This is a genomic window from Allobosea sp. BH3 (assembly GCF_025499465.1).
In the GTDB taxonomy this organism is placed as follows: Bacteria; Pseudomonadota; Alphaproteobacteria; order Rhizobiales; family Beijerinckiaceae; genus Allobosea.
The window spans coordinates 57,265-169,488 of the sequence record NZ_JAIMCA010000006.1; the positions used below are offsets into that span (position 1 = coordinate 57,265).

Consider the following 112,224-nt stretch of genomic DNA (forward strand, 5'->3'; position numbering starts at 1 on the left):
GATATTGCGGGCGGCCTGCCGGATACGTTGCTCGTTCTCGACGATGGCGATGCGGACATAATCGTCGCCATGCTCGCCGAAGCCGATGCCGGGCGCGACCGCGACCTCGGCCTTCTCGATCAGCAGCTTGGAGAATTCCAGCGAGCCGAGATGGCGGAAGGGCTCGGGAATCGCCACCCAGGCGAACATCGAGGCCTGCGGCGCCGGAAAGTCCCAGCCTGCCTTGCCGAAGCTCTCGACCAGCGCATCGCGACGCTTGCGATAGGTCTCGCGCATTTCGCGGATGCAGTCGTCCGGGCCGTTGAGCGCGGCGGCTGCCGCCACCTGAATGGGTGTGTAGGCGCCGTAGTCGAGATAGGACTTCACCCGCGCCAATGCCGCCAGCAGCCGTTCGTTGCCGACGGCGAAGCCCATGCGCCAGCCCGCCATGGAGAAGGTCTTCGACATCGAGGTGAACTCGACGGCGACGTCGATCGCGCCCGGCACCTGCAGCATGGAGGGCGGCGGGTTGCTGTCGTCGAAATAGACCTCGGCATAGGCGAGATCGGAGAGCAGGATGAGATCGTGCTTCTTCGCGAAGGCGACGAGGTCGCGATAGAAGTCGAGCGAGGCGACGTAAGCCGTCGGATTGGCCGGGTAGCAGGTGACGAGCGCGATCGGCTTCGGCACCGAATGCATCACCGCCCGCTCCAGCGCCGGGAACATCGCCGGCGTCGGCTCGGCCGGGACGGAGCGAATCACGCCGCCCGCCATCAGGAAGCCGAAGGCATGGATCGGGTAGCTCGGATTGGGCACCAGCACGACATCGCCCGGCCCGGTGATGGCCTGCGCCATGTTGGCGAAGCCCTCCTTAGAGCCCAGCGTCGCCACGACCTGCGTGTCCGGGTTCAGCTTCACGCCGAAGCGACGCTCATAGTAGTTCGCCTGGGCGCGGCGCAGGCCGGTGATGCCCTTGGAGGCGGAATAGCGATCGGTGCGCGGCTTGCCGGCCGTCTCGACCAACTTCTCGATGACATGCTTCGGCGCCGGCAAATCGGGATTGCCCATGCCGAGGTCGATGATGTCGACGCCCTTGGCGCGCTCGGCTGCCTTGATCTTGTTGACCTGTTCGAAGACGTAGGGCGGCAGGCGCTTGATACGGTGGAAATCGGTCATTTCGAACAGGTCCTCGGCCGGTCAGCCGGCTGGTGATTTGGCGCGCGGATCACATCCTTTCGCCGAGGCTGCTTAGCATCGCATCTTTCGTCGTGACAGGAAAAAAAACGCAACATTTTGCGATATGCGTCGAATAGGCGAGGCTGGCAGTACCTAGAAAACTGACACACGCAGTCATTCCGGGGCGCCCTGCAGGGGCGAGACCGGAATCCAGAACCGACGCCGCTATTCGAAGAAGCTCTTGGAAACGACGCGCATCATGATGAAGCGCATCTGTTCTGGGTTCCGGGCTCTTCGCTTCGCGAAGCCCCGGAATGACGGTGGCGCCAGTGTTCAGTTCGTCGGAATCTTGGCCGGTTCCGGCGCCGGGGTGGTGCCGAGCTGCCGTGCCGTGTTGCCGGCGGCCTCGTTGGCATTGCGCTTCGCCTCGAGCTGGGTCTCCAGCTTCTTGAAGTCCTCGACAGGCTTGCGTGGTGCATTACGGGTTATCGCCGAGCCGACCGGGATGTATTCGAGCTCGCCGGGCCGCGTCTCCCGAACGAAGGCCTTCGATTCCTGCGGCGTCGTCGCCATGCCGGCGGCTTCGGCGACACCCTTGAAACCCTCGCCCTCCGCGCAGCCCGCCAATGCGAATCCGGACGCGACCAGCATTGCCCACATGCCGAACGGTTTTTTCGCGGGCTTCACGGTCGGCATGAGATCTTCCAGCAGGTTGTCGAATTCGTTTGGTAAAGCACAGTGGCTGCGTCCTTAATAGGACCAAAATGGATGGCCATGCGCTATCCTATAACAAGAGGGGGAAGGAACGACTCATGAGCCGCGACGCCGACGACCGGGCGAAGGGAGCTTCGGGCTCCGCCGAAGCGGCGGCGCCTGATTTCGATCAGTTCGCGCAGAACATGAGTCGGCTGGTCGAGGAATACGGCAAGGTCACCGCCGCCTATCTGAAGCCCATCGAGAAGGGCACCGCCAAGACCGGCCAGGCCGACGAGGCGAGCGACATGGTCAAGACGCTCGGCCGCGTCGCCGAATGCTGGGTCAACGATCCCGCCAAGATCATCGAGGCGCAGGCCTCGCTGGTCGGAGATTTCATGAGCCTGTGGGGCGCCGCGCTGAAGCGCGCCGGCGGCGAGGAGGTCCAGCCCGTCGCCGAGCCCGACAAGCGCGATACCCGCTTCAAGGATCCGGACTGGACCGATCATCCGACCTTCGACTTCATCAAGCAGGCCTATCTGATCGGCTCGCGCTGGGCCGAGACCATGGTCGACAAGGCCGATGAGCTCGACCCGCATACGCGGGAGAAGGCGCGCTTCTACATCAAGCAGATTGCAGGCGCGCTCTCGCCCACCAACTTCCTCGCCACCAATCCCGAACTGCTGCGCGAAACGCTGCGGCAGAACGGAGAGAACCTCGTGCGCGGCATGAAGATGTTCGCCGAGGATGTCGAATCCGGCGGCGGCGAGCTCAAGATCCGCCAATCCGACGCCAGCGCCTTCGAAGTCGGCGTGAACATCGCGACAACGCCGGGCAAGGTCGTCTTCCGCAACGAGATCATGGAGCTGATCCAGTATGCGCCCGCCACGCCGCAGGTACTGAAGCGGCCGCTGCTGATCGTGCCGCCCTGGATCAACAAGTTCTACATCCTCGATCTCAACGCCGAGAAGAGCTTCATCGGCTGGTGCGTGGCGCAGGGGCTCACCGTATTCTGCATCTCCTGGGTGAACCCGGACGCCCGGCACGCCGCCAAGGATTTCGAGAGCTATATGCGCGAGGGCATCTTCGCCGCTCTCGACGCCGTCGAGGAGGCGACCGGCGAAAAGAAGGTCTCAGCCATCGGATACTGCGTCGGCGGCACGCTGCTCGGTGTGACGCTGGCCTATATGGCCGCCGTCGGCGACAAGCGGATCGAGAGCGCGACCTTCTTCACCACCCAGGTCGATTTCTCGCAGGCCGGCGAGCTTTCCGTCTTCGTCGACGAGGAGCAGATCCGCGTGATCGAGGAGCAGATGGCCAAGACCGGCTATCTCGACGGCTCGCGCATGTCGGGTGCCTTCAACATGCTGCGGCCCAACGACCTGATCTGGTCCTATGCGGTAAACAACTACCTGAAGGGAAAGGCCCCGACCCCCTTCGACCTGCTCTACTGGAATTCGGATTCGACGCGGATGCCGGCGGCGAACCACTCCTTCTATCTGCGCAACTGCTACCTCGACAACAAGCTCTCCAAAGGTGAGATGCATATCGGCGGCAAGACGCTGGACCTGAAGGCGGTGAAGATCCCGATCTACAATCTCGCCACGCGCGAGGACCATATCGCCCCTGCCCCCTCCGTCTTCATCGGCTCGCAAAGCTTCGGCGGGCCGGTCGAGCACGTCGTGGCGGGTTCCGGCCACATCGCGGGCGTCGTCAACCCGCCTAGCAAGGTCAAGTACCAGTACTGGACCGGCGGGCCGGCCGAGGGCTCCTGCGACGCCTGGATGGCGAAGGCGGCCGAGCATCCGGGCTCCTGGTGGCCGCACTGGTTTGCATGGCTCGAAGCCCAGGCTCCGAAGACGGTGCCTGCCCGCGAGCCGGGCGGCGGCAAGCTGCCGGCCCTGGCCGATGCACCGGGAACCTATGTGAAGGTGAAGGCTTGAGAAGAGCGAAGCCGCCAACTCGGGGGAACGCTTGATCGATAGCCGGATTTCCCGGCGCGGTGTCCTGATAAGCGGCGCAGCGCTGGTGCTCGATTTTCCGGCGGCGCGTGCGGCCAGCCTTCTGGGAATCCGCAATTTCGACAGCCAGACGCTTCCGAAGTTCCGGGCGGCGCTCGCAGCCACGCGGGCCGGCCAGGCCGATACACGCATTCTCTACGAAGGCGACAGCATCACCCGCGGCGTCGGCACCGTTCAGCAGTGGGGCGGCCAAGCCTATCTGAAGGCCGTGCCGCAACGCGTCGCCGACATCATGGATGGGCCGGAGCTGAGATGGTCGCGGGAAACGATGATGGCGCTCGGCGGTTTGGCCGGCGGCGACGCACGGCTCTCGACTCTTGGGGCGACAGTCGCCGCGAACGCGATCCGCCTCGAACCCGGCAATATGGCCACGCACAGCACTGCCGTTCCCTGCACCGCGTTCGAGGCGCTCTATCATGCTTCCAAGGGCGCCGCGTTCAGCTATTCGGTCGACGGCGGCGCGGAAACGGTCGTGCCCGTCGGCACGACGGGCTTCCACCGGCTGACGCTGCGCGGGCTGACGCCCGCGCTCCACGCATTTCGATTCACGGGGGTCGCCGGCGCTACACGCCTGCTGGCACAACGCGGCCATTCGCCCGAAAGACGCGAGGTAACGGTCTTCAATCACGGCATTGGCGGCGCCACCGCCGCAATGGCTATCGACCGCGGCTCGCCCTACTCGACAGCGAATACGATCGGGCAGATCCGCCCCCATCTTACGGTGATCAATTTCGGCTTGAACGACTGGCAGAAGAACGTCGCGCCGGAACAATTCAAGGCCAACCTTCGCGCCCTGATCGATCTGTGCACGCCGACCGGTGACGTCATCCTCGAGACCTGCAACCCCTCGGGACCGCGCGGCCCCTACGCTTATCCGCTCGGCGCGTACTGGCAGGCGACCCGCGAACTGTCCGACGAAATCGCCTGCCCGCTCATCGACACCGCCGCCATCTGGAGCGACTACCAGACCGTCTTCGCCAGGAAATGGATGGCGGACACACTTCACCCCAATGCCGCAGGCTATGATGACAAAGCCCTGAGGCATGCCGCCCTGTTCCGGCAACTATAGATTGCGCGCTCGATAGAAACATTTTTGAAATGTTGCGCGATAATTGAAATGCCTCGATACTCCGAACTAGCGGGCTGGGTTCGATCGATTTTGAAAGGATCCTATTGTCGTGATCGTATTCGACGACAACGAGGTTCAAGCCATATTTCATCAGGGGACAGAAGATATTCTTCTTGTCACCTTTGGCCCCTTGAACACGCTGGCCGATGGCGCCGATTTCTTTGGCCGCCCTCTCGCAGAGCGATTGGGGCTGAGCACCCTCGGCTTCATGGCCAAGCGCCCGAACTGGTATCCCGAGGCCAATATGCGCGCCGCGCTCACGGCGACCGAGGCGCTTCGCATGCGCTATCTGGAGGTCGTGACCTATGGCGCCTCGATGGGCGGCTATGGCGCGGCAAAATACTCCCGCCGGCTGGGTGCCTCCACCGCTCTGTCGATCTGCCCGCAATGGTCGATCGACCCGGATCAGGCGGCCGGATATGACCAACGATACCAGCAGCACTTCATCGCGGGGCGAACCGGCGGCGCGATCGGGGCGGAAGACGTCTCCGGCAGGATCTACGTCTTCGTCGATCCCTCCTACGCCCCGGATTTCGGGCATGCGACACGCATCCCGACGGCGGAGCTCGTGCCGGTCCACTCCGCCGAGCACCACGTCACCGGAATGCTGGCAGGCACGGCCGCCTTCGGATCCCTGCTCGCGGCGTCCAGACATCGCAACCACGCCGAGCTTCGCAGCGCGGTGGCAAAGCTGCGCCGAGCAAGCCCTCGACGCCTCGTCGAAGTCATCAAAAAGGCGCGCCGCCATCATCCGCAATGGGCGGGCACGCTGACGCGTTCACGGGCAAGCATATTGGCGACCAATCCGAGACTGTTGGCGGAAGTCACGAACTGATCCCGCCACGGTCGCCGGCGTTTCGGAATCGCCTCGGCCCTATCCGATTGACCGATCGCTGAGCACAACAAAAAGCCGGCCCAAGGGCCGGCTTTCTCAATTCCGTCCAGGCGCCGCTCAGTGCTTGCGCACGACGGGCTGGACCGGGAGCGTCTGCTTCGGATCGTCCCAGTTGTAGGTGATGCCGACCGACGCGATGTGGATGTAGGGCTTGGCCTCCGCGGTGTAGAACACCGCGCCCTGCTGCGGATGGGCGCCCGTGTAGTTCACCGACGCCTTCTTCACGTCGATATAGGTGTAGCCGACATCGAGCTTGATCCGGTCGGTGACCTGATAGCTCGCGCCAGCGCTGAGCCACAGACGGTCATTGTCCGAGATGTAGATGGTGCGGTTGCGATCGTTCACCGCGGACATCTCGTAGCCGACACCGGCGCGCAGCGTCAGGTCCTTGCTGTACTTGTACTCGACGCCGCCGCTGAAGAACCAGGCATCGTCATACTGGAAATTCAGGCTGGTCGCCGGAAGTCCGTTGATCTCGTTGACGACCGGGATATTGCGGAAGCGGCTCCAGTTCGTCCACTCGACGCCGAGATGGGCCTGCCACTGCTCGTTGATGACCTGCGAGACGCCGACGACGACCGAGTCGGGCAGGTTCAGATTGGCCTTGACCGGGAAGCGGGCGAGAACGGGCGTCGGCGTGGCCAGCGAGCCCTCGAGCGTCTGGGTGATCGAAGACCGATAGGCCACGCCGATATTGGTGCCCTCGAACGGGGTCAGCGTCGCGCCGAGGCGATAGCCGAAATCGATCGTGTCGCCTTCGAGAATGACGGGGAAGGCCGAGGGAGCGAGGCCGCCGGCCTGCTTCAGCTTGGCGCTCAGATACTGCACCTGCAGCGCGGCGCCGACCGAGAGCCAGTCATTGACCTTGTAGCCGATGGTCGGCGAGACGTTGATGGTCACGACCTTGGCCGAACGCCCGTAGATCTGAGCGGCATGAGCCTGATTATCGGGCTTCGAGCGCAGACCGTAGGGCGCGCCCGTTGTCATACCCACCCAGAGCCGGTCGGTAAGCTGCCAGGCGCTGGCCGAAGCCGGGATGAAGGCGCCGTCACCGCCGATGTTGCCGGTGCCGAGCTGGATCGGGTTCAGCGGTCCGGCCGGCGAGCCGACACGCGAAGGCGCCGTCGGCTGATAGTCGCCGTTGGCATTGAGATAGGTGAAGTTCCAGTTGCTGTGCCGACCGGGGAACATCGTGATCGTGGCCGGGTTCCAGGCCATCGCACCCATGCCTATGCCGCCGGACGCAGCGCCGGCATAGGCCATGCCCAGGCCCTCGGCTCCCTGGCCGCTTCGGATCGCGAACGAGCTCGCCGATGCAGCCCCGGCAGCCAGCAAGGCGGCGAGGGAAACAGAGGCGGCAGCAAGAAGGCCCTTCATCGAATCCATCCCATTCTTCACGTTCTTCGAGGCTGTAGCACCCCGCTTGATTCCAACCATGACAGAGCCGCTTGCCGCCGCAAGCCCGCCCCAGATGCCTCCAAACGGCCATCCGAGCGCCGCATCCGGCACCGCACCATGCCGAAATCGATCGAAAACGCTCGATTTCCGACAATGTCGCGAGAGGGCTCGGGGAAAAGATATAGTTTATATGCGAACTATCGCGGGTTTCGTGATTTTCGAGGTTGCGGAACCAGCCCTCGCCTTACCGTTGCGGCACCGTCGCTTTGAGCCAAGCCGTTGCATTCCGGCAACAAATTCGGCCACCCCATCCTGCTGCGGATACGCCATGCGCAAGGACGGGCTTGCGTTTCCGGCCGGCATCCGCTCAGAGTCACCGCCCATTTAGATCGTTTGAAACGGGGGAAACACCTTGAAACTGCTCCGCTACGGCGCAGCCGGCCAAGAGAAGCCGGCTCTCCTCGATGCCCAGGGCGGGTTGCGCGACCTGTCCGGCATCATTCCCGATCTCGCCGGCAAGGCACTCGGCTCGGCTTCCATCGCCAAGCTCAAGGCGCTCGATCCGGCATCGCTGCCGCTCGTTTCGGGCTCGCCGCGGATCGGCGCCTGCGTCGGCGACGTGCGCAACTTCATCGCCGTCGGCCTCAACTTCGCCGACCACGCGGCCGAGACCGGCGCGGCGATCCCGAAGGAGCCGATCCTCTTCAACAAGGCGCCGAACTGCATCGTCGGCCCCAATGACGACGTCCAGATCCCCAAGGGTTCGGTGAAGACCGACTGGGAGGTCGAGCTCGCGATCGTCATCGGTGACGGCGGCTCCTATATTGAAGAGAAGAACGCCATGGCCGCGATCGCCGGCTTCTGCGTCTGCAACGATGTCTCCGAGCGCGAATTCCAGCAGGAGCGCGGCGGTCAGTGGGCCAAGGGCAAGGGCTGCCCGACCTTCGGCCCGCTCGGCCCCTGGCTCGTGACGCCCGACGAGATCAAGGACGTGCAGAACCTCGGCATGTGGCTCGATGTCGACGGCGAGCGCGTGCAGAACGGCTCCAGCAAGACAATGATCTTCGGCGTCACCTATCTCGTCCACTACATCAGCCAGTTCATGCGGCTCGATGCGGGCGACGTCATCACCACCGGCACGCCTCCGGGCGTCGGCCTCGGCTTCAAGCCGCCGCGCTTCCTCAAGGGCGGCGAGGTCGTGACTCTCGGCATCGAGGGCCTCGGCGAGCAGAAGCAGAACTTCCTGCCCTGGAAGGGCTGAAATCCTCCCTCGCAGTGACGACAGAACGCCGGCGAAAGCCGGCGTTTTTCGTTGAGCCGGCCGTTTCTCACCAAAGCCACCCCGTCATTCCGGAGCGTCGCGACAGCGGAGAGCTTGAAATCCAGAAGCGATGACGCTTTTCCCGTAGGCGATCGCTATCGCGCCTTTCCAGAACCCGCATCGGTTCTGGGTTCCGGGCTCAGGCCTGCGGCCTGCCCCGGAACGACGGGGTTGTTCCGCGATGAGCGGCGGGGGACAGCTGCCTCAGCCCGGCAGGGCGGCGCTCTTGAGCAAGCCGACGAGGTCTGCCTGCCGCCTCGTACCGGTCTTGGCCAGGATGCGCTTCAGCGTCGTGCGCGCCGTGGCCTCGGTGACACCGAGCCGCGCCGCCGCCTCGCGGGGCGCATGACCGGCGGCGATGGCCGCAGCGAGACGCGCCTCGGCCGGCGTCAGGTCGAAGAGGCCGGCGATCAGCCCCGCCTCGGGACCACCTCCGGCCATCACGGGCGTGGCAACCACGATCGCACTGGCGAAGGAGAAGACATCGCGCGCCCTGCCCCGCACCGGCGAGACATGCAGCACCATCGGCACGCCGCCGCGCCGCGCCGGGATCGGCAGCGAGCGCACCGGCTGCAGCAGGTCTGGCCGGGCCATCGCAGCCAGCGCCGCCCCTAGCATCTCGTCGGCCGGGCCGTGGGTGGCTGTGAGCCGCGCCGCACGATCCTGGAATGTACCGGGCATCAGGTCCTGGAACAGGGCGTTGGCCTCGATCACGTTGCCGCGCAGACCCAGCACCGCCGCCGGCAAACCCATCAGCTCGAGCGCCTGGGACGCTGCCCGCGCCTTCTCCATCGCGAGCCGGCGGCCGAGCAGGCCGGCGCGGGCGAAATGCGAGCGCAGCCGGTCGAGCGCGGCGACGGCGGCTGCATCGACATAGCCTTCCGCGAAGGAGCGCTCGCAATGCACGATGGTGATGTCGCCGGAGGGCGCCGGGATCACGGTGGCGACACCGCAGCCATGGCCTGCGGGGATCAGGATGTCACGATAGATCGGCTCGCGTGCGATCTCTTCGGCAGTGAACACGTCTTCGTCGGTGATGAAGCCATAGCGGCCATGGGCCAGCAGGCGCTGCGCCCGTTCGTTGACCGCGAACGGAATGCGCCGGAGGATACTCTCGTATTCCTCGCCGAACGACGCGGAAGAGGCGACGAGGCGTATGTCCTCGTCGAGCACAGTGCCGAGCAGCGCCTCGCGGGAAGAAGCCAAGCGGGCCGTGTCCCGCAAAACGCGGGACCAACCTTCGGGAACGATCGCGGCCTCATAGATGCCGTCGATCAAAGCGCTTTCGAATTCGCTACCGGACAACGGACGCCCCTCCGCAGGCCATTCTGGCCCGCAGCCGACGCAATATTGCCCACGCCGAGCGTGAGACGCAATACGACGCTCAGCTCAGGGTCGTAAATTTCCGGCCACTCAACCTTCGGGAAGGCCCAGCATCAGGCGGATATTCTGCACCGCCGCGCCGGAAGCGCCCTTGCCGAGATTGTCGAGCTGGGCGACGAGCACCGCCTGGCCGAGATCGTCCTGCCCGAAGACCCGCAGTTCGAGCTTATTGGTGTCGTTCAGCGCCTCGGGCTCGATCTTGCCGGCCATGCCGTCCTGCGACAGCACGCTGACATAGGTCGAGCCGGCGTAGCGCTCGACCAAAGCGTGGTGGAGATCCGCGACATTCGGCCGGCCGGGCAGCGTGTCGAGATGCAGCGGGATCGAGACCAGCATGCCCTGCCGGAAATTGCCGACGGAGGGCACGAAGATCGGCCGCCGCGTCAGCCTGGCATAGGCTTGCAGCTCCGGCAGGTGCTTGTGGCGCAGGCCGAGGCCGTAAAGTTCGAAGGCAGGCGCGACGCCCGTCTCATAGTCCTCGATCATCGACTTGCCGCCGCCGGAATAGCCGGAGACGGCGTTGACGGTGACGGGATGGTCCTGCGCCATCAGCCCGGCATCGACAAGTGGGCGCAGCAGCGCAATGGCACCGGTGGGATAGCAGCCCGGATTGGCGACGCGGTCGGCCTTGGCGATCTTCTCGGCGTGGCCGGGGGCAAGCTCCGCGAAGCCATAGACCCAGCCCGGCGCGATGCGGTGGGCCGTCGCGGCATCGACGATCTTGGGTGCGTTCGAGCCGAGCTCGTCGGCGAGCGCGACCGACTCCTTGGCTGCATCGTCCGGCAGGCACAGAACGACGAGATCGACGCCCGCCATCATGTCCTTCCGGGCGGCAGGGTCCTTGCGCCTGTCGGGGTCGATGCTCTTCACCGCCACTTCCGGCACGGCGGCGAGGCGCTCGCGGATGCCGAGCCCGGTTGTACCGGCTTCGCCGTCGATGAAGATGGATTTCAGGTTCTGGCTCATCAGGACCCCCGGAGGCTGGGCAAACAAGTGATCAGTGCAGATTTCAGGCACAAAAAAACCGCGCTTCTCGGCGCGGTCGCGGGCGTTCGGTCAATAGCCGAGCGTCATCGCGGGCGCGCCGGGGCGGCCTGATACGGGCGACGTCGGATCGAACGAATGATCATGCTGCGTATATGTTCGCGTCGCGCGCAACTGTCAATCGCCCGCAGGCGCCCCGCCCGCGCCGAGCCTTCCCGCCGGCTCGTAGCGGCCTTCCAGCCGGTTGGCGTGCCTGTGCAGCAGGCGCCAGCGGCCATCCTCGAAGCGAAAGACATGGGTGACGCGATTGGTCCAGCGCGAAGGCTCGGCGCCGGGCGCCATCGCCACCTCGAAGGTCTCGATGTCCGTGACAAGGGCGACCGGGTCCCCGAGCACGGTCGTGACGTTTTCGTGCGAAACGGTGCCGCCCTTGAATTGCTCGCCGGCCCAGTCCCAGCGTCGGGAGACCGCCTCCCACCCTTTCTCGTAGCCGCCCCAGCCGTAGAAGCTCGTGGCCTCGTCGCTATGCGAATAGAGCGCCTTGATCGCCCGCACATCGCCATTGGCGACATCGGCGAGAGCATTGCGCAGGGCGGAGAGCGCGGCCGGAAAGCTCGCGGCAGAGGTGGCGGCAGTCCCAGTCATCGCATCTCCTTTCCGGCCAAGGCCCCAAGCGGCAAAAACAGAATCCCAGAAGAGGCTTGAAGCGGGATCTTCGCAAGTCGATTCCGCTACCGCGCTGGACGTTTCAGTCGCTCTTCCTGAGCGCCAACGCCTGTATATGATGCTGGACAATGGTCGAGGCGGCGATAGCCGTGATGTCGGCATGGTCGTAGGGCGGCGAAACCTCGACGACGTCCATGCCACGGATATCGAGATCGCGCAGCGCCCACAGGATGCGCAGGGCCTGCTCCGCGCTGAAGCCACCAGAGACGGGCGTGCCGGTGCCGGGCGCGGCAGCCGGATCGAGCGCGTCGATATCGAAGGTAAGATAGGCCGGCCCCTGCCCCACCCGCTCGCGGATGCGCTGCGCTACACCTGCGACGCCGATCTCGTGGGCCTCATAGCCATTGAGGATGGCGATACCGCAATCGCGCGGGGCGACGGTGCGGATGCCGATCTGGATCGAGCGCTCGATGTCGATCAGTCCCTGCCGAACCGCTTCGAACACGAAGCTGCCATGTCCGATGCCGCCGGGGCCGTCATCCCAGGTGTCCTGATGAGCATCGAACTGAATCAGCGCCAGCCGGCCGTGGCGGGCGACATGGGCGCGCAGCAGCGGCAGGGTGATGAAGTGGTCGCCCCCGAGCGTAACCAGATGGGCGCCGGTTGCGAGGATTCCTGCCGCTTCCGCTTCGATCGCCCTTGCGCAGCCTTGCAGGTCGCCGCGCGGGAGGGCGCAGTCGCCGTAATCGATGGCGCTCAGGCGCACGAAGGGATCGAGACCGGAGGGGTATTGCGGATCGCCATCGAAGATCGCGCTGGCGCGGCGGATCGCCTGCGGGCCGAAGCGCGCGCCCGGCCGGTTGGTCACGGCGAGATCGAAGGGCACGCCCCAGATCACGAGATCGGCGCCGTGGACCACCTTGGAATAGGGACGGCGCATGAAGGAAAGTGCGCCTGCATAGGTCGGATCGGCAGCGCCGCCACGGCTGTCGCCGGCGAAGGCGTGGTCGATCGGCGGCTTGTCGGGGGCTTCGGTCATGGCTGTCTCAAGAGGTCAGCGTCGCGCGGTGAACCAGACATAGAGGCACCAGGGCAGGATCAGCGCGAGCCCGGTCAGGACGAGCCGCAGCAGCGTCCAGGCGTTGGGATGGTCGAGCGCACGCCCGTCGAGCTCCGGCACGCCATGGATGAGGCCGAGCGCCACGGCGGGCGCGAGGAAGACGACGAGCGCTCGGGCGATGCGCCGCCCGCGGGGCAAATCCTCGCGGGCCAACATCAGGAGGGCCGGCACGGCGATCATGCCGAAAGCGATCAGGACGAGAAGGATACGCATGCGCTCTTGCTACATCAGAGGCGACAGCCATGCGAGACGCCTCATCGTCCCAAGATGCTCGGGTCAAGCCCGAGCATGACGCCCTGCGGGCAGCCCAAACGAAAAGGGCGGCTCCTGCGAGCCGCCCTTTCCATACCGGACGAGCCGGAAACGATCAGCGCTTCGAGAACTGGAAGCTGCGGCGGGCCTTGGCCTTGCCGAACTTCTTACGCTCGACGACACGCGAGTCGCGGGTCAGGAAGCCTTCCTTCTTGAGCGGGCCGCGAAGCTCCGGCTCGTAGAAGGTCAGCGCCTTGGAGATGCCGTGGCGCACCGCGCCGGCCTGGCCGGAGAGACCGCCGCCCTTGACCGAGACGATGACGTCATACTGCGTCATGCGGTCGACGAGCTGGAGCGGCTGCGCCAGAACGAGACGGAGCACCGGGCGAGCGAAGTAGATCTCCTGGTCGCGGCCATTGACCGTGACCTTGCCGGAGCCGGGCTTGATCCAGACGCGGGCAATGGCGTTCTTGCGCTTGCCGGTGGCATAGGCGCGGCCCTGGGCGTCGACCTTCTTGACGTGGACCGGGGCGGCCGGCTGCTCGGACTTGGCGACTTCGCCAAGCTGGGAGAGGGACTGAAGAACCTCGGCCATGGTCAGACCCTCTTGTTCTTGCTGTTGAGCGCGGCGACGTCGAGCGCCTCCGGCGACTGGGCGGCGTGCGGATGCTCGGCGCCCTTGTAAACGCGCAGGTTGCCGAGGATCTGGCGGAAGAGCGGGCCACGCGGCAGCATGCGCTCGACGGCCTTCTCGACGATGCGCTCGGGGAAGCGGCCATCCAGAATGAACTTGGCGGAACGCTCCTTGATGCCGCCGGCGTAGCCAGTGTGGTGGTAATACACCTTCTGGTCGCGCTTCCGGCCGGTCAGGGAGACCTTCTCGGCGTTGATGATGATGACGTTATCGCCGCAGTCGACATGGGGGGTGTAGGCGGCCTTGTGCTTGCCGCGCAGGCGCATCGCCACCACGGAGGCGAGACGGCCGACGACGAGCCCGGAGGCGTCGATCACAACCCACTTCTTTTCGACATCGGCGGGCTTGAGCGAGACGGTGGTCTTCATCGCGGCACCCCTTCGGTTGCGTAAGAAAAGGACAAGCCGCCGGGGAGCCGGCGGCGGTGTGGCGTGGGAATAGGAGGAGCGGAGCCGGCTGTCAAGCGCTTCGTGGAGCGCAGGAATGCGGAAAACGATGATTTTTCAATAGCGTGAGAAAAATGGTATCAGGATACCGCAATCTCCATTTGCCGTCGTGATTGGCTTGACCCGAGCATCTCGCGATGAGCGGGCGCCTGATCCTGCATGAGATTCTCGGGTCAAGCCCGAGAATGACACCAAGCCACCCGCCATTACCGCTCCGCGGGGATCGAATAGGTTCCGGTCGCGTGGCAGACCAGCTCCGTTTCGCCCTGCGAGTAGAGGCTGACCTCGCCGACCGCGAGCCGCTTGCCGAGCTTGAGCAGCTTGGCCTCGGCGATCAGCGCCGCCTGCCCCGGCTTGCGCAGGAAGTTGAAGTTCAGGCTCGTGGTCACGGCCAGCGCGACCGGCCCGATCTGTGCGAGGATCGCGGCATAGAGCGCGAGATCGGCCAGCGCCATCATCGTCGGACCCGAGATCGTGCCGCCGGGACGCAGATGCTTCTCGTGATAGTCGCAGCGCATGCGGGCCGTCAGCGGCCCGACCTCCTCGATGAAATAGGTACGCCCGCCATGGTGAAGCTGCGGGAAGACCTCGTCGAGATAGGCCTCGACCTCGGAGGCGGTCATGCGGATCGTCATGCGGAAAGCCGGAGGCTGAGGTGGGGGTTATCCCCTTGCAGCATGGCGGGCCGGCCCCGACAATAGGCGGAAATGCCAAAGGCGAGGCGCATAATTCGCCGCGCGCATCAGTGCAGCGCAGCAGGAGGAAGCGCGATGAACGTCCACCAGCCCGAGACGGCGCCTGTCCTGCTGCGGCAGGATGCGGACGGCATCGCGACACTGACGCTGAACCGCCCGCAGGCTCGCAATCCGCTCAGCGAGGCGATGCTGGCTGCGCTGGCCGAGGGCTTCACCGCCATCGCCGCCGACCGCTCGGTCAAGGCCGTGATCCTCGCCGCGGCAGGGCCGGTCTTCAGCGCCGGGCACGATCTCAAGGAGATGACGGCGCACAGGGCCGACCCTGACCGTGGCCGCGCCTATTTCGCCGAGATCCTCGGGCGCTGCTCGGCCGTGATGCAGCAGATCACCGCCCTGCCCCAACCGGTCATCGCCGCAGTGGAAGGCACGGCGACGGCCGCCGGCTGCCAGCTCGTCGCGACCTGCGATCTCGCCGTGGCGGGGGCGGACGCCCGCTTCTGCACGCCCGGCGTCCATATCGGACTGTTCTGCTCGACGCCGATGGTGGCGCTCTCGCGCAACCTCTCGGCCAAGCATGCCCTGGAGATGCTGCTGCTCGGCGAGATGGTGCCGGCGGCGGAAGCGGCCCGGATGGGCCTCGTCAATCGCGTCGTACCGGCCGGCACCGCGCTCGCCGAGGCTGGAAGGCTCGCCGCCGTCATCGCCTCCAAATCACGGGCGACGATCAAGATCGGCAAGCGCGCCTTCTACGAGCAGCGCGAGATGGGGTTGAAGGCGGCCTATGACCACGCCTCGGCGGTGATGGTCGAGAACATGCTCGCGCGCGACGCGGAGGAAGGCATCGGCGCCTTCGTGGCAAAGCGCCCACCCGTCTGGGAGGCATAAAAAAGGCGCCGCGCCGATCCACGATCGGCCACGACGCCAGGATCACAACCAAGGCTAGACCGTCTCGGACCGCCGCACAGCCGGCACCGGCTCTTCATGCGGATGGGTATGGCCGTGCCCCTCGCCTTCCGCATGGGGCTCGGCGGGAAGCTGCAGCACCGTCACGCGCTGCCCGGGCACCAGGCTCGTGACCATCACCACCCTGCCGTCAGGAAGTTCGAGGGCGTCGTGATGGACGTAGGGCTTGTCGAGATCGACCTGGCGGAAGCGGGCGACACGCGCCGCGATCTTGCGGCTGGGCAGCAGCCCCATGCCGCGATCGCATTCGATGTCGGCATGGAACGCGAGCTCCGTGCCGGGCATCACGCAGACGGCGACGTCGGCATTGCCCGCGGCGCAGAAGCCGCGCGTGCTGGCATTGGGAAAGCTGGTCGAAACCAGCTCGTCGCCGACCTTGGCAGGAGTGGACATTACATGATGCAGGCTGTAGTCGCACATGGCAGGCACTCCTTTCATCGCAGGAGGCATCTCGGGATGATTCCCGAGGTATCCAGCAGAGCACGAAAGCATGGCGAGGCTGTGATGAGGCCGCTTTTGTCCGCAGCGCGAGTGCCTTGATTTCCCGATGCTTTCTCCGGATTCTCAGAATTGAGCCACGATTCCTACGATGACGCGCTGATCCGCCGCATCCTGCGCGAGACGAAGCGCATCGCGCTGGTCGGCGCCTCCGCCAACGAGGCGCGGCCGAGCTGGATCGTCACCAAGTATCTGCTCGACCGCGACTACGACGTGATCCCGGTCAATCCGGGCCTCGCCAGCCAGACGCTGCTGGGCAAGACGGTCTACGGCTCGCTGAAGGAGATTCCCGGCCCGATCGACATGGTCGAGATCTTCCGCAACTCGGAAGCGGCTGGCCCGATCACCGACGAGGCGCTGACGCTCGATCCGCTGCCGAAAGTGATCTGGATGCAGCTTTCCGTGCGCAACGACGAGGCGGCGGCCCGGGCGGAGGCGAAAGGCCTCACCGTCATCATGAACCGCTGCCCCAAGATCGAGTATGGAAGGCTCTCGGGCGAGATCGGCTGGCAGGGCATCAATTCGCGCATTCTCTCGGCCAAGAAGCCGGCGCTGTCGGGCAAGGGCTTCCAGAAGCTGACGATCAACCGGCCAGGGACGTAGATTCGCGTCACGGCCGGGCTTGGCCCCGGCCATCTCGGAAACCAGGGGACTGGTACCAAGATTCTCGGGTCGAGCCCGCAGGGAGGCAGGCCATGCGTGAACTCGCCACCACCTGCTGCATCGCCGGCGGCGGCCCTGCGGGGATGATGCTGGGGTTCCTGCTGGCGCGGGCGGGGGTCGACGTCATCGTGCTGGAAAAGCATGCCGACTTCCTGCGCGATTTCCGCGGCGACACCATCCACCCCTCGACGATGCAGCTCATGGCAGAGCTCGGGCTGCTCCACGACTTCCTGAAGCTGCCTCATTCCGCCGTGCGGACCATTGCGATGGGCTTCGGCAAGGAAACGATCCAGTTCGCCGACTTCTCGCATCTGCCCGTCGCCGCGCCGTTCGTGGCGATGATGCCGCAATGGGATTTTCTCGACTTTCTGGCCGATCGGGGACGCGAACAGCCCCGCTTTACATTGATGATGAATGCCAAGGCCGAAGGGTTGATCGAAGAGGCAGGGCAGATCAGAGGCCTGACCGGCCACGACACCAACGGCCCCTTCTCCATCCTGGCGGACCTCGTCGTCGCCGCCGACGGGCGCCAATCCGACATCCGCGCGGCGTCCGGGCTGAAGGGCATCGACATCGGCGCACCGATGGACGTGCTCTGGTTCAGGCTGCCGAAGGAGGCCGGCGACCCCGGACAGACCGGCGGGCAGGTCGCGAACGGACGGCTTCTGGTGACGCTGGATCGCGGCGATTACTGGCAGAGCGCCTTCGTCATTCCGAAGGACAGCTTCGAGGCGCTGCGCGCGGCGGGGCTGCCCGCCTTCCGCGAAAGCGTCACCAAACTGGCCCCATGGCTCGCCGGGCGCATGCAGGCGATCGCAGATTGGGACGAGATCAAGCTGCTCACGGTCGCGGTCGACAGGCTCGAAACCTGGTGGCGACCGGGGCTTCTCTGCATTGGCGACGCGGCGCATGCGATGTCGCCGATCGGCGGCGTCGGCGTCAATCTCGCGGTTCAAGACGCCGTTGCGGCGGCCAATCTCCTTGCCGCCCCGCTGCGGGAAAAGCGCCTGAGCAACAGCGATCTCGCTGCCGTGCAGGCACGCCGGGAGTTTCCAACCAAGGCCACGCAGCGCATGCAGGTCATCGCGCAGAACCGGATCATATCCCCGCTTCTGGCACGCTCCGAAAGCGATGCGCCGCTCGGCCCGCCTCTGCTGGTCCGGCTGTTCAACTGGTTCCCGCTGCTGCGCCGCATCCCGGCGCGACTCGTCGGCATGGGCGTCCGGCCGGAGCATATCGGGGCGGAGCTGGCGCCGCGCCGCTGAATTGACGCTCCGGCAAGCGTTCGTTAAACCGAACGATAGAACCTAAGATCAGAAGCATTCAGGGAGCACGCCATGTCCGACCGCGCACCGGGTTTCAGCACACTCGCCATCCATGCAGGCGCCGCTCCCGATGCGGCGACGGGCGCGCGCGCCACGCCGATTTACCAGACGACCTCCTTCGTCTTCGATGATGTCGACCATGCCGCCTCGCTGTTCGGCCTGCAGGCATTCGGCAACATCTACACCCGCATCGGCAACCCGACGAATGCCGTGCTGGAGGAGCGCGTCGCGGCGCTCGAGGGCGGCACGGCGGCGCTGGCGGTGGCCTCCGGTCACGCGGCCGAGTTCCTCTGCTTCCACGCGCTGATGCAGCCGGGCGACGAGTTCGTCGCGGCGCGCAAGCTCTATGGCGGCTCGATCAACCAGTTCAACCACTCCTACAAGAACTTCGGCTGGAACGTGATCTGGGCCGATTCCGACGATCTGGAGTCCTTCGCGGCGGCGGTGACGCCGAAGACCAAGGCGATCTTCATCGAATCCATCGCCAATCCCGGCGGCGTCATCACCGATATCGCCGGCATCAGCGCCATCGCGAAGAAGCACAACATCCCGCTCATCGTCGACAACACGATGGCGACGCCCTACCTGATCCGCCCCTTCGAGCACGGCGCCGACATCATCGTGCACTCCGCGACGAAGTTCCTCGGCGGACACGGCAATTCGATCGGCGGCCTGATCGTCGACGGCGGTTCGTTCAACTGGGTCGGCGACGACCGCTATCCCATGCTCTCCAAGCCCCGGCCGGAATATAACGGCATGGTGCTGGGCGAGACCTTCGGCAACTTCGCCTTCGCCATCGCGACGCGCGTGCTCGGCCTGCGCGACATGGGCCCGGCGCTCTCGCCCTTCAACGCCTTCATGATCCTGACCGGCATCGAGACCCTGCCGCTGCGCATGCAGAGGCATTGCGAGAACGCGCTCAAGGTCGCCACGCATCTCGCCAAGCATCCTGCGGTGGAATGGGTGAGCTATCCCGGCCTGTCCGGCGACAAGTATCACGAGCTCGCCAAGCGCTATTCGCCGAAGGGCGCCGGCGCGGTCTTCACCTTCGGGCTCAAGGGCGGCTACGACGCCGGCGTCAAGCTCGTCACCGAGCTGAAGCTGTTCTCGCATCTGGCCAATATCGGCGACACCCGCTCGCTGGTGATCCACCCGGCCTCGACCACGCACCGCCAGCTCAGCGACGAGCAGAAGACGGCATCCGGCGCCGGGCCGCAGGTGATCCGCCTCTCGATCGGCCTCGAGGATGTCGAGGACCTGATCGCGGATCTGGATCAGGCGCTGGCGTAAGCCGAGCCCGTCACTCCCGGGCTAGCGCCCCAAGAATCTCATGACGAAGGAGGCGCCGGAAACGGCGCCTTTTTCTTTGAGAGATGCTCTGCCTTGTCATTCCGGGGCGCGCCGCAGGCGTGAACCAGGAACCCACGACCGGGTGAGGCCGTCCAGATGCGATCATCAGAAATTGGTGCGACCCAGTCGCGGGTTCCGGGTCTGCTGCTGTGCAGCGTCCCGGAATGACAGCGGGCGTGCCTTAAGCCCGCGCCGCCCGCTCTGTGCGGGTGACATGAACCACGCCCATCGCCAGCACGGCGAAGCCAAGCGCCTGATGAGCGAGGCCCGCCCAGAGCGGCACCACAAGCAGCAGCGTCACCACGCCGAGCGCCGACTGCGCCAGCACCAGACTGGCGATGGCTGTCGAGCGCTTGGCGCTGCCCGATTGCGGCGCGACGCGGCGCAGCCTCAGCACGTTCCAGAGCGCGACGGCAAAGAGAAGGTAGGCGCCGATCCGATGGTTGAACTGCACCAGCGCGACATTGTCGACGAAGTTCTCCCAGAACGGGCTGACCGCGAAGAGCGTCGCCGCGGGCGGTACCAGCGCGCCGTCCATCAGCGGCCAGGTGTTGAAGGTAAAGCCCGCCTTGGAGCCGGCGACGAGCCCGCCGAGCGCGACCTGCACGAAGAGCAGCAACAGCAGGAGCCAGGCAGTCCCCCTGCCCCGCGCGGGCTCGACGCGCCGCAAGGGCGTCAAAGCCGTGGCGAAGGCGATGACAGAGGCGAAGAACAGGCCGGCGAATGTGAGATGCAGGGTCAGCTTCACCGGCGCGACGGCGACCATGCCGGGCTGGAGCCCCGAGGCGACCATGATCCAGCCGATAGTGCCCTGCAGGCCGAGCAGCAGCCCCATGCCGAACAGCGTCAAGGTCAGGCGCGCCGGCAGGAGGCGGCCGAGCGCCACGATCAGGAAACCGCCGAGATAAACGAGACCGATGAAGCGCCCCAGCTGGCGATGGCCCCATTCCCACCAGTAGATGAACTGGAATTCCCCGAGGCTCATGCCGTTGTTGAGGATCTGGTACTGGGGGCTCGCCTGATATTTGGCGAATTCCTCGGCCCAGGCTGCAGCCGAGAGCGGCGGCAGCGCGCCGGTGATCGGCTTCCATTCGGTGATCGAGAGGCCCGAGCCGGTGAGCCGCGTCGCGCCGCCGACCACCACCATCACGAAGACGAGGCCCGCGACAATCCAGAGCCATCGGCGGATGCCGGCATGGCTGGCGGCCTTGGCAGCGGCGCCGGCAGGCTGGTTCAGGGCGATGGTCACAGGCGCGGGGCTTTCGGTCGCAATCGGCAGCGCTTCACAACCGTCGACAGCGGTGACATAGCGCGAGTGAAGCGGGTTCTCGTCGCAAAAGTGGTTCCCACTTTTGCGGAACATGCTTTAGACCCCTCGCCCTAACGCGACAACGCCCGCATTGCCGCAGGAGCGCTTCACCCCGCGGCGGAGAGATCGATGAAACAACGCACGCGTAAGCTGGTCGGGACGGTCGTGATCCTCGTCTTCGTCTGCGTCTATGCGCTGGTCGCGATGGCGCTGGCGCAGGGGCGGATCACCGACGCGCCAAAGCTCGTGCAGGGCATTGCCTATGTCACGCTCGGACTCGCCTGGGTGCTGCCGCTGCTGCCGCTGATCAAGTGGATGGAGAAGCGGGACGACGCTTAATCGACCGCCCCGCGCGCCCGATTCCGCAGCCAGAAGGGCAGCCCCGAGAGCAGCGCCCGCAGCGTCGCCTCGTTCTGGTGCAAGCCGTTGAGCGAGACGCGCGGGAGCGCGTGAGGCCGCCCGGCATGCTCGGGGACGAGATGGCCCGGCCGTGTCGTGACCGCGCTGGCGAAGCCCGCCTCTCGCGCCAGTGTGAATTCGCGTGGGCCGGCCGATGTCGGATCGCCCACCGGATAGGCGAAATGGCGGATCGGCATCCCCAATTCGGCCTCCAGCCGCTCCCGGCTGTCGACGATCTCGCTGCGGGCGGCCCCGGCTTCGAGCTTGGCCAGTCGCGGGTGCGTCATCGTATGGGCGCCGATGGTCACGCCCGGTGCACCCGAAAGCGCCCGCAACGTGTCCCAAGGCAGGCACTCACGCTCGGTCAGCGTGGCGGAATCGATGCCGACCTGCGCGGCCAGATCGGAAATCGCCGAAAGCAGAATCGCTTCCGGTCCGTTGCGCAGACGCCAGTAGAGCCTGTCAAAGGCTTTCGTCTTCTCGGCGTCGGTCCCGGACCCAGCGGTGAAGTGACCGTCAGGCAGGGCAAGATCGAGCTGCTGCAGCGCGCGGACCGCCTCCTCCAGTTCGAGCCACCAGAGCCGCGCGGTCCGATCGGCAAAGCCAGGGGTGACGAACAAGGTCCAGGGCGCGCCGTGCTTCGCCAGCACCGGCCAGGCATGCTCGACATTGTCTCGATAGCCGTCGTCGAAGGTCAGAGCGACGAAGAAGCGCCCTTGCTTCGGCTGTTGCAGCCGCAGCAGCGCCTCGTCGAGCGAGACGATGTCGTAGCCCTCGGCGCGGATCAGACCGAGGGCGGCATCGAGAAAATCCGGCGTGATCTCCAGCAGGGCGTTGGGCGCGAAGCCCCGTGCCTCACGCGGGCGAACATGGTGCAGCGTCAGGATGACGCCCGCACCTTGCGCAAAGCCGCGGCTCCAGCGGTCCGCGCCCGTCGCCGCCATCAGCTTGAATGTGGCCGCGATGGCCTTGTGACGCCCGTTCATCGCCCATCCGTGCAACCGCCTGCTAACGCTGTCGCATGATGGCGGAGCGAGGCCGAGGGAATGTGGCCGATCCGTTCACAATGACGGGTTAAGAGGAGCCATGCCCGCCGCAGGTCATACGCCCTGGCACTCGATCTCCATCGAGAGCGATATCGCCACGCTCGAAGCGCCATGGCGCGCCTTCGAAGCGAAGGCGCTGGCGACGCCCTATCAGGCCTATGGCTGGGTGCGGCCTTTCGTGGAGACCATGGGCGCCGCGCCGGATGCGGCATGCCGTTATGCGCTGGTGCGCGACGTGGCGGGCGAACTCGTTGCGCTGCTGCCGCTCGCCATCGTGCGCAGACACGGCATCCGCTTCGCCACCTTCATCGGCGACAAGCACGCCAATTACCATATGGGCCTCTACGCTCCGGCGTTCGCCGCCGGGCTCGATCCACTGCTGGCACGCCAGATGCTGCAGGAGATCGGCGCCGCCATCGGCGGGCTGGACGCGTTCGCTTTCCTCAACCAGCCTCGTTCCTGGCAGGACATCGCCAATCCGGCCGGCCTCATCGCCGCCGGCCGCAGCCCGAGCCAATCGTACAAGCTCGCTCTCGTACCCGGCGACAGCGAGGCCGCGCTGAAGCGCGCGATGAGCAGCCACGCCCGCAAGAAGCTCAAGAACAAGCATAATCGCTTCAGGGATTTCGGACCCTCGGCGCTGATCCGCGCGACGACGCCGGCCGAGATCGAGCGGGTGCTCGACGCCTTCCTTTCACAGAAGGCCGAACGCTTCCGCGCCATGGGCCTGCCAGACCCCTTCGCCGCCCCTGCGATGCGAGCCTTCCTGAGGCAGGCAGCCCAACCTTCCGGGTCACGGCCTCCTGCGATCGAGCTCCATTCGCTGGACCTGGCCGGCGCCTGCGTCGCCACTTATGTTGGCGCGGTGCAAGGCGGGCGCTTCTCGGGCATGGCGACCTCGTTCGACCTGGCGAGCCCTACGGCCAGGACGAGCCCGGGCGAAATCCTGCTCGCAGAGTTGATCAGGCTGAAATCCAGCGAAGGCTTCACGGTCCTCGACCTCGGCGTCGGCGAGGCGCGCTACAAGACGACGTTCTGCGACGACAGGGACGAGCTGGTCGACACCTTTCTGCCGCTGACCCTGAAGGGCCAGCTCTTCACCGCGGCAGCGCAGACGCAGAGCGCGCTGAAGCGGTGGATCAAGAACTCGCCGATGGCTCTCAAGCTCGCGCGCGCTCTTGCGGGGCGGCTGCGAGGCAAAGCCGTAGCCGAAGCCGAGTAGAGGCGCCGCTCAGGCCTCGACCGTCTCCGCCTCGCGCGACTCTCCCGCGGCCGGCGCGGGAACATCCGCATCGATGATCAGGGTCACAGGCGCCTCGGTGAGCTCGCTCAGGCGATAGGCCGCTTCCAGAGCATGGCCGTTGCCGACGCTTCCGCCCATCACCAGAGCACCCTGGGCACGGCGGGCGATGGCGCCCAACGCGGGGCCCTCCTCGGTGGAAGAGGCGGCGACCAGAACCCAGTCATAGGTTTCGCAGAGCGCTTCGAGCGCCGCCTCGACCAGATCGGGCGCGGCAAGGACCGCCACGCGCCCGGCTCGGCCCGGCCCGATGCGATGCAGCCGCGAGCCGGATGCGCGCATGATGATGTCGGAGAACAGCGCTTCGCCCGCGAGCAGTTCGGAGAAGCCGACCTCGCCCTCGTCGTTATCCGCAGTGAGATCGACGAGGATCGAGCGGCAGCGCTGCGCCAGAAGCTCTGCCAGATCCCGCGGGTTGCCGGCCCCTTCGCTGCCGCCATCGAGGACGAGCACCAGCGGAGCCTTGCCGCTCGCCGCTTCCTGCGTGCGCTCGGCGATCTCGGCGAGCGTCTCATCGGCACGGCTGGAATCGAGCCGGATATGCCCGATCCGACCGGCATGGGTCAAAAGCCCGCTGACCCGGTCCCGACGCGGCGCGTCCGGGGTCGGCACGCCGGGAGCCACCTCGTCCTCGGCGCCCACAGTGACCCAGCGCGGCCCGCCCGGCGCGCTGGGCAGCGGCCTGCCCTGCCCACCCAGCAATTCGCGGGTCACGATCGTCGCGAGCGCGATCAGGAAGGTCGCCAGCGTCGCGACCACCATGATCGGCACCTTCTTCGGGAAGGAAGGCTCGGTCGGCTCCACGGCCCGCGAGATGATGCGGGCATCGGCCGGCGTGGCATTGAGGGTGTCGCGCGCGACCGCCTCGCGATAACGCTGCATGTACTGCTCGAGCTGCTCGCGCAGAGCGCGCGCCTCGCGCTCGAGGGCGCGCAGCTGCACCTCGCTGTCATTGGCGCTGGAGACGTTCTTCTTCTGGCCGTCGAGCGCAGCCTGGAAGCTTTCGACCCGCTGGCCGGCAATCTTGGCTTCGTTCTCCAGCGTCCGGACGGCCCGCTCGACGGCGGCGCGAAGCTGGCTTTCCAGATCGGCGAGCTGGGCGTTGAGTTCCTTGATCCGGGGATGCTCCGGCAGGAGGCTGCGCGACTCCGCGGCGATCTGCGCGCGCAGGTTCACGCGCTGCTCGATCATCCGGCGGATCAGGTCGTTGTTGGCGACGTCCGGGATCTCGAAGGTGCGGCCCTGCTTGATCGCGTCGCGGATCAGCCCCGCCTTGGCCTGAGCCTCCGCCTGCTGGCTGCGGGCGGTAGAGAGCTGCGCCGAGAGGTCAGTGAGCTGCTGGGAGGTGATGGTATTGTTGTTGGGCCCGACGAAGAGGCCGTTCTTCGAGCGGAAATCCTCGACCTTCGCCTCGGCCTCGGAGACGCGCTTGCGCAGCGGCTCGATCGTGGTCAGGAGCCAGTTCGAGGCGCTGCGGGCGTTCTCCTGCTTCGCCTGCTCCTGGAACTCGAGATAGGTCTCGGCGATGATGTTGGCGCCCCTAGCAGCCAGCGCCGGATCGCGCGAGGTGAATTCGACCGCGACGATGCGCGACCGGCCAACCGGATAGACCAGCAGCCGCTCGAAATATTTCTCCAGCACGCGCTCCTCCGGGGAGCGGTCGGCCGGATGGGCGGCGAGCCCGATCATCACCGCGAGCTTGCGCAATGCGCTCAGCGCGCCGACGCCGGAATCGAATTCGGAATTCCCGACAAGCCCGATGCGCTTGATCGCCTCGCGAGCGAGGTCACGCGACATGATGACCTGGACCTGGCTCTGCACGGCCTCGGCATCGAACTGGCCGGCGGCGTCCGGAAGGGTTTGGCCCGGGAGGGTGTAGAAGCTGCCACGGCTTTCCAGCAGCAGCCGCGTCTCGCCCGTATAGCGCGGCGTCACGAGGTTGACCGAGACGAAGGCGAGGCAGAGGACGGCCAACGTCGGTAGGACGATCCAGAGCCGACGGCGCTTGATCGCAACCCACAGCGCCGAAAGGTCGAGCATGTCGCCTCGACCATCGCCACGAGCATCAGTCCCAGATCGATCGGTCATGGGCCACCTTCAGGAACGCAGAACGCACGCGCTCCCGCAGGAACGCAGGCCTCATTAGGCATCGATCAAGGTTAGTGCCGGGTTAAGACGCGCCGGGGGGCAAATCGGGCGCGACGCCGGGGAAGCCTTTGTTAACCATATGGCACCTAAAGCTTGGGCGAGTTCTGGACTGGATAATCTGTGATGAGTCGACGCATCACCTCTTTCGCCTTGGCCTGCCTGGTCTCGGCCGCCGCCATGGTGGCAGGTGCGTGCGCGCCTTCCTACACCTCGCCCTATGCCTTTTCGGAACCGGCCGGCCCCTATCGGCTTGCGAGCGGCGACCGGCTGCGCATCATCGTCTTCGGTCAGGACAATCTCTCGAACATCTACGCTGTCGACGGCTCGGGGCGCATCGCCATGCCGCTGATCAACACCGTCGAGGCGCAGGGCCGGACGACACAGCAACTCGCCCAGGCGATCGAGGCGAAGCTGCGCGCCGGATATCTGCGCGAACCCAAGGTCTCGGTCGAAGTCGAGACCTATCGCCCCTTCTTCGTGCTGGGCGAAGTCACCAATTCCGGGCAGTTTCCCTATGTGAACGGGATGACGGTCCAGACGGCCGTGGCCATCGCTGGCGGCTTCACTGCGCGCGGCCAGCGCAATTCGGCCGAGGTCACCCGCCAGATCGAGGGGCAGACCGTGACCGCGACCGTGCCGATCACCTATCCGGTGCAGCCGGGCGACACCATCACGATCAAGGAACGCTGGTTCTGAGGCACGGCGGAACGCTACGATGACGGACGCTCCCTCCCCGCGCCGCCTGCGGATCCTGCATGTCTTCCGGGCGCCGCTGGGCGGGCTGTTTCGCCATGTGCTCGACGTCGCGCGCGGGCAGGCCGAGCGCGGCCATGCCGTCGGCATCTTCTGCGATTCGAGCACCGGCAGTTCGCGGACGGTGGAGCAGTTCCGCGGCCTCTCGGACCTGCTTGAGCTTGGCCTGACGCGGGTGCCGATGTCGCGCTACCCGAATGCCACCGATGCGGCAGCACAATGGTCCGAGATCGCCCTGTGCCGACGCCTGAAACCCGATGTCGTGCATTGTCACGGCTCGAAAGGCGGCGTCTACGGCCGGTTTCCCGCGCTTCTTTCTCCACGGCGCCGCTATGTCACCGCCTACACGCCCCATGGCGGGAGCTTCAACTACAAGCCGGGCACCACCGAGCATAAACTGTATATGGGCGTGGAACGCCTGCTCGAAGGCGCGACGGACAGCTTCCTCTTCGAGAGCCGCTTCATCGCCGACCGCTTCGAAGCCTATATCGGCCACAAGCCGCGCACCGCACATCGCGTCGTGCTGAATGGCATCTCGGATGCCGAGTTCGAGCCGATCGACCATACCGAAGCGAGCTTCGACCTGCTCTATCTCGGCGAGCTGCGCTCGGCGAAGGGTGTCGACACGCTGATCGAGGCATTGGCATTACTGCGCAGCCGCGACGGCATCTCTCCCCGCATCCTGATCGTCGGCTCCGGCCCGGACGAGGCGGAACTGCGGCAGATGACAGTGGAGCACGGCATCGCCGAGCAGTGCGTCTTCGAGCCGCCCGCCCCGATCCGCAAGGCGCTGGCCAAGGCCCGCATCATGGTGGTCCCGTCCCGAGCGGAGTCCCTGCCCTACGTTATTCTGGAGGCTGCCGCAGCGGCGCAGCCCCTTGTCTCGACCGATGTCGGCGGCATTGGCGAGATCCTGGGACCGCGCCATCGCCACCGGCTGATCAAGGCGAACGACCCGACCATCCTCGCCGATGCGATCGGCACGATGCTCGCCACGCCGGAGGCCGAACGCCGGGCGCAGGCCACGGACCTCGCCGCCAATGTCCGCGAGAGTTTCCGCCTCGACAGCATGATCGACGGAGTCATCGCTGCCTATCGCGAAGCCTTGCAGGCTCGCGGGCTCGCCTGAGCGGACGCTCAGACCAGCTTCAGCGCCGCGACGCCGACGATCACCAGCAAGATGCCTAACCAGCCGGCCGGCCTGATGCGCTGCCCGAAGGCCAGCGCGCCGATCACGGCCGTGAGCACGAGCCCGACTCCGCCCCAGACCGCATAAGCCACCGCGAGGTCCATGCCCTTGATCGCCTGGGCCAGCGCCGCAAAGGCGCCCATGACGAGAAGGATTCCGCCAGCACCGTGCATCCGGCGCTTCATGCCGTCGGAGAGCTTGAGCAGATAGGTTCCGGCGATCTCGAGCGCTACCGCGAGCAGCAGCCAGAGGAAGGGGGCGAACTGAGCAAGGGAGGCATTCACGCGAACCTCCCGCCTTCATGCCCAGGCTGCTCCCGATCCTCCTCGTGACCGATACCTCGCTCGATCAGGAGGATGCCGGCCAGGATTGCGGCGAGGCCCAGCGCACGGCCCGCCGTGAGGTGCTCGCCGAAGAGGAGATGGCCGATTGCGGCGACGCCGACGATGCCGAGCCCCTCCCAGACCGCATAGGCGACCGCCATCGGGATGACGCGCAGCGCGAGGCTGAGCAAAGCGAAGGAGAGGCCGATCAGGACGAGCGGCAGCGCGCCGACCAACCAGGGAGCCGCGACAGCCGATTTGAGGGCAGCCGTGCCGGCGATCTCGACGGCGATGGCCGCGAGCAGAACCAACCAATGAAAAGACATGTTGCACACGGGCGAAGCCGGCGCTGGAAGCCGCGTTGCGGCGCAGGGACAGCCAAGCAATCGTTAGAGTTTGAAATCGACGATTCCGAAAAGAAGCGATTGCGGAGATATTATCCCGGCAATCGGCGCAGGCGACGAAACAACTCCGCCAACGCGATGCTCTCTACGAGCAATATGTGCTTCTCAGACACTCATCGCGAAGGAATATGCCCACATCAATGCATTCTGTCAACTTATCGTGTTTTTCGACGCCGCCGAACCGATTGAATACACTACATTTTTCACGAGCACTGACCTTAGGCAAGACATTGTGCCGTCAGGACAAAATCGACTTTCCGCAAAGCCCGTTTTTGGCGCGCGCCGGGACGCTGCAGGCGATGATCCGCCACGCGCCGCGCTTCTGGAAAACGATGGCTCGACGGCTTAAACCTTCCGTGAGCAATTTTCGGATAGACCGCGACAGGATCGCGGACGCTGGCTGAGCGGTCCGCGCTAGGGATAGGCGTGATGGGGACATTCGATGTCCGCGACATGATGCAGGCCGGGACGCCTGCCGATCCGGGCGCTCCCGAGGTTGGTGAGGCGCGGCGCCTGTCTCCGCTGGCGGAACGCATCGCCGCCATTCCGGTCAAGCCGACGCTGTCCCCGGTTCTCATCGAAGGCGCGGCGCGGCTGCTCGACACCCTGATCGTGATCGCGACAGGTGGCCTCGTCTACTGGCTCTACGTTGCGGGCAAGACCGATTCCGCCCTGCCCTATCAACTCACGATCATCGGCCTCACTGCCGGCACGCTGATCTTCTTCCAGTCCCTGCAGCTCTATCCGATCGGGGCCCTACGCCATGCGCGGCGCACCGCTCTGCGGATCGTCGCAGGCTGGACCCTGCTCTTCCTGCTCGCGCTGGCGATCTTCTTCCTGCTGAAGATCGGCGACCAGATCTCGCGCATCTGGCTGATCAGCTTCTACCTGGGCGGCGCCGGCGCCCTGCTCTGCGGCCGGGTCGCCATCATGGCGGGCGTGCTGCACCTCACACGCACGGGCCGGCTGGAACGACGCACGGCAATCGTCGGTGGCGGCGAAGCGGGCGAAGCGCTGATCCGCGCACTGGAAGCGCAGAAGGATACCGGCCTGCGCATCTGCGGCGTTTTCGACGACCGTAACGACGAACGTTCCCCGGAGTCCGTGGCCGGTCACCCGAAGCTCGGCACGGTCGAGGATCTGGTCGAATTCGCGCGGCGCACGCGGCTTGACCTCGTGATCTTCACCCTGCCGATCTCGGCCGAGGCGCGGCTGCTGGCAATGCTGCGCAAACTCTGGGTGCTGCCGATCGACATCCGTCTCTCGGCCCATCTCGCCAAGCTGCAGCTCAGGCCCCGCTCCTATTCCTATTTCGGCAGCGTGCCGTTGCTGGACATCTTCGACCGGCCGATCGCCGACTGGGACATCCTGGTCAAATGGGTGTTCGACAAGGTCGTCGGTACGCTGGCGCTGATCGCGCTCTCGCCGCTGATGATCGCGGTCGCGATCGCGATCAAGCTCGACTCGCGCGGCCCGATCCTGTTCCGCCAGAAGCGCTACGGCTTCAACAACGAGACGGTCGACGTCTTCAAGTTTCGCTCGCTCTATCACGAGATGACCGACCACAAGGCCGCCAAGCAGGTCACCAAGGACGATCCGCGCGTCACCCGCGTCGGCCGCTTCATCCGCAAGACCTCGATCGACGAGCTGCCGCAGCTTCTCAACGTCGTCTTCAAGGGCGACCTCTCGCTGGTGGGACCTCGGCCCCACGCCATCCACGCGCAGACCGCGACGCGCGCCTATGAGCAGGTCGTCGACGGCTATTTCGCCCGCCACCGGGTCAAGCCCGGGATCACCGGCTGGGCCCAGATCCATGGCTGGCGCGGCGAGACCGATACGGACGAGAAAATCCAGAAGCGCGTCGAGCACGACCTCTACTACATCGAGAACTGGTCGGCGCTGCTGGATCTCTACATCCTGGCCAAGACGCCGCTCTCGCTGCTAATCCAAAGAGAGAACGCCTATTGAGCGCGCTTGCGCATACCCCGCCGCGGCGACTGGCGATCTCCTACGCCGCGATCAAACGCGGGACGCTGTGGCTGCTGGGCGCGTCGGGCGGCCTCGTGCTGATAGAGCCTTCGCCTTACGAGCTCGTCTTCCTGCTGACCGTGTTCGTCTTCGCCGTGACGGGCATCCGCTTCTCGCAGAAGCTGCTGCCGCTCGCCGTGCTGCTGCTCGCCTACAATATCGGCGGGACTCTCTCGTTGATCCCCTGGATGGACGACCCCGATGCCGTGCGCTTCACGGCCGTCTCGGTCTATCTGATGATCACCGCGATCTTCATCGCCGGAATCATGGCGGAGGATGCGGCGGGGCGGCTCGAGACGCTGCGGAAAGGCTATCTCTTCGCCGCGTGGTGCGCGGGCTTCGCCGGCATCCTCGGCTATTTCGACGTCGCAGGCCTCGGTGGCACCTTCACGCTCTACGGCCGCGCCTCGGGCACCTTCAAGGACCCCAACGTGCTCGGCACGTTCCTCGCCTTGCCGATCGTCTATCTGCTTCAACGCGTGCTGACGGGGCAGTGCGGCATGGTGCGGGGGTTCGTCCTGATCAGCGTCCCGCTCGCGGCGCTGTTCCTCACCTTTTCGCGCGGCGCTTGGGCGGTGCTCGTCCTGTCCGTCCTGATGATGACCTTGCTGACCTTCCTGTCCGCGCCCGGTGCCGCGGCGCGAGCGCGCATCCTGGCAATGTCGCTGGCAGCGCTCGTGATCATGCTGGCGGCTCTGCTGGTTGCGCTCTCATTCGAGAGCATCCGCGCCGTCTTCGAGGTCCGCGCCAGCCTCGATCAGAGCTACGACCAGGGTGTCACGGGCCGCTTCGGCAACCAGCTGCGCGCCATACCGATGCTGCTGGAGGCGCCTAACGGCTTCGGGCCGCTGCGCTTCCGCTGGTTCTTCGTTGAAGACCCGCACAACGTCTACATCAACGCCTTCGCCTCCTATGGCTGGCTCGGCGGCTTTGCGTGGCTCTGCCTCACGGTCGCGACCTGCTATGTCGGCTGGCGCCTCGTCTTCCGACCGGGCACGACACAGCTCCATGCCATCGCGATCTGGTCGGTGCTGTTCGTCACGATCCTGCAGGGCATCCAGATCGACACCGACCACTGGCGCCATTTCTACCTGATGCTCGGTCTGGTCTGGGGCCTCGCGGCCGCAAGGGCGGAGAGCGAAACGTCCCCTTAGGACCTCCGTTCAGGCCCGGTCCTTGCGCACGACGACATAGGCGTATGTGGTCACGAGATTCCAGCCGACCCGGGCAGCGGCCGCGTTGAAGGCGTGGTCCAGCTGCTTCAACCCCGGCATGCGGTCGAAATAGCCATGGCCCCAGAAGCGCTGAATATGCACCTCGCGGAAACCGGCGCGGTTCAGCATCGGCGTCAGCAGCGCCGGGTTGCCGCGGCACCATTCGTAGAGCGCCGGAAACACGGGATCGTCGCCCCCGTCGCGCCGAGCCGGGAAAAGCGCGTGAACGATGGCGCGCGAGGCCTTGGCGGGCAGGACGTGGTTCAGGGCGAAGACGGGAGCCCACAAGGTGGGGAAGAAGGCGAGCGCAACGCCGCCCGGCGCCAGCAGTGCATGGATGTTGGCCCAAGCCCGTTCGACGCCCTCGATATGCTCGAAGACCATGCGCGAGACCATCATGTCGTAGCCGCCGCGCGCGACATCCGGCTCGGAGAGATCGCCAGCGATGTCGAACCGCGCCGTCCTCAGCCCCGGCGGCGTCAGCGCCAGCTCTCCGGCATCGATATCGTTGACGGTCAGCGAGAAACCGTGCGCGGTGGCCTCATCGGCCGTGAACAGCGGATCGCGCCCGCCGCCGATCTCACAGACATGGCTCAACTCGAACTGCCGGGCGAGCGCCAGGATGGTCGGCTCGTAATTGTCCCAGGCCCATTGCGAATGCCAGTCGGGGTCGAGCCTGCGAAAGAAGCTGGCGAGAGAGCCGGAGATCGGCTCGGCCGTCGGGGAAATCGTCTGCATCGGCTTTACGGCGAGATTGGCCAGGGACATGGCAGATTCCGGCTCCGGTTCTCCCCGTTTTCGGCCGGGAGAGTGACCTCCGGCCGGCGGGACCGCAACAGAAGGCTGGGTAGGCAGTTAATATAGCGCCAACGTCGGCGATCCGGCGAATGCGCGCCCCTATGGCGAGAGGCATGAGCGCTCGTCGCGCGCCCCCGATCCTTCCTTTCGCATTGGCAAGGAACAGGCAATCGACGGGTGAAGCAGCGTTACGATCACGCCCGCAACATATTGAAACTCCTGAATTTCCGCCTCGCCTGTTCTCTCTGCTGGAATAAATTGTTCAAGGGCTGGGAACCAATGCCGCCCAGCGTCGTTGTGTTGACGGCGAAATGGGGGGGAGCCAATGCGGCCTGGAATCCGAACGGTACTCGACGGCTCAAACTCTGAGCCGACACAGGCTGTCCTCGCGCCTGATAGAGCATGGCAGGCCATCACTAGAAGCGACGCGGCCACGCGGCTTTAGACCTGTGGCAATGCTGTTACGCGATTCCAGGCCATCTCGGCTTTGCCCGGTCCAGGCGAGACGGCCTGGGTCGACGCCCTTCACTGCTCACCCTATACCGCAAGGGTCCTGTTCATGCCGGACTCTCGCGCAGCTCCCTGTCAGGCCGAATTTCGTGGTTGTCCCGAGCAATGCTCAGAGGATGGCGAAGCTCGTTCGTTCCGTTCCGAAAGACAGCCGATGAATCTGCCTTCTTCGCCCAACACCGCCAAGCAAAGCCTCGGCGTGGATACCGCCGTAGGCGCTGGCCTGGCCGGTGCCATCGTCTTCTTCCTGCTCAGCGGCGCGGTCGCCTTCTTCAACCTGCAGTCTCTGCGCGAAGGCAATGAGAGGGTCGTTCAAACTCACCAGACCATCGTCGCGCTCAATCAGATGATGTCCAGTATCCAGGACGCGGAAACGGGCCAACGCGGGTTTCTTCTGACGAATGACGAAGCCTATCTCTCGCCGTACAATGCGGCTGTGCGGAATATTCCGCTGAGGCTCGACGAGGCCGCACGGCTGAGCAGTGGAAATCCAGCGCAGACACCCCGCATGGCCGCGCTCAGGCGATCTGTCGACACCAAGCTCGCCGAAATAAAGGAGACTCTCGATCTCCGCCGATCTCAAGGCCTCGATGCGGCGCTTGCGATCGTCAACACCGATCGGGGCAAGCTGGAGATGGATGCGATCCGCGGCCAGATCGCCGCCATGACGCAGGAAGAAATCCGGGTTCGTACCGAACGGCTTGCGCAGATGGACAGCGCACAGGGAACCGCGCTGGCGAGCAGCCTGCTTTCCGGCGTGCTCGGGCTCCTTTTGACAGGGGCGATCGCGTTCCTCGTTCGCAGGGCAGCATTGGCGCGGCAGCGAGAGGAATGGCTGCAGTCCGGAGAGGTGGGCGTCGCCTCGGCCACCATGGGCAACCTGCATGTCGAGGAACTCGGCAACAACATTCTGGAGTACCTGGCACGCTATGCCGGCGCCGTCGCCGGCGCGCTTTTCGTCGGCAGCGGCGAGACCTACCGGCTGGCGGCAACCTACGGGACTCCGGAGGGGGCGAAAATTCCGGCGCGGATCAAGCTGCGCGAGGGCCTGCTGGGGCAGGCTGCCGCCGATGGGCGGACGATGGTCGTCGCGGATGTGCCGGAGGGATATCTCTCATTCGGCTCGGCATTCGGCCAGGACAAGCCGCGCCATCTCGCGATCCTTCCCGCGAGCATCGACGGAACCGTCAATTCGGTGATCGAGCTCGGGTTTCTGCGTCCGGTCGACGAGAGAACGATCGCGCTTCTCGAACAGGTGTCCGGCGTCGTCGCGACGGGCCTGCGGTCCGCGGCCTATCGCGAGGAATTGCAGAACCTGCTCGAAGAGACGCAGCGCCAGTCAGAGGAACTGCAGACCCAGAGCGAAGAGCTGCGGGTCTCGAACGAGGAGCTGGAAGAGCAAGGCCGGGCTCTCAAGGAGTCGCAGGCCCGGCTGGAGCAACAGCAGGTCGAGCTCGAACAGACGAACCTGCAACTGGAGCAACAGGCGCAGCAGCTGGAATCGCAGCGGGACGGGCTCGAACGGGCCAACGCCTCGATCCAGCTGAAAGCGCGCGAACTGGAGCAGGCGAGCCGTTACAAATCGGACTTCCTCGCCAACATGTCGCATGAGCTGCGGACGCCGCTCAATTCGTCGCTGATCCTGGCGAAGCTGCTCTCCGACAATCCGGACGACAATCTGACCGAGGAGCAGGTCAAATATGCGCAGACGATCCAGTCGTCCGGCAACGATCTGCTCAACCTCATCAACGACATCCTGGACCTGTCGAAGATCGAGGCCGGCCATGTCGAGATTCGGCCCGAGACGATCGCCATCGAGCGGCTGACCAACAGCCTCGGACAGTTGTTTCAGCCGGTGGCAGCCGAGAAGAAGCTCGATTTCGTCGTCGATATCGCGGCTGATTGCCCGACACAGATCGAGACCGACTCGCAACGCCTCGAACAGGTGCTCAAGAATCTCCTGTCGAACGCCTGCAAGTTCACCGAGGCCGGCCAGGTGAAATTGTCGATCGGCGATGCCGGCGACGGGCAGATCGCCTTCTCGGTCTCGGACACCGGCATAGGCATCAGCGCCGAGCAGCAACAGCGCGTATTCGAGGCGTTCCACCAGGCCGACGGCACGATCAGCCGCAAATACGGCGGGACCGGCCTTGGACTTTCCATCTCGCGCGAACTCGTTCGCCTGCTGGGCGGCTCGATCGCCCTGAGCAGCCGTGAAGGCCAGGGCAGCACGTTCACGGTGACGATCCCGGCCACCTACAATCCATCGAAAGTGGCGCCGCGTGAGCGTCAGCCGAGCACTCCGGTGCCCCCGGACCTCGCGCAGGCGAAGTCTTCCGTGCCCGAGCAGGCGAATACGCCTGCCGCGGGCCCTGCAATGGCGGTTCGCCGCGTGGACGACGACCGCCACGAGGTCACCGGCGACAAGCGCGTTCTTCTGGTGGTCGAAGACGACGCCAGCTTCGCCGCTATCCTGCGCGATCTCTCACGAGAGGCCGGTTTCCGCTCCCTCGTCGCGGGCACCGCTGACGAGGCCTTGCGTCTCGCCAAGGAATTCATGCCGAGCGCCATCATTCTCGATGTCGGGCTGCCGGACCAATCGGGTCTCTCGGTTCTCGACCGGCTGAAGCGCGACACGGGAACGCGGCATATCCCGATCCATGTCGTCTCGGCAGGCGACCACGCTGAAACGGCTTTTTCGCTCGGCGCCATCGGCTACGAACTCAAGCCGGTCAAACGCGAGCAACTCGTCTCGGTTCTCGCGAAATTCGAGGAGAGGCTCGCTCAGCGCGCCCGCCGGATTCTGATCGTCGAGGACGACCCGGTGCAGCGCGATGCCGTCGCAAGGCTCCTGAGCTCTGCGGAGGTCGAAACGGTGACCGCCGCGACGGCGGCCGAATGCCTGAAACTGCTGGAGCAGCAGACCTTCGACTGCATGGTGCTGGATCTGACGCTGCCAGACGCATCCGGCTACTCGCTGCTCGAAACGCTGAGCCGCGAGAGCTCCTACGCATTCCCTCCCGTAATCGTCTACACGGGCCGGGATATCTCGGCCGACGACGAGCAGCGCCTGCGCCGCTATTCGAAGTCGATCATCATCAAGGGGGCCAAATCACCGGAGCGCCTGCTGGATGAAGTGAGCCTGTTCCTCCATCAGGTGATCTCCGACCTGCCGGCCGAGCAGCAGAAGATGATCCGGAAATCCCGAAACCGGGATGCCCTGCTCGAAGGGCGGCGGATTCTCGTCGTCGAGGATGACGTGCGCAATGTCTATGCCCTTGCGAACATTCTCGAACCACGTGGCGCGGCGGTCGAGATCGCGCGCAACGGCCGCGAAGCTCTGGCCGCCCTCGAGAAGCAGGCGGGTGACCAGGGCCGGGCGATCGATCTCGTTCTGATGGACGTGATGATGCCTGTGATGGACGGGCTGACGGCCACGCGCGAGATTCGAAGGAATCCGGACTGGAAGAAGCTGCCGATCATCGCACTGACGGCCAAGGCGATGCCGGACGACCAGCAGCGCTGCATCGACGCGGGCGCAAACGACTACATGGCGAAGCCGCTGGACGTCGAGAAGCTGCTTTCGCTCGTTCGCGTGTGGATGCCGAAGTGAAGGACTCAACGGGCCCCGACAAAGTCGAGGATATCGAGATCCGGCTTCTGCTGGAGGCTCTGTACGTCCGGTATCACTATGACTTCCGCAACTACTCCATGGCCTCGATCAAGCGGCGCCTGAAGCAGGCCCGCCAGCAACTCGGTTTCGCGACGTTTTCGGCGATGCAGGAAAGCGTCCTGCACGAGCCTGCGATGCTGCCTCGCTTCCTGCGCTATCTGACCGTGCAGGTCAGCGAGATGTTCCGGGACCCGAGCTACTTTCGAGCCATCCGCGAGCGGGTGGTGCCCCATCTGAGGACATACCCTTCGCTCAAGATCTGGATCGCCGGCTGCAGCGGCGGCGAGGAGCTCTATTCCTTCGTCATCCTGTTCCGTGAGGAAGGTCTGGAGGATCGCACGATCTTCTACGCCACCGACATCAATCAGGAGGCGCTTCAGGCCGCCGAGGCGGGCATCTACGCCGTGAACCGCGTCCAGCTCTTTACGGAGAACCACCGTCAATCCGGCGGAAAATCGTCGCTCTCGGACTATTATCAGGCCGCTTACGGCAGAGTTTCCTTCGACAGGACCCTGCGCCGCAACGTCGTGTTTTCCGATCACAGCCTGGTCACCGATGCCGTGTTCGGGGAGATGAACCTCATTTCCTGCCGCAATGTCCTGATCTATTTCGACCGCGCTCTGCAGGATCGCGCGCTCGGTCTTTTCGCGGACTCGCTTTCGCGGAAGGGCTTCCTCGGTTTGGGAGCCAAGGAAAGCCTGCGTTTCTCGAAGCACGAAAAGGATTTCGACGAGTTCGTGCGCGAGGAAAAGATCTATCAGGGGCGCGCTGGATGATGCCGGTCCCTGCCCAAGCCGTCGTAATCGGCGCGTCAGCAGGCGCGCTCGAAGCGCTCTCCGCCATTCTGCCGGAGCTGCCTGGAACATTCGGGCTGCCAATCCTAGTGGTGGTCCACATTCCTCCGGACCGGCGCAGCGTCCTGGCCGAGTTGTTCGAAGCGAAGTGCCCGCTTCCTGTCCGAGAGGCTGAAGACAAGGAACCGATCGTGGGCGGCACGATCTATTTCGCGCCCCCGGATTACCACCTTCTCGTCGAGGCGGATAAGTGCCTGGCCTTGTCCAGCGACGAGCCTGTCCTGTTTTCGCGGCCCTCGATCGACGTCCTGTTCGAGAGCGCCGCCGACGCTTACGGGCCGGCGCTCATCGCGATCGTCCTGACGGGCGCCAACCAAGACGGCTCGATGGGATTGCGCGCGATAGTGGAAGCGGGCGGGACCGCACTCGTTCAGAGCCCGCAAAGCGCGCTGGCCGCCGCGATGCCGGAAGCGGCGATCCAGGCCTGCCCCGAGGCCCAGGTGATGACACTCGACCAAATCACGACCTATCTGCGAAAGGCTTGAGATCGACCATGCAACCAGTCCACTTTCTTCTGGTCGACGATCTCGAGGAGAACCTGCTTTCGCTCGAAGCATTGCTGCGCCGCGACGGCCTGGTCCTGCTGAAGGCCCGCTCGGGCGACGAAGCCCTCGAACTTCTTCTTCGCCATGAAGTCGCGCTGGCGCTCGTCGATGTGCAGATGCCCGGCCTCAACGGCTTCGAACTCGCCGAGCTGATGCGCGGGAACGAACGCTCGCGCCGCATCCCGATCATCTTCGTCACGGCAGGAAGCGCCGACGGCAAGCGGCGCTTTCGCGGCTACGAGACCGGCGCGGTCGATTTCATCCAGAAACCGATCGAGCCGGACATCCTGCGCAGCAAGGCCGATGTGTTCTTCGAGCTCTACAGGCAGCGCCAGCAGATCGCCGCGCAGAGGGACGAGCTTGAGATGCAGGCCGAAGCGCTCAAGGAGGCAGGCCGCCGCAAGGATGAATTCCTGCTCATGCTCAGCCAGGATCTCTCGCTCCACAAGGATGCCCGCGCCCAGCAGGATGTGCTCCTGCGCGAGATCAACCACCGCATCAAGAACCTCTTCAGCATCACCTCCGGCCTGATCTCGTTGAGCGCCAGAACGGCCACGAGCGTCGAGGACCTGTCTGCCGACCTGAAGGCCCGGCTCGGGGCGCTCGCAAGCGCGCACGACCTCACCCTGCCCGATCTTCGAAGCGAAGACGGCAGCCTCGCGGCGTCCTCAACGACCGTCATGGCCCTGACGAGGGCGATCCTGGCGCCGCATGAACACCTGCATGATTCCCGCATCGTGATCGACGGCTCGGATGCCCCCTTGGGGGGCGGCCCGCTGACATCGGTCGCCTTGCTGCTTCACGAGCTGGCCACGAATGCCGCAAAATACGGCGCGCTTTCCGTGCCTGACGGCCGGCTGGTCGTCCGTTTTCGGGCGACAGACGGCATCCTTCACATTGCCTGGGAGGAAAAGGTACCGGGCACCCTGGCCGCCAATGGCGCGCGAGAGGGGTTTGGAACGGCGCTGGAGAAGGCGGTTCTCCGGGGCTTGGGCGGAACCATCGCAAGGACATGGAACAGCGATGGCGTCTCTCTGGTCGTCGAGATTCCTCTCCCGAACCTCGTCCAGTGAAGAATGCCGGACCGGGGTTCACCCCGGCGAGGCCAGGATATCGACGATAGGGCGTCGCGCCAGCGGCCCAACGACGCCGACGGGTCCGGCCATCGGTAACAGCGGCATTGCTCATCCGTGAGAGCCGCCGGCAAGGCGGCTGTCATCAAGCTGTCGCAGGGGAGCCTGCAGAAGGCAGGTTTTCCGACCTTGCCCTCAGATAGATGCTCCGTTTCTTTCTTCTCCGATTTGCGCGCGCCCTGCTGACGGTCGCCATCTGCGTCTCGGCAGTGTTCATCGCGCTGCGCCTGGCCGGCGATCCGGCCGAGATCATGCTGCCGAACGACACGCCGCCGGATGTGCGCGCCCATTATCGCGAGGCCTGGGGTCTCGACCGGCCCTTGGCGGAACAGTATCTGCGTTACATCGCCAGTGTCGCCCGCGGCGATTTCGGCCTGTCCTTCGCCGATGACCGGCCTGCCTTCGCGGCTGTGGTCGACGCCTTGCCGAAGACCTTTCTGCTCGGCTCGTCGGCGCTGATGCTGGCGCTGCTCATCGGGCTGCCGCTCGGCATCCTCGCCGCCCTGCGCCAGAACCGCGCCGCCGACCGGCTCGCCATGGCGGTCGCGGTGCTCGGCTACGCCATTCCCATCTTCTTCCTCGGCATCCTGCTCATCCTGCTGTTTGCGCTGAAGCTGCGCGTCCTGCCCTCGGCCGGCTCGGAGAGCCTCTGGCACCTCATCCTGCCGACGGTGACGCTCGGCCTGCCGCTCGCCGGGCGGCTCGCGCGTTTCGCTCGCACCGCCACGCTGGAGGTCCTGGGCAAGCCCTATATCCGGGCGGCACGCGGGCGGGGCGTGATGCCGCTTGCTGTGATCATCCGCCACGCTCTGCCCAATGCGGCCGTGCCGCTGCTGATGTTCATCGGCATCGAGATCGGCCACATCCTGGCGGGCAGCGCGGTGGTGGAGACCATCTTCGCCTGGCCGGGCATAGGCAGGCTCCTGGTCGATTCGGTCTCGACGCGCGACCTCGCCGTGGTTCAGGCCGTGATCTTCACCGTGACGGTCATCATGGTCGGCGCCAATCTCCTGGTCGACGTCGTGCATATCCTCGTCGATCCACGGCTCGGCGGATTTTCCCGTGCTCTGGGCGGGCGGCCCTGATGAGCGCAACCGCCCTCTCGTCCGCTCCGGCTCCGGCCGCTCGTGCAGCTAAAAGGCGGATGTCCCCCGTGGTGGCGATTTCGGCAGGTTTCCTGGCCGTCGTCGTGCTTGTAGCGCTGCTCGCCGACTGGCTGGCGCCGCTACCCTACACCGCCCAGAACCTCGCCGCCCGGCTGAAGCCGCCGCTGACGGAAGCGGGCGGCACGACCTACTGGCTCGGCACCGACCAGCTCGGCCGCGACATTCTGAGCCGAATGATCTTCGCGGTGCGCACCTCGATCCTGATCGCCGTGATGGGGACGATGATCGGCGCCGTGTTCGGGACGTTGCTCGGCTTCGTCGCTGCGCGCCTCCGTGGTTTCACAGACCAGGCGATCATGATGCTGGTCGACGCGCAGGCGGCGATCCCGGCGCTCTTCCTGGCGCTGACGATGCTTGCCTTCTTCGGAAACAACATCGTCCTGTTCATCATCCTCGTCAGCATCGACGGCTGGGACCGCTATACGCGGCTGGCGCGCGGGCTCGTCATCTCCGAGCAGGAGAGCGACTACATCAACGCAGTCGAGGCTCTTGGGGCGGGAACATCGCGCGTCATACTGCGCCATCTGCTGCCGAACATCGCCGCTGCGCTCGTGGTTCAAGCCACGCTGAACTTCCCGGGTACGATCCTGCTCGAAACCTCGCTGTCCTTTCTCGGGCTCGGCGTTCAGCCGCCGGGCACCTCGCTCGGCCTCATGCTCGGCGAAGGCCGTCGCTATCTGCTGAACGCCTGGTGGATCGCAGTCTTTCCGGGCCTGACGATATTCCTGACGACGCTGTCGATCAGCCTGTTCGGGGATTGGCTGCGCGATCGCTTCGACCCGACCAGCGAGAGGCACTGAGACGATGCGACCCGTTTCCGTCTTCGGCGCGGCACGTCCCCTGGCCATTGCCCACCGAGGCGGGGCGTTACTCGGGCCGGAGAACACGGCGCAGGCCTTCAGGGCCTCGATCGAGGCGGGCGCCGAAATCGTGGAGACGGATGTGCGGCTTAGTGCCGACGGCGCTCTCGTCTGCCTTCACGATGCGGACCTCGCGCGCCTGACCGGCGATCCGCGGCGGGTGGCGGAGACCGATCTGGCGACGCTCCGAGCGCTCCTGCCCGGTCTTATGACGCTGGACGAGGCGATCTTCGCATCTGCGCCGCTGGGGCTTCTGCTCGATGTCAAGCTGCACGAGCCGCGCGTCCTTAACCCGATCCTCGCGGCCCTGGATACGGCGGATGCCGCTCCGCGCGGGCTGCTCGGCCTGCGGGACATCGAACTCATCGCCGCCGCGCGCCGGCTGTCGCCGCAGATCGCGATCCTCGCTCTGGTTCCCGATCCGGATTCCATCGTGGCGGCTCGTTCCGCCGGAGCCGACCTGTTCAGGCTCTGGCAAGGGCATGCGACGCCGGAGCGGCTCGCGGCCGTGCACGAGGCCGGCATGGGCTCGGTCATCATGGTGGGCCAGCCGCGCTCGGTCGCGGAGCCCGGCTATCCGCCGTTCCCTGTCGGCCGCATTGATCAGGACGGTATCGCGCGGGTGCTGGCGCTCGGCCCGGACGCTGTGATGCTCGACGACCCGCGCCTACTGCTGTCCACACGGACTGTCACCGGCCCGTCGTCAATCTGATGCAAGGCAGTCGCATCGCGGCGCCGGTTTGTCGGCGCCGGCCGGATGTCTTGCGAGGAATCCCATGCCCGTCCTGTCCCGCCGCCGCTTCATCGAGGGCGCTGCCGCCATCCCGGTTGCTCTCGCCGTGCCGCCCGCCCTCGCCGCGGATGATCGTCGCCCGAACTTCACCGTCGCCGTGGCCGATCTGCCGGCGACGCTGGAGCCGGCGCGCGAACTTTCCAATGTCGGTACGCGCGTCACCTACTCGATCTTCGACACGCTGATCCGTCGCGATTTCCTCGGCGCGGCCGATGGTGGCGGCTCGGAGCTCAAGCCGCATCTGGCGACGAAATGGGAGCGGCTCTCGCCGCAGGAACTCGTTGTCACGCTGCGCCAGGGCGTGAAGTTCCACAACGGTGACGAGCTCACCTCCGAGGACGTGGCCTACACCTTCCGCGAAGGCCGCATGTGGGGCGACAAGGCCCAGATCCCTGGCGGCAGGCCCTATTTCGGCATTCTCGCCAGTGTCGAGCCCGTGGACCGCTATACCGTCCGCTTCAAGACCAAGGTCGCGGACGTGCTGCTGGAGCAGCGCCTCGCTTCGTGGTGCGCCTGGATCGTCAACAAGCGCGCCTATGAGGCGATGGGCTTCGAGGCCTATTCGCGCAAGCCTGTCGCGACCGGCCCGTATCGTGTCGTCTCCCATTCGGCCGCCGAGGCCACGGTGCTGGAAGCTTTCGACGATTATTTCATGGGCAAGCCGACGGCGAAGCGCGTCTCCTTCAAGCGGGTGCCGGAGCTGGCGGCACGTGTGGCCGGCCTCGTCGCGGGCGACTACGACCTGATCACGAACATTCCGCCCGACCAGATGAGCGTGGTCGGCGGTTACAAGGACATCGACGTGCGTTCCGTCGTGCTCGCGAACGTCCATGTCCTGGCCTACAACGATCAGGACAAGGTGCTCTCCGACAAGCGCGTGCGGCAGGCGCTCAACTACGCGATCGACCGGCAGAAGCTCGTCGATGCGCTTTGGCAGGGTACGGCGCAGGTGCCTGCCAGCCACAATTTCCCGGAATACGGCAAGATGTTCGTCGAGGGTCGCAAGCTGGCCTATGACCCGGCCAAAGCTGCGGCGCTGCTCAAGGAGGCCGGCTACAAGGGCGAGCCGATCGTCTATCGCACCATGGCCAACTACTACACCAATGCGCTCGAAGCCGCGCAGATCCTTGTCGAGCAGTGGAAGGCCGTCGGCATCAACGCCTCCCTGCAGGTCGTCGAGAACTCCACGCAGATGCGCGGCGCCAATACGCAAATCTTCAACTGGTCGAACTCGACGCGCCTGCCCGACCCGCTCGGATCGATCTGGGTCGCCTGGGGCCCGGCCGGCGAGATCCAGGTCTCGAAGTTCTGGACCTCGACGCAGGCCTTCAACAAGGCGGGCACGGCGCTTGAGGCCGAGACCGACCCGGCCAAGCGCAAGGCGCTCTTCACCGAGATGCTAGACAGCTGGGAGGACGAGGCGCCGGCCACGATCCTCTACCAGCCGAGCGAAGCCTACGCGATCAAGAAGTCGATCGGCTGGCGACCCACGACCTTCTACTTCATGGACCTGCGGCCGGATAATCTGAGCTTCCCCAAGGCCTGAAGCTTCCGACGAGGCTCTGGAAACGGAAAGGGCGGCCATCGGCCGCCCTTTCTGCATTTCGGGACGCTCAAGAAGGCTAGTGCCCGCCTCCGAGGATGAAGCGACGCCCATCCTGCTCGACGATGTCGACATGCTGGGCGAAGGCGCCACTGCCGCCCGAATGCCGCGCGACTCGTGCCTCTTCCCGAGGCGGTGCGGCGAGATTGCGCCCCATCATCGTGGCCGCCGGGGCAAGGCCCAGCAGGCCGAGCACGGTCGGGCCGATATCGATGATGCCGGCCGGCTCCTGCGACAGGCCGCGATGGCCTCGGGCATCGCTGACGATCAGCACGGTGTTCAGCTCGTGAGGGTTGATGCCGCCATGCATGCCGCCGCCGAGCGGCACGTCGCCCGGCGTCATCGCCCCGAGGCCGGGCAGGCCATAGGGGTCAGCATCGAGCGTCGATTTCAGGATGAACATCAGTTCCGGCTGGCGGGTGCCGTGGCCCGTGCCCATCAGGCCGAGCGACAGCGTGCCAGCGACCTGGCCCTCGACGCCGTTGCGATCCGGCGAAAAGACATGGCCCACGGCCGGATTCTCCATCAGCCAGGCCGCGATGCGTTCGACCTCGCGGGGATCCCCTTCGCGCAAGCGGATTTCGCCGCTAATGCCGCCGGTGGCGACCAGGGTTGCACCGTCGACCGCCTTGGCCGCGCTCAGGTCGAAGCCTGCCTGCTGCGCGGTTTCGAACAGCGGCTCGACCGAGCCCGTGGAGATCTGGCCATGATCGGAGGCGACGATCACCGCGATGCGCTCCGCATCGGGCTGCGCCTCGACCCAGTCGAGGATCGTGCCGAAGGCCCGGTCGGCCTCACGCAATCCGGCCATGGCTTCGGGCGAGCCGAGGCCGCGATAGTGGAAGGTCGTATCGGGCTCGTTGAACCAGATCAGCGCCACGTCGGGTCGCGTCGGGAGCACGATATCGGTCATGACGCGCCCGCCATAGGCGAGTTCCTGCAGCCGAGGCAGCTCGCGCTCGGGCAGCGGGCCGAGACGCTTGATCGCGTTCTCGACGGCTTCCGGCGTCTGCGTCGCCTCGGCGCCATGCATGGAGAAGGTCCAGTGCCCGTTGGCGCGAGCGCGCGGATTGATGAAATGAGCCGATCCGGCCGACCCTGTATGCACCACGGCCAGCTTCTTGCCGGCGCGGGCGAGCACGTCGCCGAAGGTGTCGGCGGCCAGCAGGCGGCCGTCATGATGGGCCTCGGCGCGGCGGATCTGGCCTGCGTCGCTGGTGTCGAAGATCCGGTCGGGGATCGCCTCGCGATGATAGAAGGCGTTGCCCAAGATGCCATGCACGATCGGCGGCGCACCGGCCGCGATCGAACTCGTCGCGACCCGTGTCACCGAAGGGAAGACGCTGCGCGCCCGGCGGAACCAGGTTCCGTTCGCGGCAAGCCTCATGATGTTCGGCGTCAGCTCGGGCGTGACGAGATCCGGCCTCAGCCCGTCGAAGACGGCGATGACGACACGGTCGGCGGTGGGCTGGTCGGGGCGGCTCATCATGTCTCCGGATGTTCGTCGAGGTCTCAGGCGGCAGCGGCCGTCGGTGCCGCATCCGCCAGATGACAGGCTGCGAGCCGGCCATCGGTCGTTGGTCGCAGGGCTGGCACCTCTTCCCGGCAGCGGGCCACTGCCCTCGGGCAACGTGGATGGAAGGCGCAACCCGACGGCCTGTCGACCGGATTCGGCGGATCACCCTTCAGGATGATGCGTCCTTGCGTGCCCCGCAACGGCGTCGGCACGGCCGAGACCAGCGCTTCTGTATAGGGATGGGCCGGCGCATGGAACAACGCGTCCGGCGGACCCTGCTCGACGATGCGGCCGAGATACATCACCGCGACCTGGTCGGCGATCTGCCGGACCACCTTGAGGTCATGACTGATGAAGAGATAGGCCATGCCGAAGCGCGTCTGCAGGTCCAGCATGAGGTTGATGACCTGCGCCGCGACCGAGACATCGAGCGCCGAGATCGGCTCATCGCAGACGAGCAGGGCCGGATCGAGCACCAGCGCACGGGCGAGCACGACACGCTGGCGCTGCCCGCCCGACAGCTCATGCGGATAGCGCTCGAACAGGTCCGGCCTCAGGCCAACCGCCTCGAACAGGGCGAGCGCCTTCTCCCGCTGCGCGCCGGCTGCGCCTTCCAGGCGATGGATGACCAGCGGCTCGAGTACCTGCTGGCCGACGGGCAGGCGCCGGTCGAGCGCGGCGAGCGGGTCCTGGTGCACCAGCTGCATGCGCCGGCGCAGGGCGCGCCAGTGCCGATCACGCAGCGCGGTCACCGGCGTGCCCTCGAAGGTGATACGCCCCCGCGTCGCCGGCAGGAGCCCGAGGGCCAGCTTTGCGGTGGTCGACTTGCCACAGCCGGATTCCCCGACGATGCCGAGCGTCCGGCCGCGTTCGAGCGAGAAGCTGACACCGTCAACCGCGTGCAGGATCCGACGCACGCCGCCGGCGGCAGAGACCGGGTACTCGCGGGCGAGATCGCGAACCTCGAGAAGCGCCGTCATGCCGGCGCTCCCATCCGCTCGGGCACCGTCATGGCTGGAAACGATGCTCCCTCAGCCGATATCGGCTTGCCGAGCCGCAGGCAGGCGGCGCGCTGATCCTGGGCCGCGAAAATCAGCTCGGGCAGTTCGTGGCCGCAGCGTTCGACGGCGATCGGGCAGCGCGGCGCGAAGGCGCACCCCGGCGGAGTGGCGGCGGGGGCCGGAACCGTGCCTGGGATCGGTGTCAGCCGCCGCCTGGGGCCATCGAGCGCTGGAAGTGCCGCAAGCAGGCCCTGCGTGTAGGGGTGGCGCGGCCGCGTCAGCAGGTCCTGAGTCGCCGCCGTCTCGACGATCCGGCCGGCATACATCACCGCGATCCGCTCGCAGAGATCGCCGACGACGCCGATATCGTGCGAGATCAGGACCAACGCCATGCCGGTCTCGCGACGGAGATCCCGGATCAGGTCGAGCACCTGGGCCTGGATGGTCGCGTCGAGTGCGGTGGTCGGCTCGTCTGCGACAAGGACATCCGGCTCCCCCGCCAGCGCCAACGCGATCATCACACGCTGGTTCATCCCGCCGGAGAACTCGTGTGGATACTGCTTCAGGCGCCGGGGACCATCGGCGATGCCGACCCGGTCGAGCAGACGCAGCGCCTCGCGCCGTGCCGGCTCGCCGGTCAGGCCGCGATGCAGGCGCAGCACCTCCGCGAGCTGAGCGCCAATGCGCTGCACGGGATTCAGGGCGCTGCTCGGGTCCTGGAAGATCATGGCGATACGGCCGCCGCGGACCCGCGAGAGGTCGCGCTCGGACATTTTCGCGATGTCGCGCCCGTCGAGCAGCACTTCCCCGCCGATCATCGCGCCTCGCCCGAGAAGACGCAGCGCGGCGAGCCAGGTGATGCTCTTGCCGCAGCCCGATTCTCCGACGATCCCGAGCGCCTCGCCGGGGGCAAGGGAAAGCTCCAGACCGCGAACGATCGCAGCCGCCCCACCCATCGCGACCGTGAATCCCTTCAATTGAAGAAGGGGAACACCGGCGGCGCGGTCGGGAAAAGCCGATGCCTGTATAGGGCCACCATCGGGCGTAGCAGCTGACCATGATTGCATGAGAACCGGCATACTGCCGGGCTCATGACCGTCTTGTGACGCTACGCTGGGCATCCTGCTGAGCGCGAAGCGAGACACGGCGTTTCTCAGCCGGCGCTTGTCTTCCTCGGGCTATCTCGACTGGGGCGAGCAGGCTGGCCGTCACCTCGCCGTCCCGAGATCGAGATGCGGATCACGGTCGTTGCGGCATTCGCTGCAGCTGAAAGTGATGCGGAACGGGGCGTCGCACCAGGTTGCGCCGGGGGCGTGAATGTCCAGCATTCCAAGAACGCGACATCCGCCGGGGATTTGTCGGGAATTTTGTCCCGATCGGGTCGCCTTCATCCCGAACGAAGCCGTTCCACTCTTCGGGGCCGGAAACGGCGGCCGAATCAACACTTGATTCAGTGATGATTTATGGTCGGAGCGAGAGGATTCGAACCTCCGACCCCTTGTCCCCCAGACAAGTGCGCTAACCGGGCTGCGCTACGCTCCGACGGCTCGGCTTATAGTGGCGGGCCGGCGCAGATGCAATGCGCTTCGACGCTAAAGATGAACCGCGCTGGCGAAGAGCGCAGCGAGGCCATCGATAGACCAAGGAACCGCGAGCCGGCTCGGCGATTATCCCCTCCAAACGACGGAGGATGAGATGGAGGATGCACTCTTCATCACCGTGGGCATGATGGCCGTGGCGGCCGCAGCCTGGTTTGCCACGCAGCGCTGGAACATCTGAACAGCCTGTCGGGATGGCAGCAGGTAGGTTGTGCGCGCGGCATGGTGCCGGCCTCGGCAAAAATCATCTTCCGACGTGATGCCCGGAACCGATGCGGCGGCCGGCCGTTTGCCTGATCGTGCAGAGGCGTTGCGTTGCTCTCCGCGCGAGAAGGGAGCCGGCGCGTCCCCAAGTCTGCTCCCTTCTATCTCCCCAGACCAGCCGCCAGCCGCGGATGTACCGGTGGCGGCTGGTCCGGGGAGCAAATCATTCAAGATCGCAGAGCGATCACCGGCGGGAGCTAGGCCTTGATGGCGCCCAATGCCGTTCGCTGGACCGAGCGTTTGCTCTTCGGACCAGCGATCTCGACACGGTTGCGGCCAAGCTCCTTGGCCCGATAAAGCGCACGATCCGCAGCAGCCAGAAGCTCGGCCAGATCCGCATCGCCAGCCCCCGATTCCGCCAGGCCGATACTGACGGTGGAGACGATCGCGAGCCCGTCGCTGCGTGCAACCTCGGCGGCAAATCGACGGGCGATGCCCTCCCCGACGCTACGCGCCGCCTCAACGCCGGTTTCGGGCAGTAGGATCGCGAATTCCTCGCCCCCCAGACGCACGCCCAATGCGGCGGGTCCGGCGGTTTCGCCGGCTATGCTCGCGAAGAGCTTCAGCACGCTGTCTCCGGCTTCATGTCCGTATCTATCGTTGATGGCCTTGAAGTGGTCGAGATCGAAAGCGAGCAACGCGTGAGAAGCGCTTTTCCCCGCTCGGCTAAGGCGCTCGGGGCCAAGCTCGAAGAAGCCTTGCCGATTGCTGAGGCCGGTCAGGAAGTCCGTGCGGGAGGCAGCCAGCAGCCGCGCCCTCTCCTCCTCGCGAACAAGCGCGAGAAAGGACATCGACATCGCGACGATGAACAGCACCGCTTCATACATCGTCAATTTGCCGGCGATGGGGAGGAGGCTGTCGCCATAGCGCGCTGCGACAAAGGGCATGACCAGGGCACGGACTGCGTAGAACGCGCTGTGGCAGACGAAGACGGCAATCGCGATCGGCCGGGAGCGCAACCCGCGGGTGGCACGGCTGCGGGACAGGGCAAGTGCCGTGAGGCCGCAGATGACGGCGATCGGCAAGGAGCCGATATGGTTCCAGAAGACGCCCTCCCAACCGGCGCCGGCCAGAAACCAGGCCGCACCGAGCAGGGCCAGAAGGCCAGCGACCAGTGCGGGGTGAATTCTCCTGCGATCGAGAGCCAGGGTCCCCTGCAGCAGGAGCGTATAGCCGAGCACCATGACGATATTGGTAAGAGCCGCGCCGACGACACCGGGCAGGAGATTCCGGTTCACCGCGAGGACGGAGCCAACGACGAAAACGCAATAAGCCGCGGCCCAGATGCCGAGTTCCCGCGAACGCTGGGCCTGAGCCTTGCGTTCCCAAAGCGTCATCGCAGCCGCAAGGAGCAGCGTGCCGATCGTCAGTTGCCAGAGGGTCGCGAGGTCCATGGTTGTCGTCGTCAACGGCGCAGAGGCCGAAACTCAGGCTTGATCGAGCGCTACAACTGTTTAGCGCACCAGGCCATATCTGACTATCATCAGTTAATTTTCGGATCGCATAAGCCTAAAATCGCATGGGCAAGGAAAATTTTTCAAGCAAACTCAAATTATACATCATGCCCTGAAGGATAAATATTCATTTCGGCCTGGATATATCCTTGCTTGCGCAAAACGCTTTGTGTCCTCGATTAAATTCACGTCCAGTTGCGTCACTTCGAAGCATTCATCAGCGCCGCAGATGCCGAGCTCGCGCGCCGGCATGTGATCGACGCGCTTCCAGGCACAGAAGACGATGACTGAGGCCAAGGAAGCGGTCTCTCCCATTGCGGGCGCGCGATGCCGGCAGTGGGAGAGTCCGTGTCGGAAAAAAGTGATGCCCATCCCCCAAATGGGGGTTTCGCGAGCCCGCGTCTTCAAGGAGCCTGGTGGAGCGGCGCAGGGTTATCACCATGAAACACAGGCATCAGATGTCGCTTATCGTGCGGCGCGCCCAGATCCGACGGGCCGCCGCCAGCCGGAAGAGCGTTTCTTCCGATCCGACGAGCATGCGGCCACATCTCCGGCTGGTGGTGTCGAACAGCCTCGACGACCGCCTCAAGACGACAAGCGGGCACGACGCCAGGCCTCTCCCCTTCGAATAGGCAGAAGCTCTCCGTCAGCGGATGGAGAGCGGCTGACGTTCAGCCGACAGTCATCCACGTCCCGCCATTCATGACGGAGGCGGCGTTGGGCCGTGCCGTCATCGTCAAGGATTGTCGAGGTCGCGTTGAGGCAGGATTGGTTTCACTGCGAGGCGTGCGGTTCGCCCGGCGTTTCGGTTCCCGTGGCGCTGACTGACGCCAGCGTCGTCTCCTGCGCCAGTTGCGGGCTGAGCCTCGGCTCTTGGGCCGAATACCGCCGCCGGATCGACCAGGCCCTCATGGCGGAGCAGGCCCGGCGAACGAACCGGCTGATCGTGGCCGACCCGGTCGGGATGGTACCGGGCGGCTAGCCGTCGGTCGCGCGGAAACCGAGCGGCGGCTCCAGCTTTGCTGTCCAGCCGCACAAGGCAACAACGGCCGAAACCGCGCAAGGAACCAGCCTGGGCTACAAGATGAGCGAGCAGACTGTGCAGCCGTCGCGGAATGCCAACCCCGAGCACGCGTCGAGCGGCGCGGATGTGTCCAAGGGGAGCGGTTTCCGCGACAAGGTCGTTGGCCTTTGCTTCCTGCTGGCCATCGCCTGCACGACGACGGCATGGTTTTTCCTGCTGGGCTGGGGCGCCTGGCATTATCTCAGGTTCTGAAAGCAAGCCGACTGGCCAATGCGCTCCTGCGAGAACCGGCTCGCTGCAAGCATGGCCGTACCTCTAGAGCACGCGCCGATCAGATTGCGCAGCAATCCGATCGGATCACGCGTTCTCTATCCATTGTTTAGAGGCGGATTCACCGATCAGGTTGATTCAACCTGATCGGGTCCGGCTCTAGGCGCGGCCATGTCTCCTCGTCAGAAGCGCTCGAGCCAGCCATGCAGCAGGCCGAGGTCGGCCTGGCCGAGACCATGGCCGGCCGGCAGCACGCGGTGCTCGACCGCCGCACCATTGTCGCCGAGCTGGCGGACCAGCCTTTCGGCGTTGGAGGCCGGAATGATCGGGTCCAGCGCGCCGGAGAGCACGAGCACGGGCTTGCTCGACAGGTCCGCCCGCGGCGCCTCGGCGAAAGGCACCATGGCGCGCAGCAGCGCCGCGCCCGCCAGCACATCCGGCCGTTGCAGAAGCATCGCGGCCGCGATGTTGGCGCCGTTCGAGAAGCCGAGCGCGATCGGAGCCGCTAGCCCGTAGCGCTCGCGTGCCTCCAGCACGAAATCGGCGAGTTCGTCGGTGCGGCGGCGCAGATCGTCCTCGTCGAAGACGCCTTCGGCCAGACGGCGAAAGAAGCGAGGCGCAGCGCCTTCCAGCACCTTGCCGCGCGGCGAGAGCAGGCTCGCGCCCGGAGCGACGGTGCGGCCGAGCGAGAGCAGGTCACGCTCGTCGCCGCCGGTGCCGTGCAGCAGCACAAGCGGCCGGCGTTCCAAGTCGCTGCCCTGCTCGAAGACATGGATGAAGCCGGTATCGGCCTTCGTGTCAGTCATGGTGTCGTCTCCCTTCGTGAAGCGGAGGCGCCCTGCCCCATCGTTGGCAAACAGGGCGAAGTCGGTTCCGGGCCGAGCGGCCCGGAACCTGTCGGCAAGCGTCAGTCGAGGGCGGGCAGGACCGCCTCGATCTCCTTGCGGTGCGCCTCATACTGCGGCGGCAGCTTCAGCGCGCGGCCCAGCTCGGCGGCCGGCTCGTCGACCGCGAAACCGGGGATATCGGTCGCGATCTCGAACAGGACATGGCCGGGCTCACGGAAGTAGACCGAGCGGAAGTAGTTCCGATCGCGCTGCTCCGTGGTGCGGATGCCGTGGTTCTCCCGCAGGCGGCGGACCATCTCCTCCTGTGCGGCGTCGTCGGCCGCCCGGAAGGCGATGTGGTGGACCGAGCCCGCGCCCTGCCGGGCCGGCAGGAAGCCGCCGGCGACGCGCAGATCGACGATGCCACCGATCTCCGTGCCCTTCACCGCATAGCGGATCAGGGTTTCCTCGCGAGCGACCTCGGCGAAGCCGAAGACGTCGGTCAGGATCGCGGCGGTGGGCGCCGCGTCGGCGATCAGCAGGCTGACGCTATGGAAGCCGCGGATCGCATACTCGGCGGGAATACCTCCCTCGGACCAGAACGGCTCCTTCTCGACGCCCGGGACACCGACGAGGGCGAACCTCATCCCGTCCGGATCGCGGAAGCTCAGCACGCTCTCGCCGAAGCGCCTGGTCGGCGCCTCATGCGGAACGCCCTGCTCGACGAAGCGATGCGTCCAGTAGCCGATCGAACCTTCCGGAACCCGGAACACCGTCTCCTGCGTCTCGCCGACACCGAGGCGGCCCGGAGCGGCATGATCCCAGGGGAAGAAGGTCAGGATCGAGCCCGGAGCCGCGTCGGCGTCACCATAATAGAGGTGATAGGTGCCGGGATCGTCGAAATTGACCGTCTTCTTGACCAGGCGCAGACCGAGCACGCGGCCATGGAAGTCGAGGTTGCGGCGGGCGGGGCCGGAGATTGCGGTGACGTGGTGAAGGCCGTTGATCTGCATGGTTTGGTCCTCCGTGAGCTTCGAGTGCCTAGCGGGCCAGCCCTTCCGGCCTCGCTGTGTTGGCCGAAAGATCGGCGCATGGAGGGCAAAGCGCTAGACCCAATTCATTGCACCCGCGCAATGTCCATATCGCTGAACTACAATTTGATTTGCGAAAGGAACGAGATGATCTTGTGCCTCGAGACCAACCCGGTCCCGTTTCGTTTTCAGGAGACATGACCATGATCGACAATCGCCTCGCCCCTTATGGCGCCCTCAGCCTGCGTATCGCGCTCGGTGCCATGTTCATCGCCCACGCCTATCTCAAGCTCGTCATCTTCACCCCGGCCGGGTTCGCCGGCTTCCTCGGCCAGGTCGGCCTGCCGAGCGCCCTCGCCTGGCCGATCATCCTGGCCGAGCTCGTCGGCGGCCTCGCCATCCTCTTCGGCTTCTACGGCCGCTACGTATCGCTGCTGCTGCTGCCGGTGCTGTTCGGCGCGCTGGCCGTCCACGCCCCGAACGGCTGGGTGTTCAACGCCCCGAACGGCGGCTGGGAATATCCCGCCTTCCTGGCGCTGACGGCCTTCGCCCATGCGCTGATCGGCGACGGCGCCTTCGCGTTGAAGTCGGCCAGCTTCGGCGAGCGCGTCCGCCCGGCCGTCGCCTGAGCGCGGTGCTTGAAGGACTACAAGGCTTGGCGGAGACTGCGCGGATGATTCAAGCCGCCAAGTCCCCTGCCAAGCCTTCCTCCGCCAAGCCTCTTGCCGCGAATGCCCTGGCCTGGGACGATTTCCGCCTGATCAAGGCCATCGCAGACAAGCGAGCGCTGCCCGCAGCCGCGGCAGCGCTCGGCGTCAATCACTCGACGGTGTTCCGCCGGCTCGGCCAGATCGAGGAGGCGCTCGGCGTCAGGCTCTTCGAGCGGCACCGCTCGGGCTATGTCGCGACGCCCGCCGGCGAGGAGATGGTGCAGCTGGCATCCCGTGTCGATGACGACATCAATGCTTTCGCACTCAAGCTCGCCGGCCAGGAAATCACGCCTGCCGGCGAGTTGCGCGTCGCCACCAACGACACTCTCGTGGTCGACCTGCTGACGCCGCTCTTCGCGCAGTTCCTCGGCGAATGCCCGGAGATCCGCCTCGACATCCTCATCGGCAACAGGGCCGCCAACCTCTCCAAGCGCGACGCCGACGTGGCGATCCGGGCGACCGACAATCCGCCCGAGACGTTGATCGGCCGCAAGCCCGCCCGCATCGTCTGGGCGCTTTACGGCCGCGCCGTCGATTTTCCCGATACCGAGCGGCCGCCTGTCGAGGCGCTCTGGCAACGAAGTTGGGTCTCGCTCGGCGAGGAATTCGCCGCGATGAACGCCTACCGCTATGTCGCACTCCATGTCGCGCCGGAACGGGTCGCCTATAAGCTCAACACCGTTCTCGGCCTCGCTGAGGCGGTCGAGGCCGGCATCGGCATCGGCTTCCTGCCCTGCTTCATCGGCGACACGCGGCCCGGGCTGACGCGACTCGCTCCGCCCGATCCTGCGCTCGCCGCCGATCTGTGGCTGCTGACCCATCCTGACATGCGGCACACGCCGCGCGTCAGGCTGTTCCTCGATTTCATGGCAGCCGAGCTGGCGCGGCTGAAGCCGCTGATGGAAGGCGATCGTCCGATCGGGGGCGGCCTGCCGGAATAAGGGCTGTTGCCCTGCCCGGCCGGCGCGCTACCATGACCCATGGAGATCGTGGTCCCGCTCATCATCGGCCTGAGCCTGATCTGGCTGATCGGCCGCGGCGTGCCCTGGAACGCGAAGCTGATGACGATCGTGGTCACACTCGCGATCGTCATCCTGATCGTCGCACTGGAACGCGGTGGCTACTGGCCGGAAGCGTTTCGGCGGAGCTGACGACGCTCAGGCCGAGACCAGCTTCAGCCCGACGATTCCGGCGACGATCAAGCCGATGCAGGCGAGGCGCAACGCGCCGGCGGGCTCGCCGAGAAGTGCTATGCCAAGGATCGCGGTCCCGATCGTGCCGATGCCGGTCCAGATGGCATAGGCGGTGCCGACCGGCAGCGATTTCAGCGCCAGCCCGAGCAGCCCGAGGCTGACGATCATGCTAGCAAGGGTGAGAAGGGTGGGCATCAGGCGGGTGAAGCCCTGCGTATATTTCAGGCCGATCGCCCAGCCGACCTCGAACAGACCCGCGACGAACAGATAGAGCCAGGCCATCACGGCCCTCCTCGACGATGCAGCGCGGTCGTCCGCGCCCGGTTGAGGGAAGAATCCGAGGTCGTCCTCGGCCCTGGGGAGCTCTGTTCAAATATGGGCTCGCTGCTGCCGGATCAACCGACGCAGCCTGCTCAGGACGCCTCGACCGCCGGCTCGAGCGCCCGTTCGAGGATGCGCCGGCATTCGCCGAGCTCGTTCATCACCGCGGCCAGGACCGTGATGTCGTCCAGCCCTTCGGGAACGCTGCGCGCCGCGGGGGGCGGTGTCCAGTTCGCGGAGGCGACCTGAGACGGATCGGACGATGCAACCTCCGACGGTCCGCCGGGCGCCTGGCCGATCGGCCCGCCACGGCCGATTGCCTGGACATGGCGCGGCCCCTGCTCCTTGAGGATGCGTTGCAGGCCCTTGATGGTGTAGCCCTCGCCGTAAAGCAGGCGACGGATGCCCTTGAGCAGGGCGACATCATCCGGGCGGTAATAGCGGCGTCCGCCACCGCGCTTCAGCGGCTTGATCTGGCTGAAGCGGGTTTCCCAGAATCGGAGCACATGCTGGGGTATGTCGAGGTCTTCAGCGACCTCGCTGATGGTCCGAAAGGCATCAGGGCTCTTGGTGTCCAATTCGGCCTCCGCATCTGCGCTGCCGGCGTGGAACTCCAGATTCACTCGCTCTCGCCCTCACCCGACTGCCCGTTGATGCGGGCCTTCATCACGTTCGAGGGCTTGAACACCATCACTCGACGCGGCTCGATAGGCACCTCAACACCCGTCTTGGGATTACGCCCGATTCGCTCGCCTTTGTCTCGCACGACGAAAGAACCGAACGAAGACAGCTTGACGTTCTCCCCACGAGCGACCGCGTCGCAGATCTCGTCGAGCACCGCTTCGACGAGCTTCGACGACTCCGTCCGGGACAGGCCGATCTTCTGATAAACAGCCTCACACAGATCCGCGCGAGTGACCGTTTGCGCCGCCATTCATGTCCTCCAAGGCATATTGCAGGCAGCGACGAGAACCGCCGGCCTTTTCGCCATATCGGTCGGCGGACGCTAGGCGTCCCCGCCGCGCGGGTCAATCCTCAAGCGAGGGTTGTTGCCCCGTCTCTGGCCTAAATCAATCGAAAACCGCGATGAATCGTCACAATTTGAGATAAATTCGCGAGCATCTCACCAACGGATCAGGGCAGACCCCCAGGTGAAGCCGCCGCCCATCGCCTCGATCAGCACGAGCTGTCCGGGCTTGATGCGGCCATCGGCATGGGCCTCCGCCAGCGCCAGCGGAACCGAGGCGGCGGAGGTATTGCCGTGACGATCGACCGTCACGACGACACGGTCGTGTCCGATGCCGAGCTTGTCGGCCGTCGCATCGATGATGCGACGATTGGCCTGATGCGGCACGAACCAGTCGATATCGGAGCCGCTGAGCCCCGTCTGCTCGAAGGTGTGCCGCACTGTCTCAGCGAGGTTGTTGACCGCGTGGCGGAAAACCTCCCTGCCCTCCATGCGCAGCACGCCGACCGTCTTGGTCGAGCCGGCGCCGCCGTCGACATAGAGCTTGTCCTTGTAGCGCCCGTCCGAGCGGATATGGGTGGTGAGGATGCCGCGATCGGCCAATGTCCCCTCGCCCGGCACCGCCTTGAGCACGACTGCGCCGGCGCCGTCTCCGAACAGCACGCAGGTCGCGCGGTCCTCCCAGTCGAGGATGCGCGAAAAGGTCTCGGCGCCGATCACCAGCGCAGCCCTGGCGCCGCCGGTGGTCAGGAACTTGTCGGCCGTCGCCAGCGCGAAGACGAAGCCCGAACAGACCGCCTGGATGTCGAAAGCTGCGCCTTCGGTGATGCCGAGCGCGGCCTGGATCTGTGTCGCGGTCGCGGGAAAGGTATGGTCGGGCGTCGCGGTCGCGACGATGATCAGATCGATCTCCTGCGCGTCGATGCCGGCGTCGGCGATCGCGGCCTGGGCGGCCTTGAGGCCGAGCGCCGAGGTGGGCTCGTCATCGGCCGCGACATGGCGCTGGTGGATGCCGGTGCGCTGGACGATCCACTCATCATTGGTGTCGACCCTGGCGGCCAGCTCGGCATTTGTGACGATGCGAGCGGGCAGATAGGAGCCGCAACCCACGACTTGAGAACGCAGAATGGACAAGGAAACCGTTCCTTATTCAGCGTCAACCGGCTGCGCGGCGGGCAGCTCGGGGCGCGTGCTTGCTGCGACCATCTCGCGGAGCTTCGCCATCAGGTCTTCGCGGGCCATTTCATAGCCGAGTTCGGCCGCGCTTGCGAAGCCGATGGCATCGGTGCCGCCATGGCTCTTGATGACGATGCCTTCCAGCCCCAGAAAGACGCCGCCGTTGGATTTGCGCGGATCGAGCTTCTCCCGCAGCGCGGCGAAGGCGCTGCGTGCGAGGATATAGCCGATTTTCGCCATGAACGAACGGTTGATCGCCGCGCGCAGATAGTCGGCGACCTGACGGGCGGTGCCCTCGGCGGTCTTCAGCGCGATATTGCCGGTGAAGCCCTCGGTCACGACGACATCGACCGTGCCCTTGCCGAGATCATCGCCCTCGACGAAGCCGTGATAGCTGAGATGCGGCAGGTTGCTCTCGCGCAGGATGCGGCCGGCTTCCTTGACCGCCTCGACGCCCTTGATCTCCTCGACGCCGACATTGAGCAGGCCAACCGTCGGCCGGTCGATATCGAAGACCACGCGAGCCATGGCCGCGCCCATCACGGCAAGATCGACGAGATGGCGGGCGTCGGCGCCGATGGTGGCGCCGACATCGAGCACGATGCTCTCGCCGCGCGCCGTGGGCCACAGGCAGGCGATGGCGGGGCGATCGACCTGCGCCATGGACTTCAGGCAGAATTTCGACATCGCCATCAGCGCGCCGGTGTTGCCGGCCGAGACAGTGACATCGGCCTCGCCGGTCTTGGTGGCGTCTATGGCGCGCCACATCGACGACTTGTAGCGGCCGGCGCGCAGCGCCTGGCTCGGCTTGTCGTCCATCTTCACCGAGACCTCGGTGTGGTGGAAGGTCGTGACCGCCTTGAGCTTGGGGTGCTGATCGATCAGTGGCAGCACCTGCTTCTCGTCACCGAAGACGACGAAGCGCGCGTCCGGGCGACGTTCCAGCATCAGCGCAGCGCCGGGGATGACGATGGAGGGGCCGTGATCCCCGCCCATCGCATCGAGCGCGATTGTAACCGATCGTGTCATGGAGTTCAGGTGTGTCCCGGAAATGGCCGACCTTCGGTGCGGGACGGCTCATAGTGCATGGGCCCGAAAAGTGGAACCCGAATTCGGAAAGCCCATGCTGGATCAGGGCGCTAAGATCTCGACTCGAACCGAATGTTCAGATCGTGCCCCGGCAGCGCCGACAATAGCGACTTGAGGCCGCTCCGCAAGACGGCCAAGCGCTGCTTTACTCATCTCGCTTCAGCTTTGCCAACCCCGCGAAGGGCGATTCCGATCCCGGCTCGGCCGCCGGCGCATCAAAGTTGACTCCCGGCTTGCGCGGATAGGGATCAAGCGCCAGCGCCAGGAATTCGAGCGTGACGGTGCCGAGATCGATGACGCCGTCATGGATAGGCTCGGGCGGATCCTCCTCGTTGAGCAGCACCTCGATGTCGATCTCGGCGTCATCTCTCTCGCCACGGCGGGAGGCCGCGCTGGTCTCGTCCTCGGGCGCGAAGTCGAGCTTCACCGGTACGTCGAGCTTCACCGGGAACGGGTCGAGCGTGACAACGCAGGTCTGGTGCAGCCGCGCCGCGATGCGGCCCTCCAGCTTCACCCTGTCGCCATTGCGCGAGAGGAGATAGCGCGCCTCCAGCGCTTCGAGCGAGGCGAGGCCCAGCATCGCGGAGATCGCCGAGAGCCGGCTCTCTTCAGCGCGGACGACAACCTCGCTGCCGCGCTGGCGGATGGTCTCGACGCGGAGCGGATGGCTCAGCGGCAGGGAGGGTGGGTGATCAGACATGGCTCGCCTCCTGACCCGAAAAATCCTGCCCGCCCAAGGTCGGGAACAGGTCCTCCCGACTGAGGATAGCGTCGAGGTCCATCTGCGCCAGATAGCCCTGGGCCACGCGGATATGGGCTGCAAGCGCGGCTGCGCCTTCCGGCGCGCAGGCGTTGCGCCCGAGCGCCTCAGCCAGCATCTGCGTGCCTGGTGCCACCAAAGCCGCCTCATAGGCCTGCACGCGGCCATAGAACATCTGGCCGATCTTCTTCATGTGCTTGGGCACGGCGACGTCGCTGATGCCACCGTTGCGGAAGCCGAGCTCCAGATAGGCGAAGCAGGCGTCGACCAACTCCTGCGCCAGATCGGAGGCGGGGGGCGGCAATTCACGCAGGCGCCGCAGCACCAGCAAGGCATGCAGCGTGAGCGATTCGAAACGGCCCTCGAAACTGTCGGGAATTCCGCCTTCGCCATAGAGCTGAGGCCGTCGCGACGCTTCGGCGACGCGCCCGAACAACGCATCCACAGAGGCTCGCCGACTGGCGCGCTTGCCGAACAATCCGAAAATCAACTGTTTGCCTGCGCCCCACGTTGCCGCGGGCGTCCTCGCCTTGCCAAAGCCATGCTCGGGCGTTACGCCAAGCCCTACCCTTTTGACAAGCGGCTTGGATCATCCGAGCCGTGCTCGCCTTTGGATCGTGCCGGCATGACCCTTCTGACCCGCCGCACGGCTCTGCTCGGAGCCCTTGCGACCTCGTCCCTGTTGCTGGCCGGCTGCGGCCCCGATGCCGGCGGTTTCGTTCTACCGACGTCCGCGGGCCTGAACGAGACTTTCGCCCGCGGCTTCGTGATGGATGACGGGCTGATCGCGCAGGTGAAGCCCGGCATGGATGTGCAGGCCGTGCTGCAACTGCTCGGCACACCCTCGACGACCTCGACCGTCGGCAACCGCACCTTCTACTATATCAGCCAGACGATGCGCCGCCGCGTCCAGTTCATGGACCCGCAGGTCATCGATCAGCAGGTGCTGGTGATCTATTTCAACAAGGGCTTCAAGGTGGAGCGCATTGCCCGCTACGGGCTGCAGGACGGCGTGATCTTCGACTTCATCAGCCGCACCACCCCGGCGGGCGGCGAGGAGCAGAGCTTCCTGCGCAACCTGTTCAAGGGCGTCACCAAGTTCAACCCGCTGGGCTAAGCTCTCCCGATCAGCTCCCAAAAGAAAAACCCCGCGGCCGGCGCCGCGGGGTTTTTCATATGTGCTGTCGCGCCTGTCACCCTGCCGTGCCCGAACGCCGCTCCGGCAGGGTCATCGCCATGACGCCGAGGACCACCAGAGCGAGGCCGGCCCAGGCCGTGGGGCTCAATGTCTCGCCGAGGAAGACGAGGCCGATGGCGACGCCGATCGGCACACGCAGATACGCCACGGCCGTCGTGCCGACCGAGCCGAGCGTGCGGATCAGCCGGAAATAGATGGCGAAGGCGAGCGCGGTCGAAACCACCGACAGGGCGAGAAGCGCGAGTAGGGACTCGGTGGACGGCGCCAATGTCCAGGGCCGGTCGACGACGAGTGCTGCCGGGATCAGCAGCGCCGTACCGGCCAGCATCGAGCCCGCTGCCGGCAGAAGCGGGTCCATGCCCGTGAAGTGACGGCCAAAGAGCGCGGCGCAGGCATAGGCGACAGTGGCCGCGATGATGGCGAGCTGCGGCAGAACGGCACCGCCGAGCCCGGTGAAGGCATCGACACCGACGATCAGCGTGATGCCGGCGAGGCCTGCTGCGACGCCGAGGCCCTTGCGCCAGTCTGGTCGCTTCATGGGAGCGAGCACCAGAGAGATCAGGAAGACGAAGACTGGGGTCGTGCCGTTGAGGATCGAGGCGAGACCGGCGTCGACGCTCTTTTCCGCCCAGGCGATCAGGGTGAAGGGGAAGACGCTGTTGAGCAGAGCCTGGGTCGTGAAGCGCCGCCATGCGGTCCGGTCCCGCGGCATCCGCAAGCCCCGCCAGCGGATGACGGCGAGCAGGATCAGCCCGGCGATCAGCGTGCGGGCCGCGATCAGGGTCAGCGGCGGGATGGTCTCGACGCCGACCTTGATGAAGCTGTAGGAGCCGCCCCAGAGCGTGGCGAGCGTGAGCAAAAGGACGAGCTCGGTGGCGCGGTTGGTGGAGGCAGGGGTTTCGAGCGTTTGCGTGGACATGGTCTCTTCCTCAATTCGGCGAGACCATGCCATCAATGCCGCGCGACAGCAGGCGGCAACACTACGCTCTCGGCCGTAACTTTCGCACCCAGTCCGACAGCTTTCGAAGTTGATTCAAGCCGGGCGCGCAGAGCGTTGCCGGAAAAGGAAAACCCGCGGCTCTCGCCGCGGGCTTTCCGTCTCTTGGAGATACCTTCGATCAGCTATGCGCCAGGATCGCCAGCAGCAGGAGCGCGATGATGTTGGTGATCTTGATCGCGGGGTTCACGGCGGGGCCCGCCGTGTCCTTGTAGGGGTCGCCGACGGTGTCGCCCGTCACCGAAGCCTTGTGGGCATCCGAGCCCTTGAGGTGGCGCACGCCGTCCTTGTCGACGAAGCCGTCCTCGAAGCTCTTCTTGGCGTTGTCCCAGGCGCCGCCGCCCGAGGTCATCGAGATCGCGACGAAAATGCCGGTGACGATGACGCCCATCAGCATGGCGCCGAGGGAGGCGAAGGCGTTGTTCTTGCCGGCGATCGCGTAGATCACGAAATAGGTCACGATCGGCGCCAGCACCGGCAGCAGCGAGGGCACGACCATTTCCTTGATCGCGGCCTTGGTCAGCAGATCCACCGCACGCGCGTAATCGGGCCGCTCCGTGCCTTGCATGATGCCCGGCTTCTCGCGGAACTGCCGGCGCACCTCTTCGACCACCGAGCCTGCCGCGCGCCCGACCGCCGTCATGCCCATGCCGCCGAAGAGGAAGGGGATCAGGCCGCCGAGCAGCAAGCCGACGACGACGTAGGGGTTCGACAGGGAGAAGTCGACCGTGACACCCTTGAAGTACTGGAAGGCCGTGCTGCCGGCCTTGTTGGCCTCGGAGATGAAGAAATTCAGGTCCGAGGTATAGGCCGCGAAGAGCACAAGTGCGCCGAGGCCGGCCGAGCCGATGGCATAGCCCTTGGTGACCGCCTTGGTGGTGTTGCCGACGGCGTCGAGCGCGTCGGTGGAGTGGCGCACCTCCTTGGGCAGGCCCGCCATCTCGGCGATGCCGCCGGCATTGTCCGTCACCGGGCCGAAGGCATCGAGCGCCACGACCACGCCGGCCAGAGCCAACATGGCGGTGGTGGCGATGGCGATGCCGAAGAGGCCGGCGAGCGTGTAGGAGGCGATGATGCCGGCGATGATCACGATGGTCGGCAGCGCCGTCGATTCCAAGGATACCGCGAGGCCCTGGATGACGTTGGTGCCGTGGCCCGTTACCGAGGCCTGGGCGATGGAGACGACCGGGCGCTTGCCGGTGCCGGTGTAGTATTCGGTGATGACGACGATGAGGAGCGTCACGGCCAGGCCGACCAGCGCGCAGCTGAAGAGCTTGCCCGAGGTAAAGGTGACGTTCTGGACCGTGGTGAAGGAAGCGTCGAAGCCTCCGAACATCAGGTAGTTCACGGCCGCGATCGCTCCGATCGAGAGCACGCCGGCAGCGATGAAGCCCTTGTAGAGCGCCCCCATGATCGACTGGTTGGCGCCGAGCTTCACGAAGAAGGTGCCGATGATCGAGGTGACGATGCAGGCCGCGCCGATCGCCATGGGATAGAGCATCATCGTGCCGAGCACCGGCTGGCCGGCGAAGAAGATCGCGGCAAGGACCATCGTCGCGACCAGCGTCACCGCATAGGTCTCGAACAGGTCGGCGGCCATGCCGGCGCAGTCGCCGACATTGTCGCCGACATTGTCGGCGATGGTCGCCGGGTTGCGCGGATCATCCTCCGGGATGCCGGCCTCGACCTTGCCGACGAGGTCGGCGCCAACATCGGCGCCCTTGGTGAAGATGCCGCCGCCGAGACGGGCGAAGATCGAGATCAGCGAGGCACCGAAACCGAGCGCCACCAGCGAATCGATCACCGTGCGGCTGGAGGGCTGGAAGCCGAGCCAGGAGGTCAGGACGCCGTAGTAGACGGCGACGCCGAGCAGGGCGAGGCCTGCGACGAGCATGCCGGTGACCGCACCCGCCTTGAAAGCGACGTCGAGGCCTTCTCCAAGCGACTGCATCGCGGCCTGAGCCGTGCGGACGTTCGCGCGCACCGATACGTTCATGCCGATGAAGCCGGCCGCGCCGGAGAGCACGGCGCCGATCAGGAAGCCGACAGCCACCCATTTGCCGAGCAGCCAGGCGAGCGCAATGAAAAGAACGACGCCGACCATGGCGATGGTCACGTATTGGCGCTTGAGATAGGCCTGCGCGCCCTCGGCCACCGCGCCGGAAATCTCCTGCATGCGCTGGTTGCCGGCATCGCGCTTCATGACGTCGCCATAGGCCCAGATGCCGTAGGCTATCGACAGCGCACTCAATATAATGATGAGAAGCAGAGCTGACATTCGTTTTCCTGACCTTGGTGCTTCCGAGCCGTCGGGAGCGTTGTCGCTCCGCTTTTGCAGCATTGGACGTCAGCCAACGAAAAAACGGGCCCTGAAGACTATAGGCCCGCCTCGCGTCGCCAGTGTCAGGCGAATTTGTGGCAAGTTTCGACGGAGAGCGCAAACGCTGTGTTTGCGTTTTGGTCCAGTTGGAAGCTTGCTGCACAGCCGGCGCGGCAGCGCCTGCCCCAAGGGCCGCGCGAAGCGCGTTCTAAAGGCGCCCTCCGGGCAGTTGGCTGGCCTGCTTCACCCAGTCGGCGAGCCGGGATTCATCGAGCTCGTCGCGCTCGTGGATGTCGAAGTAACGGGTCTCAGGATGCTTTGAGGTGCCGGGTGGAATCGGCTCCAGCGCAGTGCCGCGGAAGAAGGTCAGCTTCACGTATCGGGTGAAGCAGTGGAAGCTGAGGAACCAGCCCTGCCCCGCCAGCCCATAGAACGGCGAATTCCATTTCACGGCCTTGCGGACATCCGGCACCGTCCGGACGACGAGGGCGTCCAGGCGTCGGCCGAGTTCGCTCTTCCAGCCGGGCATGGCGGCGATATAGGCCTGTACGGGCTCGTCGCCATCGCCCTTGGCTATTTGAGGATTGCCGCCGGACAATAAGACGACACCGGATGATGGAGGAGATCGTTCGGCCATGCGCTCGCTCCTGATCTCCCTGTCGATGCTGCCTTCCGTCAGAGCGCGAAGTCCCGATTCACGTTCTTGTAGAGCAGGTAGCAGGCGTCGCCATGGCCAGTCGGGTAGAACTGCTGGGGGCAAAAGCCGCCCATCCAGATGAAGTCCCGCTCCCAGATCTCGTGCCAGTCCTGATCCAGGAAATAGAGCCCCTGCCCTTCGAGCATGTAGAGGCCGTGCTCCATCACATGGGTCTCGACCGCCGGGAAGCAGACGCCCGGCTTGAACCACATCAGGTTCATCTCGAAGTCGAAACGCATGTCGCCATAGGGCAGCAGGAACTGAAAGCCTCGCCCCTCCATGCCGGTGTGATTCGTCATCGGCACGGCGTCGCGATGCGAGAGAATCGGCTCCGGCACCGCCAGGCCCGCGGCGAGCTCATAGCTCTTGCGCAAGGCCAGCACGCGGGCCGGACCAGTCGATTCGTTGTGCAGGGTGAAGGGCGACGCCGGCGGCAGATAGGCGAATCCGCCCTCCGTCAGCGGCTTCGGAGCGCCGCCCGCGATCCCGAAGGCGACCTCGCCGGAGAGGACGTAGAAGAAGTGCTGCACGCCCTCCTCGGCGAAGGAGGCCGGTGTGCCGCCGCCGGGGGCGATTTCGAGGACGTATTGGGCGAAGGCAGCGCCGAGAACAGGCGCCGCCAGGACGCGTACGACAGTGTCCCGATATTGCGGCAGGCGGCTGATCAGCACGCCTTCGGGCGGCATGAAGGCGTAGTTCGGCCGCACGATACCGCGGTTATGGCCGATCGCGCCGGGAGGCACGCGGCCGGTGGCGGGCGGAAAGGTGCGGTCGTTCATGGTGTCGTCTCCGGCAAGGCCCCGCGCGCTCAGACTGCGGCCGGGCGCTGGAAACGTTGCCATGCCACCATCAGAAGCGCGAGCGCAACCGGCGGGAAGACGAGCCAGTTGACGGTCTCCCAGCCGCCATGGCTCAGCAGGCCGCCGGCCGAGAAGGAGGCGATGGCGACCGAGCCGAAGACGAGGAAGTCGTTGGCCGCCTGCACCTTCACCCGCTCCTCGGGTCGGTAGCAGTCCGTTACCATGGCCGTGGCGCCGATGAAGCCGAAGTTCCAACCGACGCCGAGCAGGATCAGCACCACCCAGAAATGCGCGACGGTCAGGCCGGTGAGCCCCACCACGGCCGCGAGCGCCGTCAGCGCCAAGCCTGCCACGGTCACGGTTCCCTTGCCGAAGCGCGCGATCAGCCTGCCGGTGAAGAAGCTCGGCCCGAACATCGAGAGCACATGCCACTGGATGCCGAGCGCGGCATCGCCGACCGAATGGCCGCAGGCGACCATCGCCATCGGCGCCGCCGTCATGACGAAGCTCATCAGCCCGTAGGCGACGAGCGCGGCCGTAACAGAGGCTATGAACTTGGGTTGGCGCATGATCTCGCCGAGCGGGCGGCCGCCGTCGGCATGGACGACCGGGACAGGCGGCGCGCGCAGCTGCGAGACGATGAAGATCGCCAGCAGCGCGAGGCAGCCCTGCGCGAGGAAGCTCGCGGCAAAGGGCGCGGCCGGGGTGAGATCGCGCGTCCAGTAGACCGATTGCGGGCCGATAACGCCCGCGGCCAGCCCGCCGACCATGACCCAGGAGATGGCGCGCGGGCGGAAGCTCTCGCTCGCCGTATCTGCAGCGGCGAACCTGTAGCTCTGTACGAAAGAGCCGTAGAGGCCGCAGATGAAAGTCCCGAGGCAGAAAAGCCAGAACAGCCGGAGCGTCGCGCCGCCGGCGGCGAGGCTCGCGCCGGATGCCCCGATCAGCGCGCCGATGAGATAACCACTGCGGCGGCCGAGCCGGCGCATCACGATGGCGGCCGGAATGACGCCGGTGGCGATGCCGAGCTGCAACAGACTGACCGGCACCGTCGCGAAGGCTTTATCCGCTACGAGCTGTGCGCCGACGATGCCTCCAAGCGAGATGATGATCGCCGGATTGGCGCCGCCGAGTGCCTGTGCGCCGGCAAGCACCAGCGCGTTGCGCTTGGCAAGCCGATCGCCGTCGAGGGGCTGAACGTGCTGGTTCATCACAATGCCGCCTTGCGGCCGCGTGATGCGCCGCTTTCAGAAATGCGAGAAGGAACCGTTTGCGAAGCTCACCGCCTCGCCCTTCGCGCCATACGTCACCTTGCCGGCCTCGGCTGCAACCCTGCCGATGGGCGTCAGCGGAATGGTCTTCTCCGCAGCCGCCGCGATCAGGGCAGGATATTCCCTTTCCGATGCCGTGCAGAGAATTTCGTAGTCGTCTCCGCCGGTCCAGGCCAGTTCCGCCAATGCGGGATCGGCCATGATCGCGGCGCGGGCCGCGGGCGACAGCGGCAAGGCATCGAGATCGATCTCAGCCCCGGCTTTCGAGGCCTTCAGAAGCTTGGCGAGATCGCCGACGAGACCGTCCGAAACGTCCATGGCGGCCGAGGCATGACGCTGGAGCGTTTCTGCCAGCGCGAGGCGCGGGCGAGGATGTAGATAGCGATCAGCGAGGAAGGCGCGATGATCGGCATCGAGCCCGGCGACCCAGCCCGGCCTCTCGGGGCCATGGACCTTCAGACCCAGCGCGCCGTCGCCGATGGTGCCGGAGACGAGCACGACGTCGCCCGGCTTCGCACCGGAGCGCGGCACCATGCGCCCTGCCGGAACCGAGCCGAAGGCGGTGATCGAGATCGTCAACGGGCCGGGCGTCGAGACGGTGTCGCCACCGATCAGGGGACAGCCCTCCGCCCCAGCCAGGCGCGCAAGGCCAGCGGTGAAATCGGCGAGCCACCCCTCCGTCCAGCCGCGCGGCAAGGCGAGCGTCAGGACGAAACCCTCGGGCTTTGCCCCCTTCGCGGCGAGATCGGAGAGATTGACCGCGAGCGCCTTCCAGCCGATCGAGGCCGGCGGATCGTCGGGGAAGAAGTGCACGCCGGCGACCAGCGCGTCCACCGTGACGACGACCTCATAGCCGCGTCCTGGCCGCAGCAGCGCGGCATCGTCGAGAAGGCCCAGGCCCCCCGGCCCGGCGATCGGCGCGAAATAGCGGGCGATCAGCTCGAACTCGCCGGGGCGGCTGGGTTCCGTCATCAGGCCGCCGGCACGTCGAACTCGTCGGCGCGGAAATCGCGCGCCATCCGGTCGAGCACGGCGTTGATCATGCCGATCTCCTCGCCCTCGTAGAAGGCGCGCGCGACAGCGACATATTCGGAGATCACGGCACGGGCCGGCACGTCCTTGCGGAAGGCGAGCTCGTAGGCGCCGGCGCGGAAGATCGCCCGCACCACGGCCTCGACGCGCTTCAGCGGCCAGCCCTTGGCGAGGAGTTCGTCGACCGAGCGGTCGACGAGGCGTTGCTCGCGCACGACGCCGCCAAGGATGTCACGGAAGAAGGCGATCTCAGCCTTCGGTAGCTCGATGTCCTCGACTTCCTTGCCGATCCAGAATGCCTCGAACTCGGCCATGGCCTCGACGACGCCGCGCCCGCCGATTTCCATCTCGTAGAGCGCCTGCACGACCGAGAGCCGCGCGCCGCGCCGCATCTCGGCGCGGCTCATTGCGAAGACTCCGTCAGGGAGCGCTTGTAGCGCAGGACGGAGAGCGCCGCTTCCGCCGCACCGCCGCCCTTGTCCATCTCGGAACGGTTGGCGCGGGCCCAGGCCTGCGCATCGTTCTCGACGGTCAGGATGCCGTTGCCGAGCGGCAGGGCGAAGGCGACCGACAGGTCCATCAGCGCGCGCGAACTCTCGCCGGCGACGATGTCGTAATGGCCCGTCTCGCCACGGATGACGGTGCCGAGCGCGACCACCGCCTCATAGGGATCGACAGCCTCGTCGGCGGCGCGCAGGCCGATGACGATGGCCGAAGGGATCTCCAGCGCGCCGGGAACGGTGACGATGTCGACGCGGCAACCTGCCTTCTCCAGCACTGCGGTTGCGCCGGCCAGCAATTCGTCGGCAAGCTTGTCGTAGAAGCGCGCCTCGACCACGAGCACGCGGGCGCCCTCGATGTCGAGCGCGGGAGTTGCGGCCTTGTCGGCCGATATCTGCCGGGGTCCGGCCATTTCTTGAAATCCTTCTTGGAATGTCAGGGGCTGGTTACCCCTGCGGGCGCGCCTCTGCAAGCCGCGCGGCATAACGGGCCATCAGATCGACTTCGAGATGGATGGGATCGCCCTCCCTGCGCTCGCCCCAAGTGGTGACGGAGAGCGAATGCGGGATCAGCAGCACGGTGAAGACGTCGTCATCGACCGTGTTGACCGTCAGCGAAGTGCCGTCCAGGCAAATCGAGCCCTTCACAGCGATGAAGCGCTTCAGTTGTTCGGGCGCCCGGATGTGGAAGCGGGCCGTCGCGCCCCAGGGCTCGTCCGGATCGGGCGCGATCTGGTCGATCTTCAGGATGCGGGCGACGCCGTCGACATGGCCGGTGACGAGATGGCCGCCGAGCTCCTCGCCGACCTTCAGAGAGCGCTCCAGATTGATCGCCGTGCCAGGCTGCCAATCCCCCACCACGGTCTTCGCCAGCGTCTCGGCAGCCGCCTCGACCTGGAAGATGCAGCCGGCCGCGCCGTCGGTGCGGGGCTTCAGCGCGGTCACCGTGAGGCAGACACCGGCGCAGGCGATCGAGGCGCCGATGGCGATGCCTTCCGCCTCGTAGGGGCAGGCGATGGCGAGGCGCTTGAGGCTCGGCCCCTTGCGCTCGGCCTCCACGACCTCGCCGATGGCGGTGACGATGCCGGTGAACATCAGCCTCTCCTCACGAAATGCTCGAAACGGTCCTGGCCGATGGGGCCGGCCTCGACAAGGGCGTATAGATCGGGGTCTGCCAATGCCGCGGCAAGCCCCGGACGCACGGCAACGACGCCGGGCTGCCCCAGCGTTTTCGACGCGGTCGAGACAATGACTTCGTCCGCGAGTCCCGCGAGCACGAGCTTCTCTCCGACGCGAGGACCTCCTTCGGAGAAGACGCGGGTGATGCCGCGCGTCCCCAGCAGCTTCAGTGCCTCGGCGAGATCGAGATGACCGTCCGGCGCTAGCGAGACGCGCATCACCTCGACGCCGGCGGCGACCAGCGCGGCCTCCGGCTCGATGGGGGCAGTCTCGGACGCGATCACCCAGACCGGCACCGCGCCTGCGCTACGCACCAGCTTCGAAGTCAGGGGCAGGCGCAGATGGGTATCGAGGATGACGCGGATCGGCGAACGGGCCGCCATGCCCGGCAGCCTCACCGTGAGTTGCGGATCGTCTGACAGAACGGAGGCGATGCCGAGCATGATCGCGTCGTGATGAGCACGCTGAAGATGGACCCAGCGACCGGCAAGCGGATCGGATATGGCAAGCGGCGTGGGGCCCGGGCCGCCGGCATAGCCGTCCGCCGTGCGGGCGATCTTGAAGGTGACCATCGGACGCCCGAGCGTGATGCGCGAGAGATAGCCCCGATGCGCGCGCCGCGCCTCGTCTTCCAGCACGCCGACGGTGACATCTATTCCCGCCGTACGCAGCAACGCATGGCCCAGTCCGGCAATGAAGGGATTGGGATCGGACATCGCCGACACCACGCGCTTTACCCCCGACAGGATGGTGTGCTCCACGCAGGGGATGCCGCCGCGCACCGAGCGATGCGCGCAGGGCTCGAGCGTGACGTAAAGCGTGCCGCCCATGGATCCGGCTCCGGCGCGCGAGAAGGCATGCGCCTCGCCATGCGGCCGGCCTCCCGGCTGGGTGTGGCCGCGCGCGACCACGACGGGGCCATCCGGCGTCTCGCGCGTGATGATGGCGCCGACAGACGGATTGGTCGATGTCGTCCCAAGGCCGCGTGCGCCGTAAGCCAGCGCCTGACGCATGAAGGCGCGGTCTACCGCGCTGGGATCAGTCATCGCCTCTGTGAGCGGGGGCGGCGGTGCCCTCCTCCTCTGCGCCGCCGAGCTGGCCAAGCAGCTCCTCGAAGTCCTTCGCCTCGCGGAAGTTCTTGTAGACCGAGGCGAAGCGGACATAGGCGACGTCGTCGAGAGCCTTCAGCCCTTCCATCACCAGCTCGCCGATGGTCGAACTCGGGACTTCCGCCTCGCCCGAGCTTTCGAGCTGGCGCACGATGCCGTTGACCATGCGTTCGATGCGCTCGGGTGCAACCGGGCGCTTGCGCAGCGCATGCGCGATCGAGGTTTCCAGCTTGTCGCGGTCGAAGGGCGCGCGCCGGCCGGAGCGCTTGACTACCGTCAGTTCGCGCAGCTGCACGCGCTCGAAGGTGGTGAAGCGGCCGCCGCAATCCGGGCAGACGCGGCGCCGCCGGATCGAGGCATGATCGTCTGTCGGACGTGAGTCCTTCACCTGTGTGTCGAGCGAGCCGCAATAGGGACAGCGCATGCGCGAATCCTTCGGGATGCCAGATGGGCGACGACGCCCGGCGCTTCTTTGCCCCAGCGTCGGTTTCCGCACCAGAGGCCATGGCGCCGCTGCTGCTATGCTGCGAGGGCGATGAACCTCGAGGCGCATCGAGGCGACGAACACTCGACCTTCACAGCGAGCGCGGCGGAGCTTCTATCATGGCAGAGAACGAGGGCAACATGGGCGAAGCGTTCGGCGGCCTGGTGCTGCTGGCGTTCGATCTGCTCGATTCCGAGATTTCCCGGTCCCCCGAACGCCTGATCCAGGCGTTCAAGAGCCCCACGCTGCTGAAGGCGGCCGAGAATGCGGTGCTGGGCTTCGCAAAATCCCGCGGTCCTTTCAGCAGCTCACAGCTAACCTCTGAAGAGATCGGGAAGCTGCAATCCTCGGTGATCGGCGGCGTGCAAACGGCCGCGACCGACGCCTACCTCAAGCAGGTCAAGGAGTCGTCGAAGTTCAAGGCGCTCGAAAAGCAGCTGAAGAACTTCGAGGACGCCGCGAAATCATCGGCGATCGGCGTCTGGGTCAACGACAACAAGACCGTTCTCTATGTGGTCGGTGCTGTCCTGTCGGCCGGTGCTGGTGTCGCGCTCTTCGTCACAAAGCCCTCCGGCACGCTCTACGGCATGGGCATCCGGGAGCTGGAGAAGCTGAAGTTCGAGGTGCTGAATGTCGGCGCACTGAAGCTCGGCGTCAGCGGCCTCGTCTTCGACCCCACGGCGAAGCGCTATGGCGGCAAGGTGACCGGCCAGCTGAAATGGGAACAGCTCAAGATTGATCTGTCGCTGCAGGTCGTCACCGCAGGCTTGAAGGCGCCCGAAGTCACCAGTGTCGTCGGAGTGAAATACGGCGTGATCAGCCTGACCGCGGCGAACAAGGTGGACCTGACGAAACCGAAGGTCGACCTCACCCTTAGGCTCAGCGCCACCAAGGATCGCTTCGGTTTGTCCGTTGCCGCCCATCTCAAGGACGACAACGTCACAGGCAGCGCCTCGGCCTCCTACAAGGTCGCCGAGAGCCTGAAGCTGGGCGTCGATCTCAGCCGCAAGAACCGCCCGGATATGGGCGGTCAGACCGAGAACCTGATCATGTTCGAACTCAAGGGCACGTTCCCGTGAGCTCGAAGCATGAAGGCGCGGCTCAGTAGATCGGGAAGCGCGCCGTCAGCGCCTTGACCTTGGCGGTCACGGCCTGTTCGACGGCGGCGTTGCCCTCTTCGCCATTGGCGGCGAGGCCGTCCAGCACCTCGGCGATCAGCTCGCCGACCTGCTTGAACTCGGCGATACCGAAGCCGCGCGAGGTCGCGGCCGGGGTGCCGAGGCGGATACCGGAGGTCGTCATCGGCTTCTCCGGGTCGAAGGGGATGCCGTTCTTGTTGCAGGTGATGTGGGCGCGGCCGAGCGCGGCCTCGGCCGCCTTGCCGGTGATCTTCTTGGAGCGCAGGTCGACCAGCATCAGGTGGTTGTCGGTGCCGCCGGTGACGAGGTCGAAGCCCTTGGACTTCAGCGTCTCGGCCAGCGCCTTGGCGTTGGCCACGACGGCATGGGCGTAGGTCTTGAACTCGGGCTGCAGCGCCTCGAGGAAGGACACCGCCTTGGCTGCGATGACATGCATCAGCGGGCCGCCCTGGATGCCGGGGAAGATCGCGGAGTTGATCTTCTTCGCCAGCGCCTCGTCATTGGTCAGGATCATGCCGCCGCGCGGGCCGCGCAGCGTCTTGTGCGTCGTGGTGGTGACGACATGGGCGTGCGGGAATGGCGAAGGATGCGCGCCGCCGGCGACAAGCCCGGCGAAATGGGCGATGTCGACCATGAAATAGGCGCCGACCTTGTCGGCGATCTCGCGGAAGCGGGCGAAGTCCCAGTGGCGGGCATAGGCCGAGCCGCCGGCGACGATGACCTTCGGCTTGTGCTCGATGGCGAGGCGCTCCATCGCGTCATAGTCGATGATCTGATCGACCACGCAGACGCCGTAGGAGACGACGTTGAACCACTTGCCGGACTGGTTGACCGGCGCGCCGTGGGTCAGGTGCCCGCCGGCGGCGAGGTCGAGGCCCATGAAGGTGTCGCCGGGCTGCATCAGCGCCATGAAGACGCCCTGGTTGGCCTGCGAGCCTGAGTTCGGCTGGACATTGGCGAAGCTGCAGCCGAACAGACGGCAGGCGCGCTCGATGGCGAGCTTCTCGGCGATGTCGACGAACTGGCAGCCGCCATAGTAGCGCCGGCCCGGGTAGCCCTCGGCGTATTTGTTGGTCATCACCGAGCCCTGCGCCTCGAGCACGGCGCGGGAGACGATGTTCTCGGAGGCGATCAGCTCGATCTCGTCGCGCTGGCGACCCAGCTCCAGGTCGATCGCGCGGGCGATCTCGGGATCGGCATCATGCAGCGAAGCACCGAAGAAGGAGTTCGAGAGGTGCTTGTCCAGCGCGGCTTCGGTCATGTCCGGCTCCTGATGAATGCGGCGGGCCATGGGCTCTACGCCGTTGCGGCGTCCCCTACCATGCGGCGGGGGGCTGTCCAAGCGATAGATGGCCAGAAGCTCCGCGCAGCCTCCTCCGACGACGGAATCAACTTCTCCGCCGCTGCCGCGAGGGCTTGATTTCCGCGACTCGCTGCGACTGCGACGGGCGGTAGACGAGCGGTCCTCGCGATGCCGTCTTCAGAAGGCTCCGGAAGGTCGGGCATTCGAGGTGAGTCGGGGCCGGACAGTCGGCAACGTGACGCAGGGCATCCCGCAGTGTTCTCAGGCCAAGGATCTGGCGTTGCAGTTCGTTGGCCTTGGCGCGCAATCGTTCGCGCGGAATGTCGGGCTGATCATTCTTTCCGAACATGCCGGCGATCTCGTCCAAGGAAAAGCCGGCGATCTTGCCGAGACCAACCAGCGACAGCTTTAGGAGAACGTCAGGGTCGAACTGCCGCCGCAGCCCGCGCCGGCCCTCCGAGCGGATCAGCCCGATTTCCTCATAGTAACGCAGCGTCGAGGGCGGGACCCCGGAGCGCTCCGCGACCTCGCCGATATCCAGCAGTTTCATGCTTGACCTCAAGTTGACTTGAATTCGTACGCTCTGCCGGGCCGACGAATTCAGCAAGAGGAAAAGCCGATGGCGGATATCCATGTCACTCGAGAAAGGCCGGTCTGGCAGGACGGACGGGCGGTCGCGCTCCTCATGGCCGCCATGCTCACGACAATGGCCAATGCGACGATCAGCCCGGCGTTGCCCGGGCTTGAACGCTTGTTCGCCGACGATCCAAATGCTGCGATGCTGACACGGCTTCTCGTGCCGGCGCCGTCGCTGAGTGTCGCGCTCTGCGCTCCCTTCGCCGGGGTCGTCGCCGACCGGCTCGGGCGGCGCGCCATGCTGCTGGCCGGGGTCATCCTCTTCGTAATCTCGGGCAGTGCCGGCTTCATCCTACCCAATCTGCCGACGATCTTTGCGAGCAGGCTCGCCCTCGGCATCGCCGTCGCGCTCATCATGACGGCACAGACCGCCCTGATCGGCGACTACTTCACCGGCGAAGACCGCAACGCATTGACGGGGCTCCAGATCTCGGCTCGCAATTTCGGCGGGCTCGTCTTCATCTCGCTCGCCGGCTGGGCGGCCGCAACATCCCCTCGCCTGCCCTTCGCCGTCTACGGGCTTGCCGCTGTTGTCCTGCCGGTGATGTGGCTGTTCGCCATCGAGCCGCCACGCCCCCCGGCGAGCGGCGATGCCGAAGCGGCGGATAGTCGCGATGGCTCCCGATCCTGGCTGCTCCCGCTCGCCCTGCTGGTAGCGCTGCAGGCAATGACCAACATGATCTTCTTCCTGATGCCGACGCAGATCGCATTCTTTCTGGAAGCCCAAGGCTACGAGAGCGCGATCATGACCGGCACGGTGCTGGGCATGCTGATGATCTCGGGCGGCTGCTTTGGTCTGTTCTATTCGCGTCTCCAGCGCCTGAGCGGCTATGGAGTCCTCTTCGCGCTCGGCTATGCCGCCATGGCGCTGGGATTTGCGCTGCTGCCACACACGGCCGCTATTGCACCCCTGGTGGCAGCCGCGCTGCTCATCGGCGCGGGCTATGCGCTGGTTTCGCCAAGCTTCGTCGCCCTCGCGCTCAATCTGGCGCCGCGGCAATCCAGAGGACTTGCCGGCGGCATCCTGACCGCCTCGATCTTCATCGGCCAGTTCTGTTCGCCGCTGGCGAGCGCGCCGCTGATCGCGGCGCATGGCTATCGCGGCCTGTTCGAGGGAACCGCGCTGCTCCTCGCAGGAATGGTGGTGCTGGTCGGCGGCGTGATGCTTTTCCGCCGGAGTGCGTAAGCGGCCACCGCACGCTGTGAGGCGCCGCCGCACACAACAAAAAACCCGCCGGGAACCGGCGGGTTTTCAAAACGCAGCGAAAGGTCGAGATCAGATATCCTGCTCGCCCGCGAGCGCCGCCACCGGCGCGGGGCCGAGACCGTCCTTGTTGTAGATGTCGTCGCGGAACTGGACGCCGCCGTCCGGCGTCGCCCAGGCGGTGACGTAGACCCAGTAGCACGCCACCGGATCGGAGATGCGCGCGTTGATGCGCTCGCCGGACTGAATGACCTCGTCGATCTTGGCGCGGTCCCAGCCGGACGTGTTCTTCAGAAGCCAGGCGACATAGTCGCGCACGTTCTGGACGCGCATGCAGCCCGAGGAGACGAAGCGGAAATCATCGCCGAAGATGCCCTTCGACGGCGTGTCGTGCATGTAGACGCCGTGCGGGCTGGGGATGTTGATGCGCACGAAGCCGAGCGAATTGAAATCGCCGCCCGGATCCTGCCGGAAGGTGTAGCGCGTCGCCTCGTCCGAGTTCCAGTTCACATTCGCCGGCGAGATCTCGCCGCCGTTCGGCGAGATGATGCGGATCTTGTTCTCGGTGAGATAGGTCGGCTCCTTGCGCATCTTCGGGATCAGATCCTTGCGGATGATCGAGGCGGGAACCGTCCAGGTCGGGTTGAAATTGACTTCCGGGATCTTGGTCTGCAGCAGCGGCGACTGCCGGTCGATCTTGCCGACGCCGGCTGCGTGGCGCGTGGCGACATGGCCGTTCTCGACCGTCTCCACCATCGCGGCGGGGATGTTGGCGACGACATAGCGGCCGCCAAGATTGCCGGACCAGCTGCGCAGGCGCACGACGTTGGTTTCGAGCTGGCGGATGCGGCGGTCAATCGGCACGTTGAGCGCGACGATCGTGGCGCGGTTGATCGTACCCGTGGTCGAAAGCCCGACGCGGGACTGGAAGCGGCGCACGCCGGCCTCGACATACGAATCGTAGACGCTGCTTTCGCCTGCCGTCTCCTCGAGATCGCCCGTGACGATCAGGCGGCGGCGAAGAGCCACGACGCCCGGCCCCTTGGAACCGACTGCCATGCGCTCGGGAAGCTGAACCTGCGGCCAGCCGCCGCGCGCGGCGAGGTCGCGATAGGCCACGATCGCCTGTTCGGTCGCCTGCAGGGCTTCCGAGGACAACATCGGCGTCGAAGACCGCGCTACCGCATTGCGCGCGCCGGCATCATAGTTCTGACGCCATTCGGCCTGCTGGGCGAGAGCCGGCGCAGTTGCCACAGTGGCAACGCCCGACAGGAGACCCAGGACAGTTTCGCGGCGGGTCAGGCTCAATTGCGACATCTCTTCCCTCTTCAAGACCTAGAGCAGGCACTCGGACCGCACGAAAACGCCGCCGGCGAGGCAGCGCTCGCGGCGGCGGCCGCCACAAGCTGGCACTTGGCCGACGACGGTGTCGTAGCACGGTTAAAGAGGTGTGATGAGAGCGGCAAATTTAGGGCATGGCCGCGTTTTGCCACGCGCATGGCAGCAAAGCCACAGTCGACGCCAGAACATGCCAAAGCGGCCGGAACTTCATCCCGACCGCTTTGCAGGCAAGCGTAGCAAAAATCGGCGAAAGCCGCCGATTCTTCAGAGCTTATAGCGGATCTGATCGGTCCAGAAGCGCTCAAGGCGCAGCAGGGCGTTGTTCATGCGCTCGAAGTCGTCCGCCGCGATGCCGCCGATCTGCTCGACCGTGCGGACGTGCTTGTCGTAGACGCCCTTCACGATGTTGTGCACTTCCGAGCCCTTGTCCGTCAGGCTGATGCGGACCGAACGGCGGTCGATGCGCGACCGGGCATGGTGCAGGTAGCCGAGCTCGACCAGCTTCTTGACGTTGTAGGAGACATTCGAGCCGAGATAGTAGCCGCGGGTGCGCAGCTCGCTGGCGGAGAGCTCGGCATCGCCGATATTGTAGAGCAGCAGGGCCTGCACGCTGTTGACGTCGTCACGGCCACGACGCTCGAACTCGTCCTTGATGACGTCGAGCAGCCGGCGATGAAGCCGTTCCACCAGCGTCAGCGACTCAAGATAAAGCGGCTTCACCTTGAGCTCGACCTCACTGGTCTGAGCAACTTCCGAAGTCTTGACGCTCGCTTTCATTGTATATCCCGCCTGTTTTGCCTCGGCCGGATTTTTTCTTCCGGTCCGCTTCTGAAGAACACCATATGCGGGCACCGATGAAAACGAGTTTAAATATCAGGATGAATCAGGGATTTACCCCTTTGGGTGAATCGTAAGTGAAGCCAAAAACGCTTAAGCTAAAGCGAATCTTACTATGACTCGACGCAGTCGACTGATCAGACCGCATCGAGATGCTGGTGCTTGATCCGAGAACAAGCCAGAAAACCGCCTACCCGCCGTCGTTCTCCGCCGCCCAGGTCGCGATGAAGTAGACGGCGATCAGCGCGATGTAGATGCCGACGATCCAGGCTGTCATCGGCACGAAGCGCGGGAAGAGGAAGGCGAGCAGGAGCTGGCTGATCGCTGCCAGCAGCCAGAGCACGCCGCCCCAGGTCGAGGTCAGCCACAGGCCGACGGCGGCGACAAGGTCGATCACCGCGAAATAGACGATGATCGCCTGATAGCTGAGGAGGCGATTCTCGAAAGGCGGCTCGTGATTGCCGGGCACACCGAAGATCACCGCCCAGGCGGTCAGGCCTTTTGCCAGCCAGAAGGCCGAGACCAGACGCAGGAACCATACGAGCACCGTCCGCCAGCGGCTCTGCCGCCCGCTCTCCGCCTCACCGGCCTTGGCGCCCCGCAGGACATCGCCGTCACCGCCCAACCCCAAGCTCAACCCTCCAGCTTGAGTTCGTCGGCGCCGAGCGGCGCGAAATAGGCGTCGATGTCGTCCTGTCGCACGGCGTCCAGCGTCGCAGGCTGCCAGCGCGGCGCCTGGTCCTTGTCGACGACGACGGCACGGACGCCCTCGTAGAATTCGTGGCCGTGGGCGACCCGCGAGACGATCCGGTATTCGGTCCGCATCGCCTCGGCGAAATCGAGCGTGGCGCCGCGCCGCATCTGCTCGAACGCGATGGCGACGCTGGTCGGCGACTTGACCGCGATGGTCTGCAGCAGCTTGCTGGCGAAGGCGCTGCCACCATCGGCCGCCTTGCGCAGGCGCGTGAGAACCTCCGGCAGGGTCGGCGCGCCGAAGGCGTCGGCGATGACCGTGCGCTCGGGGTGGAGCGGACCGGGACCGCGATCGATCGCGAAGGGGGCGAGGATGTCGTCGAGCCCGCCGCGAGCGGTCAGGGCATTCGCAAGCTCGGCCATGCGCTCGCTGGCGACGGCATGGGTGACCAGGCCGAAGGAGGCGGCATCGGCGGCGCCGACGCGCTCGCCGGTGATGGCGAGGAAGCTGCCGAAGGAGTCCGGCAGGCGCGGCAACGCATAGGTCGCGCCGACATCCGGGAAGAAGCCGATGCCGACCTCCGGCATGGCGAAGAGATAACGGTCCCCGGCGATGCGATGGCTGCCATGCAGCGAGATGCCGACGCCGCCGCCCATGACGATGCCATCGATCAGCGAGATATAGGGCTTCGGGTAGGTCTTGATCCGGTGGTTGAGGATGTATTCCTCGCCCCAGAAGGCGAGCATGTCGGCATGCCGGCCCGCCTTGCCGGAATCGTGCAGCCAGCGGATGTCGCCGCCGGCGGAGAAGGCCTTCTCGCTCGTGCTGCTGACGACGACGCGCTCCACCTGCGGATCGTCCTCCCAGGCGTCGAGCGCACGGGCAAGTTCGCGGACCATGCCGAGGCTCAGCGCGTTCAGCGCCTTGGGTCGATTCAGCACCACGACGCCGGCGGCGCCGCGGATCTCGCAAATGATCTCCTGGTCCTGCGTCGTCATGGCCCGATCCCGCTCCCTGATGGGCTGCGGTTCTGGAAGGCGTGGGCAGGCTTGTCAACGCGACGGAGCGAGTGGCATGCCTTGGCCTGTGCGCACCGGCGACCGATCCTCCGCTCAACCGCCCGCTTGCGACCAAGCGTCCGGTTTTTGAATTGGTCCGATGTGATAAAGAGGCGCTGTCGAGCCTGCGCCCTTGACGTATCCGGGCCAGCTCCCTTTCGTCGCTCGAGGCAATCGCCATGGAATCCCGGGTCGCGCGGCCTTTCCCCGCCCCTCACTCCTCTGACGGCACCGCATCCGCGCCGTCGCTGGATCTCACCCGCCGCATGCGCCGCAACCGCAAGGCGGAATGGTCGCGCCGGCTGGTGCGCGAGTCGGTTCTGACGACGAACGACCTGATCTGGCCGATCTTCCTGATGGATTCTCCGCAGGCGCGCACGCCGGTGGAGTGGATGCCCGGCGTCGACCGGCTCAATATCGAGGAGGCCGTGCGGCAGGCGGCGGATGCAGCCGCGCTCGGCATCCCGGCCATCGCCCCCTTCCCCTTCGTCGACAAGGCGCTGCGTGACCCGACGGGCTCCGAAGCCCTCAACGCCAACAATTTGATGTGCCGCGCCGTGCGCGCCATCAAGGCCGAGGTGCCGCAGATCGGCATCATCTGCGACGCGGCGCTCGACCCCTACACCTCGCACGGCCATGACGGCGTGATGGATGGCGAGCGCATCCTGAACGATGCCAGCGTCGCGATCCTCGTCCAGCAGGCCCTGGCGCTGGCCGATGCCGGGGCCGACGTCATCGCCCCCTCCGACATGATGGACGGTCGCATCGGCGCGATCCGCGGCGCGCTGGATGCCTCGGGGCATGAGGACGTGCAGATCATGTCCTATGCGGCGAAATACGCCTCGGCCTTCTACGGCCCGTTCCGCGACGCGATCGGCACCAATGCGACGCTGATCGGCGACAAGCGCACCTACCAGATGGACCCGGCCAATGCCGACGAGGCCATCGCCGAGGTCGAACTCGACCTGCAGGAGGGGGCCGACATGGTGATGATCAAGCCCGGCCTGCCCTATCTCGACGTGGTGGCGCGGGTGAAGGACCATTTCCGCGTGCCGACCTTCGCCTATCAGGTCTCCGGCGAGTACGCGATGATCATGGCGGCGGCCGGCAATGGCTGGCTCGACGGCGAGAAGGCGATGGTCGAAAGCCTGATGGCCTTCAAGCGGGCCGGTGCCGACGGCGTCCTGACCTATTTCGCCCCACGCGTGGCGAAGAAGCTGAAGGCCGGGGGCTGACGCCAAGGTTTCCTTGCCCTGGCGGCGGCGCTACCGTCGCCGGACATGCGCCCGTTCCTCCTGCCGATTCTGGCTGTCCTGCTGTTCGCGCTGACCGGCTGCGGCGCAGCGTTCGACACTGACCAGACGCGGCTCTGCCGGCAGGCGATTCCGCCGCTCAACCCGCCCAACGCCCAGATCGAAATCGAGCGCGCGACAAACGGCCCTGTCTCGCGGTCGCTGCGGCTGTTCTACCGGGTTCGGCTTGGCGACGGCCTCGCACGTCATCGCAGCATCGACTGCCTCTTCGCGGGCGAGGGCAATGCGCTTGGCCGCGGCGCGCTGATCGGCATCGCCTCCGACGGGCGACCGATGTCGGATGCGAGCTTCTACCTCCTGCGGCGCTTCTACCTCGAGGACAAGGCCGAGCCGCCACCGGACCCAAGCGCTGCACGGGCCGGAGACCTGCCCGCCGTGCCGGCAGCCCTCGCCTACGGGCTGCAGCAAGGCCTGAGCGCCCTGCCATCGGCAGCGATCTATAGCCTGCTCGCGGCGGCATACGCGTTGGTCTACGGGCTCAACGGCCGGATCATCCTGAGCTTCGGCGAATTCGCAGCACTGGGCGCGCTCGCTTCGGTCATCGGCGTGGCGCTCGTGCTCTCGCTCGCGGTCTCGACGCCGCTCTCGGCGCTCCTCATCGCCTTCACCACCGCCATCCTCGCGGCGGCTCTGCACGGCTTTGCCATGGGGCGCTTCGTGCTGCGCCATCTCGAACGCGCCAGCGGCCAGCAGATGCTGATCGCGACCATCGGGCTCGCCATCGCGATGTCGGAATATCTGAGGCTGGCGCAGGGGCCGGAGCTGCGCTGGCTGCCGCCGGTCCTCAACACCCCGCGACCTCTCGTCCATGCCGGCGATTTCATCGTCACGCTCAACCCACTCTCGGCCGCGCTGGCCGCGCTCGGCCTCGGCACGGCTCTGGCGCTGGTCGTGCTGATCCGGAACACGGCCTATGGCCGGGCATGGAGGGCCGTGTCGGACGATGCGCGCACCGCCGCCCTCTTCGGTGTCGATGCGCGCGCGGTTCACGATGTGGCGGTCGTCATCGCCTGCGCCGTCTGCGGCATGGCCGGGGTGATCGTGACGGTGATCTATGGTGGAATGGGCTTTGCCGGCGGCTTCTCGCTCGGCCTGAAGGCGCTGGTCGCCGCGATCCTCGGTGGCATCGGCTCTGTCGGCGGGGCGGCACTGGGCGGCCTGATGATCGCGGCGTTCGAGGCGGCGTGGTCGGCGACGCTGCCGATCGAGCAGCGCGACCTGGCCGTCTACAGCCTGCTCGCGATCGTGCTGATCTTGCGCCCGGGCGGCATTTTCGGCGATGGCCAATTGTCGCCGCGGCAGGTCTGAACGAAACGGAGCGCAACATGAGCGAAACTTTCGCGATCACGCCCGAGGATATCGACGAGGCGGCCGCGCGCATCGAGGGGCATGTGCTGCGCACGCCGCTGGTGCCGGCCCCGCGCCTGTCCGAGCTGACCGGCGCGACCGTGCTGGTGAAGCACGAGAACATGCAGGCCACCGCGTCCTTCAAGGAGCGCGGCGCGGTCAACAAGCTCATCTCGCTGAGCGAGCGTGAACGGGCACGCGGCGTCATCGCCATGTCGGCGGGCAACCACGCGCAGGCCGTGGCGTATCACGCCCGGCGTTTCGGCATCCCGGCGACGATCGTGATGCCCGAAACGACGCCGCTGGTGAAGGTCGAGAACACCCGCGCCCATGGCGCGCATGTCGTACTGCATGGCGAGACGATCCTGGAATCGAGCCACAAGGCACATGAACTTGCCGGCGCCCAGGGCTTCGTCTTCGTCCATCCCTATGACGACGCCGCGGTGATGGCGGGCCAGGGCACGCTGGCGCGCGAGATGCTGACCGACGAGCCCGATCTCGACGCGCTGATCATTCCGCTCGGCGGCGGCGGGCTGATGGCGGGCAATGCCATCGCGGCCAAGGCGATCAAGCCCGGCATCGAGCTGATCGGCGTCGAGGCCGATCTCTACCCGTCCTTCTTCAACGCGGTGCACGCCGTGGACAAGCCTGTCGGCGGCCCGACCCTGGCCGAAGGCATCGCGGTCAAGAGCGTCGGCCAGCTGACGCTGCCGATCGTCTCCAGCCTCGTCTCCGACATCGTCCTCGTCGGGGAGGATCTGATCGAGCGCGCCGTCAACGCTTACGCCAGTCTCCAGCACAGCCTCGCGGAAGGGGCCGGCGCGACCGGGCTCGCCGCGATGCTGAAGGAGCCCGGCCGCTATGCCGGCCGCAAGATCGGGCTCGTGCTCACCGGCGGCAACATCGACACGCGCCTGCTCGCCGCGATCATGGTGCGGGAGCTGGAGCGGGAGGACCGCATCGTCGCCTTCCGGCTGACGACCAGCGACCGGCCGGGCCTGCTCGGCAGGATCGCGAGTCTGCTCGGCGAGGAAGGCGCGAACATCCTCGAGGTCAGCCACGGCCGGCTGTTCCTCGACCTGCCGGCCAAAGGCGTCTCCCTCGACGTCACGGTGGAGACGCGTGGCGCGGCGCATTCGCGCGCCATCGAGGATACGCTTGCAAAAAACGGCTTCGCTCCGAGGCGCATCCTGCCGCGAGGTCTTGCGGAACCGGGGCACTGATCAAACATTATCCGCCGAAGGTTGCATTCCGCGGCCCCAACGAAGGATCGAAGTCACGATGAGCGATACCCGCTATGGCCAGCCCCCGGTCACGGCGCTGGAACCGCGCCCTTACCAGAACGTCAGCGGCGTTCTGGGCTCGCGGCTTTTCGCCTGGTTGATCGACCTCGTCGCCCTGTTTTTCCTGGGCACGCTGGTCGTGGTGCTGCTGGTGGTGCTCGGCATCGTCACGTTCGGCGCGACCTGGCTGCTGATCCCGATCGCGACGGTCGCCACCGCGCTCGGCTACGCCGCGCTGACCATCGGCGGGCCGCGCCAGTCGACCTGGGGCATGCGCGTCGCCGGGCTCAAGGTCGAGACCGCCGATGGCGGCCGGCCGGACGGGCTCGCCGCCGCCGTGCATGCGCTGCTGTTCTACGTTGCGGCCGGCACCTTCGTGCTCTGGCTCTGCGATGTGGCGTGCGGCTTCGCCCGCTCCGACCGGCGCATGATCCACGATCTGCTTACCGGGCTGGTGGTGGTGCGCGCCTAGCGCGCTGAATCAAACAGGGAACGCGTGCGCGCACCCTCAAGCAACTTGATCCATGTCAGAAGCGGAGCGCCAGCCACGGGCAAGCTGCGCCACCATTGTTGCGGGTGCCTCCTTCGGTGATACATTGAGAGGCGCAGCCTTTCCCGGAGCCAGCCGACGTGACGCGCCCGTTGCGGGATGCCCCGCAATTCTATCTGACCTCCCCGACTGCGTGCCCCTACCTGCCGGGGCGCGAGGAGCGGAAGGTTTTCACGCATCTGGTCGGCTCGCGGGCGCGTGAGCTCAACGATGTGCTCTCGCAGGGCGGGTTCCGCCGCTCGCAGAGCATTGCCTACCGGCCTGCCTGCGAGACCTGCCGGGCCTGCGTCTCGGTGCGCATCTGCGTCGACGATTTCCGCCTCTCGCGCGGCTTCCGCCGGGTTCTGGCCCGCAACGGCGACCTGATCGGCGAGGCGCTCTCCCCTCAGCCGCGCTCGGAGCATTATTCGCTGTTTCGGGCCTATCTCGACGATCGTCACCCGGATGGTGGCATGGCGACCATGTCGGCGCTGGATTTCGCGATGATGGTCGAGGACACCCATGTTCAGACCCATCTGATCGAATATCGCCGGCGCGGCCCCGATTCCGGCTTCACCGGCCGCGGCGAAGGGGATCTCTTCGCGATGGCGCTGACCGACACGCTCGGCGACGGCCTCTCGATGGTCTATTCGGTCTACGATCCCGCGCTGGAACCGCGCTCGCTCGGCACCTTCATGGTGCTGGACCATGTCCAGCGCGCCCGCCGCCTCGGCCTGCCTTACGTCTATCTCGGCTACTGGGTCGATGGCTCACCCAAGATGTCCTACAAGTCGCGCTTCCTGCCGCAGGAGCGGCTGATGCCACAGGGCTGGGAACGGTTCGACCAGAACCTCCCCGCCGACTGAACAGGCATCGTTCCGCCCGCTCGCCTCAAAGCGACCTGTCGCCTTAATAGTAAATCAAGCCGGACAGCGCATGATTGCGCCTGCTGCTGTGCCGTGGGGGGACTTATGCTGCGTAACCTGACCCGGATGCCGGCCGACATGTCGTCGGACTCGCGCCGGCAGCTTCTGCATTCCGTGACCGATCTTTTCCTGCTCGATCGCGATCCCAACGAGGGATCGAAGGATCATTACGGCCAGATCGCGCTGAGCTCGCTCTCCTATCTCGGGGAGGAGGAGCGCAAGGGCTATGCGGAGCGCGTGGCGAGCCTGTCGACCCTGCCGCACAATGTCGCCGTGTCGCTTGGCAGCGACAACAGCATCGAAGTCGCGCAGCTCGTACTGACTCTGTCGCCGGTGCTGACCGACACGGACCTCGCCGCAATCGCCGTCACCCAATCCCCTAAACATCTCGTCGCCATCGCCGAGCGCGCCAGCCTCTCGGAGAACCTGACCGACATCCTGGTCGAACGCGGTGACAACGAGGTGCTGCACACGGTCAGCGCCAACAAGGGCGCACTCTTCTCCGACCGTGGCTTCGACCGGCTGCTCGAGCGCGGCAACGGCGACTCCGCCGTCACCGGCGCACTGGCCCGCCGCTCGGACCTGTCGCCGAGCCGGGCCCAGCGGGTGCTCTGGATCGTCGGCCAGCTCGCCGAATCGGCTGGGCCGGACGGGAAGCCGGTGGAAAACGTCTCGTCGCTGGCCAAGCAGGCGCGCCAGCAGCGGCTGGAGGTGAAGCTGCTGCTCGCCGACGTCGCCGCCAAGGTACGCGAAGTCGACGACGTGCTGACCATGCTGGCCGACGAGGACCGCGCCTACCATCTCGCGCAGGTCCTCGCCCAGGTCGCCGACATCACCATCGAGCAGGCTCTGCGCGTGCTGATGCGGCGCGATGCCAGCGGCATCGCGGTGACCTGCCGGTCGCTGGGCATCGGCACGACGGCCTTCCGCGCCATCCTGCAGCTTAGGGCGCGCCGGCTCTATTTCTCCTCGCTCGACATCGACGACGATGTCGACGGCTACACCAAGCTCGACCTCAGCACCGCCGAGCGGACGCTGCGTTTCCTGAAGCTCCGGACCAAGATCGCTTGAGGCTAGAGCCGGGTGATAGAGAACGCGTGATCCGCTCGAACTGCTCCGCAATCCGAGCGGCGCGTGCTCTAGCGCCACAAAACCGCGACATTCGAGCCGCGTCATGCTAGCTTTCCGCAGGGCGCTCCTGCGCGAGGATGGCTTCGACGTGAGATTTCCGCTTCTTTCCGCTGCCGCGCTTTCGGTTCTGTTCGGCAGCGCAGCGCAAGCGCAGACCTTCTTGCCGCTTTCGGGTTTCGGCGCCCTGCCCTCCTTCGCCTGGGACGCCCCGTCGCTTTCCCCGAGATGGGAAGGCTCCTATGCGCGCATATCCTCCGGCTTCCAGGTCACCAGCTCGAAGCATATGCGCACCAGCGCAGGGCCGACCTTCGGGCTCGAAGCCGGCACGATGCGGCAGGAGGGGAATTTCGTCTACGGCGTGGTCGGCGCGCTCGAATACGCGCCGGCGATCGGCGGTTACGGCTATCCGAGCTTCGGCAACGTCGCCTATACCCGCGATTTCGCTGGCGCCTTCCAGGTGAAGACCGGCGTGCTGGTGACGCCCGACGTGCTGCTCTACACTAAGGTCGGCCTCTCCGCCGGCAACGAAACCTGGCGCTATGGCGCGACGTCCTTCTCCGCGCCCTTCAGCCGCAGCGACATCGCCGTGAGGCCGGAAGCCCGCGCCGGCGTGGAATGGGCCGTGACCAACAAGCTCACGCTCGGGCTCGAGGTCGGCGTCGTCGGCCGGCCGATCCGCTAAAAAGCCTGATCCAAACGCTTGCGGAATTGATTCCGCTTTCAGCAACAAGTCCTTGAACCGGCATCATTCTCGGGCTTGACCCGAGCATGATGCCCTGTCCCTCTCGGACTACCCGCCGAACGTATTGCTCTTCGGGAAGCCCTTGGGCGGCAGGCGGCCGGCCTCGCCGCGATGGCCGAGCCATTCCGTCAGATCGGCCTGTGCCACCGTCCAGGTGCGGCCGGAGGTGTCGAGCCAGGTCAGCCCGTCCGCGAGATTGAAGGTCCTCGCGTCGGAGACGCCGCCATCCTTGTAGCGCTGCAGGCGCACGCCCTTGCCGCGGCCCATCTCGGCCACTTCCGAAATCGGGAAGCAGATGAGCTTCCGGTTCTCGCCAATGATCGCGACGTGATCGCCATCAGCCGGTGCGGCGAGCAGCGCCCGCACCGGTGCATCGACATTCAGCACCTGCCGGCCCTTGCGCGTGTTGGCGACGACATCGTCGGCGGGGGCGACGAACCCCCTGCCCTCGCTGGTCACCATCAGCAGTTTCGAACCCGGCTTGTAGGCGAAGGCGGCTACGAGATCGGCGGTCTCCTCCAGCTCGATCATCAATCGGATCGGGTCGCCGAAGCCGCGGCCGCCGGGCAGCTTCGAGGCGTCGAGCGTGAAGACCTTGCCGTTCGAGGCCAGCACCAGCACCTTCGCCGTCGTCTCGGTGAAGAATGCCGTCTGGAGCGCGTCGTCGCCCTTGAAGGTGAAGCTGGAACGATCCTGCACATGGCCCTTCAGCGCGCGGATCCAGCCCTTCTTCGAGATGACGACAGTGATCGGCTCGCGCTCCACCATGGCCTGGGTCAGGTCGATATCGGTGGTGTCGGGCATATCGGCGAAGTCGGTGCGGCGCTTGCCGATCGCCGTCTCCGGGCCGAAGGTCTTCTTCACCTGGCGGATGTCCCAGGCGATGGTCTTCCATTGGGTCGCCTCGGAGCCGAGCAGTTCCTCGATCTGCTCCTTCTCCTTGGTCAGCTCATCCAGCTCGGTCTTGAGCTGCATCTCCTCGAGCTTGCGCAGCGAGCGCAGGCGCGTGTCGAGGATGGCGTTGGCCTGAATCTCGGTCAGCTCGAAGGCGCGCATCAGCTCGACCTTCGGCTCATCCTCCTCGCGGATGATCTTGATGACGCGGTCGAGGTCCAGATAGACGATCAGGAGGCCGCGCAGGATCTCCAGGCGCTTCTCGATCTGGCCCAGCCGGAAGCGCGAGCGCCGTAGCAGCACGTCGCGACGATGGTCGAGCCACGCGCGCAGCGCCTCGCTGAGGCCCAGCACGCGCGGCACCAGCCCGCCGGTCAGCACGTTCATGTTCATGGAGATGCGCGATTCGAGCTCGGAGAGCCGGAAGAGCGATTCCATCATCAAATTGGGATCGACGTTGCGGGCGCGCGGCTCGATGACGATGCGGATGTCTTCCGCGGATTCGTCGCGCAGGTCCCCGACCAAGGGCAGCTTCTTGTCGTTGAGCAGTTCGGCGATCTTCTCGATCAGCCGCCCCTTCGAGACCATGTAGGGGATCTCTGTGACGACGGCGAGCCAGGTGCCGCGGCCCTGATCCTCGACATGCCAGCGCGCACGGGTGCGGAAGGCGCCGCGGCCGGTGCGGTAGGTTTCCGCCATCGAGGCGCGGCTCTCGACGATGATGCCGCCGGTCGGGAAATCCGGGCCCGGCACGAAGGTCATGAGCTGCTCGGAAGAGGTCTCCGGGTGCTGGATCAGATAGAGCGCGGCGTCGCAGAGCTCGGCTGCGTTGTGCGGCGGGATCGAGGTCGCCATGCCGACCGCGATGCCCTGCGAGCCATTGGCGAGCAGGTTCGGGAAGGCGGCCGGCAGCACCACCGGCTCCTCGTCCTCGCCATTGTAGGTCTCGCGGAAATCGACCGCGTCCTCGTCGATGCCATCGAGAAGCAAGCGCGCGACCTCGGTCATGCGCGCTTCGGTGTAGCGGTAGGCCGCGGCGTTATCGCCGTCGATATTGCCGAAATTGCCCTGACCGTCGACCAGCGGGTAGCGCTGGGCGAAGTCCTGAGCGAGGCGCACCAGCGCGTCGTAGACCGACTGGTCGCCATGCGGGTGGAACTTGCCGATGACGTCGCCGACGATGCGGGCGCATTTCTTGTGGACCTGGCCGGGGTCCAGCCGGAGCAGCCGCATGGCGTGCAGGATGCGGCGGTGGACAGGCTTCAGCCCGTCGCGCGCATCCGGAAGGGCGCGGTGCATGATGGTGGAGAGCGCATAGGCGAGATAGCGCTCCTCGAGCGCCGATTTCAGGTCGATGCGCTCGGCCTCGTCCTCCGGCGGCGGATCGACCGGCTTGCCCATACGTTGTCAGCCCTCATGCTGTCCAAAATTCGCGCGGCTTCTATGGCACAGCCCGAATCACCCCGCCAGAACGATGCCGCCCCGCGCCCATGCACGCAAACGCAATGACCTACCGGAATCACTCAAACGGTGGATGATTCGGGCAAGATGCGTGCGGCAAATTCGACCAGCCGCGCCCGCTCCGGCGGCTCGGGCAGGCCGCGCGACTCGAACAGGTGGCGGCGCAGGAAATGCCCGGTCAGCGCAAAGCCCGCCAGGAGATCGGCGGGAGACGGCGCACGGGCACCCTGTCCCTCGGCGAGGAAGGCCGGCAGCGCCAGCAGCCGGTCGAGATAGGGTTCTGCAGCACGGCGGCTGACCGCCTTGCCCGATTTCGGCGAGACGTGACTGAGATCGTCCGGAGAGCCGGTGACGGCACAGCGCGCGAGATCGAGCCCGAAGCCGAGTTCCGACAGCATGGCGAGCTCAAAGCGTATGACGAGCGCCGGGGCGAAGCTGGGCTCGTCGAGATGGGCGATCAGGACCGACAGGCCCTCATAGAGGCCGGGATGCGGATCGCGCTCCGGCAGCAGGCGCAGCAGCGCCGACACCGTCGCAAGCCCATAGAGTGCGACGGGTGTCGCCATAAGCCGCGCGACATGAGACGTCAGAAGCTCGACCCTGTATTCGCCGAGATGCTCATCGAGCCGGGCGCGCCAGGTCAGGGATACGCTGTTGCCGGGCTGGAGCAGCGGCTGCGTCTTCTGCGAGCGCCCCCCCCTGACGAGGCCGAGATGGCGGCCGTGCTCGCGGGTCATGACCTCCAGGATCACGGCGCTCTCGCCGTGAGCCTTGAGGCCGATGATCGTGCCTTCGTCGGTCCATTCCATCGGGTTCAGTTAGGACGAATGGCCCGGCGGTGGCCAGCGCTTCCTGTCACGCTACGTATTGCGCGATCCCGCCGCCGAAGGACCAGTCCTCCCGCTTGACCTCGACGAGGTTGATGAAGATGTCGTCGGGCTTCAGTCCGGGCTCGCGAGCAAGGTTCTCCGCGATCGCCGCATAGAGCTTCTTCTTCTGCGTCACGCCGCGCGTGTTGGCGACAGTCAGCTGGATGACGACCAGGCCCGCAGTGCGATTGAAGCCGAAATAGTTGGCGTCGAAGACGAACTCGTCGGCGTCATGCTGGTGCACGACGGCGAAGAGATCCTTCTCCGGCACCTCGAACGTCTCCCGCAGCGCCCTGTAGACCCCGTCGATGATGGCGGCGGGCTCGGAAGCCGGCCGGCCGCGGCGCATGGAAATCCGGATCAGAGGCATGGTTCTCTCCTTCAGTGGCGGCTCGCCGGCCGCGGTTTGATATCGAGAAGCTAGCCTTGAATGATAAATCCATAAATCGTATCTATAGGTATATCAAAAATACGGATTTATGATTTATGGGTTCACCAGTACTCGATGTGGAGGCGGTTGCCTCCTTCCTGCAAGCCGCCGAGCTGTCGAGCTTCACCCGCGCAGCCGAAGCGCTCGGCTCGACGCAATCGCTGGTCAGCACCCGCATCAAGCGACTGGAGACGGCGCTCGGAAAACTGTTGCTGCAGAGGCATCCGCGGCTTGTTCGGCTCACCTCCGAAGGCGAACGCTTCCTGCCAGTGGCCCGCGCCTTCCTGGAGGCCCATAACCGAGCGCTCGCGATCTTCAGCGAGGCACCAGAGCGTGTCGCCATCGGCATCAGCGAGCAGGCGGCCGGCTCCGACGTCCCCATGCTGCTCTCCCGCCCGGCGGCGCGCGACCCCAACCTCATCGTCAATCTGCGGATCGAGCCATCGAGCCAGTTGGAAATGGCCTATGAGGCGGGCGACCTCGACGCAGTCCTCATCCGCAGGATTGGCGCAGGCCGAACAGGCGAGGTGCTGCGCGAGGACGATCTCGGCTGGTTCGCCTCCCCCGCGCTCGCGCGTCGAGAGGACAGGCCGCTGCCTCTTATCAACCTCGTCGCCGAATGCCGGCTGCGACAGCACGCCATCAATGCGCTCAACCGGCAGGGCATCGACTGGCGCGAGGCCTTCATCGGCGGCGGGATGGCCGCAGTGCAGGCCGCGCTGACCGGCGGCCTCGGCGTCGCAGCGCTCGCGACGCGGATCGCCCCGCCCGGCACCGTCGACGTCGGCCCGGAGTGGGGGTTGCCGGCGCTCGGACGCTCGCAGGTCGTTCTGCGCAGCAACGCCGCCACGCCGCGCGGGCGAGCCTTCGTGCGCGAGCTTGCGGCGGCGTTCCGCGGCTAGTCGTTACCCGATCACCCGCTCCACGCGGCTGATCACGCGCTTCTCGCGCAGCTCGCTGATGATCGCGGAGAGGTGCTTCAGATCCCAGACCGAGAGGTCGATGGTGACGTCGGTGAAATCCGGGTTGGGGCGGTTCATCTGCACGGCGTCGATGTTGCCGTCGTGTTCGGCGATGGTCGTCGTCACCTGCGCCAGCGAACCGGGCTCGTTGATCGACTTCAGAGCGATGCGGGCCGGGAAGCGCTGCGGCACCTTGTCGTCGAGGTCCCAGCGCACATCGAGCCAGCGGTCGGGCTCGTTGTCGAAGGCGGCGAGCGCGGTCGACTGGATCGGATAGATCGTCACCCCCTCGCCCGGCGTCAGGATGCCGACGATGCGGTCCCCCGGCACGGCCCCGCCCTCCGGGGCGAAGCGCACCGGCAGGTCACGGCCGAGGCCTCGGATCGGGATGGCGCTGTCGGATGGGTCCTCGCCCGGCAGCTTGAACTTGAGGTTCTCCCCCTGGCGCAGCTCGAACCAGCCCTTGCCGTTGCTGTCAGCCGCAGCGGGCCTGGCCTCGGGCGAAGTACGCTTTTCGGGCTCCAGATCGGGATAGACCGCCTTGACGACGTCACCCGAATACATCTCGCCGCGCCCGACGGCGGCGAGCACATCGTCGACCGTATTGCGGGCGAGGCGCTTCAGCGCGGCCTTGAGCTTGTCGTCGGAAAAGGCGCGCTCGGCGCGGGTGAAGGCGCGTTCGAGGATCTGGCGGCCGAGCCCGGCATATTGCCGGCGCACAGCAGCGCGGGTGGCGCGGCGTATGGCGGCGCGGGCCTTGCCGGTGACGACGAGGGATTCCCAGGCCGCTGGCGGCGCCTGCCCCTCGGCGCGGGTGATCTCAACCTCGTCGCCATTCTGCAGTTCGGTCAGCAGCGGCGCGATGCGGCCGTTGATCTTGGCGCCGACCGCACTGTTGCCGACATCGGTATGGACCGCATAGGCGAAGTCGATCGGGGTCGCGCCCCGCGGCAGCGCGATCAGGCGCCCCTTGGGCGTGAAGCAGAAGACCTGATCGTGGAAGAGCTCGAGCTTGGTATGCTCGAGAAACTCCTCCGGGCTGTCTCCCTCGGCCAGCAGGTCGACCGTGCGACGCAGCCATTGATAGGCGCGGCTCTCATCGCCGAGCCGGATGGCTTCGCCGGGGCGGCCATCCTTGTAGTGGGCGTGGGCCGCGATGCCATATTCGGCGATGCGGTCCATGGAGTCGGTGCGGATCTGAAGCTCGACGCGGCTATGGCCGGGACCGACCACGGTCGTGTGGATCGAACGGTAGTCGTTCTGCTTCGGCGTCGAGATGTAGTCCTTGTAGCGGCCCGGAACCATCGGCCAGGTCATGTGGACGATGCCGAGGACGCGGTAGCAATCCTCCGGCCTCGCGACGATGACGCGGAAACCGAAGATATCCGAAAGCTGCTCGAAGGAGACGGATTTCCGCTCCATCTTCTTCCAGATCGAATAGGGCCGCTTGCGCCGGCCGAAGACCTGGGCCTCGATGCCGCTCGCATCGAGCTTTTCCATTAGATCCGCCTCGATCGCGCCGATGACTTTGCCCTCGCGGGCTGTGACCTCTTCCAACCGCTTGGTGACGGTGGCATGGGCCTCCGGCTTGATGTGACGGAAGGAGAGTTCCTCCAGCTCCTCGCGCAGCTCCTGCATGCCCATGCGGCCAGCGAGCGGGGCGTAGATCTCAGCCGTCTCCTCGGCGATGCGCAGGCGCTTCTCGGGCGGGACGAAGTGCAGCGTGCGCATGTTGTGCAGCCGGTCGGCGAGCTTGACCAGCAGCACGCGGACATCATCGGCGATGGCGAGCAGCAGCTTGCGGAAGTTCTCGCCCTGCGCGGCCTTCTTAGAGACGAGGTCGAGCTTCTTGATCTTGGTGAGGCCGTCGACGAGCCGGCGGATATCCGGCCCGAACATGCTCTCGATCTCCTCCAGCGTCGCGGCCGTGTCCTCGACGGTGTCATGGAGGACGGCGGCGACGATGGTGGCATCGTCGAGCTTGAGATCGGTGAGGATCGCCGCGACTTCGAGCGGATGAGCGAAGAAAGGATCGCCCGAGGCGCGCTTCTGCGTGCCATGCGCACGCATGGCATAGACATAGGCACGGTTGAGCAGATCCTCGTCCGTGTTCGGATTGTAGCTCCTGACCCGGTCAACGAGCTCGTATTGCCGCATCATGCCCATAAGGGCCTCAGTCTTCTTTTTCCGTCGTCGCGACGGTCGATTATTCGCTCAGGCATGCGGGGCGGCAAGGAGGTTTCCGGTGGCGGGCACGAAAAAGCCCGGCATTGCCGGGCTTTAGCTGGTAACAGTGAAGAAACGATGCACGCGCGACGGGATCAGTCCTCGTCGTCGGCGCTTTCGGTCGGCGGCACGAGGCCGTCGAGGCCGCGCAGCAGGTCATCCTCGCTCATGCGGTCGAACTGAACCTCCGAATCGGGAGTCGAGGCGCTCTGGCCGGGCGCGGCGAGCAGCGGGACCGTCTCGGCCTCGGGCTCGTCGACCTCGACGTGCTTCTGCAGCGAGTGGATCAGGTCTTCCTTCAGATCCTCGGGCTTCAGCTTCTCATCGGCGATCTCGCGGAGCGCGACGACAGGGTTCTTGTCGTTGTCGCGCGTGACGAGGATCGAGGAGCCCGACTGGATCATCCGCGCGCGGTGGCTGGCGAGCAGCACCAGCTCGAAGCGGTTCTCGACCTTGTCGATGCAATCTTCAACGGTAACGCGAGCCATGGGCGGCTTCTTCCGATCTCGGCGATGCAGGGAAGTTGATTGGGCACGGCCTTACAGCCAAAGCCTCCGCGATGCAAGAATTTCGCGTTTCTCCGGTCAGCCCTCTCAGGCGCGCATGCGCCGCATCATGTCGTCGAGCGTCGGCTCCCGCAGCGTGCCGTCCTCTCCCTGCCTGGCGACGCCCATCGCCGGCAGCTCATGCCTTGGAATATCCGCGAAGCGCATCCGCATCGTCGTCGCCACGCCTTCGCCGAAGGCAATCGCCTCGCGATTGCCGATGGAGGAGAGGAAGCTGATCGTGCTGGCGGAAGCGTCCGAAATCGCCGAGCGGATGATCTGCTGGTCGCGCTCGTTGGCGAGCCGCATCGCGAAAATGGTCGAACACTGCGACAGAATGGTCGGGTCGAGTTCGCCGGGGCGCTGCGTCACCACACCGAGATAGGAGCCGTATTTGCGGCCTTCCTTGGCGATGCGGGCGATGGCCTGCCGCGTCGGCGCAAAGCCGAGCGCCGCGTCGGAGGGAACGTAGCGATGCGCCTCCTCGCAGAGCACGAGAATCTCGCAGGCGCCCTGACTCGCCATGGCAAGGTCGAAGGCGAGCCGCGACAGCACCGAGGCCACCGCATTCACCACCTCGCCCGGCAGCCCGCCAAGCTGGAAGGCGGCAATCGGCCGGCCATGCATCGGGATGCGGAAGATCTGGCTGATGATCGGGGCGATCGTCTCGTACATGTTGGCGCGGCCGAACATGAAGCGGTAGCGCGGATCGGCGTGGAGCGATTCCAGCCGCACCTTCAACGAGCGCAGGGCGGCGCGGGGCCAGCGCTGCTCATGCAGGCCGATGAGCTCGTCGATGACGGCGAAGGCGTCCTTGAGGCGGTACGGCACCGCCATGTCGATGGAAGAAGCCTGCGGCGGCGGCTCCTGGCCGGGCTTGGTGGCGCCCATATCGAGCGGGCGCTTGAGGACAGAAGAGCCGAGGTCGCGGGCCAATTCGGGGCCAGTCGGGACGCGATAGCGGCCTCGGGCAGCCGCGATCACCTCACGCAGGATGTCCGGCTCGTCATCGAGCGGCGGGCGGCCACGGAAGACGACGTCGGCCAGTTCCTCCTGCCTGAACATCCAGAATGGCAGGTCGAGCGCATCGCCGTCGATCGTCAGGGCGAGATCGGGGAAGGCGCTGGCATATTCGTTGTGCGGGTCGAGAATCAGCACGCGCAGCCGCGGGCGCACCGCGACGGCCCGGCGCAGCAGCAGCGCGACCGCGCTCGACTTGCCGACGCCGGTCGTGCCCACGAGCGCGAAGTGCCGGGACAGCATGTCCTGGACGCTGACGGTCGCGGGAATGCTCGCATCCTGCGTGATGTGGCCGATCTCGACGCCAGCGCGGTCCCCGAGATCATGGACGAGGGCGAGGTCTCCGGTCCGGATGCGATGAGCGATGGCGCCGACCGGCGGATAGGAGGTGATGCCGCTCTGGAAGCGGAGCCGACCGTCCTGGCTCTCCTGCACCTCTCCGAGAAACTCGACGTCGACATGGATCGGGTTTTCGCCGGCCTCGCTCCAGTCGGTCGCGACCGCGTGCACCTTGTAGACCAGCGCCACGATGCGGCTGTCGCCGAGATTGATCGAGACCATCCGGCCGATCGCCCAGATGTCCATCGGCCGCCAGCCACCGCTGGACACAGCACTCAGGATCGTGGCGCGGGAGCCGTCGCAGGCGATCACCCGGCCGATAGCGCGCTCAGGCGGCTGCTCGGTCTCGCGCCGATCCGGCTCGATGTCAGTCTCGAAAGTGGCGTTCTTCAGGGGGAGTTGCATCGATCCCGCTCGTTGTTGCCCCGGTTCGGTCGGCCCTTAAGCAGAGGCTACAGCAGCGCGGTTACGATTGCCTTCACCGCCGCGCCCATCTGCCGATTGGGGTTAGCAAATCGCAAACGCCCATTGCTCGTGGAGCCTTGTCAGTCCCGATCGATCGCAATTCGTGAGCCCAGCCATGACAATCCGTGCATTGAGCCGGCGATGCGCTTTCGTCTAAGGACAAGGGAACGAATGGGGGCTTTGCATCATGGCCGAGCGGCTACGTCTGGGCGTCAATATCGACCATGTCGCCACGGTGAGGAACGCACGCGGCGGCACCCTGCCCGACCCGGTGCGCGCGGCGCATCTGGCGGTCGCAGCCGGCGCTGACGGGATCACCGCCCATCTGCGCGAGGACCGGCGCCATATCCGCGATGCCGACATGGAGCGCCTCGCCGCCGAACTGACGCGTCCGCTGAATTTCGAGATGGCCGCCACCGACGAGATGATCGCGTTGGCGGAGAGGCTCAAACCCCATGCGGCCTGCCTAGTCCCCGAAAAGCGCGAGGAACGCACTACCGAGGGCGGGCTCGACGTCGTCGGCCAGAAGGCAGAGCTGAGGCCGCGTATCGCCCTGCTGAAGGCGGCGAGCTGCCGCGTCTCCCTGTTCATCGAGCCCGACGAGGCGCCGATCGCGATGGCGGCCGAGCTAGGCGCCCCCGTCGTCGAACTGCACACCGGGACCTGGTGCCACGCCGTTGCGGACGGCCTGGCAGCGAAGGCCGAGGCCGAATTCCAGCGGCTGGCGCGCGGCGCCGCGTTCGCCGCAAAGCTCGGCATCGAGGTCCATGCCGGGCACGGGCTGGACTACGACACGGCTCGCAAGCTCGCGGCCGTGCCGGCCTTCGTCGAATTCAACATCGGCCATTTCCTGATCGGCGAAGCGATCTTCGTCGGGCTCGAGGCCGCGATCGGCCGCATAAGGCAGGCCATGGATGAGGGGCGATCCGGGCTGCCCGGCTGAGGCAGCCCGGCCGAAGCCCCGCGGCTCTGCTCAGGCCGCGGGCGCCGTTCCGGTCACAACGCCGTGCGGCTCCTCGCTCAGCCAGCGATAGATCATCCCGCCGAGCGCGCCGCCGATCAGCGGCGCCACCCAGAACAGCCAGAGCTGACCCAGAGCCCAGCCGCCCACGAAGAGCGCCGGCCCCGTGCTGCGGGCGGGATTCACCGAGGTATTGGTCACAGGGATGCTGACCAGATGGATCAGGCAGAGCGCAAGCCCGATCGCGAGCGGCGCGAAGCCCGAAGGCGCCTTGCCATGGGTCGAGCCCATGATGATGAAGAGGAACATCATCGTCATGACGACCTCACAGAGGAAGGCCGAGACGAGATCGTATTTGCCGGGCGAGTGCTCGCCGAAGCCATTCGCGGCGAAGCCGCCTGAGAGACTGAAGCCGGGCGCGCCGCGCGCGATCGCATAGAGGACGGCGGCCGCCGCTATCGCGCCGACGACCTGCGACACGATATAAGGAACGACCTGTCCGCCCGGGAAGCGCCCGCCGGCCGCGAGGCCGATCGTCACCGCCGGGTTGAGATGGCAGCCCGAGACGTGGCCGATGGCATAAGCCATCGTCACCACCGAGAGACCGAAGGCCAGCGAGACCCCCAGCAGACCGATACCGACATTGGGAAAGCCGGCGGCGATGACCGCGCTGCCGCAGCCGGCGAAAGTCAGCCAGAACGTGCCGATGGCCTCGGCAACATATTTCTTCGTACCCATGGGCGTATCCTCCAGAGTCGAGACGGCTGCGATGCTGTTGGGGAAACACAATGTCGTCAACTTGATCGTCAACTTGCCGCAAACCGTATTCAGACCCTGTTCCTGCCGTCTTCCCTGCTCGAACTGGCAAGCTTCAGGTATTCGCCATCTCACAGCATCGATCCCCCGCGCCGCGCTTGCGCGTTGTCGCAGACGCGATAGTCGGCTAGACCGCGCTGAATTGCAGTGTCAGGAGCGCCCGCGTGGCCAACGAAGTCGACAGCAAAACCAAGGCGGCCAAGGAAGAGGGCGGCATTCTCGAGACGATCAAGGTCGTCGTGCAGGCGCTGCTCATCGCGCTGGTCATCCGCACACTGCTGTTCCAGCCCTTCAACATCCCCTCGGGCTCGCTGATCCCGACGCTGCTGATCGGCGACTATCTCTTCGTGTCGAAATATACCTACGGCTATTCCAAGCACTCGATCCCGTTCAGCCCGCCGCTGTTCTCCGGCAGAGTCTGGGCGGCAGAGCCCAAGCGCGGCGACATCGCCGTGTTCAAGCTGCCGACCGACAACTCGACCGACTACATCAAGCGCGTCATCGGCCTGCCGGGCGACCGCATCCAGATGATCGAGGGCGTGTTGAACATCAACGGCCAGCCTGTGAAGCGCGAGCGCATCGCCGACTTCGTCACGCCCGACAACTGGGGCCGGAGCGTCTCCGTGATCCGCTATCGCGAGACACTGCCGAACGGCGTCAGCCACGAGATCATCGAGCGCGAGGGCGATACCGGCAGCTTCGACAACACCCCGGTCTTCCAGGTGCCGCCCGAGCATTTCTTCATGATGGGCGATAACCGCGACAACTCGCTCGACTCGCGCGACCGCAGCGTCGGCTACGTGCCCTTCGAGAATTTCGTCGGCCGCGCCGAGATCATCTTCTTCTCGATCGAGGACGGCGCCTCGGCCTGGAAGATCTGGGAATGGCCCTATACGGTTCGCTGGAACCGTCTGTTCAGCACCATCAAGTGAGCAAGGCGGGCGAAGGCGGGCGCAAGGCGCCGGATACCGCGCGGCTTGAAGCCACGCTCGGCCACAGCTTCACGGACAAGGCACTGCTGACCACCGCGCTCACCCATATGAGCGCCGAGGATTCACGGCTGGCGAGCTATCAGCGGCTCGAATTTCTCGGCGATCGCGTGCTCGGCCTCTCGATCGCCGACATGCTGTTCCGGCGCTACCCCCAGGCGGAGGAAGGCAATCTCTCGCGCCGCCTCGCCGATCTCGTGCGCAAGGAGACCTGCGTCGAGGTGGCAGAGGGCTGGAATCTCGGCCAGTTCATGCGGCTCGGCGAAGGCGAGATCCTCGGCGGGGCGCGCAAGAACAAGGCGATCCTGGCCGATGCCTGCGAGGCCATCATCGGTGCTGTCTTCATCGACGGCGGCTACGAGGCGGCGCGCGGGCTGATCGAGCGCGCCTTCGGCGAACGCATGATGAAACCTGTCAGGCCCTTGCGGGACGCCAAGACCGCCCTGCAGGAATGGGCACAGGGCAAGGGCTACCAGACGCCGACTTACAGCGAGCGTGGCCGCTCGGGGCCGGACCATGCGCCGGTCTTCGTCGTCGCCGCCCGCATCAACGGGCTCGCCGACGCGGAAGCGCGCGGCCCATCGAAACGACTGGCCGAGCAGGCCGCGGCCGAGGCGTTCCTGAGGCGCGAAGGCCTGTGGAACGAAAATCCGGAGAGCGACAATGACTGAAGCGGCAGAGCCCACACGCTGCGGCTTCGTCGCGCTGATCGGCGCGCCGAATGCCGGCAAATCGACGCTGCTCAACCAGCTCGTCGGCGCCAAGGTCTCGATCGTCTCGCGCAAGGTGCAGACGACGCGCACGCAGGTGCGCGGCATCGCGCTCTCGGGCGCGGCGCAGGTGATCTTCGTCGACACGCCCGGCATCTTCGCGCCCAAGCGCCGGCTCGACCGAGCCATGGTGACGAGCGCCTGGGGCGGCGCCACCGATGCCGACCTGATCGGCGTGCTGATCGATGTCGCCCGCTTCGACCACGAGGAGAACACGGCGCTGCTGGAGAGGCTCGCCGAGCTGAGGCAGCCGAAGTTCCTGATCCTCAACAAGATCGACACCGTGCCGAAGGAGAAGCTCCTCGAAGTCACCACCAAGGTGAACGAGCGCGGGAACTTCGAGGCGACCTTCATGGTCGCGGCGCTGACCGGCTATGGCGTCAAGGACATCCTCTCCTGGCTGGAGAAGCGCCTGCCGCTCGGTCCCTGGCTTTATCCGGAGGACCAGATTTCGGACGCGCCGCTGCGCTTCCTCGCCGCCGAGATCACCCGCGAGAAGATCTTCGAGCGACTGCACGACGAGCTGCCCTACCGCTCCACGGTCGAGACCGAGAGCTGGCAGCAGAAGCCCGACGGCTCGGTCAGGATCGAGCAGACGATCTATGTGGAGCGCGAGGGCCAGCGGAAGATCGTGCTCGGCGAAGGTGGCCAGACGATCAAGGCGATCGGACAGAAGGCACGCGCCGAGATCGCCGAGGCGGCCGAGGCCAAGGTGCATCTCTTCCTGTTCGTGAAGGTGCGCGAGAACTGGAGCGACGATCCCGAGCGCTACCGCGAGATGGGGCTGGACTTCCCAAAGGGCTGACACACCACCGGCAATGCGCAGCGAAAAGGACAAGATGCTCGCCGGCGAGCTCTATCGGGCCGACAGTCCGGAACTCATCGCGGACAACCGGCGCGCCAGTGCCTGGATGGAGCGGTTCAACGCGACGACCGCCAGCCCCGAGATGCGACTCCCGCTGCTGCAGGAGGCCTTTGCGCAGGTCGGGCGGGGCGTCACGATCCGCCCACCTTTCCATTGCGACTACGGCTACAACATCAGCCTGGGCGACGGCGTCTTCCTGAACTTCAACTGCGTCATTCTGGATGTCGTTGCGGTGACCATCGGCGCCGGCACGCAGATCGGCCCCGGCGTCCAGATCCTCACAGCCGATCACCCACGCGACGCCGATCAGCGCCGGCAGATGCTGGAGTTCGGCCGCCCCGTCACCATCGGGCGAAATGCCTGGATCGGCGCGGGCGCGATCATCCTGCCAGGCGTCACGATCGGCGACGATGCGATCGTCGGGGCGGGCAGCGTGGTGACGCGAGACGTGCCGGCAGGACGTATGGCGGTCGGGAATCCAGCGAGGCTGCGACCGCAACTCCAGCGAAGCCCGTCGTAGATGGCACGGGCCTCGCCAAGCTGCGTCAAGACGCCACGGGAGCAGTTTCGAGGTCGTAAAAAAACAATGATGCCTGACATTCTTCGACCGTGATTCCCTCACATTTGAATATTTGAAGTGATTTCAGCAGGAGTAATCGCCATGGTCGGCGCACCGCGCATTGCGCTCTTCATCGATGGCGCCAATCTTTACGCGACGTCGAAGCAGCTTGGCTTCGACATGGACTATCGCCGTCTGCTGCGTGAGTTTCAGGGGCGCGGCAATCTGATCCGCGCCTTCTATTTCACGACGCTGATCGAGAGCGAGGAATACTCCTCGATCCGCCCGCTGGTCGATTGGCTGGACTACAACGGCTATCGCGTCATCACCAAGGCGGCCAAGGAGTTCACCGACGCCACCGGCCGGCGGCGTGTGAAGGGCAACATGGATATCGAGCTCGCGATCGAGATGCTCGAGCTCGCGTCGCATCTCGACCAGATCTATCTTTTCTCGGGCGACGGCGATTTCCGGCCGCTGGTGGAAGCCGTGCAGCGCAAGGGCGTGAAGGTCTCGGTCGTCTCGACGATCTCGACGAACCCGCCGATGGTCTCCGACGAGTTGCGCCGGCAATGCGACGAGTTCGTCGATCTCGCCCAGCTCGTGCAGAAAGTCGGCCGCGATCCCGCCGAGCGTGCCGGCCGCGCCCCGGTCGCGCCCGGAGGGCCGGCCAACCCAGGGCTGGAGCGCCGCTACGGAATCCGCCAGGGTGACGAGCCGGTGGAGGGGTAAAGCCGCCCGCCCCTACCCGTTCTTCAGCAGACGCTGTTTGTCGCGGTTCCAGTCGCGGGTCTTCTCGGTCTCGCGCTTGTCGTGGAGCTTCTTGCCCCGGCCGAGACCGAGTTCGACCTTGGCGCGGCCCTTGTCGTTGAAATAGACCTTGAGCGGAATGACCGTGAAGCCCTCACGCTGGATCGCGCCCATCAACTTGTTGATCTGGCGGCGATGCAGCAGGAGCTTACGCGGCCGGCGAACATCGTGGTTGAAGCGGTTCGCCTCCAGATACTCCGGGATATGCGCGTTGAAGAGAAACAGCTCGGTGCCCATCGGCCCGGCATAGCTCTCTCCGATCGTCGCCTTGCCGCCGCGCAGCGACTTGATCTCGGTGCCCTGCAGGGCGATGCCGGCCTCCAGCGTCTCGGTGATCTCGTAGTTGTAGCGCGCCTTGCGGTTGTCCGCGGCGAGCTTGTAGCGGTCAGGATCTGGCTTCTTCATGCCGTGCCGCCGAATCCATGCTGCTTCACCAGCGCCGCCATGGCCTGCGATTCCGATTCCGGATCGGCGCTCAAGCCATTGAGAACGCCGATCTTGTCGTCCTCGCGCCGGTTCTGGCTGAGCTTGAATTTGCCGAGGATCGAGGCGATCTCGACCTCGACGCCGACGATGCCGCGGGCCTGCGCCGCGATGAAGGGCGCGGGCGCGTCGGAGATGGCCCAGGGCTCAGCACGGGGAGCTTCCTGCTGGCGCGTCAGGGACTCCAGCTGCGCATGCAGCCAGGCGGGGTCCTCGATGGCGCGGGCAGGCCCACGCACCTGCACGGTGACGTAGTTCCAGGTCGGCACGACCTTGCCGTGCTCCTGCTTGGTCGCATACCAGGCCGGTGTGACGTAGCGCTCGACGCCGGTGAAAATCACGAGCGTCTCAGCGCCGGCGGCGATCGCCTTCCACTGGGCGTTGGGACGGGCGAGATGGGCGCGCAGCACGCCGTTCTCGCCCTCGTCCGCATGAAGGATGAAGGGCACGGGATTGGCCAGCAGACCGCCCTCGCCGACCGTCACCAGCGTGGCGAGCGGATGCTGGCGGATGACCGCGTGCAGTTGCGCGCGATCCTCGACCTTGAAGTGACTGGGCTCGTACATCGTTTCGGCTTCCCTGGCTTCGGCCGGGATGACCGGACGAACGCAGAACCTTACTTAGGCATTCAACAGCCCGGCGAAAACCATCGCCTCGCGGATGACCTTGCCGGTCGCCGGCGTCACCGGCAGCAGCGGCAGGCGAACCTCCTCCTCGATGCGACCGAGGAGCGCGAGCCCGTGCTTGGCTCCGGCGAGGCCCGGCTCCTTGAAGATGGCATCATGGAGCGGCACCAGCCGGTCCTGAACCTTCAGTGCGGCGGCGTAATCGCCCTTGAGCACGGCCGTCATCAGATCGGCGCAGAGGCGCGGGGCGACATTGGCGACCACCGAAATGCAGCCATGGCCGCCGGCTGCCATATAGGACAACGCCGTCATGTCCTCGCCCGAGAGCTGGATGAAATCCGGCCCCAGCGCGTGGCGCTGCTGCGAGACGCGCGCGAGGTTGGCGGTGGCGTCCTTCACGCCGGCGATGTTCTTCAGCTCATAGAGCCGCGCCATCGTCTCGACCGACATGTCCACGACCGAGCGCGGCGGGATGTTATAGATGATGATCGGGATGCCGATCGCATCATTCACCGCCTTGAAGTGCCGGTACATGCCCTCCTGGGTCGGCTTGTTGTAATAGGGCGTCACCACGAGCACGGCGTCGGCGCCGGCCTTCTCGGCGTGGATGGCGAGGTCGATCGCCTCGATCGTATTGTTGGAGCCCGCGCCGGCAATCACAGGGACGCGGCCCTTCGCCTGGTCGATGACGATCTCGACGACGCGCTTGTGCTCGTCATGGCTGAGCGTCGGGCTCTCCCCGGTCGTGCCGACAGGAACCAGCCCGGTCGAGCCGTTGTCGATCTGCCATTCGACCAGCGCGCGCAGCGCCTCCTCATCGACCTTGCCGGCTTTGAAAGGCGTGACCAGAGCGGGCAAAGAGCCAGTGAAGGCAGCGTGCTTGGTCATGAGGGCCAATCCTGAAGGCGAGACGCGGGTTACGAAGCCGCCACACATAAACCGTAGGTCGGCCAAGGCAAAGCCGCCAACTCATGAAAATGCGTGGCCTCTTGGTTAAACCTCCTTAAACTCCCATCCTCGAACATCGACACATGCACGCCCCAGGACTCAATCCCCGGACGACGCCTGCCCCGACACCGACTGACTCATCATCGCCCGTTTCAAAAACGCTTGCCCCAGGACGGAGACCCGCCATGGCCTCGCCTGCCGCCGCGCCCCGAATGACCCCACCCAGACTGATCGCCCTGCTGCTGCCCGCCATGCTCTGCGCCTCGACGACGCAGGCCGGCGACGACGGCATGCTCGCCAGCCAGCGCAAGCTCGCCATGATCGGCGACTTCGAGAAGACCGGGGCCACTCCGGCCTCACCCGCCGATGTGCGGCGCGACGCGGAGACGATCGATACCGAGGCGGTGAAATCCGCCATCGCGGCCTATAGGCGCGGCGCGCTCGGAGAAGGCGATGTGCTCGCCGGCAAGATCACGGACCGCGCCGCGCGGGCGTTGCTCGAATGGGTGGCGATCCACAGCAATGCCGGGGTGGTGTCGTTCGCCCGCATCGATGCCTTCCTGCGCGAGCAGCCGAATTATCCGGCAACGATCCGTTTCCGCCGTCGCGCCGAAGAGGCGCTGATCGCCGAGCGGAAGAGCCCCGGGATCGTGCGCGCCTTCTTCCACGGTCAGCAGCCGGTCTCGCCGGCAGGGCGGATCGCGCTGGCGTTGGCGCTCAAGGACGAGGGCCGCAAGGACGAGGCGGCCGCGCTCATCCGCCGGAGCTGGCGGCAGGATCCGTTCAGCCAGTCTCTCGAAAAGATCGTGCTGGCGCAGTTCGATGCGAGCCTGACCAAGGACGACCACCGCCTGCGGGCAGAGCGCTTTCTCTTCCGCGAACAGGGCGAGGCCGCGTTGCGCAACGCCGCCCGCGTGTCAGCCGATTATCTCGTGCTCGCCCGCGCCCGGCTCGCGAGCGCCAAGGCACGGCGCCCGATTCCCGAGAAGCAGATCGCGGCCGTGCCGGCCTCGCTTCGCGGCGACGTCTCCTTCGCTTTCCTTCAGGCGCAGCAGGCGCGTCGAGGCGACAAGCTCGACGAGGCCGTGAAGGCGCTCGCAGCCATCCCGCGCGACCCTGCCCTGCTCGGGGATGGCGATGGCTGGTGGGAAGAGCGGCGCATCATCTCGCGCAAGCTCATCGACGCCGGCCAGCCGGAGAAGGCGTATCAGGTCTCGGCCGGCCATGGCGCCGAGGATGCAGCCGAGCGAATCGAGGCCGAGTGGCATTCCGGCTTCATCGCGCTGCGCTTCCTGAAGAAGGCAGATGTCGCACTGAAGCATTTCGACGCTGCCGCAGCCATCGCCGAGACACCGATCTCGGTTGCGCGCGCTGCCTATTGGCAGGGCCGCGCCTATGAAGAACTCGGCAAGGTCGAGGAGGCCAAAACGGCCTTCGGCAAGGCAGCAGCCCATCCGATCGCCTATTACGGGCAGCTCGCACGGGCGAAGCTCGGGCTCTCCGACCTGCCGCTACGACAGACAACCGCCGTCGGACTCGACGCTCTGCCGGGTCATCGTGGCGTGCGACTGCTCTATCAGTTGGGCGAGCGAGGTCTCGCCACGCTGATGCTGCACGATCTCGCGCAGCGGCTGCACAGCACGGAGGCGCTCGAGGCCGTCGCCTCCATCGCGGGGCGCGAGGCGGATGCGCGCGCCCTCCTCGGCGTCGGCAAGGCGGCACTCCAGCGAGGCTTCCCGCTCGACATGGCGGCCTTCCCGGTCAACGGCATCCCGGATTTCGACGTGCTGGGCGACCCGATGGAACGCGCCATCGTCCATGCGATCGCGCGGCAGGAGAGCGCCTTCGATCCCACCGCCATGTCCCATGCAGGCGCGCGCGGGCTGATGCAGATGATGCCGGCGACGGCCCGCGAGACGGCGCGCCGTGCCGGCCTGCCCTTCGACTGGGACAAGCTGGGGCACGATCCGCTCTATGCGGCTCGCATGGGCGCAGCCCATCTCAACGACCTGCTGAAGGAATGGCGCGGCTCCTATATCCTGTCCTTCGCCGCCTACAATGCCGGCTCGCCGAATGTGAAGAAATGGATCGCAGCCTATGGCGACCCGCGCGATCCCGATGTCGATGCTGTGGATTGGGTGGAGCGCATCCCCTTCTCGGAGACGCGCAACTACGTGCAGCGCGTGATGGAGAACCTGCAGGTCTACCGCGAGCGGCTGAACCAGCGCACGGCCTACCTGATCGACCATGACCTGAAACGTGGCGGCAGGCGGGAGTGAGCCCCAGGAGCGCTCCAGCCTCGTCATGCGCGGGCTTGACCCGAACGTCTCCGGCCGGGTTAGGTGCAGGCCGCCTTCTCGCCTGAGACGATGATGACCGCCCATTCCGGTTTCACCTCCCGCTTCGTCAGCGCCCGCGACGGACTGAAGCTCCATCTGCGCGACTATGGTCCGCTCGCAGCGACCACATTGCCGGTCGTCTGCCTGCCGGGGTTCGCGCGCACGGCCGCCGATTTCCATGAGCTGGCGCTGGCCCTGGCACAGGAAGAGACTTTGCCGCGCCGGGTGCTCGCGCTCGACTATCGCGGACGCGGCCTCTCCGAATACGACCGGGACTGGAAGAACTACGACATCCGCGTCGAACTCGACGATCTGATGCAGGTGCTGGTCGCGAACGGCATCGACGAAGCTATCTTCGTCGGCACCTCCCGCGGGGGCCTGCTGACGATGGCACTGGCGGCGGCCCGGCCCGGCGCCATTCGCGGCGTCGTCCTCAACGATGTCGGGCCGGTGATCGATGCACGCGGGCTGCTGCGCATCCGCGGCTATGTCGGCAAGCTGCCGGTCCCGCGCAGCTTCTCGGAAGGCGCCGAGATCCTGAAACGGCTCTCCGACCAGCAATTTTCGGCCCTGAGCGATGCCGAATGGGAGGTCATGGCGCGGCGGACCTGGACCGACCGCGACGGCAACCTACGGCCGGACTACGACATCAGGCTGATGAAGGTGCTCGAAGAGCTCGACCTCGAGGCGCCGCTGCCGGTGCTCTGGGTCTATTTCGACGCCCTCAGGAACGTGCCGATGCTGGCGATCCGCGGCGCGAATTCCGACTTGATGGCTGAGAAGACCCTGCAGGAGATGGCCGAGCGCCATCCCGACTGCGAGATCTACACCGCGCCCGGGCAGGGCCACGCCCCCCTGCTCGGCAGCAAGGAGATGATTCGCCGTATCGGCAAGCTGATCGCCCGGGCCGAGCGCCGTTCCAGCTGATCAGGTTTCGGAGCGCGACGGCGCGGGCTGTCCCGCCTCCGCCGGCAACTTGGCGATGTTCTCCTGCCCGACCGAACCATCGTCGCGCGAGCTCTCGACCAATCCGGCCTTGGCGCGCGTCGCAAACTCCGTCTCCGCCCCGGTCGCCAGCACCTTGGCCTGACCGACCCAGTCCTCCCGTTCTATGCGGCCGGAAAAGGCGAGATAGCCGCCGACCCATTCGACGTTTTCGGCCGTCCACTCCGCGATCTGCGCGAAATGCCAGATGCCGAGAGCATGCAGACGGCCCTCGTTCTGCCGGCCAACACCCTTGATGAGCTTGAGATCGTCGGCCTTGCCGTCGCGCGCGGCAGCAAGGCCTGCCGGACGCCGGCCCGGCAATTCCGCCTCATTCGCGACAGGCGGCGCGGCTGCAGGCGCCTCGGCAACGATCGCCTGCTGTTCGGCTGCCAAAGGAGAGTTCGTAGCGGAGGCCTCCAGCGCTCTCTCGGTAGCGGGTTTGCGCGCGAAACCGGCACAGACGCAGCCAAGCCAATAGGTGGCGACGAACAGCAAGGCCGTCTCGACCCAGGTCGCAGTCATGCCGTTGAGAACCTGGAACCAGCTCAGAGCGGCGCCGCCAAACCACAGGACCGCGACGACGATCCAGGCACCGTTCCAGAACCGTGCCTTGCCGCCGTCGTGGCTGATCCAGCCCATCGCGAGGCCGAGCGCGAAGGCGGCGAGCAGGAACCAGACGAACTGGCTGGCGAGATAGAGCATGTCCGCCTCCGTCCTACTTGGCCACGGTGAACTGCACGCGGCGGTTCATTGCCTTGGCCTCGCGTGCCTCATGGGGCAGCAGCGGGCGCGCGCTCCCATAGGCCTTGACCGTCAGTTGCGCCGGATCGATGCCGCGCCGGGCGATCTCGTCGCGCACCCGCATGGCGCGGCGCAGCGACAGGTGCATATTGTCGAAGCCGCCGCGCTCGCCGTCGCGATTGGCGTGCCCCTCGATGGTGACTGGCGAGCCAGGGCATTTCTTCAGGATGGCGACGGCCTCGCTGACGACCTTCTCGGTCGTCGCGTCGAGCGCAACCGCAGAGGTGCCCTGCCCGAACAACACCGGGTTGCTCCTGGTCAGGCCGTCGAGATCGTTCTGGCAACTTGCCGGCGGATCGACGACACAACCGGTCTGGCGCAGCGCGATCGCGACATCCGACTTGAAGCCCGGCGGCAGCCCCGTGGCGCCGCTCGTCTCGATTTCGCTCTTGATCAGTTCCCGGCAGGTCAGGCCACGGATGGCGACGCGATCGTCCTCGACCGACGCCGAGCCGAGATCGAGCCGCAGCAGATCGGTCATCGCCGTGCGCGCCGCGGCCGCGAATCCGGCGGGTGCGCCGGGCACAACCTCAGTCGCATCGTCGAGGCGACCCTTGAGCGGGGAATCGGCAACGAGCGCCGCCAGCGCGGTGCGCGTGGCCTCGTCCGGCACGTAGCCGGAGAGCCTCAGGCCTGTGCGGTCAGCCGACAGCGCGAGACCATAGGGCCGGACGAGCACGCTCTCCGGCAGGGTCGGCACCGAGAGCCCCGCCGGGGCGGCCGCGAGAAGCTGGCGCAAAGCCATCAGGCTCGCCGCATCCGCAGCCTGGCCGGCGATCGCGAAGGCCTTGTCGCGGAGCGTCACCGAGCCGACCTTGAGCTTCGACAAGGCTTCGAGCGCGAAGGCGGTGGCTGCCGGAATGTCCAGGTCGGAGCGCAGCGCGGGCTCGACGGACGAGCCATCCTGGATCGAGGCCTCGCCAAAGAACCGGCGCGCCGCGGCGAGAATGCCTGAACGAACCGCCTCGCCAGGCAATCCGCCCTTCAGGCCGAGGTGGCCATCCGCGAGAGTGGCGCTCCAGTCGAGCGGCACGGGTGCGGGCGGGGGTGCTGGCGGAGGAGCCTGAGCGGTCGCAGCGGACGGCGCTGAAGCCTTTGGCAAGACGTCGTTCAGGATCAAGCCTGGGATATCCGGCAGCGGCACGATCACCGGGGTCGGCGGCGGGGCTGGAGGCGGCGGCGGACAGTCGATCGCGACCTGCGCGACCGAATCTGGCCCGTCCATCTGCGCGATCTGGAGCCGCAGAGCCTGACAGGCGTCATGACTATCAGGGCCCTTACCGGAGAGCGTATAGACATCGCCGGTCAGTTCGGCCCTGCCTTCGCGCAGGCGAGCCAGATCGCCAATGGCACGCGCCGTCTTTTCCAGGAAGGCGGAGGGCGCTCCGGTGCCGGGCTTCAGCCCATCGCGGACCGGGACGGCCGCGCCAAAGGCGCGCTGCAGCGTCGCGAGGATCTGCTTGTGCGCATCCTCGTTCGGATAGAAGCCCTGCAGAACAACCTCGCCGGCGGCCGCCCTCTCGGCGCTCCAGCGATAGGGTGAAACGGTGGGCGGCTCGAGGTCGCACGTCACGGCGCGGAAGCCGGGCTGAGGCGGCTGGGCAGAAATGGCGCTAAGTGCCTGGAATGCTTCAGGACTGACTGCCTTGCCCTCGATGCAGAAGCGGCCATCGTCGAGCGCGATCCTCCCCGAAGCCAGCTTGGGCAATTCGGCGAGCATGGCCTTCGCCATCGCCGCGAAGCCATCAGGAGCGCCGAAGGCGACGGACTGGCGGTCGTCGATGCGCATGCCAGGGAAGGCCGCAGCCGCGGCGGCGAGGCCCGCCGCAGCGGTATCGAGATCCGGCACGAAACCGCCGAGCGTGACGATTTCCGCCTGCCGGCTGGCGAACCAGGAATAGGGCTTCTGAGCCACGACCTGAGAGAGGCCGCCGAGCGCGCGACGGACGCCGAACTCCGCCCGGAGCTGCGCCATCGCCTTGGTCGCGCCGTCGGTGGAGAGCACCTCGCCGCCGATCGTGACGTCCCGACCATCGACCTGCGCCAGGACCGGGCGGGCGCCCGGCGTCTTGCCGGCGACTGCCGCGACCGCCTGCACAGCGCGCTCGCCGACATCGCGCTCGATAGCTGCGTCGAGGCCGAGATTGCCGGCCCCCCATAGCAGAGCCAGTGGAATCAGACCCCAGAGCCAGCGCGCCGGCTGAGACATATCTCGCCCCCTACCCTGCGCGACGATCGCCGACGCAGGCCTTTCTCATCAGGATCGCCGCCCTCTTATCAAAGGCTTAGCCGGCGATCCGCAGCCAAGGCTTGAACTCGTCACCCTGCCATATCATCGCGCAGAGAGGCCTTGATGATCAACACGCTAGATCAGGCCCGAGGTCGGGTTCGCGTCAACCGGGAAGCAGCGGTAGCCCACAGGCAAAAACCAAAAGGGCGCGAAACGCCCAGGTGGCAGCAACAAACAAAAAAGCCCCGGGTTTCCCCGGGGCTTCCGACTAGATCGGTAAACCGATCAGAAGTCGCGCTGGATGCGCAGACGGCCGGTGAAGGCGTCGTCAGACTTGATCGTGCGGATCGGGCCGCCCAGGAAAGCCTGCTTGGCGTCCTGAATGCGGTTCTTGAACTCCATGCGGGAGTAGAGAACCTCGACACCGATGTCGAGACCGGAGACCGGCATCCACACCAGGTTGGCGCCGACGATCAGCTCCTTCGGATCGAGCTTGGCAGCACCGAAGATCGGAGCGCCAGCCACGGTGGCGCCGATAACGCCGGTGCCGACAGCCTTAACCTCGGAGTACGAACCGATGAAGTCCGAACGCAGGGTCGGCATCCAGAAGTGGCGGAAAGCCGCAACGACGTTCCAGGCAGTGGCCGTGTCAACCTGGCCGCTGATCGGATCGACGTAAGCGTTGTTCGGCGAGAAGGTCGCGACACGGCCGAAGCCGGAGTTGCCGCTGCCGTTCCAGCCGAGATACTCGATCGCCGCATCGGCATAGCCGGCCTGCAGGAACAGAGTGTCGCCAGCCGCAAGCATCGGCAGGTTGATCTTCACGCCGCCCTGGATCGCGTAGCCGACGTCATCATTGCTGGCGCCGTTCAGGACGTTGAACGTGCCACGGTTGCCGACGGCGCCCGACAGCTGAGCAGAGCCCCAGCCCTGGTCGACGCGGAGCGAGGCGACGACGTCCGGATAGGTCTGACCTTCGTAGGCCGCGGAGAACGGAGCGACCGCAGCGAACGGACGGCGACCGGTGGTCAGGCCGTCTTCGAGCGAGATCGTCGCGCTGAAGCCGCTGCCGAACGTGGCGGTGTAGGCCAACAGGTTCGGATAACGGTCCGAAGTGCGGACGACCGAGAAGCCGAAGTCGTTGGCGTAGAAGTCGAAGAACGACTGCGCCTTACCAGCGGTGATCGGGCCGAACTGAACGAAGGCCTTATCGAGGAAGAGACCGCTGTCGGACACGCCGCCGGTGGCGGAGTTGAAGCGGTTCGTACCAGCGTTCGGGCCGCCGTAGTTGTAGCCGCCGGACTGCGTGGTCACGTCGTAACGAACGAACGTACGCAGCGTGCCGTAAGCGGTGGCCGTGCGGGCGTCGATGTAGATACGGCCGCGAGCGCGGGTGCCGTACGAGTCCTGAGCACGGCTCCAGCGCTCACCGAAGGTGTACTCAGCGCGCACACGGCCGCCGACGCGCAGGCAGGTGTCCGTGCCCGGGATGTAGAAGAAGCCAGCACCGTAGGCGGTGCAGACGCGAACGTATTCGACCGGAGCGGCCTTCCGCGAAGGAAGGTCGGCGGCCTGAGCCCCGGCGACCGCGGCGATGCCGGCGGCGGAACCGAGGAGGAGGCTCTTGACGAGCTTCATTTGGTAACCTCCAAAAGAGTTTCGAGACCCTCGGGCTTCAGCCTGCCCCCCGCAACGGGTCCTAAGAACCCAGCTGCAGAACCTGCCTGTTCCCGGTCTTTCGCCTGCGTCACCGATCTCTGTCGGAGGCGAAGACGAAAAACAGCGACCGGGAACGTCCCGACGCATTGCCACCATACGAAAGCCGCCTCGCCGATCAACCACGATCCGGCCCTCCGGGGCCTGCGGGGGGTGCTTTGAAACCACCTGTTGCAGACGGGTCACGCTTTGAGCCTCGAAATTCAGTGGTCATTAACCGCGTCGGCCCGGAAAAGGGCTTTCGATGGTTTCCAAACTGCTTCCGAAGGCGCGAATCCCTGCGAATCCCCTGGAGTCGTGATTCTCGCCCTCAGTATTCCCACTCGGCGCCGACCCCGACGGCGGCGCTGCCGTCGGCGCCCGTCTCGGCCTGCAGCTTCAGGCGCTTCGTCACGTCGATTCCGACCGAGACGCCGCTTTCCTCCGGCTTGGCGCCCACCTTCACCCCGACGGAAACGTTGTCGCTGATGTAGCGTGAGGCGCCGATGGTCGGGCCGCCCTGCCCCATCTGGATGTCGAGGTTGTCGACGCCGAGCGACTTCCTGAGTCGTTCGAAGGTGTCGTCGCCGCCGCCTCCGGCGAACTGCGCCGCAGCCTGCGCCAGTTGCAGCGCCTGGAAGGCAGAAAGCGATCCGGAAGCGCGGGCGAAGAGCAGGCGCGACAGCACTTCGTCCTGCGGCAGCTCGGGCTGCGAGGTGAAGGCGAAGGCGGGCTGATCCGCCGGGCCGGTGACAACGACGCGCGCGGTTACGTCTCCCGCGCTGGTCTCGGCGATGAAATCGAGCTCGGGAACCAGCCCACCCGCAAAGGTGAGCCGGCCGCGGCTGAAATCGAGGCGCTGGGTCAACACGTTCAGGCGCCCGCGACGCAGCTCGAAGCCGCCATCCAGAACCGGCGCCGAGGAACTGCCGCTGACACGAATCTCGCCGCCGAGCTCGGCGTCGATACCGCGCCCCCGGATGAAGACGCGGCTCGGAGCGGAGACCGTCAGCGCGAGCGTGGCGTCGAAAGCGGGCGCCGCGCGGCCGCGATTGCCGCGAGCCTGCCGCGCCTTGCGTTCGGCTGCGAGGCGGGCGGCGGCGGTCCCGCGCGCGTTGACATGCCTGATTCCGTCGATCGGCCGCAGCGAGGCAGGCAGACGATCCG

The 112,224-nt window shown here is 66.1% G+C and carries 109 protein-coding genes, 1 tRNA gene and 1 pseudogene (2 of these 111 cut by a window edge); 47 read left to right on the forward strand and 64 right to left on the reverse strand.

Annotated elements, in window-relative coordinates:
- Both BoBH3_RS19985 and BoBH3_RS19990 read right to left on the reverse strand, forming a co-directional pair.
- On the reverse strand, positions 1-1,155 hold the 5' portion of the coding sequence (locus tag BoBH3_RS19985) for an LL-diaminopimelate aminotransferase (RefSeq protein ID WP_262332615.1). Its footprint begins 66 nt before the window's first position; only the first 1,155 of its 1,221 coding nucleotides appear in the window; its start codon is at positions 1,153-1,155; the stop codon falls past the left edge of the window.
- A gap of 333 nt (positions 1,156-1,488) precedes the next feature.
- Positions 1,489-1,851, reverse strand: a complete 363-nt coding sequence (locus BoBH3_RS19990; RefSeq protein WP_262332616.1) for a hypothetical protein — start codon at positions 1,849-1,851, stop codon at positions 1,489-1,491.
- Positions 1,852-1,967: 116 nt separating this feature from the next.
- On the opposite strand from BoBH3_RS19990, the gene phaC reads away from it, so the two are divergent.
- The 3 genes from phaC to BoBH3_RS20005 all read left to right on the forward strand — a co-directional run bounded on the left by phaC (position 1,968) and on the right by BoBH3_RS20005 (position 5,833).
- Positions 1,968-3,791 carry a class I poly(R)-hydroxyalkanoic acid synthase gene (gene phaC / locus BoBH3_RS19995; RefSeq protein WP_262332617.1) on the forward strand — a complete coding sequence of 608 codons (1,824 nt, stop codon included), beginning with the start codon at positions 1,968-1,970 and terminating at the stop codon, positions 3,789-3,791.
- Positions 3,792-3,822: 31 nt separating this feature from the next.
- Positions 3,823-4,938, forward strand: a complete 1,116-nt coding sequence (locus BoBH3_RS20000; RefSeq protein ID WP_262332618.1) for an SGNH/GDSL hydrolase family protein — start codon at positions 3,823-3,825, stop codon at positions 4,936-4,938.
- A gap of 109 nt (positions 4,939-5,047) precedes the next feature.
- Positions 5,048-5,833, forward strand: a complete 786-nt coding sequence (locus tag BoBH3_RS20005; RefSeq protein WP_262332619.1) for a hypothetical protein — start codon at positions 5,048-5,050, stop codon at positions 5,831-5,833.
- A 117-nt stretch (positions 5,834-5,950) separates the two neighbouring features.
- On the opposite strand, the gene BoBH3_RS20010 is transcribed toward BoBH3_RS20005, so the two are convergent.
- The gene (locus BoBH3_RS20010) at positions 5,951-7,270 is read right to left on the reverse strand and encodes an OmpP1/FadL family transporter (RefSeq protein WP_262332620.1); all 1,320 of its coding nucleotides are present in this window, start codon (positions 7,268-7,270) and stop codon (positions 5,951-5,953) included.
- A gap of 433 nt (positions 7,271-7,703) precedes the next feature.
- Here BoBH3_RS20010 and BoBH3_RS20015 point away from each other — a divergent pair, with 433 nt between their 5' ends.
- Positions 7,704-8,552, forward strand: coding sequence for a fumarylacetoacetate hydrolase family protein (locus BoBH3_RS20015; protein ID WP_262332621.1), 849 nt, complete (start codon positions 7,704-7,706; stop codon positions 8,550-8,552).
- 264 nt (positions 8,553-8,816) lie between these two features.
- Here BoBH3_RS20015 and BoBH3_RS20020 read toward each other — a convergent pair whose 3' ends face one another.
- The 8 genes from BoBH3_RS20020 to BoBH3_RS20055 all read right to left on the reverse strand — a co-directional run bounded on the left by BoBH3_RS20020 (position 8,817) and on the right by BoBH3_RS20055 (position 14,792).
- The gene (locus BoBH3_RS20020; protein ID WP_262332622.1) at positions 8,817-9,917 is read right to left on the reverse strand and encodes a helix-turn-helix transcriptional regulator; all 1,101 of its coding nucleotides are present in this window, start codon (positions 9,915-9,917) and stop codon (positions 8,817-8,819) included.
- Between the two features lie 108 nt (positions 9,918-10,025).
- The gene (argC, locus tag BoBH3_RS20025) at positions 10,026-10,961 is read right to left on the reverse strand and encodes an N-acetyl-gamma-glutamyl-phosphate reductase (RefSeq protein ID WP_262332623.1); all 936 of its coding nucleotides are present in this window, start codon (positions 10,959-10,961) and stop codon (positions 10,026-10,028) included.
- 195 nt (positions 10,962-11,156) lie between these two features.
- Positions 11,157-11,624: a YybH family protein gene (locus BoBH3_RS20030; RefSeq protein WP_262332624.1), complete on the reverse strand. Its 468-nt coding sequence runs from the start codon at positions 11,622-11,624 to the stop codon at positions 11,157-11,159.
- Between the two features lie 103 nt (positions 11,625-11,727).
- The gene (gene speB / locus BoBH3_RS20035; protein ID WP_262332625.1) at positions 11,728-12,684 is read right to left on the reverse strand and encodes an agmatinase; all 957 of its coding nucleotides are present in this window, start codon (positions 12,682-12,684) and stop codon (positions 11,728-11,730) included.
- Positions 12,685-12,699: 15 nt separating this feature from the next.
- Positions 12,700-12,978 carry a hypothetical protein gene (locus BoBH3_RS20040; RefSeq protein WP_262332626.1) on the reverse strand — a complete coding sequence of 93 codons (279 nt, stop codon included), beginning with the start codon at positions 12,976-12,978 and terminating at the stop codon, positions 12,700-12,702.
- Between the two features lie 154 nt (positions 12,979-13,132).
- Positions 13,133-13,612, reverse strand: a complete 480-nt coding sequence (gene rpsI, locus BoBH3_RS20045) for a 30S ribosomal protein S9 (protein ID WP_262332627.1) — start codon at positions 13,610-13,612, stop codon at positions 13,133-13,135.
- 2 nt (positions 13,613-13,614) lie between these two features.
- Positions 13,615-14,079 carry a 50S ribosomal protein L13 gene (rplM, locus tag BoBH3_RS20050; protein ID WP_262332628.1) on the reverse strand — a complete coding sequence of 155 codons (465 nt, stop codon included), beginning with the start codon at positions 14,077-14,079 and terminating at the stop codon, positions 13,615-13,617.
- 284 nt (positions 14,080-14,363) lie between these two features.
- Entirely contained in the window at positions 14,364-14,792 is a 429-nt protein-coding gene (locus tag BoBH3_RS20055; protein ID WP_262332629.1) for a PaaI family thioesterase, read from the reverse strand.
- Positions 14,793-14,927: 135 nt separating this feature from the next.
- Between BoBH3_RS20055 and BoBH3_RS20060 the strand changes: the two genes are divergently transcribed.
- The gene (locus BoBH3_RS20060; protein WP_262332630.1) at positions 14,928-15,737 is read left to right on the forward strand and encodes an enoyl-CoA hydratase; all 810 of its coding nucleotides are present in this window, start codon (positions 14,928-14,930) and stop codon (positions 15,735-15,737) included.
- Between the two features lie 54 nt (positions 15,738-15,791).
- On the opposite strand, the gene BoBH3_RS20065 is transcribed toward BoBH3_RS20060, so the two are convergent.
- The gene (locus tag BoBH3_RS20065) at positions 15,792-16,235 is read right to left on the reverse strand and encodes a hypothetical protein (RefSeq protein WP_262332631.1); all 444 of its coding nucleotides are present in this window, start codon (positions 16,233-16,235) and stop codon (positions 15,792-15,794) included.
- A gap of 150 nt (positions 16,236-16,385) precedes the next feature.
- Here BoBH3_RS20065 and BoBH3_RS20070 point away from each other — a divergent pair, with 150 nt between their 5' ends.
- From BoBH3_RS20070 to BoBH3_RS20080, 3 genes are all read left to right on the forward strand, one after another.
- A complete protein-coding gene (locus tag BoBH3_RS20070) occupies positions 16,386-16,916 on the forward strand; it encodes a CoA-binding protein (RefSeq protein ID WP_262332632.1) in 531 nt (176 codons plus the stop codon).
- Positions 16,917-17,008: 92 nt separating this feature from the next.
- A complete protein-coding gene (locus BoBH3_RS20075; protein ID WP_262332633.1) occupies positions 17,009-18,241 on the forward strand; it encodes an FAD-dependent oxidoreductase in 1,233 nt (410 codons plus the stop codon).
- 72 nt (positions 18,242-18,313) lie between these two features.
- Complete coding sequence (locus BoBH3_RS20080; protein ID WP_262332634.1) at positions 18,314-19,591, forward strand: O-acetylhomoserine aminocarboxypropyltransferase; 1,278 nt, start codon at positions 18,314-18,316, stop codon at positions 19,589-19,591.
- Between the two features lie 241 nt (positions 19,592-19,832).
- Here BoBH3_RS20080 and BoBH3_RS20085 read toward each other — a convergent pair whose 3' ends face one another.
- A complete protein-coding gene (locus BoBH3_RS20085) occupies positions 19,833-21,014 on the reverse strand; it encodes a COX15/CtaA family protein (RefSeq protein ID WP_316045121.1) in 1,182 nt (393 codons plus the stop codon).
- A 75-nt stretch (positions 21,015-21,089) separates the two neighbouring features.
- Between BoBH3_RS20085 and BoBH3_RS20090 the strand changes: the two genes are divergently transcribed.
- Positions 21,090-21,299 (forward strand): DUF2842 domain-containing protein, encoded by a 210-nt coding sequence (locus tag BoBH3_RS20090; protein ID WP_262332635.1) that lies wholly within the window; start codon positions 21,090-21,092, stop codon positions 21,297-21,299.
- On the opposite strand, the gene BoBH3_RS20095 is transcribed toward BoBH3_RS20090, so the two are convergent.
- Positions 21,296-22,345, reverse strand: a complete 1,050-nt coding sequence (locus BoBH3_RS20095; protein ID WP_262332636.1) for a polysaccharide deacetylase family protein — start codon at positions 22,343-22,345, stop codon at positions 21,296-21,298. The two genes, BoBH3_RS20090 and BoBH3_RS20095, sit on opposite strands and share 4 nt — an antisense overlap.
- A gap of 100 nt (positions 22,346-22,445) precedes the next feature.
- On the opposite strand from BoBH3_RS20095, the gene BoBH3_RS20100 reads away from it, so the two are divergent.
- Positions 22,446-23,627: a GNAT family N-acetyltransferase gene (locus tag BoBH3_RS20100; protein WP_262332637.1), complete on the forward strand. Its 1,182-nt coding sequence runs from the start codon at positions 22,446-22,448 to the stop codon at positions 23,625-23,627.
- 9 nt (positions 23,628-23,636) lie between these two features.
- Here BoBH3_RS20100 and BoBH3_RS20105 read toward each other — a convergent pair whose 3' ends face one another.
- On the reverse strand, positions 23,637-25,745 hold the full coding sequence (locus BoBH3_RS20105; protein ID WP_262332638.1) for a GumC family protein: 2,109 nt from the start codon (positions 25,743-25,745) through the stop codon (positions 23,637-23,639).
- Between the two features lie 231 nt (positions 25,746-25,976).
- Between BoBH3_RS20105 and BoBH3_RS20110 the strand changes: the two genes are divergently transcribed.
- Together BoBH3_RS20110 and BoBH3_RS20115 are read left to right on the forward strand one after the other, a co-directional pair.
- Positions 25,977-26,549: a polysaccharide biosynthesis/export family protein gene (locus BoBH3_RS20110; protein WP_262332639.1), complete on the forward strand. Its 573-nt coding sequence runs from the start codon at positions 25,977-25,979 to the stop codon at positions 26,547-26,549.
- A 19-nt stretch (positions 26,550-26,568) separates the two neighbouring features.
- Entirely contained in the window at positions 26,569-27,735 is a 1,167-nt protein-coding gene (locus tag BoBH3_RS20115) for a glycosyltransferase family 4 protein (RefSeq protein WP_262332640.1), read from the forward strand.
- Positions 27,736-27,743: 8 nt separating this feature from the next.
- On the opposite strand, the gene mdtI is transcribed toward BoBH3_RS20115, so the two are convergent.
- Both mdtI and BoBH3_RS20125 read right to left on the reverse strand, forming a co-directional pair.
- Entirely contained in the window at positions 27,744-28,079 is a 336-nt protein-coding gene (gene mdtI, locus BoBH3_RS20120; protein WP_262332641.1) for a multidrug/spermidine efflux SMR transporter subunit MdtI, read from the reverse strand.
- Positions 28,076-28,444, reverse strand: a complete 369-nt coding sequence (locus BoBH3_RS20125; protein WP_262332642.1) for a DMT family transporter — start codon at positions 28,442-28,444, stop codon at positions 28,076-28,078. The genes mdtI and BoBH3_RS20125 overlap by 4 nt, the downstream gene beginning before the upstream one ends.
- Positions 28,445-28,951: 507 nt before the next feature.
- On the opposite strand from BoBH3_RS20125, the gene BoBH3_RS20130 reads away from it, so the two are divergent.
- Both BoBH3_RS20130 and BoBH3_RS20135 read left to right on the forward strand, forming a co-directional pair.
- On the forward strand, positions 28,952-30,490 hold the full coding sequence (locus BoBH3_RS20130) for an undecaprenyl-phosphate glucose phosphotransferase (RefSeq protein WP_262332643.1): 1,539 nt from the start codon (positions 28,952-28,954) through the stop codon (positions 30,488-30,490).
- On the forward strand, positions 30,487-31,704 hold the full coding sequence (locus BoBH3_RS20135; protein WP_262332644.1) for an O-antigen ligase family protein: 1,218 nt from the start codon (positions 30,487-30,489) through the stop codon (positions 31,702-31,704). The genes BoBH3_RS20130 and BoBH3_RS20135 overlap by 4 nt, the downstream gene beginning before the upstream one ends.
- Before the next feature lie 9 nt (positions 31,705-31,713).
- On the opposite strand, the gene BoBH3_RS20140 is transcribed toward BoBH3_RS20135, so the two are convergent.
- Entirely contained in the window at positions 31,714-32,532 is an 819-nt protein-coding gene (locus BoBH3_RS20140; RefSeq protein ID WP_262332645.1) for a class I SAM-dependent methyltransferase, read from the reverse strand.
- A gap of 889 nt (positions 32,533-33,421) precedes the next feature.
- Here BoBH3_RS20140 and BoBH3_RS24560 point away from each other — a divergent pair.
- From BoBH3_RS24560 to BoBH3_RS20180, 9 genes and pseudogenes are all read left to right on the forward strand, one after another.
- Positions 33,422-33,718, forward strand: a pseudogene (locus tag BoBH3_RS24560) (CHASE3 domain-containing protein); the annotation flags it as partial.
- 204 nt (positions 33,719-33,922) lie between these two features.
- Positions 33,923-36,685, forward strand: coding sequence for a response regulator (locus BoBH3_RS20145; protein WP_410050635.1), 2,763 nt, complete (start codon positions 33,923-33,925; stop codon positions 36,683-36,685).
- Positions 36,682-37,521 carry a CheR family methyltransferase gene (locus tag BoBH3_RS20150; RefSeq protein ID WP_262332647.1) on the forward strand — a complete coding sequence of 280 codons (840 nt, stop codon included), beginning with the start codon at positions 36,682-36,684 and terminating at the stop codon, positions 37,519-37,521. The genes BoBH3_RS20145 and BoBH3_RS20150 overlap by 4 nt, the downstream gene beginning before the upstream one ends.
- Positions 37,518-38,084, forward strand: coding sequence for a chemotaxis protein CheB (locus BoBH3_RS20155; RefSeq protein ID WP_262332648.1), 567 nt, complete (start codon positions 37,518-37,520; stop codon positions 38,082-38,084). The genes BoBH3_RS20150 and BoBH3_RS20155 overlap by 4 nt, the downstream gene beginning before the upstream one ends.
- 8 nt (positions 38,085-38,092) lie before the next feature.
- A complete protein-coding gene (locus tag BoBH3_RS20160; RefSeq protein ID WP_262332649.1) occupies positions 38,093-39,217 on the forward strand; it encodes a response regulator in 1,125 nt (374 codons plus the stop codon).
- Positions 39,218-39,420: 203 nt separating this feature from the next.
- Positions 39,421-40,362, forward strand: a complete 942-nt coding sequence (locus BoBH3_RS20165) for an ABC transporter permease (protein ID WP_262332650.1) — start codon at positions 39,421-39,423, stop codon at positions 40,360-40,362.
- 59 nt (positions 40,363-40,421) lie between these two features.
- Entirely contained in the window at positions 40,422-41,243 is an 822-nt protein-coding gene (locus BoBH3_RS20170; protein ID WP_262332651.1) for an ABC transporter permease, read from the forward strand.
- Between the two features lie 4 nt (positions 41,244-41,247).
- Positions 41,248-42,015, forward strand: coding sequence for a glycerophosphodiester phosphodiesterase (locus tag BoBH3_RS20175; RefSeq protein WP_262332652.1), 768 nt, complete (start codon positions 41,248-41,250; stop codon positions 42,013-42,015).
- Between the two features lie 64 nt (positions 42,016-42,079).
- Positions 42,080-43,642 (forward strand): ABC transporter substrate-binding protein, encoded by a 1,563-nt coding sequence (locus tag BoBH3_RS20180; RefSeq protein WP_262332653.1) that lies wholly within the window; start codon positions 42,080-42,082, stop codon positions 43,640-43,642.
- A 76-nt stretch (positions 43,643-43,718) separates the two neighbouring features.
- Here the strand turns inward: BoBH3_RS20180 and BoBH3_RS20185 are convergent, their stop codons facing one another.
- The 6 genes from BoBH3_RS20185 to BoBH3_RS20210 all read right to left on the reverse strand — a co-directional run bounded on the left by BoBH3_RS20185 (position 43,719) and on the right by BoBH3_RS20210 (position 49,829).
- Positions 43,719-45,185 (reverse strand): alkaline phosphatase family protein, encoded by a 1,467-nt coding sequence (locus BoBH3_RS20185; RefSeq protein ID WP_262332654.1) that lies wholly within the window; start codon positions 45,183-45,185, stop codon positions 43,719-43,721.
- A 26-nt stretch (positions 45,186-45,211) separates the two neighbouring features.
- Positions 45,212-46,195 carry an ABC transporter ATP-binding protein gene (locus tag BoBH3_RS20190; RefSeq protein WP_262332655.1) on the reverse strand — a complete coding sequence of 328 codons (984 nt, stop codon included), beginning with the start codon at positions 46,193-46,195 and terminating at the stop codon, positions 45,212-45,214.
- Positions 46,192-47,172 carry an ABC transporter ATP-binding protein gene (locus BoBH3_RS20195; protein WP_262332656.1) on the reverse strand — a complete coding sequence of 327 codons (981 nt, stop codon included), beginning with the start codon at positions 47,170-47,172 and terminating at the stop codon, positions 46,192-46,194. Before BoBH3_RS20195 ends, BoBH3_RS20190 begins: the two co-directional genes overlap by 4 nt.
- A 508-nt stretch (positions 47,173-47,680) precedes the next feature.
- A tRNA-Pro gene (locus tag BoBH3_RS20200) sits at positions 47,681-47,758 on the reverse strand.
- 517 nt (positions 47,759-48,275) lie between these two features.
- Complete coding sequence (locus BoBH3_RS20205; RefSeq protein ID WP_262332657.1) at positions 48,276-49,262, reverse strand: GGDEF domain-containing protein; 987 nt, start codon at positions 49,260-49,262, stop codon at positions 48,276-48,278.
- 375 nt (positions 49,263-49,637) lie between these two features.
- Complete coding sequence (locus BoBH3_RS20210; protein ID WP_262332658.1) at positions 49,638-49,829, reverse strand: hypothetical protein; 192 nt, start codon at positions 49,827-49,829, stop codon at positions 49,638-49,640.
- Positions 49,830-50,289: 460 nt separating this feature from the next.
- Here BoBH3_RS20210 and BoBH3_RS20215 point away from each other — a divergent pair, with 460 nt between their 5' ends.
- A complete protein-coding gene (locus BoBH3_RS20215; protein ID WP_262332659.1) occupies positions 50,290-50,514 on the forward strand; it encodes a hypothetical protein in 225 nt (74 codons plus the stop codon).
- 102 nt (positions 50,515-50,616) lie between these two features.
- Positions 50,617-50,808 (forward strand): hypothetical protein, encoded by a 192-nt coding sequence (locus tag BoBH3_RS20220; RefSeq protein WP_262332660.1) that lies wholly within the window; start codon positions 50,617-50,619, stop codon positions 50,806-50,808.
- Positions 50,809-51,008: 200 nt separating this feature from the next.
- On the opposite strand, the gene BoBH3_RS20225 is transcribed toward BoBH3_RS20220, so the two are convergent.
- Both BoBH3_RS20225 and BoBH3_RS20230 read right to left on the reverse strand, forming a co-directional pair.
- Positions 51,009-51,632, reverse strand: coding sequence for an alpha/beta hydrolase (locus BoBH3_RS20225; RefSeq protein WP_262332661.1), 624 nt, complete (start codon positions 51,630-51,632; stop codon positions 51,009-51,011).
- Between the two features lie 101 nt (positions 51,633-51,733).
- Positions 51,734-52,666, reverse strand: coding sequence for a ring-cleaving dioxygenase (locus BoBH3_RS20230; protein WP_262332662.1), 933 nt, complete (start codon positions 52,664-52,666; stop codon positions 51,734-51,736).
- Positions 52,667-52,887: 221 nt separating this feature from the next.
- Between BoBH3_RS20230 and BoBH3_RS20235 the strand changes: the two genes are divergently transcribed.
- Genes BoBH3_RS20235 through BoBH3_RS20245 form a run of 3 tightly spaced genes read left to right on the forward strand, consistent with a single transcriptional unit; the run spans position 52,888 to position 54,545 of the window.
- Positions 52,888-53,313 (forward strand): DoxX family protein, encoded by a 426-nt coding sequence (locus tag BoBH3_RS20235; RefSeq protein ID WP_262332663.1) that lies wholly within the window; start codon positions 52,888-52,890, stop codon positions 53,311-53,313.
- 44 nt (positions 53,314-53,357) lie between these two features.
- On the forward strand, positions 53,358-54,335 hold the full coding sequence (locus BoBH3_RS20240) for a LysR family transcriptional regulator (RefSeq protein WP_262332664.1): 978 nt from the start codon (positions 53,358-53,360) through the stop codon (positions 54,333-54,335).
- Between the two features lie 48 nt (positions 54,336-54,383).
- Entirely contained in the window at positions 54,384-54,545 is a 162-nt protein-coding gene (locus BoBH3_RS20245) for a hypothetical protein (protein ID WP_262332665.1), read from the forward strand.
- A gap of 6 nt (positions 54,546-54,551) precedes the next feature.
- Here BoBH3_RS20245 and sugE read toward each other — a convergent pair whose 3' ends face one another.
- The 7 genes from sugE to BoBH3_RS20280 form a co-directional block, all read right to left on the reverse strand.
- On the reverse strand, positions 54,552-54,869 hold the full coding sequence (gene sugE / locus BoBH3_RS20250; RefSeq protein ID WP_262332666.1) for a quaternary ammonium compound efflux SMR transporter SugE: 318 nt from the start codon (positions 54,867-54,869) through the stop codon (positions 54,552-54,554).
- A gap of 131 nt (positions 54,870-55,000) precedes the next feature.
- Positions 55,001-55,486: a MerR family transcriptional regulator gene (locus tag BoBH3_RS20255; RefSeq protein WP_262332667.1), complete on the reverse strand. Its 486-nt coding sequence runs from the start codon at positions 55,484-55,486 to the stop codon at positions 55,001-55,003.
- A gap of 41 nt (positions 55,487-55,527) precedes the next feature.
- Positions 55,528-55,842 carry an integration host factor subunit alpha gene (locus BoBH3_RS20260; RefSeq protein WP_112580304.1) on the reverse strand — a complete coding sequence of 105 codons (315 nt, stop codon included), beginning with the start codon at positions 55,840-55,842 and terminating at the stop codon, positions 55,528-55,530.
- A gap of 189 nt (positions 55,843-56,031) precedes the next feature.
- Positions 56,032-57,009 carry a beta-ketoacyl-ACP synthase III gene (locus BoBH3_RS20265; RefSeq protein ID WP_316045122.1) on the reverse strand — a complete coding sequence of 326 codons (978 nt, stop codon included), beginning with the start codon at positions 57,007-57,009 and terminating at the stop codon, positions 56,032-56,034.
- A gap of 12 nt (positions 57,010-57,021) precedes the next feature.
- On the reverse strand, positions 57,022-58,080 hold the full coding sequence (gene plsX / locus BoBH3_RS20270; RefSeq protein ID WP_262332668.1) for a phosphate acyltransferase PlsX: 1,059 nt from the start codon (positions 58,078-58,080) through the stop codon (positions 57,022-57,024).
- 205 nt (positions 58,081-58,285) lie between these two features.
- A complete protein-coding gene (locus BoBH3_RS20275) occupies positions 58,286-58,840 on the reverse strand; it encodes a YceD family protein (RefSeq protein ID WP_262332669.1) in 555 nt (184 codons plus the stop codon).
- Positions 58,833-59,345, reverse strand: coding sequence for a ubiquinol-cytochrome C chaperone family protein (locus tag BoBH3_RS20280; protein WP_262332670.1), 513 nt, complete (start codon positions 59,343-59,345; stop codon positions 58,833-58,835). The genes BoBH3_RS20275 and BoBH3_RS20280 overlap by 8 nt, the downstream gene beginning before the upstream one ends.
- A gap of 180 nt (positions 59,346-59,525) precedes the next feature.
- Here BoBH3_RS20280 and BoBH3_RS20285 point away from each other — a divergent pair, with 180 nt between their 5' ends.
- Positions 59,526-60,017: an outer membrane protein assembly factor BamE gene (locus BoBH3_RS20285; RefSeq protein ID WP_262332671.1), complete on the forward strand. Its 492-nt coding sequence runs from the start codon at positions 59,526-59,528 to the stop codon at positions 60,015-60,017.
- A 76-nt stretch (positions 60,018-60,093) separates the two neighbouring features.
- Here BoBH3_RS20285 and BoBH3_RS20290 read toward each other — a convergent pair whose 3' ends face one another.
- The 11 genes from BoBH3_RS20290 to nrdR form a co-directional block, all read right to left on the reverse strand.
- Positions 60,094-61,017 (reverse strand): DMT family transporter, encoded by a 924-nt coding sequence (locus BoBH3_RS20290; protein WP_262332672.1) that lies wholly within the window; start codon positions 61,015-61,017, stop codon positions 60,094-60,096.
- Positions 61,018-61,216: 199 nt separating this feature from the next.
- On the reverse strand, positions 61,217-63,373 hold the full coding sequence (locus BoBH3_RS20295; RefSeq protein ID WP_262332673.1) for a sodium-translocating pyrophosphatase: 2,157 nt from the start codon (positions 63,371-63,373) through the stop codon (positions 61,217-61,219).
- Positions 63,374-63,623: 250 nt separating this feature from the next.
- The gene (locus tag BoBH3_RS20300) at positions 63,624-64,052 is read right to left on the reverse strand and encodes a DUF1801 domain-containing protein (RefSeq protein WP_262332674.1); all 429 of its coding nucleotides are present in this window, start codon (positions 64,050-64,052) and stop codon (positions 63,624-63,626) included.
- 38 nt (positions 64,053-64,090) lie between these two features.
- Complete coding sequence (gene allE / locus BoBH3_RS20305) at positions 64,091-64,891, reverse strand: (S)-ureidoglycine aminohydrolase (protein ID WP_262332675.1); 801 nt, start codon at positions 64,889-64,891, stop codon at positions 64,091-64,093.
- 29 nt (positions 64,892-64,920) lie between these two features.
- Complete coding sequence (locus BoBH3_RS20310; RefSeq protein WP_262332676.1) at positions 64,921-66,123, reverse strand: MFS transporter; 1,203 nt, start codon at positions 66,121-66,123, stop codon at positions 64,921-64,923.
- 36 nt (positions 66,124-66,159) lie between these two features.
- Positions 66,160-67,155, reverse strand: coding sequence for a thiamine-phosphate kinase (gene thiL / locus BoBH3_RS20315; RefSeq protein ID WP_262332677.1), 996 nt, complete (start codon positions 67,153-67,155; stop codon positions 66,160-66,162).
- A complete protein-coding gene (nusB, locus tag BoBH3_RS20320; protein ID WP_262332678.1) occupies positions 67,155-67,622 on the reverse strand; it encodes a transcription antitermination factor NusB in 468 nt (155 codons plus the stop codon). The genes thiL and nusB overlap by 1 nt, the downstream gene beginning before the upstream one ends.
- On the reverse strand, positions 67,619-68,128 hold the full coding sequence (ribH, locus tag BoBH3_RS20325) for a 6,7-dimethyl-8-ribityllumazine synthase (RefSeq protein ID WP_262332679.1): 510 nt from the start codon (positions 68,126-68,128) through the stop codon (positions 67,619-67,621). The genes nusB and ribH overlap by 4 nt, the downstream gene beginning before the upstream one ends.
- Before the next feature lie 34 nt (positions 68,129-68,162).
- Positions 68,163-68,810, reverse strand: a complete 648-nt coding sequence (locus BoBH3_RS20330) for a riboflavin synthase (protein ID WP_262332680.1) — start codon at positions 68,808-68,810, stop codon at positions 68,163-68,165.
- Positions 68,810-69,940 (reverse strand): bifunctional diaminohydroxyphosphoribosylaminopyrimidine deaminase/5-amino-6-(5-phosphoribosylamino)uracil reductase RibD, encoded by a 1,131-nt coding sequence (gene ribD, locus BoBH3_RS20335; RefSeq protein WP_262332681.1) that lies wholly within the window; start codon positions 69,938-69,940, stop codon positions 68,810-68,812. The genes BoBH3_RS20330 and ribD overlap by 1 nt, the downstream gene beginning before the upstream one ends.
- Positions 69,933-70,427 carry a transcriptional regulator NrdR gene (gene nrdR, locus BoBH3_RS20340; protein WP_262332682.1) on the reverse strand — a complete coding sequence of 165 codons (495 nt, stop codon included), beginning with the start codon at positions 70,425-70,427 and terminating at the stop codon, positions 69,933-69,935. The genes ribD and nrdR overlap by 8 nt, the downstream gene beginning before the upstream one ends.
- A gap of 23 nt (positions 70,428-70,450) precedes the next feature.
- On the opposite strand from nrdR, the gene BoBH3_RS20345 reads away from it, so the two are divergent.
- Positions 70,451-71,566 (forward strand): hypothetical protein, encoded by a 1,116-nt coding sequence (locus tag BoBH3_RS20345; RefSeq protein WP_262332683.1) that lies wholly within the window; start codon positions 70,451-70,453, stop codon positions 71,564-71,566.
- 22 nt (positions 71,567-71,588) lie between these two features.
- On the opposite strand, the gene glyA is transcribed toward BoBH3_RS20345, so the two are convergent.
- Positions 71,589-72,887, reverse strand: coding sequence for a serine hydroxymethyltransferase (glyA, locus tag BoBH3_RS20350; RefSeq protein WP_262332684.1), 1,299 nt, complete (start codon positions 72,885-72,887; stop codon positions 71,589-71,591).
- 127 nt (positions 72,888-73,014) lie between these two features.
- Entirely contained in the window at positions 73,015-73,479 is a 465-nt protein-coding gene (locus BoBH3_RS20355) for a helix-turn-helix domain-containing protein (RefSeq protein ID WP_262332685.1), read from the reverse strand.
- 69 nt (positions 73,480-73,548) lie between these two features.
- On the opposite strand from BoBH3_RS20355, the gene BoBH3_RS20360 reads away from it, so the two are divergent.
- Positions 73,549-74,751: an MFS transporter gene (locus BoBH3_RS20360; RefSeq protein ID WP_262332686.1), complete on the forward strand. Its 1,203-nt coding sequence runs from the start codon at positions 73,549-73,551 to the stop codon at positions 74,749-74,751.
- A gap of 90 nt (positions 74,752-74,841) precedes the next feature.
- Here BoBH3_RS20360 and BoBH3_RS20365 read toward each other — a convergent pair whose 3' ends face one another.
- The 4 genes from BoBH3_RS20365 to BoBH3_RS20380 form a co-directional block, all read right to left on the reverse strand.
- Positions 74,842-76,086 carry a L,D-transpeptidase family protein gene (locus BoBH3_RS20365; protein ID WP_262332687.1) on the reverse strand — a complete coding sequence of 415 codons (1,245 nt, stop codon included), beginning with the start codon at positions 76,084-76,086 and terminating at the stop codon, positions 74,842-74,844.
- Positions 76,087-76,374: 288 nt separating this feature from the next.
- Entirely contained in the window at positions 76,375-76,887 is a 513-nt protein-coding gene (gene ldtR, locus BoBH3_RS20370; RefSeq protein ID WP_262332688.1) for a transcriptional regulator LdtR, read from the reverse strand.
- Between the two features lie 250 nt (positions 76,888-77,137).
- Positions 77,138-77,578 carry a DUF6163 family protein gene (locus tag BoBH3_RS20375; protein WP_262332689.1) on the reverse strand — a complete coding sequence of 147 codons (441 nt, stop codon included), beginning with the start codon at positions 77,576-77,578 and terminating at the stop codon, positions 77,138-77,140.
- Positions 77,579-77,580: 2 nt separating this feature from the next.
- Positions 77,581-78,639, reverse strand: coding sequence for an enoyl-CoA hydratase/isomerase family protein (locus BoBH3_RS20380; RefSeq protein ID WP_262332690.1), 1,059 nt, complete (start codon positions 78,637-78,639; stop codon positions 77,581-77,583).
- 239 nt (positions 78,640-78,878) lie between these two features.
- Here BoBH3_RS20380 and hemB point away from each other — a divergent pair, with 239 nt between their 5' ends.
- The 7 genes from hemB to BoBH3_RS20415 all read left to right on the forward strand — a co-directional run bounded on the left by hemB (position 78,879) and on the right by BoBH3_RS20415 (position 85,910).
- Positions 78,879-79,934: a porphobilinogen synthase gene (hemB, locus tag BoBH3_RS20385; RefSeq protein WP_262332691.1), complete on the forward strand. Its 1,056-nt coding sequence runs from the start codon at positions 78,879-78,881 to the stop codon at positions 79,932-79,934.
- Positions 79,935-79,979: 45 nt separating this feature from the next.
- Positions 79,980-81,320, forward strand: a complete 1,341-nt coding sequence (locus BoBH3_RS20390) for a branched-chain amino acid ABC transporter permease (RefSeq protein ID WP_262332692.1) — start codon at positions 79,980-79,982, stop codon at positions 81,318-81,320.
- Between the two features lie 17 nt (positions 81,321-81,337).
- On the forward strand, positions 81,338-82,582 hold the full coding sequence (locus tag BoBH3_RS20395) for a threonine ammonia-lyase (protein WP_262332693.1): 1,245 nt from the start codon (positions 81,338-81,340) through the stop codon (positions 82,580-82,582).
- A 58-nt stretch (positions 82,583-82,640) separates the two neighbouring features.
- Positions 82,641-83,114: an RDD family protein gene (locus BoBH3_RS20400; protein WP_262332694.1), complete on the forward strand. Its 474-nt coding sequence runs from the start codon at positions 82,641-82,643 to the stop codon at positions 83,112-83,114.
- Between the two features lie 158 nt (positions 83,115-83,272).
- Positions 83,273-84,037 carry an arginyltransferase gene (locus BoBH3_RS20405; protein ID WP_262332695.1) on the forward strand — a complete coding sequence of 255 codons (765 nt, stop codon included), beginning with the start codon at positions 83,273-83,275 and terminating at the stop codon, positions 84,035-84,037.
- Between the two features lie 105 nt (positions 84,038-84,142).
- Positions 84,143-85,168 (forward strand): DUF2336 domain-containing protein, encoded by a 1,026-nt coding sequence (locus tag BoBH3_RS20410; protein ID WP_262332696.1) that lies wholly within the window; start codon positions 84,143-84,145, stop codon positions 85,166-85,168.
- 103 nt (positions 85,169-85,271) lie between these two features.
- On the forward strand, positions 85,272-85,910 hold the full coding sequence (locus tag BoBH3_RS20415) for an outer membrane protein (RefSeq protein ID WP_262332697.1): 639 nt from the start codon (positions 85,272-85,274) through the stop codon (positions 85,908-85,910).
- A gap of 108 nt (positions 85,911-86,018) precedes the next feature.
- On the opposite strand, the gene parC is transcribed toward BoBH3_RS20415, so the two are convergent.
- The 3 genes from parC to BoBH3_RS20430 form a co-directional block, all read right to left on the reverse strand.
- Entirely contained in the window at positions 86,019-88,265 is a 2,247-nt protein-coding gene (gene parC / locus BoBH3_RS20420) for a DNA topoisomerase IV subunit A (protein ID WP_262332698.1), read from the reverse strand.
- A gap of 122 nt (positions 88,266-88,387) precedes the next feature.
- Positions 88,388-89,134 (reverse strand): DNA repair protein RecO, encoded by a 747-nt coding sequence (recO, locus tag BoBH3_RS20425; RefSeq protein WP_262332699.1) that lies wholly within the window; start codon positions 89,132-89,134, stop codon positions 88,388-88,390.
- A gap of 46 nt (positions 89,135-89,180) precedes the next feature.
- Positions 89,181-89,564, reverse strand: coding sequence for a tautomerase family protein (locus BoBH3_RS20430; RefSeq protein WP_262332700.1), 384 nt, complete (start codon positions 89,562-89,564; stop codon positions 89,181-89,183).
- A gap of 116 nt (positions 89,565-89,680) precedes the next feature.
- Between BoBH3_RS20430 and BoBH3_RS20435 the strand changes: the two genes are divergently transcribed.
- Positions 89,681-90,526, forward strand: coding sequence for a LysR substrate-binding domain-containing protein (locus BoBH3_RS20435; RefSeq protein WP_262332701.1), 846 nt, complete (start codon positions 89,681-89,683; stop codon positions 90,524-90,526).
- Positions 90,527-90,529: 3 nt separating this feature from the next.
- On the opposite strand, the gene BoBH3_RS20440 is transcribed toward BoBH3_RS20435, so the two are convergent.
- The 3 genes from BoBH3_RS20440 to BoBH3_RS20450 all read right to left on the reverse strand — a co-directional run bounded on the left by BoBH3_RS20440 (position 90,530) and on the right by BoBH3_RS20450 (position 95,121).
- Positions 90,530-92,746 (reverse strand): RelA/SpoT family protein, encoded by a 2,217-nt coding sequence (locus BoBH3_RS20440; protein ID WP_262332702.1) that lies wholly within the window; start codon positions 92,744-92,746, stop codon positions 90,530-90,532.
- A gap of 161 nt (positions 92,747-92,907) precedes the next feature.
- Positions 92,908-93,300 carry a DNA-directed RNA polymerase subunit omega gene (rpoZ, locus tag BoBH3_RS20445; RefSeq protein ID WP_262332703.1) on the reverse strand — a complete coding sequence of 131 codons (393 nt, stop codon included), beginning with the start codon at positions 93,298-93,300 and terminating at the stop codon, positions 92,908-92,910.
- 105 nt (positions 93,301-93,405) lie between these two features.
- Positions 93,406-95,121, reverse strand: coding sequence for an ATP-binding protein (locus BoBH3_RS20450; protein ID WP_262332704.1), 1,716 nt, complete (start codon positions 95,119-95,121; stop codon positions 93,406-93,408).
- Between the two features lie 247 nt (positions 95,122-95,368).
- Between BoBH3_RS20450 and BoBH3_RS20455 the strand changes: the two genes are divergently transcribed.
- Positions 95,369-96,124, forward strand: coding sequence for a pyridoxine 5'-phosphate synthase (locus tag BoBH3_RS20455; RefSeq protein WP_262332705.1), 756 nt, complete (start codon positions 95,369-95,371; stop codon positions 96,122-96,124).
- 30 nt (positions 96,125-96,154) lie between these two features.
- Here the strand turns inward: BoBH3_RS20455 and aqpZ are convergent, their stop codons facing one another.
- On the reverse strand, positions 96,155-96,880 hold the full coding sequence (aqpZ, locus tag BoBH3_RS20460) for an aquaporin Z (protein WP_262332706.1): 726 nt from the start codon (positions 96,878-96,880) through the stop codon (positions 96,155-96,157).
- A 242-nt stretch (positions 96,881-97,122) separates the two neighbouring features.
- Between aqpZ and lepB the strand changes: the two genes are divergently transcribed.
- From lepB to BoBH3_RS20485, 5 genes are all read left to right on the forward strand, one after another.
- Positions 97,123-97,890, forward strand: a complete 768-nt coding sequence (lepB, locus tag BoBH3_RS20465) for a signal peptidase I (RefSeq protein ID WP_262332707.1) — start codon at positions 97,123-97,125, stop codon at positions 97,888-97,890.
- Entirely contained in the window at positions 97,887-98,618 is a 732-nt protein-coding gene (rnc, locus tag BoBH3_RS20470) for a ribonuclease III (protein ID WP_262332708.1), read from the forward strand. The genes lepB and rnc overlap by 4 nt, the downstream gene beginning before the upstream one ends.
- Positions 98,611-99,522 carry a GTPase Era gene (gene era, locus BoBH3_RS20475; protein ID WP_262332709.1) on the forward strand — a complete coding sequence of 304 codons (912 nt, stop codon included), beginning with the start codon at positions 98,611-98,613 and terminating at the stop codon, positions 99,520-99,522. Before rnc ends, era begins: the two co-directional genes overlap by 8 nt.
- A gap of 13 nt (positions 99,523-99,535) precedes the next feature.
- Complete coding sequence (locus BoBH3_RS20480) at positions 99,536-100,102, forward strand: sugar O-acetyltransferase (protein WP_262332710.1); 567 nt, start codon at positions 99,536-99,538, stop codon at positions 100,100-100,102.
- A 141-nt stretch (positions 100,103-100,243) separates the two neighbouring features.
- Entirely contained in the window at positions 100,244-100,870 is a 627-nt protein-coding gene (locus BoBH3_RS20485) for a LabA-like NYN domain-containing protein (RefSeq protein ID WP_262332711.1), read from the forward strand.
- Between the two features lie 12 nt (positions 100,871-100,882).
- On the opposite strand, the gene smpB is transcribed toward BoBH3_RS20485, so the two are convergent.
- From smpB to dapA, 3 genes are read right to left on the reverse strand one after another with little or no spacing between them, the layout of a single operon-like run.
- Positions 100,883-101,353, reverse strand: a complete 471-nt coding sequence (gene smpB / locus BoBH3_RS20490) for an SsrA-binding protein SmpB (protein WP_262332712.1) — start codon at positions 101,351-101,353, stop codon at positions 100,883-100,885.
- Entirely contained in the window at positions 101,350-101,997 is a 648-nt protein-coding gene (locus BoBH3_RS20495) for an FMN-binding negative transcriptional regulator (protein ID WP_262332713.1), read from the reverse strand. Before BoBH3_RS20495 ends, smpB begins: the two co-directional genes overlap by 4 nt.
- A 54-nt stretch (positions 101,998-102,051) precedes the next feature.
- Entirely contained in the window at positions 102,052-102,945 is an 894-nt protein-coding gene (dapA, locus tag BoBH3_RS20500; protein ID WP_262332714.1) for a 4-hydroxy-tetrahydrodipicolinate synthase, read from the reverse strand.
- Between the two features lie 272 nt (positions 102,946-103,217).
- On the opposite strand from dapA, the gene BoBH3_RS20505 reads away from it, so the two are divergent.
- Both BoBH3_RS20505 and BoBH3_RS20510 read left to right on the forward strand, forming a co-directional pair.
- Positions 103,218-105,284 carry a lytic transglycosylase domain-containing protein gene (locus tag BoBH3_RS20505; protein WP_262332715.1) on the forward strand — a complete coding sequence of 689 codons (2,067 nt, stop codon included), beginning with the start codon at positions 103,218-103,220 and terminating at the stop codon, positions 105,282-105,284.
- A gap of 93 nt (positions 105,285-105,377) precedes the next feature.
- Positions 105,378-106,271 carry an alpha/beta fold hydrolase gene (locus BoBH3_RS20510; RefSeq protein ID WP_262332716.1) on the forward strand — a complete coding sequence of 298 codons (894 nt, stop codon included), beginning with the start codon at positions 105,378-105,380 and terminating at the stop codon, positions 106,269-106,271.
- Here the strand turns inward: BoBH3_RS20510 and BoBH3_RS20515 are convergent, their stop codons facing one another.
- The 4 genes from BoBH3_RS20515 to BoBH3_RS20530 form a co-directional block, all read right to left on the reverse strand.
- Positions 106,272-107,033, reverse strand: a complete 762-nt coding sequence (locus tag BoBH3_RS20515) for a hypothetical protein (protein WP_262332717.1) — start codon at positions 107,031-107,033, stop codon at positions 106,272-106,274.
- Between the two features lie 13 nt (positions 107,034-107,046).
- On the reverse strand, positions 107,047-109,341 hold the full coding sequence (locus BoBH3_RS20520) for an OmpA family protein (RefSeq protein ID WP_262332718.1): 2,295 nt from the start codon (positions 109,339-109,341) through the stop codon (positions 107,047-107,049).
- 306 nt (positions 109,342-109,647) lie between these two features.
- Positions 109,648-111,000, reverse strand: a complete 1,353-nt coding sequence (locus BoBH3_RS20525; protein ID WP_262332719.1) for a porin — start codon at positions 110,998-111,000, stop codon at positions 109,648-109,650.
- 388 nt (positions 111,001-111,388) lie between these two features.
- A protein-coding gene (locus tag BoBH3_RS20530; protein ID WP_262332720.1) for a translocation/assembly module TamB domain-containing protein crosses the window boundary here: on the reverse strand, positions 111,389-112,224 show its 3' end. Its footprint extends 3,484 nt past the window's final position; only the last 836 of its 4,320 coding nucleotides appear in the window; its start codon lies beyond the right edge, outside the window; its stop codon occupies positions 111,389-111,391.

Bases quoted from the DNA above. Each gene is read 5' to 3' on its own strand.
- BoBH3_RS19990 (WP_262332616.1), bottom strand. From the start codon at position 1,851: ATGCCGACCGTGAAGCCCGCGAAAAAACCGTTCGGCATGTGGGCAATG.
- phaC (WP_262332617.1), top strand. From the start codon at position 1,968: ATGAGCCGCGACGCCGACGACCGGGCGAAGGGAGCTTCGGGCTCCGCC.
- BoBH3_RS20010 (WP_262332620.1), bottom strand. From the start codon at position 7,270: ATGAAGGGCCTTCTTGCTGCCGCCTCTGTTTCCCTCGCCGCCTTGCTG.
- argC (WP_262332623.1), bottom strand. From the start codon at position 10,961: ATGAGCCAGAACCTGAAATCCATCTTCATCGACGGCGAAGCCGGTACA.
- BoBH3_RS20030 (WP_262332624.1), bottom strand. From the start codon at position 11,624: ATGACTGGGACTGCCGCCACCTCTGCCGCGAGCTTTCCGGCCGCGCTC.
- speB (WP_262332625.1), bottom strand. From the start codon at position 12,684: ATGACCGAAGCCCCCGACAAGCCGCCGATCGACCACGCCTTCGCCGGC.
- BoBH3_RS20040 (WP_262332626.1), bottom strand. From the start codon at position 12,978: ATGCGTATCCTTCTCGTCCTGATCGCTTTCGGCATGATCGCCGTGCCG.
- rpsI (WP_262332627.1), bottom strand. From the start codon at position 13,612: ATGGCCGAGGTTCTTCAGTCCCTCTCCCAGCTTGGCGAAGTCGCCAAG.
- rplM (WP_262332628.1), bottom strand. From the start codon at position 14,079: ATGAAGACCACCGTCTCGCTCAAGCCCGCCGATGTCGAAAAGAAGTGG.
- BoBH3_RS20055 (WP_262332629.1), bottom strand. From the start codon at position 14,792: ATGACGATCCGCATGACCGCCTCCGAGGTCGAGGCCTATCTCGACGAG.
- BoBH3_RS20060 (WP_262332630.1), top strand. From the start codon at position 14,928: ATGAACGTCCACCAGCCCGAGACGGCGCCTGTCCTGCTGCGGCAGGAT.
- BoBH3_RS20065 (WP_262332631.1), bottom strand. From the start codon at position 16,235: ATGTGCGACTACAGCCTGCATCATGTAATGTCCACTCCTGCCAAGGTC.
- BoBH3_RS20075 (WP_262332633.1), top strand. From the start codon at position 17,009: ATGCGTGAACTCGCCACCACCTGCTGCATCGCCGGCGGCGGCCCTGCG.
- BoBH3_RS20080 (WP_262332634.1), top strand. From the start codon at position 18,314: ATGTCCGACCGCGCACCGGGTTTCAGCACACTCGCCATCCATGCAGGC.
- BoBH3_RS20085 (WP_316045121.1), bottom strand. From the start codon at position 21,014: ATGTTCCGCAAAAGTGGGAACCACTTTTGCGACGAGAACCCGCTTCAC.
- BoBH3_RS20090 (WP_262332635.1), top strand. From the start codon at position 21,090: ATGAAACAACGCACGCGTAAGCTGGTCGGGACGGTCGTGATCCTCGTC.
- BoBH3_RS20095 (WP_262332636.1), bottom strand. From the start codon at position 22,345: ATGAACGGGCGTCACAAGGCCATCGCGGCCACATTCAAGCTGATGGCG.
- BoBH3_RS20100 (WP_262332637.1), top strand. From the start codon at position 22,446: ATGCCCGCCGCAGGTCATACGCCCTGGCACTCGATCTCCATCGAGAGC.
- BoBH3_RS20105 (WP_262332638.1), bottom strand. From the start codon at position 25,745: ATGCTCGACCTTTCGGCGCTGTGGGTTGCGATCAAGCGCCGTCGGCTC.
- BoBH3_RS20110 (WP_262332639.1), top strand. From the start codon at position 25,977: ATGAGTCGACGCATCACCTCTTTCGCCTTGGCCTGCCTGGTCTCGGCC.
- BoBH3_RS20115 (WP_262332640.1), top strand. From the start codon at position 26,569: ATGACGGACGCTCCCTCCCCGCGCCGCCTGCGGATCCTGCATGTCTTC.
- BoBH3_RS20125 (WP_262332642.1), bottom strand. From the start codon at position 28,444: ATGTCTTTTCATTGGTTGGTTCTGCTCGCGGCCATCGCCGTCGAGATC.
- BoBH3_RS20130 (WP_262332643.1), top strand. From the start codon at position 28,952: ATGGGGACATTCGATGTCCGCGACATGATGCAGGCCGGGACGCCTGCC.
- BoBH3_RS20140 (WP_262332645.1), bottom strand. From the start codon at position 32,532: ATGTCCCTGGCCAATCTCGCCGTAAAGCCGATGCAGACGATTTCCCCG.
- BoBH3_RS20155 (WP_262332648.1), top strand. From the start codon at position 37,518: ATGATGCCGGTCCCTGCCCAAGCCGTCGTAATCGGCGCGTCAGCAGGC.
- BoBH3_RS20160 (WP_262332649.1), top strand. From the start codon at position 38,093: ATGCAACCAGTCCACTTTCTTCTGGTCGACGATCTCGAGGAGAACCTG.
- BoBH3_RS20165 (WP_262332650.1), top strand. From the start codon at position 39,421: ATGCTCCGTTTCTTTCTTCTCCGATTTGCGCGCGCCCTGCTGACGGTC.
- BoBH3_RS20170 (WP_262332651.1), top strand. From the start codon at position 40,422: ATGTCCCCCGTGGTGGCGATTTCGGCAGGTTTCCTGGCCGTCGTCGTG.
- BoBH3_RS20175 (WP_262332652.1), top strand. From the start codon at position 41,248: ATGCGACCCGTTTCCGTCTTCGGCGCGGCACGTCCCCTGGCCATTGCC.
- BoBH3_RS20180 (WP_262332653.1), top strand. From the start codon at position 42,080: ATGCCCGTCCTGTCCCGCCGCCGCTTCATCGAGGGCGCTGCCGCCATC.
- BoBH3_RS20185 (WP_262332654.1), bottom strand. From the start codon at position 45,185: ATGAGCCGCCCCGACCAGCCCACCGCCGACCGTGTCGTCATCGCCGTC.
- BoBH3_RS20190 (WP_262332655.1), bottom strand. From the start codon at position 46,195: ATGACGGCGCTTCTCGAGGTTCGCGATCTCGCCCGCGAGTACCCGGTC.
- BoBH3_RS20195 (WP_262332656.1), bottom strand. From the start codon at position 47,172: ATGGGTGGGGCGGCTGCGATCGTTCGCGGTCTGGAGCTTTCCCTTGCC.
- BoBH3_RS20205 (WP_262332657.1), bottom strand. From the start codon at position 49,262: ATGGTGCTCGGCTATACGCTCCTGCTGCAGGGGACCCTGGCTCTCGAT.
- BoBH3_RS20220 (WP_262332660.1), top strand. From the start codon at position 50,617: ATGAGCGAGCAGACTGTGCAGCCGTCGCGGAATGCCAACCCCGAGCAC.
- BoBH3_RS20225 (WP_262332661.1), bottom strand. From the start codon at position 51,632: ATGACTGACACGAAGGCCGATACCGGCTTCATCCATGTCTTCGAGCAG.
- BoBH3_RS20230 (WP_262332662.1), bottom strand. From the start codon at position 52,666: ATGCAGATCAACGGCCTTCACCACGTCACCGCAATCTCCGGCCCCGCC.
- BoBH3_RS20235 (WP_262332663.1), top strand. From the start codon at position 52,888: ATGATCGACAATCGCCTCGCCCCTTATGGCGCCCTCAGCCTGCGTATC.
- BoBH3_RS20240 (WP_262332664.1), top strand. From the start codon at position 53,358: ATGATTCAAGCCGCCAAGTCCCCTGCCAAGCCTTCCTCCGCCAAGCCT.
- sugE (WP_262332666.1), bottom strand. From the start codon at position 54,869: ATGGCCTGGCTCTATCTGTTCGTCGCGGGTCTGTTCGAGGTCGGCTGG.
- BoBH3_RS20260 (WP_112580304.1), bottom strand. From the start codon at position 55,842: ATGGCGGCGCAAACGGTCACTCGCGCGGATCTGTGTGAGGCTGTTTAT.
- plsX (WP_262332668.1), bottom strand. From the start codon at position 58,080: ATGACACGATCGGTTACAATCGCGCTCGATGCGATGGGCGGGGATCAC.
- BoBH3_RS20275 (WP_262332669.1), bottom strand. From the start codon at position 58,840: ATGTCTGATCACCCACCCTCCCTGCCGCTGAGCCATCCGCTCCGCGTC.
- BoBH3_RS20285 (WP_262332671.1), top strand. From the start codon at position 59,526: ATGACCCTTCTGACCCGCCGCACGGCTCTGCTCGGAGCCCTTGCGACC.
- BoBH3_RS20290 (WP_262332672.1), bottom strand. From the start codon at position 61,017: ATGTCCACGCAAACGCTCGAAACCCCTGCCTCCACCAACCGCGCCACC.
- BoBH3_RS20295 (WP_262332673.1), bottom strand. From the start codon at position 63,373: ATGTCAGCTCTGCTTCTCATCATTATATTGAGTGCGCTGTCGATAGCC.
- BoBH3_RS20300 (WP_262332674.1), bottom strand. From the start codon at position 64,052: ATGGCCGAACGATCTCCTCCATCATCCGGTGTCGTCTTATTGTCCGGC.
- allE (WP_262332675.1), bottom strand. From the start codon at position 64,891: ATGAACGACCGCACCTTTCCGCCCGCCACCGGCCGCGTGCCTCCCGGC.
- BoBH3_RS20310 (WP_262332676.1), bottom strand. From the start codon at position 66,123: ATGAACCAGCACGTTCAGCCCCTCGACGGCGATCGGCTTGCCAAGCGC.
- thiL (WP_262332677.1), bottom strand. From the start codon at position 67,155: ATGACGGAACCCAGCCGCCCCGGCGAGTTCGAGCTGATCGCCCGCTAT.
- nusB (WP_262332678.1), bottom strand. From the start codon at position 67,622: ATGAGCCGCGCCGAGATGCGGCGCGGCGCGCGGCTCTCGGTCGTGCAG.
- ribH (WP_262332679.1), bottom strand. From the start codon at position 68,128: ATGGCCGGACCCCGGCAGATATCGGCCGACAAGGCCGCAACTCCCGCG.
- BoBH3_RS20330 (WP_262332680.1), bottom strand. From the start codon at position 68,810: ATGTTCACCGGCATCGTCACCGCCATCGGCGAGGTCGTGGAGGCCGAG.
- ribD (WP_262332681.1), bottom strand. From the start codon at position 69,940: ATGACTGATCCCAGCGCGGTAGACCGCGCCTTCATGCGTCAGGCGCTG.
- nrdR (WP_262332682.1), bottom strand. From the start codon at position 70,427: ATGCGCTGTCCCTATTGCGGCTCGCTCGACACACAGGTGAAGGACTCA.
- BoBH3_RS20345 (WP_262332683.1), top strand. From the start codon at position 70,451: ATGGGCGACGACGCCCGGCGCTTCTTTGCCCCAGCGTCGGTTTCCGCA.
- glyA (WP_262332684.1), bottom strand. From the start codon at position 72,887: ATGACCGAAGCCGCGCTGGACAAGCACCTCTCGAACTCCTTCTTCGGT.
- BoBH3_RS20355 (WP_262332685.1), bottom strand. From the start codon at position 73,479: ATGAAACTGCTGGATATCGGCGAGGTCGCGGAGCGCTCCGGGGTCCCG.
- BoBH3_RS20360 (WP_262332686.1), top strand. From the start codon at position 73,549: ATGGCGGATATCCATGTCACTCGAGAAAGGCCGGTCTGGCAGGACGGA.
- BoBH3_RS20365 (WP_262332687.1), bottom strand. From the start codon at position 76,086: ATGTCGCAATTGAGCCTGACCCGCCGCGAAACTGTCCTGGGTCTCCTG.
- ldtR (WP_262332688.1), bottom strand. From the start codon at position 76,887: ATGAAAGCGAGCGTCAAGACTTCGGAAGTTGCTCAGACCAGTGAGGTC.
- BoBH3_RS20380 (WP_262332690.1), bottom strand. From the start codon at position 78,639: ATGACGACGCAGGACCAGGAGATCATTTGCGAGATCCGCGGCGCCGCC.
- hemB (WP_262332691.1), top strand. From the start codon at position 78,879: ATGGAATCCCGGGTCGCGCGGCCTTTCCCCGCCCCTCACTCCTCTGAC.
- BoBH3_RS20390 (WP_262332692.1), top strand. From the start codon at position 79,980: ATGCGCCCGTTCCTCCTGCCGATTCTGGCTGTCCTGCTGTTCGCGCTG.
- BoBH3_RS20395 (WP_262332693.1), top strand. From the start codon at position 81,338: ATGAGCGAAACTTTCGCGATCACGCCCGAGGATATCGACGAGGCGGCC.
- BoBH3_RS20400 (WP_262332694.1), top strand. From the start codon at position 82,641: ATGAGCGATACCCGCTATGGCCAGCCCCCGGTCACGGCGCTGGAACCG.
- BoBH3_RS20410 (WP_262332696.1), top strand. From the start codon at position 84,143: ATGCTGCGTAACCTGACCCGGATGCCGGCCGACATGTCGTCGGACTCG.
- BoBH3_RS20415 (WP_262332697.1), top strand. From the start codon at position 85,272: ATGCTAGCTTTCCGCAGGGCGCTCCTGCGCGAGGATGGCTTCGACGTG.
- parC (WP_262332698.1), bottom strand. From the start codon at position 88,265: ATGGGCAAGCCGGTCGATCCGCCGCCGGAGGACGAGGCCGAGCGCATC.
- recO (WP_262332699.1), bottom strand. From the start codon at position 89,134: ATGGAATGGACCGACGAAGGCACGATCATCGGCCTCAAGGCTCACGGC.
- BoBH3_RS20430 (WP_262332700.1), bottom strand. From the start codon at position 89,564: ATGCCTCTGATCCGGATTTCCATGCGCCGCGGCCGGCCGGCTTCCGAG.
- BoBH3_RS20435 (WP_262332701.1), top strand. From the start codon at position 89,681: ATGGGTTCACCAGTACTCGATGTGGAGGCGGTTGCCTCCTTCCTGCAA.
- BoBH3_RS20440 (WP_262332702.1), bottom strand. From the start codon at position 92,746: ATGATGCGGCAATACGAGCTCGTTGACCGGGTCAGGAGCTACAATCCG.
- rpoZ (WP_262332703.1), bottom strand. From the start codon at position 93,300: ATGGCTCGCGTTACCGTTGAAGATTGCATCGACAAGGTCGAGAACCGC.
- BoBH3_RS20450 (WP_262332704.1), bottom strand. From the start codon at position 95,121: ATGCAACTCCCCCTGAAGAACGCCACTTTCGAGACTGACATCGAGCCG.
- BoBH3_RS20455 (WP_262332705.1), top strand. From the start codon at position 95,369: ATGGCCGAGCGGCTACGTCTGGGCGTCAATATCGACCATGTCGCCACG.
- aqpZ (WP_262332706.1), bottom strand. From the start codon at position 96,880: ATGGGTACGAAGAAATATGTTGCCGAGGCCATCGGCACGTTCTGGCTG.
- era (WP_262332709.1), top strand. From the start codon at position 98,611: ATGACTGAAGCGGCAGAGCCCACACGCTGCGGCTTCGTCGCGCTGATC.
- BoBH3_RS20480 (WP_262332710.1), top strand. From the start codon at position 99,536: ATGCGCAGCGAAAAGGACAAGATGCTCGCCGGCGAGCTCTATCGGGCC.
- BoBH3_RS20485 (WP_262332711.1), top strand. From the start codon at position 100,244: ATGGTCGGCGCACCGCGCATTGCGCTCTTCATCGATGGCGCCAATCTT.
- smpB (WP_262332712.1), bottom strand. From the start codon at position 101,353: ATGAAGAAGCCAGATCCTGACCGCTACAAGCTCGCCGCGGACAACCGC.
- BoBH3_RS20495 (WP_262332713.1), bottom strand. From the start codon at position 101,997: ATGTACGAGCCCAGTCACTTCAAGGTCGAGGATCGCGCGCAACTGCAC.
- dapA (WP_262332714.1), bottom strand. From the start codon at position 102,945: ATGACCAAGCACGCTGCCTTCACTGGCTCTTTGCCCGCTCTGGTCACG.
- BoBH3_RS20505 (WP_262332715.1), top strand. From the start codon at position 103,218: ATGACCCCACCCAGACTGATCGCCCTGCTGCTGCCCGCCATGCTCTGC.
- BoBH3_RS20510 (WP_262332716.1), top strand. From the start codon at position 105,378: ATGACCGCCCATTCCGGTTTCACCTCCCGCTTCGTCAGCGCCCGCGAC.
- BoBH3_RS20515 (WP_262332717.1), bottom strand. From the start codon at position 107,033: ATGCTCTATCTCGCCAGCCAGTTCGTCTGGTTCCTGCTCGCCGCCTTC.
- BoBH3_RS20520 (WP_262332718.1), bottom strand. From the start codon at position 109,341: ATGTCTCAGCCGGCGCGCTGGCTCTGGGGTCTGATTCCACTGGCTCTG.
- BoBH3_RS20525 (WP_262332719.1), bottom strand. From the start codon at position 111,000: ATGAAGCTCGTCAAGAGCCTCCTCCTCGGTTCCGCCGCCGGCATCGCC.